This window comes from Enterobacter sp. BWH64, assembly GCF_001037645.1.
Taxonomy (GTDB): Bacteria; Pseudomonadota; Gammaproteobacteria; order Enterobacterales; family Enterobacteriaceae; genus Enterobacter; species Enterobacter hormaechei_C.
The window spans coordinates 2,501,558-2,614,423 of record NZ_KQ089922.1; the positions used below are offsets into that span (position 1 = coordinate 2,501,558).

Genomic DNA, 112,866 nt, shown 5'->3' on the forward strand with positions numbered 1-112,866 from the left:
GTCTTATGGCTTCCGGCTCCTGCATTAACTCAACCAGTTGAAAGCGGATAATGTCATAAGCCGACATTTGCGATATCTGGGCACAATGTTCGTAGACGCGCGATGCGGTGTAGATCAGCAGGTTTGAGAAGTGCTCCCATAAATTCTGTTGTGCGACAACATGATTGAAACACGCCAGCGAAACGCTGGCCACCTCTGAAGTTTCCAGCGCTCTGACGTACAGGTGTTCAGACGATAACTGGCTGCTCACGCCGAGTATAAATGGCGCGGATTCAGAATTTAAGACGATACCGTCCCCGCGACGGTGTAACGCCACGCTGCCATGCAACAGTAAAAAGCATTGACGGGTATCGCCGGAGCAATAATGGATAATTTCTCCTCTGGCAATAATGCTTCTCTCCGCATGCGGCAAAACATTATCGATTATTTTTTCAATGTGCTTAAAAGGCTTAGCGCCGAGCACTGTTGACTTATCAATATCTGACTCAGGCGCGAAACGGGTATTCATGTGAAACCTCACTGACTGATGCGATCATTTTTTGATCGGCATAAAGAATTATCTTAAAAACCAGCAGATCAGGGAATGTTTGCGGCGAGTCTAATTATAGACTCGCTTTTTTTTGAGTCTTAATTAATTGAAATTGAAACCTTTTTTATTCAGGTCTAAAAGTAGACTTTGGCCATTATTCTTAAGGTGTTTCCGAGTGAATATGTTTTGTAATTGTTAAAAGAGGGTCTACAGCTAGACCTCAAAATTGATTGTATGCGGAAAAAGAGTTGTATAAATTTTGACTCGTCGGAAGGTCTTTTGTTTCTGCAACTGAATGTCGGTAATAAATAAAGTAATACGGGATATAAAATTATGAATACAAAATTGATGATGGCAATGTTAGCGGCAGGTTCTGTACTCACCATGACCAATGCATTCGCAGCGGCCGGTACCGTTAATTTTAACGGGAATATTCTGGATTCTGCCTGCGACGTTGATGTGGCATCCCAGAATCAGGTGGTGGTATTAGGCGATTATTATAAAACGGAATTCCCGACAACCGGGGCGAGAACGGCTGCGACGCAATTCAATATTATTTTGAAAAACTGTCCGGTAACGGTCACCAATGCAAAAGTCCGTTTTGACGGCACGCCGGATTTAACCAACGCCAGCCTGCTGGCGATTGATACGTCCGTGGCGGGGGCGGCCACCGGGGTGGCGATTAACCTGATGACGGCAGATAAAGCCGATCTGCCGCTGCACGGCAGCAACAGCTATATTTACCCGCTCAGCAGTACGGCTGATAATACGCTGAACTTCTACGCGCAGTATATCTCCACCGCGGCATCCGTGACCGCGGGCCCGGCTAACTCGGTCGCAAACTTCTCAGTGGTATACAACTAAGTCATTGCAGTAATCAGCAGGGGGCCGCCCGGCCCCTTGTTTTATGAGGTATTAAAATGCGTTTTATCACGACAATGGGCCTGGCTATGGCGCTGTTACCGCTGACGTTAACATCCGTCAGTGCAGGAGTAATTATTGGCGGCACCCGTATTATTTTTGATGGGACTAAAAAAGAGGCGTCAATAGGTATTACTAATCCTGATAACGTTCCTTATTTAATCCAGTCGTGGATAGATGTTCAGGATGAACAATCGGGTAAAGCGCCTTTTATTATTACGCCACCACTGTATCGGCTGGACGGCGGGCAAAAAAACCTTGAGCGTATTGTCATGACCGGCTCACTGCCTCAGGGGCGGGAGAGTTTATTCTGGCTGAACATTAAAGCTATTCCTTCAGCCTCAAAGCAGATGAACTCGCTGCAAATTGCCGTCAAAACGCGCATCAAATTAATTTATCGACCAGAGACTCTTCGTGCGTCTACCCCCGAGGAGCAAGCCAATAAATTAACCTGGCGTCGTGCGGGAAATACCCTTCAGGTTAATAACCCTACGCCGTACGTTATCAATTTCAATGAAATTACGTTGGGTAATAAGAAACTTGACGATGTCACGTACGTGATGCCTTCAGGCACAGCCCGTTTTCCGTTACCGAACGGAACCAGTGGCAATACGCTGACGTTTAAAGTCATTAACGATTATGGCAGCCCTGGCGAATTACACCGGGCCAGTTTGTGATCCTTACGCGTTAATCAGGTGTTCGTCATGACAATGGCATTGAATACAATGCAGCCTGCGCGCCTGGCAATATTTATTGCCCTCGCGCTTGCTGGTGTCTCTCCCACACTGTATGCCAGTGAGACGTTTAATACGGAACTGGTAGAGCTGGATAATCCCGGAATGGGAAAAGCGGATTTATCTGCCTTTGAATCCGGCTCGCAGGCGCCCGGGACATACCACGTTGATATTATTCTTGACGATCGGCTGCTGGAAACGCGGGATATTCGTTTTATGGCAGTGAAGGATGCTAACGGCAGTGAAACGTTGCAGCCTTGCCTGAGTATCGGGCAGTTAAAAGCGTGGGGCGTGAAAACGGCGCTTTTCCCACAGCTTGCCGCCGGGGAAGGTGAATGCGCCGATCTCAGGGCGATCCCACAGGCCAGCGCGGATTTCCAGTTTGGCGCCCAGCGTCTGGCGATTAGCATTCCACAGGCGGCTATAGACCTGCCAGCGAGAGGTTACGTTCCGCCGGATATGTGGGATGAAGGCATTACCGCGGCCATGCTCAACTACAGCCTGAGCGGGGCAAACAGCCGGGCAAGAAGCGGGGCAGGCACCCGCAGCGACAGCCAGTATGCAAACCTGCGGCCGGGGATCAACGTCGGTCCCTGGCGGTTACGCAACTACACCACCTGGTCCCGCGATGCGTCCGGCCAGGATAAGTGGGACAACGTCTATACCTTGATGCAGCGCGCGATTATTCCCCTGCAAGCCCAGCTTACGCTCGGAGACAGTTCCGCGCCTGCCGATGTCTTTGACAGCATGCCGTTTCGCGGCGTCCAGCTGGCGTCCGACGACGATATGCTGCCGGATTCCCTGAAAGGCTATGCGCCGGTGGTGCGCGGTATTGCGCGAACTAACGCGCAGGTCGTGGTGCGTCAGAATGGCTATCAAATCTACCAAAGCTATGTGGCACCGGGCGCGTTTGAGATCGCGGATATGTATCCCACCGGCGGCGCGGGAGACCTTGATGTCACGATCGTCGAAGCTGATGGTAGTGAGCAACATTTCACCCTGCCGTACGCTTCGCTGCCGGTCCTGCAACGGGAGGGGCGCCTGAAATATGCCCTTACCGCCGGGCAGTATCGCTCGTATAACCGTAGCGTGGAGAAAACCCCCTTCGGGCAATTGACCGGAATTTACGGCCTCCCTCACGGTATTACGCTCTATGGCGGCGTCCAGGGGGCAGATAAGTACCAGTCGGCGGCTCTGGGGGTGGGCAAGAATATGGGCGATCTCGGGGCTGTATCCGCAGACGTCACTCAGGGCTGGTCAACGCCGGAGCATGCCGCGAAAACAAACGGTCAGTCGTGGCGGGCCCGATACAGCAAGAATTTTATCAATACCGGGACCAACTTTTCGATTGCCGGGTATCGCTACTCGACCCGCGGCTATTACGGGATGCAGGACGTCCTCGATTCTTACGGCGACAGCAGCGCGCTTCATGACAGGCGACGTAACCGTGCCGAGCTGACGATGAGCCAGACGCTGGGGGACAACCTGGGCGCGCTTACCCTCAGTGCGGCGCGGGAAGATTACTGGAATGACGGTAAGTCGATGGCTTCGTGGAGCGTCGGCTATAGCAACTACTGGCATAACATCAGCTATGGCCTGACATGGACTTACAGCAAAAATGTCCGCTCAGCGTCAGAAACCCGCGACAGCCAAAAAAACGCTGACCATGACCAGCTTCTGGCGTTCAACGTCAGCATTCCGCTGGATAAATTTTTGCCGCAGACATGGGCTAACTATGGCATGAACGCCAGCGGGAATAACGGGACGACGCATAACGTCGGCCTGAACGGGGTAGCGCTCGAGAACCGTGCCCTGAACTGGAACGTACAGCAGGGATACGGAACAGAGGGCGTGGGCTATACCGGCAATGTTAACGCGGACTACAAAGGCGCCTATGGCGAAGTCACGGCAGGTTATGGTTATGACAAAAACAGTGAACGCCTGAATTACGGGCTGCAAGGCGGCATTCTCGCCCATGCTGATGGCATCACGCTTTCCCAGCCGCTGGGGGAGACCAGCGTCTTAATCAAAGCCCCCGGCGCCCACGACGTGGATATCCGCAATCAGCCCGGTGTACGGACAGATTTTCGCGGATATACGGTCGTGAGCAACCTTTCTGTCTACCGGAAAAACGATCTCACCCTCGACCCGGAAACGATGCCGGACGATGTCGAGCTGGAGATCAACACCCGCACGGTGACGCCGACGCGGGGAGCGGTGGTGAGAGCCGATTATCTGCCGAAGTCAGGACGCCGGGTGCTGATGACCTTGACCGACAGCGACCGCGCCGTTCCGTTTGGGGCGGTGGTCACCCTTGTGGGTGATGACAGCGGCAGTTTTATTGTCGGCGATCGCGGTCAGGTCTATTTAACCGGGATGCGCGAGCAGGGAACGTTAGTCGCTATATGGGGAAGTCAATCCAGTCAGCAATGCCGCGCTGATTTCACGCTGCCGAATCACTCAACGTACGGTGGGATCGCTGATATGCACGCCACCTGCCGTCAGGAACGCTAACATGAAATGTCTTAACGCGATGCTGCTGCTCTGTTTGCTCGCGGCGGCAAATATGGCTCGTGCCGGTACCTGCACCACCATCACCCCGCAGCTTTCCACCCTGTCCGTGGGGACGATCAACGCGCAGCGCGATGCGCCTGTCGGCACGGTGGTATTTTCTGGCGCGGCGTCAGCCACAGGCTCCTATCTTACCGGGTGTACTAATCCGCTGATGCTGGGATTTAGCCTGCGCTACAACGGCGCCACGTTGAGCAGCTACGGCAACCATGTTTACAACACGAACGTCAGCGGGATAGGGATACGCTTTTCTTCCAACGGCTATTTTGAAAACCCGAGCAATACGTTCTCGTACATTGCGCAGACCTCCTATGTGGACTGGTACGGCGGGAGGATTGAGCTGGTGGTGACGGGGCCGGTCTCATCGGGGGCATTAACCCCCGGGACGATCGGTGTCGTGACGCTTCAGGGAAGCGATGGCCTCTACCGTGACGGTCTGACCACGCAGCTCACCTCCGGCACCATCAATGCGCTGGCGTGCACGGTGAATACGGCCCAGCTGACGTTTCCGATAGGGGATATTCCCGCCTCGGCGTTCGGCTCCACGGTGGGCACCACGCCCGCGGGAGCACAGAACACGCAAAACCTGGGCCTGACCTGCGCCGCCGGAACCAATATTACGGTCTCGCTCAGTGGAATACAGAACCCGGACAGCGCCAATACCAGCGTGATGGCCTTAACCGGGCAGGGAAATGCCGGCACTGCGAAAGGGGTGGGGGTGCAGCTTATCTATAACGGTGCACCGCTGGTGATGAACAGCCGACTATTCTTGCGGCAGTCTGCCGGGGGGCAAGAGACGTTGCCATTAACGGCCCGGTATTACCAGACGTTAACCCGCGTGGAGTCAGGTTCAGCGAATGCCTCCGCCACCCTTAATTTGACCTACCAGTAGCAGGTAAGAAGATGAAAATAAGATGCAGGACACTGCTTTTACTTGCCTTACTCAGCGGGAAGGTATGCTCCGCTGATAGCGTCAACATCGGTGTGACGGGAAATATCGTTGCGTCGCCGTGCATATTTAATGGCGGCAGTAACAGCCTTGATGTCAACCTGGGCAATATTCAGGCAACCAATATGGCGACGCCGGGCTCAACATCGGATCCGGTGCCTTTCAGTCTGCTGTTTACCCAGTGCCCAACGGGAACGCAGAGTGTGACCGTCGCTTTCACCGGCAGCCCCGATCCCGAGGCGGGCGCGGACTATTTTATGAACAGCGGTTCGGCCACGCACGTGGCGATAGCCATGCGCGATGCCCAAACCGGCGCGCTTAAAGGAACAGGCACCAGCATGACCCAGACCATTGCCGCGGACAGAACCGCGACAATGGCTATGTTGGCCTCGGTAAGATCCATGCCGGGAGGCGCCACGCCGGGAAGCATCAATGCGGTTGTGGTGATGACGATGCAGTACAACTGAATGCCGGTGATAAGCCTTTTTTAAAGACGTTGGTGTGAACTATGTTAAATATTCTGATTCAGGAAACGGATCTGTTTTTTCAGGCTGGGCTACAGAGCTTTTTCGACGATTTTTTTAAGCATAACTTTCATCGCTCCATCACATTTCACCTGGCGCTGACCAATGAAAACGTCAGCCAGGCCGATATTATTGTTCTTTCATTATGTCAGGGGGAAACGCTGACCTGTTTTCCGGAGTTACTGGCCCGGCAAAAAGGAATTGTGTTAGGTCTCGTCGACGATGAGCTGCGTTTTTCGGCGCTGCCTTCCTGCTTTCAGGACATTATTTTTCTTCCGCGCCGAGCGTCGCTTGATCGTATTAGCGGCGTTCTGTTTATCGCGTGGTTCAGGACGCAATTACCAGGTTACACGTTGAATAAAAAGACCTGTTTCGACTGCCAGCATAAAGGGTTATCCCGGCAACAGATTCGTATTATGGTCAATTTTTACCGGGGGCTGTCGGTGGTGCAGACCGCGAACGCGTTGAAGATGAGCGAAAAAACGGTCTTTACCCATAAATATATGATGATGCAGAAATTTAATCTGCGAAGCGATTACGAGCTGATCGTACTGTTGAGAAGGCTGATGGAGAAAAAGAGCCGTCCGAACCTGCTTCGCGATTACCTGGAAAATAATTATGCACAACAGATAACGTAAAACAGCAGCGGATAGCGGGCCGGGCAGCGATAGCCGCCACCCGGCAATGCATTTAAACGTTAACCGCAGCGATCAACCGCGTCTTCATGGTCTGGTACGCGGAAGCCGCAAAATCCTCCGCCCAGCGCTGTTCCTCGATCGCCTCCAGCTGCACGGCGCAATATTTCGTTTCCGGCGTTCTGGAGATCGGGTCGAGATTATCCTGCGTCAGCTCATTACAGGCGCCAATCCACCACTGGTAGGTCATATAGATTGCTCCCGCATTGATGCGCTCGCTGATGCTGGCGCGCGTGATCACTTTACCCCGGCGTGAACGTACCCAGACCAGCTGGCCCTCGGCAATCCCCCGTTCATCCGCGTCGGCCTGGTTGATCTGCACCCGGCCCGGCTCGTCGGCCAGGCTTTGCAGCGCCGCGCAGTTCCCGGTCATTGAGCGACAGGAGTAGTGACCCACTTCGCGCACCGTGCACAGTACCAGCGGGTAATCCGCATCCGGTATCTCCGCCGGGGCGCGCCAGGGGGCGGCAAATAACTGGCCTTTGCCAGTGGGGGTGTCGAACTGATTATCCTTGTACAGGTAGGGAGTGCCGGGATGATCGAGGGTGGGACAGGGCCACTGCACATGACCCATCTCGCCCATTTTTTCGTAGGTCACGCCGTAGAAGAGGGGGCACAGCTCGCGTATTTCGTCCCAGATCTGCTGGTTATCCTCGTAATGCATGGGATAACCCATCTCCGTGGCCAGCAGGCTGATGATCTCCCAGTCGCGCTTCACGTTGCCGCTGGCCTCAATGGCTTTGCCGAAACGCTGGAAGCCGCGATCGGCACAGGTGAACACGCCGGCGTGCTCTCCCCATGAGGTAGCAGGGAGCAGCACGTCAGCCACCTCTGCCGTTTTGGTCATAAAGATGTCCTGAACCACCACAAAATCGAGCGCCTCAAAGCCGCGGCGGACCAGTCCCAGATCGGCTTCTGTCTGAAGCGGATCTTCCCCCATGATGTAATACGCTTTGATCTTTCCTTCCAGCGCGAGATGCGGCACTTCGGTGATACGCGTCCCGACGCGATCGTCCATCCGGTTGACATTGATTTTCCACGCATCGGCAAATTTCAGTCTGACCGCCGGGTCAGTGACGTCCTGGTAGCCGGGGAACATATTGGGCAGAACGCCCATATCGCAGGCACCCTGAACGTTATTTTGCCCGCGAACCGGACCCACGCCGACGGCAGGGCGGCCCAGGTTGCCGGTCAGCAGCGCCAGGCTGGAGAGACCTTTCACCACATCGACCGCCTGACCAAACTGCGTGACGCCCATCCCCCACATCACCGTTGCTGAAGGCGCCGCTGCGAACATGCGCATTGCCTGACGAACATCCCGCGCGCGGATCCCCGTCAGATGTTCAACCTGCTCGGGTGCGTAATCTTTTACCGTCAGCCGGTACGCCTCAAGCCCTTCGGTAAAGCGGGCAACGTAGTTTTTGTCGTACAGTTCCTCTTCCAGCAGGACATAGCCAAAGGCATTGACCAGCGCCATGTTACTGCCATTTTTTAGCTGAAGATGAAGATCGGCAATGCGTGCCGTTTCAATATGACGCGGATCGCAGACGATGATTTTAGCGCCATTTTCACGTGCTTTAAGCACGCGTCGGGCGACGATGGGGTGAGAGTCGGCGCAGTTATAGCCGAATACCAGCAGGCATTTTGAGTTTTCAATATCGTTAATGGAATTGCTCATGGCGCCGTTGCCGAGGGTCTCCTGTAAACCGGCAACGGACGGACCGTGACAGACGCGGGCGCAGCAGTCGACGTTGTTAGTATTCAGCACCGCACGGGCAAATTTTTGCATCACATAGTTGGTCTCATTGCCCGTTCCCCGTGAGGAACCCGTGGTCATAATGGACCGAGGGCCATACTGTTCTTTGATGCTTTTAAGCCTGTGAGCGGTATAACGAATGGCCTCTTCCCAAGTAACAGGGGTAAAGGCCTCGCCTTTGCTGTAGCGGATCATGGGCTGCGTCAGACGGGGGGTAAGCAGCCGTGTGTCGTTAAGAAAGTCCCAGCCGTAGAACCCTTTCAGGCAAAGCGTGCCTTGATTGGTTACGCCATCAGCGGCTTCGGCACGGATAATCCGGTTATTTTTAACGACGAGGTTTAGTTTGCAGCCTGCACCGCAGTAGGGGCAGACGCTGGCGATTTTTTTCATCAATAACAGACCTGTTAAGAAATGAAGCAATGTTTACTGGAAAGCCCAGTCCCTTAGCGGACTAAGCAGGATCCATGCCACATTCAGCGTTCTTGATTAACAGGGCGTTTGTGGAGAGAGGGTGTGTCATCGTCAGTCTGTTCGTCAGAATTGACGATGACACGCTATCCGTAGGGATGGGGGAGGCGTTAAAGATCGTCCATGGTGTAACCGACGACAATTTCCAGCGTCTTGCGGATCACATCCGCCTTAACGACATCGTCGGTGGATTCCAACGTCTGGATTAGCCAGAGAATGATCGCTTTGTTGGTCAAATGACCTTCGGAAGCAAGAACACAACGAACCGCAGTCGAAAAAATGGCAGACTCTTCAGCAAAGCGATCGCCTGCGTGACGGAAATACTCCGACAACGCGCTATCTAAAAAGGCGGAGTGGTATTCGGGTTGAAGCTGAATATTTTGTCTCATTTGTTCTCACCGTAGCTGTAAAGTTGTAGTCAATGTATCTTTTTAGGATCGGACGGTTTTCCATTTCCAAATAACGGCACTACATTGTCTCGGTTATTTTTGAGAGATCCCTCTCTCTGTATTCGTCCTTGTGCGGTTCTGCGACCTTTAAAAGCGACCGTGCCAGAGCTGATGTCAGCTATCACTCGCGCTAATGTCTCCCGCCGCTGGGGATCCGTTTCATATGCTTGCATGTTACGCAGACGCTGAACCAATCCCTCGGTCGTCACGGGACCGCGCTCCTTCAAAAGTGAAAGAGCGGCTTCTCCAATAAGCTTGTCGATCAGTCTGTCCGCATCACTGCTGTTCATGACATTAACGTTCGAAGAGCAGGCCAAGAAGCATGTGATAATGATGTTCCTCTTCCGGGCCATTGGCCTTTTCAAGGCGACTCAACAGTTTTGTGCAGAGCGATTTGCGATTCAGATTTCGCCCGCCGCTAAGGATTTCAACAACAACCTGACCCAATGTTTCCTGTTGGGTTGGAAGCGCGGCTTTTTCGAAATACTGCGCAATCGCTGTTGCCGAGTCTGCGAGGTGTCCGTTCTGCTGCATGTTTCGCTCCTGTAAATTTTCGTAATCAGTAACGTTACATTTAAGGTATACATAATTTTCAAATCTGTACATTTAAAATGTACAATTTTTTAAATATTTTATAATATATTTTATAAAATCATTATTTATCAGGCGCTTATTCTTATACGATTTACTGCGGTATTCACAAGATATATTGTACAATCCGAAGCGGCGTCGCAGAGTTGTACAAGCCCGTAAATGACGCAAAAAAGCCGTGTAAATCGTTGAGATGTAAATTATTTGTTGGGCAATTAATGTGCTATAACAGAGTTTTCCCCACGTGTTTTCGTGGTCACCCCCTCAATCTTCAGGATTAGCATGCTCACAACCATCATTTACCGCAGTCATATCTGCGAGGACGTTCCAGTGAAAGCGCTGGAAGACATGGTCGCTGCTGCAAATTGTAGAAATCGCCAGTTCGATGTGACGGGGATTTTGCTGTTTAACGGCACACACTTTTTTCAGTTACTTGAAGGGCCCGCTGATAACGTTAAGGAGATCTATGAGCTCATCTGCCGTGACCCACGGCATCACAACGTGGTCGAATTGTTAAGCGATCACGGGCCTTCAAGACGTTTTGGCAACGTGGGTATGGAGCTCTTTGACCTTCGTCAGTACGATACCGACGAAGTGCTGCAACAGGTACTCGATAAAGGCACAACGCGCTATCAGCTGACCTATAACGATCGCGCCCTGCAATTTTTCCGCACCTTCGTTGAGGCCACTGAAAAAGCCAACTACTTTGAGCTGCCTCCGGCTGACGCCTGGGAGTTTGTCACCGAAAATACGCCGTTATCCTCCCAGCCGACAGTAGTGGCAAAGGGCGCGGACTGTAGTTTCGCATTTCAACCTATCGTCGATCCGTTTATGCAGCAGGTAGTTTCCTGGGAAGCCCTGATCCGCACGCCGTCCGGTGAGTCCCCGGAAAGCTATTTTGCCAACCTGTCGCGTGAGGCGCTGTACGAATCGGATCTGAAGAGTAAACAGGTGGCTTTGTCGATGGCCAGCGCGCTGGGCCTACAGACTCAAACGTTGTCCATTAATCTGCTGCCGATGACGCTGGTCAATGTTCCTGGCGCCGTCGATTTTTTACTGACGGCAATTGAGGCGAACGGTTTTGTGCCGGAGCAAATTGTGGTCGAGTTCACCGAGAGCGAGGCGATCTCGCGCTTCGAAGAGTTCACCAGCGCGGTCAGACAGCTTAAAAGCGCCGGGATCAGCGTGGCCATCGATCACTTTGGCGCGGGATTCGCCGGTCTGCAACTGCTGGCCCAGTTTCAGCCGGACAGAATCAAGATCAACCGTGATTTGATTGCCAACGTGCACAAGAGCGGCCCGCGTCAGGCGATCATTCAGTCAATTATTAAATGCTGCGCCTCCCTGGAAATTCTGTTCTGTGCGGTAGGCGTAGAGCTGGCTGAAGAGTGGATGTGGCTGGAATCTGCCGGGATTTCTCAGTTCCAGGGGCACCTTTTCGCCAGCCCGCGCCTGGGGGGCATACCGGCGATTGCCTGGCCCGAGAAAAAGTACGATTTATAAAAACCTGTACGTAACTCTTAAAAGTGACCTGTACGTACGGCTAAATTTATACAACAATACATTAACGAGTGAGTGGTTCATTGAGCCATTCACTTGTCTCAGAACGAGGAGTTAGTTATACAAATGATTTGTACAATCTGATAAGGTTGGTTTGGTTAGGTATGGAAGTATTGTGCGTGAGGGAGTTAATGGCCTATTACAGTATCGGCGAAGTGGCCGAACGATGCGGTATCAACCCCGTTACGCTGCGTGCCTGGCAGCGCCGTTATGGATTGTTGAAGCCGCAGCGAAGCGAAGGGGGTCATCGTCAGTTTGACGATGAAGATATCCTGCGTATCGAAGAGATCAAACGCCTGATGAAAACGGGTGTTTCGGTCGGTAAAGTAAAAGCGCTTCTTGAAAATACAGAAGTAATGACTCAGGGGAACTGGGCATCTTTTCAGGAAGAGATGTTAACCGTTCTGCGCTATGCCAATCCGGCAAAACTGCGCGCCAAAATCGGCGAGTTCCGCCGTGACCATGCGATGGATGTTCTGATAGATAACATCATCACCCCTGTGCGGCAGCGAATGAACCAGGACCAGAATACGGTGCGCCACATGGCGAGCCTGCTGGACGGTGTCCTGATTGAGTTTGCCGTTGCAAGCCTGGGTGAGTCGCGAAAAAAAGCAGGTAAGGATGCGCTGCTGATTGGGTGGGAGTGCGACGACCGTACGCATTTGTGGCTGGAAGCGGCCCGTCTTGCCTACAAAGGCTGGCATATCGACGTGCTGGCTGAGCCGATTGATTCTCCACGTCCTGAACTCTTCCCCGGGCAAAAAATCTTCGTCTGGACCGGTAAAGCGCCTACGCCTCGTCAACAGGAGCAGCTCGACCACTGGCGTGAACAGGGTTTCGCCGTTTCGTTCCATCACTGATGTTAAGGGGGGCAACGGTAAACCGCCAGTGCGGGATTTTGCCTTCTGGCGATACGACAGGGGTATCCGCGAAGATGCATAGCATCAGTACCCCTGTCATATCGTCGGTTTATTCCATCATCAGGTTGTCTGAAATATTCATACTGGCCACGGATTCAACTTTCCACACGCCATCTTCCTTGACCATGCAGTCAATCACGGTGTGATCCCGCTTTTTGCCGAATGAGATATAAACCTGCATACAGGCGGCATCGTAATCCAGCGCCCGCGCACTGACGATGCCCCAGTCATCTTCATATCCCTGAGCCTTGATGAACATATCGACGTCAGGCACGTCATATTCATCTGGATCCAGCTTATCCATGGCTTTGAGTTTGCTGATAGTTTCGCGGGTTACATATGGCCTCAGCGCTTCATAGTTTTTCAGGGGCTCTTTCCCGATAATAATTTGCGAGATGTACCACTTATTAAACTGAAGGGCAGCGGATACCTCAGGGGGGAACTTCTGTGCAGCGGATGCGAGAGTGGGCAGAAGCAGGATCGCCAGAATTATTTTTTTCATGTCAGTCATGCCTGTAAATTGCATATGCTGGCTTTAATTCCCGGTATTCCTTTCCCGGATACATTGTTCGCTGAACAAAATCAGAGTACCAGACGCCGTTCCCACCATAGATGCAAGCGTGGCCATATGGGTGGTGCGCAGTGGGCTGGATCACCGCCACATCGCCCTCAACAGGCTCACCGTAAACCTGGTGGAAGCCCGCCAGAATTAAATTGCTTTTCATATCCTTAGCATAATGTGTGTTCTGTAGATTAGCACCGCCGGCGCGAATGGATTTTGAAACAAATTCTGCACATCTTTTCTGGCTATACTGACCTGCATGCTGGCGAGCATGAACTGCGGCTTTATGGGCACTCCACATAATTTAATCCCTTATTGAATAAATGGTTAACAAGGGAAACATTACGCCGAAAAGGGATGAGTTTATGTAATTAATCATGATCGGAATTTAACCACTATCAGACTGATAAATAATGGTTAACTTATCCATCAAACGTCTTTATGCGCGCCCAGGTAAGGCAAAAAAGGATTAAAAAGAACCTGTCTTAAGGGGGAGGCATACGTAAAAAATGTATATGGTGCCTGCGCGTACTTTAGCTATCTCAAAAATAGGTATTTCCAATACAATTTTTATCATTGCCCGTCACCTTACCGCCTTTCTTATGAAATGCATTATTTATCAATGCATTGAACAAATCTAACCATCCCATCCGCATCCCGTCACAGGGTCTATGCTTAATGAAAGTAGCCAAAAAGGGCGGTTTAGCCCAAAGCCCCTGCTCGTAGGGGGTTGAAGTGATAATCGTTATCACTAACATGGTGTTATGCCCTGGTGGCTTATCAGATGAGGTGGACCTATGGAACTGCATTCAGAAACCTTCAATCCGGCCGATTTTGCCTGGCGTGGTTTAACGCTGACGCCCGCGGCGGCGGCGCATATTCATGAGCTGGTGGCAAAAAATCCCGACATCCTCGGCGTACGCTTAGGCGTTAAGCAGACTGGCTGCGCGGGATTTGGCTACGTGCTGGATACCGTAACCGAACCTGAAAAGGACGATCTGGTCTTTGAAACCGACGGTGCAAAGTTATACGTCGCGCTACAGGCGATGCCGTTTATCGATGGAACCGAAGTCGACTACGTTCGGGAAGGTTTAAACCAGTTATTCAAATTTCATAACCCGAAAGCCCAGAACGAATGCGGCTGCGGCGAAAGCTTTGGGGTATAGGCGGTACTATGTCTCGTAATACTGAAGCAACGAGTGATGTAAACACCTGGAGCGGCGGACACCTCAACTATAAAGAGGGTTTCTTCACGCAGCTGCAAACCGATGAGCTGGCGAAAGGCATCAACGAAGAGGTCGTGCGCGCCATTTCGGCGAAACGTAACGAGCCGGAGTGGATGCTGGAGTTTCGCCTGAGCGCATTCCGCGCGTGGCTGGAGATGGAAGAACCCCACTGGCTGAAAGCGCAATACGATAAGCTGAACTATCAGGATTATAGCTACTACTCCGCGCCCTCCTGCGGCAGCTGTGATGATACCTGTGCCTCGCAACCTGGTGCCGTTCAGCAAACCGGCGCGGAGAACAGCTTCCTGAGTAAAGAGGTGGAAGAGGCGTTTAATCAGCTCGGCGTGCCCGTGCGCGAAGGCAAAGAGGTGGCGGTAGACGCCATTTTTGACTCCGTCTCGGTGGCAACCACCTACCGTGAAAAACTGGCGGAGCAGGGGATCATTTTCTGTTCCTTTGGTGAAGCCATTCACGATCACCCCGAGCTGGTGAAAAAGTATATTGGTACCGTGGTGCCGAGTAACGATAACTTCTTCGCGGCACTGAATGCGGCGGTGGCGTCAGACGGCACCTTTATCTACGTGCCGAAAGGCGTGCGCTGCCCGATGGAGCTCTCGACCTATTTCCGCATCAATGCGGAAAAAACCGGCCAGTTTGAACGCACCATCCTGGTGGCCGATGAAGGCAGCTACGTTAGCTACATCGAAGGGTGCTCCGCTCCTGTGCGCGACAGCTACCAGCTGCACGCGGCGGTGGTAGAGGTGATCATCCATAAAGATGCGGAAGTGAAGTACTCTACGGTACAGAACTGGTTCCCGGGCGACGGCAACACCGGTGGTATTCTGAACTTCGTCACCAAACGCGCGCTGTGCGAAGGCGAAAACAGCAAAATGTCCTGGACGCAGTCAGAAACCGGCTCCGCCATTACCTGGAAATACCCGAGCTGTATTCTGCGCGGCGACAACTCCATCGGTGAGTTTTACTCCGTGGCGCTGACCAGCGGTCATCAGCAGGCCGATACCGGCACCAAGATGATCCACATCGGTAAAAACACCAAATCGACCATCATCTCCAAAGGGATCTCTGCCGGTCACAGCCAAAACAGCTATCGCGGGCTGGTGAAAATCATGCCGACGGCTACCAACGCGCGTAACTTCACCCAGTGTGACTCCATGCTGATTGGCGCGGACTGCGGGGCGCATACCTTCCCGTATGTCGAATGCCGCAATAACAGCGCCCAGCTTGAGCATGAGGCAACTACGTCACGTATTGGTGAAGATCAGCTTTTCTACTGCCTGCAACGCGGGATCAGTGAAGAAGATGCGATTTCAATGATCGTTAACGGCTTCTGTAAGGACGTGTTCTCTGAACTGCCGCTGGAATTTGCCGTTGAAGCCCAGAAACTCCTCGCCATTAGTCTTGAACACAGCGTCGGTTAAGGAAAGCACATGTTAAGCATTAAAGATTTACAGGTTAGCGTGGAAGAGAAAGAGATCCTGCGTGGCCTCAATTTTGACGTCAAACCGGGTGAAGTTCACGCCATCATGGGGCCAAACGGCTCCGGGAAAAGTACGCTTTCAGCGACGCTGGCAGGACGCGAAGATTATGAAGTTACCAGCGGCTCCGTTGAGTTTAACGGCAAAGATCTGCTGGAGATGTCGCCGGAAGAGCGTGCCGGCGAGGGCATCTTTATGGCCTTCCAGTATCCGGTGGAAATTCCGGGCGTCAGCAACCAGTTCTTCCTGCAAACCGCGCTGAACGCGGTGCGCAAGTATCGCGGCCTTGAGGCGCTGGATCGCTTTGACTTCCAGGATCTGATTGAAGAGAAGATCAAGCTGCTGAAAATGCCGGAAGATCTGCTGACCCGCTCGGTAAACGTGGGTTTCTCCGGCGGTGAGAAGAAACGTAACGATATTCTGCAAATGGCGGTTCTGGAACCGGCGCTGTGCATTCTCGATGAGACCGATTCAGGGCTGGATATCGATGCCCTGAAGATCGTTGCCGACGGGGTGAACTCCCTGCGTGACGGCAACCGCTCATTTATCATCGTGACTCACTATCAGCGAATTCTGGACTACATCAAACCGGACTATGTCCACGTGCTTTACCAGGGACGCATTGTGAAATCCGGTGACTTTACGCTGGTTAAACAACTGGAGGAGCAGGGTTATGGCTGGCTTACCGAACAGCAGTAATGCACTTCAGCAGTGGCACCGGCTGTTTGAAGCGCAGGGTGGAGCGCGCTCTGAACAGGCTCAGCACCATCTCCAGCAGATGCTGCGTCTCGGTTTACCGACGCGTAAACATGAGAACTGGAAATATACCCCGCTGGATGGCCTGCTGAACGGCGAGTTTGTCACCCGTCTGGCGCAGGTCAGCCCCGATCAGCGCGACAGGCTGGCGCTGAGCGTGGATGCCGTGCGTCTGGTGTTTGTCGACGGTCTGTTCCGTGCGGAGCTGAGCGAAAGCGTGCAGGAGAGCGGGTTCGATATCGTCATTAACGATGAACGACAGTCGCTGAACGCGCCCGTTCAGCCTGAAGTCTTCCTGCACCTGACAGAGAGCCTGTCGCAATCTGTCACCCATATTCGCGTTAAGCGTAACCAGCGTCCGGCGAAACCGCTGCTGCTGATGCATATCACCCAGGGCGTTGAGGGTGATGAGATTAACACCGCCCACTATCGCCACCATCTTGAGCTGGCAGAAGGGGCGGAGGCGACGGTGATCGAGCATTACGTCAGCCTTAACGACACCCGTCATTTTACCGGTTCGCGTCTGACGATGAACGTGGCGGCCAATGCTCAGCTGCACCACATCAAGCTGGCGTTTGAGAATCCTCTCAGTCACCACTTCGCCCACAACGATATTCTGCTGGGCCAGGATGCCGCGGCGTACAGCCACAGCTTCCTGCTTGGCGGCGCGGTGCTGCGCCACAATACCAGCACCCAGCTGAACGGTGAAAACACTACGCTACGTATTAACAGCCTGGCGATGCCAGTGAAGTCAGAAGTGTGCGACACGCGCACCTGGCTTGAGCATAACAAAGGCTACTGCAACAGCCGTCAGCTGCACAAAACCATCGTCAGCGACAAAGGACGTGCGGTGTTTAACGGCCTGATAAACGTGGCGCAGCACGCCATCAAAACTGACGGGCAGATGACCAACAACAACCTCTTGCTGGGACGTCTGGCAGAGGTGGACACCAAACCACAGCTGGAAATTTATGCGGACGACGTGAAATGCAGCCACGGGGCGACGGTCGGGCGTATTGACGATGAGCAGATGTTCTACCTGCGCTCGCGCGGGATAGACCAGCAGGCCGCGCAAAAGATGATTATTTACGCCTTTGCGGCTGAGCTGACGGAAGCGCTGCCCGATGGCGGACTTAAACAGCAGGTGCTGGCCCGTATCGGTCAGCGGCTGCCTGGAGGCGAAGCATGACATTTCCCGTAGAGAAAGTCCGGGCAGATTTTCCGGTACTGACCCGTGAAGTGAACGGTCTGCCGCTGGCCTATCTCGACAGTGCGGCCAGCGCGCAAAAACCAAATCAGGTGGTGGATGCGGAAGCCGAGTTTTATCGCCACGGTTATGCGGCGGTACATCGCGGGATCCACACCCTGAGCGCCGAGGCGACCCAGCGCATGGAAAACGTGCGCACGCAGGTTGCGGCCTTCCTCAACGCGCGTTCGCCGGAAGAGCTGGTGTTTGTGCGTGGCACCACCGAAGGGATCAACCTGGTGGCTAACAGCTGGGGCAATGCGCAGGTGCACGCGGGGGATAACATCATCATCACCCAGATGGAGCACCACGCCAACATCGTGCCCTGGCAGATGCTCTGTGAGCGTGTGGGGGCGCAACTGCGGGTGATCCCCCTGAATGAAGACGGCACGCTCCAGCTGGAAAAGCTGGACGCCCTGCTGGACGACAGAACGCGGCTGGTGGCGGTGACCCACGTTTCAAACGTGCTGGGGACGGAAAATCCGGTGGCGCTGATCGTCGACAAAGCCCATCAGGCCGGTGCGAAAGTGTTGATTGATGGCGCCCAGGCGGTGATGCACCATGCGGTTGACGTTCAGGCCCTGGACTGCGATTTCTACGTCTTCTCCGGGCACAAGCTGTATGGCCCGACGGGCATCGGCGTGTTGTATGTGAAAGAGGACATTCTCCAGGCCATGCCGCCGTGGGAAGGGGGCGGGTCAATGATCGCCACCGTCAGCCTGACGGACGGCACAACCTACGCCCGTGCGCCCTGGCGCTTCGAGGCGGGTACGCCCAACACGGGCGGGATCATCGGGCTGGGCGCGGCCATTAGCTACGTCACTGAAACGGGGCTGGCGGCGATTCAGGAGTACGAACAGCAGCTGATGCATTATGCCTTGCAGGAGCTGGCCAGCGTCCCGGAACTGACCTTATATGGCCCTGCTGACCGTCTGGGTGTGATAGCCTTCAACCTCGGCAAGCATCACGCCTATGATGTGGGCAGTTTCCTTGATAATTACGGCGTCGCCGTGCGTACCGGGCATCACTGCGCGATGCCGCTGATGGCGTATTATCAGGTACCGGCTATGTGCCGCGCATCGCTGGTGATGTACAACACAACGGAAGAGGTCGACAGACTGGTGGCGGGACTAAAACGTATTCACCAGCTGCTTGGCTAACGGAGAGGCGAGAGATGGCAGATTTGCCGGACAGAGATAAATTGCTGCGCAACTTTGGGCGTTGCGCAAACTGGGAAGAGAAATACCTTTATATCATCGAGCTGGGTCAGCGCCTGCCGCCGCTCAGCGAAGAGGCGCATAACCCGGACAACATCATTCAGGGCTGCCAGAGCCAGGTCTGGATCCTGATGCAGCAGACGGACGAAGGCGTAATTCAATTACAGGGTGACAGCGATGCCGCCATTGTGAAGGGGCTTATTGCCGTCGTATTTATTCTTTATCACCAGATGTCGGCGCAGGATATTGTCGCCTTTGACGTTCGCCCGTGGTTTGAAAAAATGGCCTTAACCCAGCACCTCACCCCGTCCCGATCCCAGGGACTGGAAGCGATGATCCGCGCCATACGCGCCAAAGCCGCAATCCTTAGCTAAACTGACAGAACAGCATTCATTCTGTTTCGCGAGGTGGTTTCCACCTCGCTGGTTTTTCAGCTTTCTGACGTTTGGTCAGTGAATAAGGAATCTCAGCATGAAGCGCGCATCTCTAATAACTCTATTACTCCTTGGTTCGCTCAGTGCTGTTAATTCAGCCTGGGCGGTTGATTATCCTTTACCGCCCGCAGGCAGCCGCCTGATTGGGCAAAACCAGACATACACCATTCAGGAAGGTGACAATAAACTTCAGTCTATCGCTCGTCGCTTTAATACCGCCGCACAGCTGATCCTTGAAACCAATAATACCATTGCTCCGGTGAACCCTGCGCCAGGAACGGTCATTACCATCCCTTCCCAGATGCTACTGCCGGACACCGAGCGTGAGGGCATTGTGGTGAATCTGGCGGAGCTGCGTCTTTACTTCTATCCGCCTGGCGAAAATATCGTGCAGGTCTATCCGCTGGGTATTGGTCAGCTTGGGCTGGAAACACCGGTCAGCACCACCCGTGTGAGTCAGAAAATCCCTAACCCTACCTGGACCCCCACAGCGGGCATCAGAGCGCGCTCACTGGCCCAGGGCATTAAACTGCCGCCTGTGGTACCCGCAGGGCCAAATAACCCGCTGGGGCGCTTTGCGCTTCGTCTGGGTATCGGGAATGGGGAATATCTTATTCACGGCACCAGCGCGCCGGACAGCGTAGGGCTGCGGGTCAGCTCGGGTTGTATGCGGATGAACGCGCCCGATATCAAAGCGTTGTTTGAGCAAGTGCGCGTCGGCACGCGGGTGCAGATCATCAATGAGCCGGTGAAGTTCTCCGTCGAGCCGGACGGCAAACGTTATATCGAGGTGCACAGGCCGCTGGCGCAGGCTGAGGGCGAAAACCCACAGACGGTGCCGTTCACGCACTCGGCGGCGTTTACCGCCTTTGCAGCGGAGTCAGGTAGCGATAAAACGCAAATCGACAAGGCCCTGGCGCGCAGAGCGGGGATCCCGGTTGCCGTGTCAGCAGGCAGTGGTTCTTCAGCCAGCAATTCTGTCCTGTCGGTACAGAACAGTCGTGTCTCAGCGGCGGTGGCGGAAGGCGAGGGAGAGAAAGCGCTTCAGTAGAGGTTTGACGAAGGCAAAAAAAATGGCGCACAATGTGCGCCATTTTATTAACAGGTACTATTACTTACGGTATTTAGTAGCCTGGTTGTCCAGACGCTGGTTAGCGCGAGCTGCGTCGTCTTTAGCAGCCTGAACGTCGGAACGCATTGCGTTCACGTCGTTGCTCAGCTGGTCAACTTTAGCGTTCAGAGTCTGAACGTCAGAAGACAGCTGATCGATTTTAGCGTTGCTGGAGCAACCTGCCAGCAGAGTAGAACCCAGGATTACCGCGCCCAGTACCAGTTTAGTACGATTCATTATTAATACCCTCTAGATTGAGTTAATCTCCATGTAGCGTTACAAGTATTACACAAAGTTTTTTGGGTTGAGAATATTTTTTTGATGGGATTACGCCTATTTTTGATCGTTCGCTCAAAGAAGCAACGAAATCGGCAATTTTGACGAAAAAGCTATGTTAAAAAAGGCATTTTTCATCGGATTCATCTTAGATAAATCGCGATTAAATAGAAAAACCCGATTTGCTTTTTGAATAGTTCTGGTTAAAGGCGGGAATAAAAAAAGCGCCCCGAAGGACGCTTTTTAACAAAACAATAATTTGTTCGTGAAATATTACAGCACGTGGACAGATGCAGTGTTGGTGGTGCCGCTTGGAACCAGCGCGCCAGAAACCATAACCACCACGTCGCCTTTCTGGGCCAGGCCACAATCAACCAGTTCCAGAGCCACTTCTTTACCCAGACGATAGAAATCATCGGTAGAGGCAATCTCTTTCACCAGGTGTGGGATCACGCCTTTGCTCAGCACCAGCTGACGCGCGGTGGTTTCGTTGGTGGTCAGCGCCAGAATGGTCGCATCCGGGAAGTATTTACGCACGGCACGCGCAGATTTACCGCCCTGGGTCGCCACGACAATCAGTGGGGCTTCCAGTTTCTCAGCGGTTTCTACCGCACCACGGCACACGGCTTCGGTAATGCGCAGTTTACGGCTGTCGTTGTTGTAATCCAGACGGCTTTTCATCACGCGGTCGGTACGCTCACAGATGGTCGCCATGATGCCGACCGCTTCCAGAGGGTATTTCCCTTTTGCAGATTCGCCAGACAGCATAACGGCATCGGTACCGTCGAGGATGGCGTTTGCCACGTCGCCTGCTTCAGCGCGGGTAGGGCGTGGGTTTTTGATCATGGAGTCCAGCATTTGCGTTGCGGTGATAACCACTTTACGCGCGCGAACACATTTCTCGATCATCATCTTCTGCGCGAAGATCACTTCTTCAACCGGGATTTCTACGCCCAGGTCGCCGCGCGCAACCATGATACCGTCAGACGCTTCGAGGATTTCGTCGAAGTTGTTCAGGCCTTCCTGGTTTTCGATCTTGGAGATGATCTGAATGTTCTCGCCGCCGTGCGCTTTCAGGTGCTCACGGATCTCAACCACGTCAGAACGTTTACGGATAAAGGAGGCAGCAACGAAGTCCACGCCTTGTTCGCAGCCGAAGATCAGGTCTTGTTTGTCTTTTTCAGCCAGCGCTGGCAGAGCAATGGACACACCCGGCAGGTTAACGCCTTTGTTTTCGCCCAGATCGCCGTTGTTCAGCACTTTACAGATAACCTTGTTACCTTCGATCGCCGTCACTTCCATGCCGATCAGGCCGTCATCTACCAGCACGGTGTTGCCAACGGACAGATCGCTGGTGAAGCCTTCGTAGGTCACGGCAACGATTTCGTTATTACCTACAACGGATTTGTCGGTGGTGAAGGTGAAGGTCTGGCCCGCTTTCAGGGAAACGTCGTTACCGCCTTCCAGTTTGATGGTGCGGATTTCAGGACCTTTGGTGTCGAGCAGGATTGCCGCTTTTTTCCCGGTCTTGCTCATCACGTTGCGCAAGTTCTGAATACGCTGACCGTGTTCAGCATAGTCGCCGTGGGAGAAGTTCAGACGCATCACGTTCATGCCGGCATCCAGCATTTTGCTCAGCATCTCTTCGGATTCGGTTTTCGGGCCGATAGTACAAACAATTTTCGTCTTTTTCATGACAGTCTTAGTCTTTAAGTTGGGAAGGATATGGAAATCTCGCTCCGGGGGCGCACCGCCGCGGAGTCAAACCTGTGTTGCGAAAGAGTATATGACACGCACTAAGAATAGGTGACATCAAATGAGCGTGCAGAAGAAAGTGTGCCTGAGTGCCAGCCCAACGAAGGAGAGGAGAAGTTGTACGTTGTTTTTTGTATTCCAAGCGCTGAAACCATTCACCAGGGATTTGGCGCGCATTATACGCTGATTTACAGTAAAAAGGAAAATGGAAACAGCGTTTCAAAACAATCTGTGCAGATTCACATAAGTTTGTTATCAAGGCGTTAAGGTCTAATGTCATCTTATGACGGCAGGCGCAACGCCCGCCGTTTTTTGCTCACTTTTCCAGCGCCTGCTGAAGGTCGGCGATCAGATCCTTCGCATCCTCAATCCCCACCGACAGGCGGATAAGCTGCGGCACAATGCCGTTTGCAAGACGCTGCGCCAGAGGTATGGAGGCGTGGGTCATGCTGTAGGGCTGGCTCACCAGACTCTCCACACCGCCCAGACTTTCCGCCAGGGTAAAGAGCGTAAGATGACGGATCACCTCTGCCGCGCGTTGCACATCGCCTTTAATCACAACGGAGATCATGCCGCCCGGCAGCGCCATTTGTCTGCGTGCCAGCGCATACTGGGGATGTGACGCCAGCCCGGGATAGAACACGCGGTCTACCTGCGGATGCTGCTCCAGCCATTGCGCAATTGCCAGTGCGTTGGCGCTGTGCTTCTCAACGCGCAGAGAGAGGGTGCGAATCCCCCGCAGCGTCAGGAAACTGCTGAACGGATCCAGAACGCCGCCAACCGCGTTTTGCAGATAGCCCAGACGCTCCGCGAGATCCTTATTTGCCCCGACAACAGCCAGCCCGGCAACCACGTCTGAATGACCGTTGAGATATTTAGTGGCGGAGTGGACCACTATATCGAACCCCGCCTCCAGCGGCCGGTGAATGACCGGGGAGGCGAAGGTATTATCCGCCACGCTGATCGCATTATGGCGCCGGGCAATGTCCGCGATGGCCTCCAGGTCGGCCAGTTTCAGCAGCGGGTTCGTTGGCGTTTCCACCCAGATCATGCGGGTGTCCGGGCGAATGGCGGCCTCAAGCCCGGCTACATCGTCCGGCTTAACCCAGCTCACCTGTAACCCGGTGCTGCGCTTGCGCACGTTTTCGATCAGGCGATACGTACCGCCATACACGTCGTCAATGGCGACGATATGGCTGTCTTTATCCAGCAGTTCGAGCACGGTGGAAATGGCTGCCAGCCCTGACGCGAAAGCGTACCCGCGCGTGCCGCCTTCCAGTTCGGCGATGGCGGTCTCCAGCGCGTGGCGGGTTGGATTGCCGCTCCGGGAGTATTCGTAGCCGGTATGTTCACCCGGTGCCGGTTGCGCAAACGTCGACGTGGCGTAAATTGGCGGCATCACGGCGCCGTGCGGGTCGTGATACTCACCGCTGTGAACGCTGAGGGTGGCCAGGTTTTTCATCTTTTGCTCCTTTTATTTTGTCAGGCGGTTACGCCAGGCGGTGAGTACATCACTGCGTGTGATTAGACCCAGAAAGCGATCTTCGTCATAAATAATCGCCACCAGGCCACGGTCAAAGATGGCGTACAGGGCGCTCTCCGGGGCCTGCTTATCCAGATATTCGACCTGACGCGTCATGGCCGCCGTCACGGGGAGAGAGAAGCGATCGGCATCTCCCCCGATGTGTCGCAGCAGGTCCCACTCGTCGATGATGCCGACGACCTTGTCGTTATCGAGCACCGGCAGCTGGGAGATGTCGTACAGGCGCATGCGGGCCAGCACGGTGGAAAGCGTGTCGTCCGGGGCGGCAGTCACCGTCGCGCCTTCATCGTGGCGCAGGGCAATATAGTCCGAGAGATCGCCTGCCTGCGGACGCGAAATCAGCCCCTGCTGGCGCATCCAGTCGTCGTTGAACATCTTCGAGAGGTATTTATTGCCGCTGTCGCAGGCGAAGGTGACCACACGTTTTGGCGTAGTCTGCGCCTGGCAATATTTCAGCGCCGCCGCCAGCAGCGTGCCGGTGGAAGAGCCCGCCAGGATCCCTTCCGTTTTTAGCAGATCGCGGGCGGTGGTGAACGCCTCGCCATCGGTAATGCGCCAGGCGCGGTTAACCCCTTCGATGTGCGCCAGCGGAGGGATAAAGTCTTCGCCAATCCCCTCAACCAGCCACGATCCGGCATCGTGATGGCGTCCGGTCTCAACCTGGTCCGCCAGCACCGACCCGGCCGGATCGGCAAGCACAAATTCCGTCTGCGGCGAATGTTCTGCAAACCACGCCTGTAAGCCGCCCAGCGTACCGCCGGACCCCACGCCGACGACGATGGCATCGATCTGGCCGTCAAGCTGTTCAAACAGTTCCGGTGCGGTAGTGGTGCGGTGCGCCAGCGGATTGGCCGCGTTATTGAACTGATCAATATAAAACGCGCCTGGCAGTTCGTTCGCCAGCCGCCGGGCATAATCCTGGTAGTAGGCCGGATGCACTTTATTCACATCTGAACGGGTCAGCACGACCTGCGCCCCTAACGCGCGCAGGTGGAAAATCTTCTCGCGGCTCATTTTGTCCGGCACCACCAGGATCAGCGAGTAGCCCTTCTGCGCCGCAATCAACGCCAGCCCCAGGCCGGTGTTCCCCGCCGTGGCTTCAATAATGGTGCCGCCGGGCCGTAGCTGGCCCGTACGCTCGGCTTCATTAATCATCGACAGCGCGACGCGGTCTTTAATCGAGCCGCCGGGATTCTGGTTTTCCAGCTTCAGAAACAGCGAGCAGGGGCCGGTGTCCAGCTTGTGCAGCTGGATGAGCGGCGTACGGCCAATCAGTTCGGTGACGGAGTGGTAAAGCGTCATGGTCATGTCCTGTGAAGGGGTGATGACCGGATGATAGAACCATGAAATTTTCTCAATAAAGAACCTTTCACTGAGTTTTAGAACGGAAAGGAATAATCCTTGTGTTTTCAGATGGAAAGACAGCAAGACGTAAAGTTGTCCGGATGTGAGGATGGCTATATCCGCATAAAGTGCTGCAAAATTAGCCGATTTCGTCGGGTGAGTAAGACCTGATATGCAAATGGCAGATAATTATTGCTGATATTCATCTAAATGCTTTTCACCCGCCAGTTCGCTGCTTATTCCTGAGCATTATAAGAAATTCTTTTTTGGTCATTTAAAAGCTGATAACGGCTGTTTACTATCTTTTGGACATCCATACTGCTAAACCGCTATATGCGAAACGGATAACGAATAAGAATGATTGTACTCAGCAATATTTCGAAGGTTTTTGACAACGGGAAACAGGCGCTGACAGCCGTAGATAACGTCAACCTGACGATAGAACAGGGACAGATTTACGGGATCATCGGTTACAGCGGGGCCGGGAAAAGTACGCTGATCCGTCTGCTGAACGGTCTGGAAAAGCCCAGCGCCGGCAGCGTCACCATTAACGGTCAGGATATCTCCGCCGCGAAGGGAGAAGCGCTGCGTCAGGCACGCCTGAAAATCAGCATGGTGTTCCAGCACTTTAACCTGCTTTGGTCGCGCACGGTGAAGGAAAATATCGCCTTTTCAATGCAAATTGCCGGTGTGCCAAAAGCGCAAATTCAGGCTCGCGTTGCCGAGCTGGTGGAGCTGGTCGGCCTGAAGGGGCGCGAGAATGCCTACCCATCCCAGCTGAGCGGCGGGCAAAAACAACGTGTGGGCATTGCCCGCGCGCTGGCCAATCATCCGGACGTACTGCTGTGTGACGAAGCCACCTCGGCGCTGGATCCGCAGACCACCGATCAGATCCTCGATCTGCTCCTGGACATTAACCGTCGCTTTAACCTGACCATCGTACTCATTACGCATGAGATGCACGTGGTGCGCAAAATCTGCGACCGCGTGGCGGTGATGGAAAACGGCAAGGTGGTGGAAGAGGGGGACGTGCTGAGCGTGTTTACGCGTCCGCAGCAGCCGATCACCCGGCAGTTTGTCCGCCAGGTGAGCCAGTACGCGGAGGAAGAGACCTTCAATACCGAACTGGCAAACGATCTGGAAGGCACGGTGATCAGGCTGACCTTCACCGGGCACAGCACGCACAGGCCGATCGTCGGTGAACTGACCCTGCGCTACGGCCTGCCGTTTAACATCCTGCACGGCAAAATGACGCAAACCGCCCACGGTGTTTTCGGGCAGCTCTGGGTGCACGTGGTGGCATCGGACGAACAACTGAACAATATCCTCGCCGACCTGAAGCAAAGCGATATTGAAGGCGAGGTAATCAAGCATGGCTGAAGAACTCTTTCCGCACCTGAAGTGGGATCAGCTTTGGGCTGCAACCCAGGAGACGCTTTACATGACCGCGCTTTCCGGCGTGGCGACGTTTGTCCTGGGGATCGCGCTCGGTCTGGCGCTGTTTTTAACCGCCCGCGGCGGGTTATTCCACAACCGCACGGTCTACAGCGTGATGTCGATTGTGGTGAACGTGTTCCGCTCGATTCCGTTCATCATTCTCATCGTTCTGCTGATCCCGTTCACCAAGACCGTTGTGGGGACCATTCTCGGCGCTAACGCTGCGCTGCCCGCCCTGATTGTGGGCGCGGCGCCGTTCTACGCCCGTCTGGTCGAGATTGCCTTGCGAGAAGTAGACAAAGGAGTCATTGAGGCCACGCGTTCGATGGGCGCGCGGCTGAGCACGTTAGTGTTTCGGGTTTTATTGCCGGAATCTTCACCCGCACTGGTTTCAGGTATGACGGTGACGCTGATTGCGCTGGTGAGCTACAGCGCAATGGCAGGGGTGATAGGTGCCGGCGGTTTGGGAAATCTGGCTTATCTGGAAGGATTCCAGCGCAACCATGGTGACGTCACGCTGGTGGCAACGGTGACCATTCTGATCATCGTGTTCATTATCCAGTTCTGCGGCGATGCCATTACTTCACTGTTAGATAAACGCTAATAAATACACACAGGAACCACATCATGAAAAAGACACTGACACTGATCGCCGCCGCAACCCTGAGTGCCCTGAGCTTTGCCTCCTGGGCGGACACGCTCACCGTGGGGGCGTCCAACACCCCGCACGCGGAAATTCTGGAGCAGGCTAAGCCGATTCTGGCGAAGCAGGGGATCGATCTGGAGATTAAACCGTTCCAGGACTACATTCTGCCAAACACGGCGCTGGCGGGGCATGACATTGACGCCAACTATTTCCAGCACATCCCTTACCTGAACAGCGTCCTGAAAGATCATGCGGGCGATAAGGATTATGATTTTGTCAGTGCGGGCGCAATCCACATTGAGCCGATCGGTATCTATTCGAAAAAATACAAATCGCTGAAGGATCTGCCGGAAGGCGGCAAAATCATCATGCGTGATGCGGTTTCCGAGGAAGGGCGTATTCTCTCCATCTTCGAAAAAGAGGGCGTGATCAAGCTGAAGCCAGGCATCGATAAAGTGACCGCGCGCATCAGCGATATCGTGGAGAACCCGAAAAAGCTGCAATTCACCCCTAACGTTGAGGCATCTCTGCTGCCGCAGATGTACAACAACGACGAAGGTGCTGCGGTGGTGATCAACGCCAACTACGCAATTGATGCCGGTCTGGATCCGGTGCACGATCCCATTGCGGTTGAAAGCGGTGAGAATAACCCGTACGCCAACATCATTACCGTTCATCGCGGTGACGAGAAGAAGAAGGATATCGTCGCGCTGGTGAACGTGCTGCACTCCAAAGAGATTCAGGACTGGATCCGCACCAAATACAAAGGCGCAGTCATCCCGGTAAACAACTAATCTCCTGATTTTCCAGACGAAGCCCGGCGAACTACACGCCGGGCTTCTTTTTTGTATCCAGCCGACGAATGATTTAAGCTGACGGTTTAGGGCAACGGAGTGATGGCAATGGGCAATGTGACCAAAGACGAAGCGCTGTACCAGGAGATGTGTCGGGTGGTAGGCAAGGTCGTTCTCGAAATGCGTGATTTAGGGCAGGAGCCGAAACATATTGTCATTGCGGGCGTTCTGCGTACCGCGCTGGCGAACCAGCGCGTTAAGCGCAGTGAGTTGACCACCAAAGCGATGGAAACGGTGGTTAAAGCGCTGGCCGGCTAACTCGCCAGCGCTTCGCGAGCAGCTCAAGCGAGCAGCAGAGCAGGTAATAGATCACACCCGTGAAGATAAAAATGGCCGCCGGGTAAATTTGCACCCGGTTGTTGATCTGTCCCGCCACCGTGGTCAGTTCAGGAACGTTCACGATAAACGCCAGCGACGTATCCTTCAGCAGGCTGATAAAAATCCCCACCAGCGACGGCAGAATATTTCTCAGCGCCTGCGGCAGCAGCACGCGCCACAGCGTTTGCTGCGTACTGAACCCTTGAGAAAGCGCGGCCTCATTCTGGCCCGACGGCAGGGCTCTCAGTCCGGCTAACACCGAATGCATCACCGCAGCCGCGGTAAACCAGGCCAGCGCCAGCGTGACGGTCGTCGCGCCCGGGAGATCCCTGCCGGTTATCAGTGGCAGCAGATACCACATCCAGAATATCACGAAGATCAGGGGGATCCCGCGAATCAACTCTGCCCACGCAAACAGCGCACTGCGCACCACGCCGGGATAGCGCCAGGCGACGCAAGCCAGCACAATCCCGCCGGGCAGGGCAAGCGCGGCGGCGCCTGCGGCCATCAGCAGTGAGAGCAGTACGCCGCCGGGTTCTCCCGCAGCCGCACGTCCCCAAAGCAGATAATCCAGGTTTTCGACAATAACGTTAAATCCGGGGATCATGATATTTCCTCCCTGAATGGGGGCCGAGGCGCACCAGCACGCTTCCCGTCACCATCCCGGTAAGCAAGTAGAGCACCGTACCGAAGGTGAAGGCTTCCAGTGCATGGGCGTTGTAACTTTCTATCTGGCGGACCTGGTAGGTCAGTTCGGCGAAGCCAATCCCGCTCGCGAGCGAGGAGAGCTTCATCAGGTTAAGATACTGGCCGACGACGGGCTGCCACGCGTTAGCGAGCCCCTGTGGCAGAAGAATGTAGCGAAACAGACGCCATGAGGAAAATCCCTGAGCGAGCGCCGCCTCCCGTTGCCCGGCAGGTACGGAACGCAGCCCCGATTCCACTTCTTCAATTAAAAACGCCGAGGTAAAGACGCCTAACCCCCAGGCGGAGCATAAAAACTCTGGCGTAAACCACCAGACGTCACCGGGTAAAATGGACCAGCTGTGGTCTGCGTTCACCGCATCACGCAGCCCCTGCGGCAACCCGTTCCAGGCGGCGAAATACCAGAACAGCAGCTGTACCAGCAGCGGCGTATTGCGAAACAGCGATACCCAGCCGCTGACGATCAATATCCCGAAACGTCCCCCGGAAAGCCGCAAAAGCATAAAGAACAAGGCGAGCAGGCTGGCCAGCATAATCCCCGCCAGCGTCACCCACAGAGTGGTGAGAAATCCGGAGAGGATCCAGTGCAGGGGCTGTCCGGCCAGCACCCCCTGCCAGTCCAGAGCGGGCATTACAGTTGCTCCTGATGCAGCGGATCCAGCACTTTTTGCAGGAAACGCCTCGCACGGGGATGCGACGGTTGATTGAAAAATTGCGCCGGGGGCGCGGTTTCCAGAATTTTTCCGCCGTCGATAAAGACGATTCGATCGGCAATTTCCCGGGCGAACTGCATCTCATGGGTAACGACAATCATAGTGATCCCGCTGTGGGCGAGGGTTTTCATCACAAACAGCACTTCGCCAATCATTTCCGGGTCGAGTGCCGACGTCGGCTCGTCAAAGAGAATGATTTGCGGCGACGAGGCCAGAGCACGGGCAATCGCCACGCGCTGCTGCTGTCCGCCGGAAAGTTCAGCGGGGAAGCGGTGCGCCTTCTCCAGCATGCCGACCTTCTCCAGCAGCGCCAGCGCGCGCTCCTGGGCGGGCAGGGGTTTCCAGCCGTGAACGTGCTCCAGTGCCAGGGTGATGTTCTGACTGGCGGTAAGGTGGGCATAGAGATTGAACTGCTGGAACACAAACCCGACGCGGCTGCGTAACTGACGTAGCCTGCTGCCGGAAAGCTGTCCGGTCGGCTTGTGGTCGATCAGAATCTCCCCGCCGCTCAGGCTCTCAAGCTGGTTGATAAGCCGAATCAGGGTCGATTTTCCGGAACCCGAAGGGCCGAGAATGGCAACCACTTCACCCGGCATGATGGTGAGGTTAATGTCGGTTAAAACCGGATGGTCGCCGTAGCGTTTGTCCACATGGCGAAACTCAACGCTGGCCTGTTCCAGACGTGAAAAATCCGCGGCATTGGCCGCGGAGCGTGAAAATAAACCTGAGAGCATATTACCGGGCTTCTATTTTAAAGTTACGAGGCTGTGGAGCTGGGGTGCCTGGACCGAACCAGACGTCATAGATTTTTGCCGCCTGGCCGTTTTTCTCCAGGGTTACCAGCTCATCGTTAACGGCTTTCAGCAGCGCCGTTTCACCCTTTTTCACCCCCACGCCAATCTCTTCTTTACTGAGCAGGTCGGGCAGGATTTTGAAGTCGGCTTTATCCGGCGCCTGCGCCAGCAGACCGGCCAGAATGGTGCTGTCCTGGGTAATGGCCTGCACGTTGCCATTGCGCAGTGCCGTCAGCGCCAGCGGGATATCATCGTAAGAGAGGACGCGGGACTGCGGAAAACGCTGGTGCAGCGCCTGTTCGCCCGTCGTACCTTTTACGGCGCCAATGCGTGCCCGGCTATAGTCATCAAGCTTGTCCGGTGATTTTGCCGGAACCAGGAACTGCTGGCCGGTGACAAAGTAAGGCGTTGAGAAATCAATGACCTGTGCGCGTTCCGGAGTGATGGTGATATCCGCCACGATGATATCCGCTTTTCCGGACTGTAGCAGCGGTATACGGTTAGCCGGATTAGTGGCGACCAGTTCAAGCTTGACGCCGAGCGATTTCGCCAGCGCTTTGGCGAAGTCCACGTCGTAACCCACGATCTCATGCGTTTTGGCATCAATCGAGCCAAAGGGTGGATTGGCATCAAACGTGGCCACTTTCACCACGCCTGCTGCCTTGATATCCGCCAGCCGATCGGCCTGCGCCTGCGCTGAAACCAGGCCCCAGGCTGCCACTAATCCCAGAACCTGCGCCCGTTTTTTAAACCCTTTCATTTTTGCAGCCATAGTCATACGCCATCCCGTTGTTTTTGTTTTACCCCGTTACGCTCCCATAAGGGAAAGCTATCGCCAAATAAGAAATCGTTCTTTGCTATGAGAAAAAAAGCATGAGTGAACAAGGTGTTAAAGAAGAGAGCAGACGGCGGGGCGCTATTTGCAGATCCTGCACATCGACAGTGGATTTTGATATTTCCCCGGGCGCAATTTGGGTGTTTAACTGAGGACAGGTTAAGCGAGAAGGGTAATGACGATGAAAAAATGGATAAGCACGTTACGGCGGTTTTTTGCGCCCCGACCAGTGAATGCGGAGAACAGCGCGCAACGTGTTCTTGAGTCAATACTGCCTGTCGCCAGCCTGTATGGCGTGGACGTAGCCAACATCGACCCGGAGTGGTTCCATGATAAAACGTCACGCTGAACTGCGCCGGACGCGCGAAATGTACTGGAATGAGCTGTGCGTGGTGTCTGTAAAGCGAGGATGAAGGGAAAAATACCCAGGCTAATCCTCGGTAAATGATGGCCGTTTTGTTACCACTATCTCCTTTCACAGATGGAGATAATAATGAAACGGACAGTATTAACCCCCGCGCTTTCTGCCTCCGCACTTCTGCTTACCATGCAGGCGGTACACGCTGGTCCACAGGCGCATGTTGTATGCAGTTATTCCCACACCCTCGGCGATGATGCCATTATGATGTTCGGCATGCCCAATGAGGCTATGCTGCACGATTTTTTTGGTAACGTGCACGCGGATGCTTACTCCAGCCGTGAATCTCTGCGTACCCAGGAAAAGACTACCTGCGATAACAAAGCAGACAGCTCGGCCTACTGGGCTCCGTCGCTAAAATTGCCGGACGGAACGGTGGTCAAACCCGCCTATCAAAAAACCTATTATCAGGCATCGAACGTTGACGCCTGGCCGCTTCATTCGTTTCCGCCGGGGCTGTCGCTGCTGGCGGGCGATCATCATGGCACCGCGCCAAATACGCATATCACCTTTTTATGCGCCAATGGCAAGGGCTACACCACCAGAACGGGTGAAGTCTGCGGCTTACGCAAGGCGAAGGATGCCGTGCAGTTTAATATCGGCATTCAGTTCCCGAACTGCTGGGACGGGGTCAACCTGAAGCCCGCCCACGGCCTGGCTAACGCCACCTACGATACGAAAGGACAGTGTCCGTCCGCCTTCCCGGTGAAGATCCCGACGGTGAACATGAATATTGCGTACGTGCTTCCGACAATTAGCTCTCTGGATACCAGCAAAGTCCAGCTTTCCCTCGACCCCATCATGCATGGCAGTGAGCGTGAAGAGCGGTGGGGGAGCCTGTATACGGCGCATGCTGACTTCATGAACGGCTGGACGGAAGATGCCGCGCGATTTATGACCGACCTGTGCATGAACCGGGGAATGGATTGCGGCACCGCCGTGCCGTATGGTTATTCAAAAGCGAAGGCTAACGTCTGGCTCAGCAGCATGGAACCGGCACTTTCACAGCCCGATCCCCAGGTCTTACTGGTGCAGGATAACTGGAAGAACGGTGGACGCACGAAAAACAGCGAAACATTGTCGCTGGTGAAGTTCAACATCCCTCCGCTGCCTGTCGGACAGGATCCTGCCCAGTTTAAATACCGCGTGAGAATTTATGGCGGGAAAGTGGAAACTGACGGCGCGGATCAAATCTTCTTCTATCCGGCGAGTAACGACTGGGAACCGGCCACCGTGAGCTGGCAGTCACGACCGTCCTGCAACTATCGCTCGGATGCGGTGCTGTACCTGAACCACTCCCGCGAATACCGGATGGTGGACGTGGATAAAGCGGTGCGCAAGGCGCTGGCAGAAGGGAAAACCGACATTTCGTGGTATATCGGCGGCGATCGTCAGGGAAATCACTATCAGTTTGAGACGGGGTCATCTACCCAAAGCCTGATCCTGATGCTGACCGGGTTTAGCAAAACGCCGGAGATCTGATAGCGGGTAGCAAAAGGCATTCATAAAAAAAAAAGCACCGGGGAGCCCGGTGCTTTTTCTTCAGATCTTGCAGGCATCGCCGCAGTCGTCATCGGCGACAATCGCCTGGGCTTTTTTATCCGCATCGTCGAGACGTTCCGCGTTGCGCTCTTCTGCTTCATCCAGCCCGTTAAAGACTAAGTTATCGAGATCAATTTCCATGTGCCACCTGCGTTATTCAGTTTTTGATACTCGCACAGTATAAGTCAAAAAAAGCGGGCCAGGCACCCCTCAGCACATATGGATAATCCCTGCCATACTCAGTGCTTTATTGCTGAGGAAAGCCGATGATTACACTCTGTAAAACCTGCGGTACCGCTTACGATGAACAGCCCAAAAACTGCCCGATTTGCGACGATGAGCGCCAGTATGTCCCGGTGACGGGCCAGGCATGGACGGACTTCGACAGCCTTACGACCACGCACACCAACAAATGGCAACAGCTGGAGCCGCAGCTGTTCAGCATCAAAACCGTTCCCGCTTTTGCCATCAACCAGCGGGCGCTCCTGCTGCGTACGCCACAGGGCAATGTTCTGTGGGACTGCATCGCCAATCTTGACCCCGCGACCAGAGCGTTAGTTGACGCGCTCGGGGGAATCAGCGCGATCGCGATTTCGCACCCGCATTACTACACCACCATGCAGGAGTGGGCCGCGGCGTTTAACGCACCGATCTACCTGCACGCCAGCGATCGGCAGTGGGTGATGCGTGACAGCCCGGCGATACGCTTCTGGGAGGAGGACGCCCTGGAGATTATGCCTTTGGTGACTCTTCTGCGGCTGGGCGGGCACTTTGCCGGCGGCACGGTGCTGCACTGGCAGTCAGGCGACGGCGTGCTGCTGGCCGGTGATATTTTGCAGGTTACGCCCGGTAAGGACGCCGTGTCGTTTATGTGGAGTTATCCGAATATGCTGCCGCTGCCTGCCCGCACCGTTGAGTCGGTGATTGGCCGACTGACAGGGAAAACGTACCAGCGCCTGTACGGGGCCTTTGAAGGGCAGAACATCCCGGCGAACGCGGATGAGATCGTGCAGCGGTCGGGCCAGAAATATATTGCTTGTCTCCGCTAAGGTGCGGTGGTTAAATTTTACGAGTGTGATCGCGATCATACCTAAACTAAAACAGATAAAAGAGAAATGGCTATGCAACATATCATTGAAGGTTTTCTCAGCTTTCAAAAAGAGATTTTCCCGCAACGTAAAGAGCTTTTTCGTAGTTTAGCGTCCAGTCAGAATCCCAAAGCGCTGTTCATCTCCTGCTCCGACAGCCGTCTGGTTCCGGAACTGGTTACGCAACAGGAGCCAGGACAGCTCTTTGTCATTCGAAACGCGGGCAACATTGTGCCACCGTTCGGGCCGGAGCCTGGCGGTGTCTCTGCGACCATCGAATATGCTGTTGTTGCCCTGGGCGTGACCGATATCGTTATTTGCGGCCACTCCAACTGCGGCGCAATGAAGGCGATTGCTGACAACGCCGATCTGGAGCCGATGCCGGCCGTTTCCCACTGGCTGCGCTATTCTGATGCGGCAAAAGCGGTGGTTGAGAAGAAAACCTGGGATAAGCCAATCGATAAAGTGAATGCGATGGTGCAGGAGAACGTCTTTGCGCAGCTGAGCAATATCAAGACCCATCCGTCGGTGGCGGTAGGCCTGCGCAACAACGCCATTCGCCTGCACGGCTGGGTATATGACATTGAAAGCGGCAAAATCCTTGCCCTGGACAAGAACACTAAATCGTTCGTGTCGCTGTCGGAAAACCCGGACGTCTTCTTCGAGTAACCCGACCCCGCAGGGCAGGGAAGCTCTGTTAAAATTCCATGAATGGTAACTTCCTTCGCACGCCCGACGCAGGTTTTCCAGCCGCTTTCGCCATCGCTTTACCAATTTCAGCGCACTCAGACAAACCCTGAACAAAGGGATGATCGTGCATCAGCCAGGGAATCGCCCCAAAAGCGATGCGCCCCCTCAGTGATGCAGGCGCCAGCAACGTATAGTCTTCCCCCACGTCCGGGACGTCATCGCCGGTTTCCGCAAGCTGTTTACGCAGGGTGGGGAAGGGAATGTCCTTGTTTCTGAGTGGCTTTTGCCCGCGCGCATCAATAAACACGTCGAAGCGGTAACGCTTTTCTGCCGTGGTGATGACGGTCTGATCGCTGCCGATATCCAGGTCGTAATTATCACCGAGTGCGACCACGCTAATGATCCCTGCCTCGCGCAGCGCCAGTAAACGGCGGATAGACTGCGGTGGAATGGCGGCATAATTATCGATAAACACACGCTCCAGCCCGGATTTAAACCGCTCTCTGTCACGCTCATTGAGTGAAGGGACGCTGGCCTGAACCACTTCATGCAGACGAAGCACGGTATAGCGCCAGGCAACGGTGCGTTTTTCGCGCTTGTTGCGCTCCACTTCTTTCAGATTCGCTTCGGCCCAGGTGAAAGGGCCATGCTTTTTACGATCCTCAAACCAGACATCACGAAGCGTGTCGGCATTCAGCGTAACGAGCGATATCGCCTGGCACCAGCGCGGATCGGCCAGCTCGAGCTCTTTCACCATCAGCGCAAAGATGCGGTCAAGCAGCCCGTCCGGGCCTTTGGCGATTTCACTTTCCGCCACAGACTCCGTTAACACGGACAGCGGTTCATAAGGGATAGGGCAGTAAAAGTCGGCCTCCGGCAGAACGCCCGTGCGGGACATCAGCGTGATTTTTAGCCCTTCGCTGCCTTTATTGACAACGAACTGCTCCCCGCTAAACCGGCCATGCTGCATCACAACCGCCATTGCAGCGTCCAGGCCGCTGAGGGAAGTACCCATGATCCCCACCTCACAGGCTCGGACCTCCGCGTCCATCAGCCCTGACCATGGGCTTGGGAAATATGCGCGGGTGGTTTCATCTTCATCAGGCCAGACGTGGCCGGTGGCAACAACCGCAAGATCAAACCGCCTTGAGAAAGGGGCATCGTTCACTGAAAGGGCCACACCGTCTGCATCAGCCTTAATATCCGTGACTTCTGCGTTGGGGTGCACCTCGACATGAAAGCCCGACTTTTTCGCCTCAGCAACGACGGCAAGAAACCGATCGTGAAAATATTCACCCAACAGAATACGCGGCAGGAATTGCCGGTCGTGCAGTTTCTCACTGTCGACGTGATAGCGGGTAAGATGGGCCGCACTCTGCTGTTTGAGCCAGTCGAGATAGGTAATAAAAATGGGCGGGATTTCGATACTGGCGATGTTCGCCAGCATCAGCCGGGAATTATCCTCGTCGCTGTAGGGCATCCCGACACCGGGTTGGTCTGCCTTTTCGAACACGGTGATCGAAAGCGGTGCTGCGTTGTTAAGAAGTGAGTAAAAGGTATAAATCCCTGTTGGACCTGAGCCGATAATGGCGATTTTTTTCATCGAAAGCGTTCCTGCATTTCTGAACCATAAAATAAGCGTAGCAGGAGAAAGGTTAAATCATTCAATGAAGGAAAAAAATTAAGACGTTTTGAAGAGGGGATGTTGCGCCCCTTCCTGAACTTATGGGAAGGTCAATTCAATTGACCCTGGCTGATTAGATATGATTCTGCCTGATTTCTGAAAGGAAAGACTGTTTGGTCCCAGGTTTAACGATTATCTGTATGTGATGGGGGTTAAAAAGTACGGTAACTTCGCCGGCGGGCTTGACCTGCACAGCGTCAGTGAGGAGAACCAGCTGATTTTATCAGGAGAATTCTCCATCTTACGGTCAGTGTACTTTTTAACATGCAGGCTGATGCCGCCCGTGGAAGACAGCCCTGCTCGGGCTCAAAAGATGGCATAGCACACTGTACATCGGATGGTCGTTTTGTCTGCAATGACGGAAGTCTGAGCCATTCGAAGCGATTCTGTTCAGGTTATGGTGCCTCCGAACTGCCCCGGCAGGTAAAACCCTCCCCCTCCGCCAGGCAAGCGCAGACGAAAAAGAAAACAGCCGTGAAAGGCCAGGAGCAGCGTGTTGTAGAAAACAATGCGCAGTTCGATACACAACCGCGGCAACCTACATGCGCCCTTCTCTATATGGCCAACAAGCCCGGATTCACCCATTTACCCGTTTGTTCAGGAAATCAGTATTAATCCGCCAGTGTAAACGTTCTTTGTCTGTTATTCGAACTGATAAGACGCTTGCAGGTGGAAACCCACCTGAACGCGCTGGGCGACCTGTTACAGCGTCTGGCATTAAAGCATGCCGTTCGCACCTTCCGGCTACATGGCGAACTTACTGCATGGCTGGCGTTTATGTTTTCTGCATGATTGATAAAAGGGAGGGAAAATTATGACCAGGGCTGAAGAGTTTTGTCGTTCCTGAAATGTGAACACTGGCAGATGGATGCGCACGCATCGCTCAAAAAACGATCTTTTTCGGGCGGATACTGAGATCAGAAAAGCATATGACCTTGAACAGTAATCACATTGACTGGAGGGATATGCTAATGAAGCGACAAGATATAAACGCATTAAAGAATTTTGATTTTCTGGCACGCAGTTTTGCCCGTATGTACGCCCTGGGCCAGCCAGTTGATGTCGATGCCGTGACCGGCAATATGAGTTATGAACAGCAGGCATGGTTCCGGGAGCGATATGACCACTACCGAAAGCAGGCTGAGCGGGCGAGAGTGATAGAACTGCGATGATGTAACGAATAACGGGCTTAACGGCCCGTTGCGTTTTTTAGGTTCCAGCTACATTTTGCAGCTCCTGAGGTTGAAATATTGTGCGGTAACCTCATATAGAAAGCGGGTAAGGAATACCTGCCCGTAAGACATGAACTTTTTGAATATTCTTTTTTACTGTTCAGGAGGTACATGATGACTCTGAGAGCTTTTCCCATGTTGAACGATCTCTCCGACTCTCTGTTTGCGGACCGTTTTAACCGTATCGATCGCCTTTTTAGCCAGCTAACCGGCAGTACGCCGTTGCCCTCCACGCCTTCTTACAATATCCGGCGGGTGGGTGATAACCGCTATGAACTGACGCTGAGCGTGCCGGGCTGGAAAGAGAGCGAACTGGAAATTGAAACCGTTGGCGGTCAGCTGAATATCAGCGGTAAACGTGAAGAAGAGAAAACCGAAAACGGCGAAGAAGGGTGGATCCATCGGGGTATCAGCCGCAGCGACTTCCGGGCCAGCTATAGTCTGCCGGAGCATGTGAAAGTAACCGGCGCTTCGCTGGAAAACGGCTTGCTGGCGATTGAATTACATCAGGATATCCCGGAAGAAGAGAAACCGCAGCGCATCGCCATCAACAACAACCCGGCGATTGAACATAAGCCGTAATCATTGATTGACGTTGTTTTCACGCCCGGCAAACGCCGGGCGTTTTGCTAACCTGATGGGGCTTATGCCATTCCGCTCTTTCGCGGCACGCGCGGGCTGGAGGTCACTTTCGATGTGCTTAAAAGGTTTGCTGCCTCTGCATGAGGCTGAACGGGAATGAAATGTGCGGGAAAAAAGATTGGTGCGTCTGAATGGACTCGAACCATCGACCCCCACCATGTCAAGGTGGTGCTCTAACCAACTGAGCTACAGACGCAGAATGGTGCGTTCAATTGGACTCGAACCAACGACCCCCACCATGTCAAGGTGGTGCTCTAACCAACTGAGCTATGAACGCATTGTGTTGTCGGTGACAACGGGGACGAATATTAGCGGCACAGCCCCAAGGTGGCAAGAGGGAAAATGCATTTTTCTCTCTGATTTCACGCGATTGCTTCATTACCGCGCAAAGTGAAGAGAAAGTAGCCGCCAGCCGGCGGCTACTGTGTCATTAACGTGCAGCGCGCTGCAAAATTACCGCAGACGGCTGACGTTGCAGGAAGCGCATACGCAGCATCATCATAATGGCCGCAGACGTTAAGCCGATGATAAAGCCCATCCAGAATCCGGCTGGCCCCATGCGATCCACCACCAGATCCGTGAGCGCCAGAATGTACCCGCACGGCAGACCCAGCACCCAGTAAGCGATAAAGGTGATGAAGAAGATGGAACGCGTATCTTTATACCCACGCAGCACGCCGCTGCCAATCACCTGGATGGAGTCAGAGATCTGATAAATGGCCGCCAGCAGCATCAGATGCGAGGCCAGGGTCACTACCTCCGGGTTGTCGTTATAGAGCAGGGCAATTTGCTCACGCAACAGCACGGTAAAGAGCGCGGTACAGACTGCCATGCAGACGCCGACGCCGAGGCCGGTGCGGGCTGCCGTTTGCGCGTCCAGCGTCGAGCCTTGCCCCAGACGGAAGCCCACGCGAATCGTCACCGCAGCAGCCAGGGACATCGGCAGGACGAACATCAAAGAGCTGAAGTTCAGGGCGATCTGGTGTCCTGCGACATCAATAATCCCTAACGGCGAGACCAGCAGGGCGACGACGGCAAACAGCGTCACTTCGAAGAACAGCGCCAGCGCAATGGGTAACCCCAGCTGAATGAGACGGGTCATGAGCGTCCAGTCAGGTGCGCTGAACGAGGTGTCGTTACGAATGTCACGCATGGATCGCGCATGTTTAATGTAGGTGAGCATACAGCCGAACATCACCCAGTACACCGCAGCCGTTGCCACGCCGCAGCCCACGCCGCCGAGTTCCGGCATGCCAAAATGACCGTAAATGAAGATATAGTTCACGGGAATGTTCACCAGCAAGCCGATAAAGCCCATCACCATGCCCGGCTTGGTTTTTGCCAGCCCTTCACACTGGTTACGTGCCACCTGGAAGAACAGATAGCCGGGCGCGCCCCAGAGCAGGGCGCGCAGATAACCGACCGCCTTATCCGCCAGCGCCGGGTCGATATTATGCATGGCGCGAATAATATACCCGGCGTTCCACAGGACGATCATAATCAGGACGGAGACACCCCCGGCCAGCCAGAAGCCCTGGCGCACCTGATGGGCCACGCGGTCGCGTCGACCGGAGCCGTTAAGCTGCGCGATAACGGGCGTCAGCGCCAGCAGCAGGCCGTGACCAAAAAGAATGGCCGGAAGCCAGATTGAGGTTCCGATCGCCACGGCGGCCATATCGGTGGCGCTGTAACCACCGGCCATTACCGTATCCACAAATCCCATTGCGGTTTGGGCTACCTGCGCGACGATCACCGGTATGGCCAGTGCCAATAACTGACGCGCTTCGATCATATACTTCTGCACGTGAACACCTTTGTATTGTAGTTATTTGAGAGACTAAAAAGGCCGCCGTTACTGGCAGCAAGAAGAAAAAACAGAGGGATGCCAGCTATTGTAGCGGGGTTTAACTAATTATCTAGTGAAAAAATCGCCAGAAATTGCGCATCACTGGCAACCTGTTTTTTCAACTGTTATTGTGGTGGGATTATACGGTGTCATCGCCGTTCGGAATGAACAGGAGCTGTAAGCATGTTTACTGGTATTGTGCAGGGCACTGCCAAAGTGGTGTCCATTGATGAAAAACCGAATTTCCGCACTCACGTAGTTGAGCTGCCTGAATATATGCTCGACGGCATTGAAACCGGGGCGTCGATAGCGCATAACGGCTGCTGCCTGACGGTGACCGAAATTAACGGTAACCAGATAAGCTTTGATTTAATGAAAGAGACGCTGCGTATCACTAACCTGGGTGAGCTGGTGGTGGGAGATATCGTTAACGTTGAACGCGCGGCGAAATTCAGCGATGAGATTGGCGGGCATCTGATGTCGGGCCATATTATGACCACCGCAGAAGTGGCGAAAATCGTGACCTCGGAAAATAACCGTCAAATCTGGTTTAAGGTGCAGGATCCGTCATTAATGAAATACATCCTTTATAAAGGATTTATTGGCATCGATGGGATTAGTCTGACCGTCGGTGAAGTGACGCCAACGCGTTTTTGCGTGCATTTAATTCCTGAAACGCTGCAACGTACTACGCTTGGCGCAAAAAAACTGGGGCAGCGCGTAAATATCGAAATTGATCCCCAGACCCAGGCGGTCGTGGATACCGTTGAGCGCGTACTGGCGGCGAAAGAGGCGGCGATAATTAAAACCATGGAAGAAGAATAAAAAATAACCCCGGTTAACCGGGGTTATTTTTTCAGCGAGCCACACGCAAACCGTGCTCAATCCCACGACTAAACACCACCTGCCAAAGCTGTATATCCCGCGCACGGAACGCGCCCGCACAGGCATTCAGATAATAGCTAAACATCCGTTTGAATCGTTCCGAATAGTTGTCGGCGATTTCAGGCCATGCAGCCTGGAAACGTTCATGCCAGGCCATCAGGGTGGTGTCGTAATCTGCGCCGAAGTTATGCCAGTCTTCCACAATAAAATGCGGTTCGCTGGCGTTCGCAATCTGGCGAACAGAGGGTAAACAGCCATTCGGGAAGATATATTTGTTGATCCAGGGATCCACATTGTTATCGGTGCGTTTAGAGCCGATGGTGTGTAGCAGGAAAATTCCCTCAGGCTTCAGGTTACGATCGGCGACCTCGAAGTAAGTCTTGTAGTTCTTCGGCCCCACGTGCTCGAACATACCTACGGAAACAATGCGATCGAACTGCTCGTTCAGGTCGCGGTAGTCCTGAAGCCGAATATCAACATCCAGACCCAGACAGCGTTCCTGCGCCATCTTCTGCTGTTCAGCCGAAATCGTGACGCCGACTACGCTGACGCCGTAATTTTTAGCCATAAACCAGGCAAGACCACCCCAGCCACAGCCGATGTCCAGCACACGCATACCGGGCTGTAACTGCAATTTATCGCAGATCAGTTGCAGCTTGTCCTGCTGCGCCTCTTCCAGGGTCGTCGCTTTTTTCCAGTATCCGCAGGAGTACTGCATTAAAGGATCGAGCATACGGCTGAACAGATCGTTGCCAAGGTCGTAATGCTCTTTACCGACGATCCACGCCCGTTTTTTACTTTGCAGATTGAACAGGCGGGCGGAGGCAATACGTAAGGTATCTTTGAAATGACGAGGGAGCTGTTTTTCAAGACCGGCGCGTAATACGCTGGAGAAGAACATATCCAGCCGCTCACACTCCCACCAGCCGTCCATATAGCTTTCACCCAGCCCTAACGACCCCTCCTGTAACACGCGTTTGAAAAAATCGGGATGCTTTATCTGGGGATCGGAGGGGGATGAGCCATTAATCGTAATGCCCGCACGTCCCAACAGTTCACTGACGATCCGGGACCAGTTATCGTCCGGAACGCTGACTTCTTCTATACACGATGAACTCATAGCTTCTCCATCACCTTGCTGTGATCAGAACCTTAAAACAGCGTAGACGCTTTTTTGGTTTGTGAGAAATCTCACGGTAAATGCCCGCGAGGCTAATATCCGACGTAGAACAGAGGAAGGGAGATAACCCTTGCCGAAATGCCTTCCATGGTAAAACGGGAGCGCTCCGGCTCCCGTTAACACTTAATATTTATCGTATTTAATCGAACCAAATTTAGTATAGGCCGCAAAATTTGGTGATTCAACAGAAAATTGTTAGCAACCTAATCACTGGTATTTAACATAGTTTCCCACGCAATCAGGCGTGCGGCGTTTCTGTCTGCGCGTTTTCACTCTGCTCGCGATGGGCTGAGGACTGCATGCGATAGCCCAAACCCGACAGCGCAACGGTGACCAGCATCACGCTGGTAGTGGTGAGCAGCGGGGTTGCAATCAACGCAGAGACCACGAGACTTGCCAGGAAGCACAGGCCAAGTTGCAGGGTATTTTGCAGCGCGGCAGCGCGGCCTGTCGCCTGCGGAAATGGACGCAACGCCTGGGCTACAACAATAGGGTAGATGGCCCCGTTAGCGATCGCCATGACGCAGAACGGAATCAAAATTTCTGCAAGCCCGGCGCCGGGAATAAAGCCGACAGCCCAGGTCGCAATCACGCTTAGCGCATACAAAACCAGCAGCCAGGGCAGCATCTGTTGGCCTTCCCATTTTTGCAGCGCGGCGCGACAGCCATAGCCACCCACCAGGAAGGCGATGGTCTGTGGTACATAGCTCAGGCCGATAGCCGCCGGGCTGTAGCCCATGTCATGCAGAATGAACGGCGAACCGGTTAGCCAGGCAAAGAAGCTGGCAGAGCAGGCAGCATAAATCAGCACGTTACCGCGATAGGCTTTCGACCGCAGTAAAGAGGTAAAGGTGATGGGCTTTGCGTCCGGATGCGTCTCTTTTTTATGCGCAGGTTTAAGCCCGAAAGCAGGCAGCATCAGGACCAGCGTAATAGCAAAGAGCGTGGCGAAAATGGCCTGCCAGTCGAAATGCGCCAGGATCCAGCTGCCCAGTAACGGGGCAAGCGCCGGCGACAGGCCGACCAGCGGCATAATAGTGGCGAATATGCGGTTAGTGCGCGAGGCGGGGTAGTAATCGGTCACCAGCGCCTGCCAGGTCACCGCTGCGGCGCAGACACCGACCGCCTGAATAAAGCGCAGCGCCAGCAACCAGGCGGCATCGCGGACCCACAGCATGCCCAGACAGCCTACGGCAAAAATCGCCAGCCCCAACAACAGGACGGGCTTACGGCCAAAACGATCCGAGAGCGGCCCCCACAGCAATTGCGCAAAAGCAAAGCCGGCGAGGAACAAACTTAAACTGGCGCTGATGGCGGCGGCAGGGGTTTGCAAATCTTCCTGCATCGCGGCGAACGCGGGCAGATACATATCGGTCGCCAAAAAGCCCAGCACGCTTAAGCCGCCGAGCCAGACTAAAAATCCTTTCCTGGGTTGCACTTTTTTCTCCTGAGGAGGCAGGTGTACGTTGGCGCAGAGTGTAGGGAGTGCAAAGCGGCTTGTGAAACGCTAATATTTGGCGGGTGCGTTCAAAAAATTTGCAGGCTAAAGATGTGGTCAGATTATTCCCTTGAAGTGGTTGATGCCGTGGCGCGTAACGGCAGCTTTACCGGTGCCGCCCAGGAGCTGCATCGCGTTCCCTCGGCTATCAGCTATACGGTGCGCCAGCTGGAAGCGTGGCTGGCGGTCCCGCTGTTCGAGCGGCGCCATCGCGACGTGGAGCTCACGCCTGCCGGAGCGTGGTTTTTGAAGGAAGGGCGGTCTGTTATCAAAAAAATGCAGATCACCCGTGAGCAGTGCCAGCAGATCGCCAACGGCTGGCGCGGGCATCTCGCTATCGCGGTGGATAACATCGTTAAGCCGGAGCGGACCCGGCAGATGATCGTCGATTTCTATCGTCATTTTTCCGACGTCGAACTGCGTGTTTCGCAGGAAGTGTTCAACGGCGTCTGGGATGCGCTGGCGGACGGCAGGGCGGAGATGGCGATTGGTGCAACCCAGGCGATCCCGGTTGGGGGGCGCTACGCGTTTCGCGACATGGGCATGCTGAGCTGGACCTGCGTGGTCGCGCGCGATCACCCGCTGGCGGCGCTGGAAGGTCCGCTGAGCGATGACACCTTACGCAACTGGCCCTCGCTGGTGCTGGAAGATACCTCCCGCTCGTTGCCCAAGCGCATTACCTGGCTGCTGGATAATCAGCGCCGCGTGGTCGCACCGGACTGGGAGTCGTCGGCCACCTGTCTGAGCGCGGGGCTGTGCGTTGGCATGGTGCCGGTGCATTTTGCGCGCCCGCGCATCGACGCGGGAGAGTGGGTGGCTCTGACGCTGGAAAACCCCTTCCCGGATGCCGCGTGCTGTCTGACGTGGCAGCAAAACGACGTCTCGCCCGCCATGGCCTGGCTGCTGGATTATCTGGGCGACAGCGAAACGCTGAACCGGGAGTGGTTGCGGGAACCAGCATAGCTGGCCCCGTAATGAGATTAACGACGGTAGTCGCGGAACGGACCGTCCGCAACGGAACGGCGTTCAATCAGGCGCGGGTGAACTTCAATGGACTGGGACTGTTCACGCTTGTTGACGATCCTGTCCAGCAGCATATTGAAGGCCGTTTCACCCAGCGAATCTTTCGGCTGGTGAATGGTGGTCAGCGCCGGGGTAAAGAAGCGGGCGTTGCGCACGTTGTCATAGCCGATCACCGAGATATCCTGCGGGACGCGCAGGCCGAGTTCATCCGCCGCGCAGAGCGCGCCCATCGCCATGATGTCGCCGCCGCAGAACACCGCGGTAGGGCGATGCGGCTGGGAGACGATCTGCTGCATGGCGCGATAGCCCGACTCCGGCTCGAAGTCGCCCTGAACAATCCAGTTTTCCGGCACGGTGATCAGCGCCTCTTCCATCGCTTTCATGAAACCGGCCAGACGGCCAGCCCCGGTGTTACGCTCCAGCGGACCCGGGATCACGCCAATTTCACGATGACCGCGTTCTACCAGATAACGCCCCGCCATGTAGCCGCCTTCAAAGGCGTTATCAATAACGGAGTCGGTAAAGTCTGCGCGCGCTTCGCCCCAGTCCATGACCACCATCGGAATGTGGCGATACTCTTCCAGCATGGAAAGGACCGACTCGGGGTATTCAGAACACATTACCAGCAGGCCGTCGACGCGCTTTTGCGCCATCATTGACAGGTAAGCGCGCTGTTTTTCAATGTTGTTCCACGCGTTGCCCAGAATCAGGGTATAGCCTTTCTGGAAGCAGTTTTTTTCAACGGCTTCGATGATTTCAGCAAAGTAGGCCGCTTCACTGCTGGTGGCCAGCAGACCAATCGATTTGGTGTGATTAACCTTCAGGCTGCGGGCGACCGCACTTGGCGAGTAGTGCAGCTCTTTGATTGCCGCCCAGACGGCATTACGCGTCTCTTCAGCGACGAAACGCGTTTTGTTAATAACATGTGATACGGTTGTAGTGGAAACGTTTGCGCGTTTTGCTACGTCTTTAATTGTTGCCATTAAATGTCACTCCAGACCATATCCTAAGCTCCTGAAAAAATTGAAGGTAAACGTTTGCCTTCTCTCACCCTTATCACGCAAACATGAGTTGCGACACGCCGGGAAAACGACACAGGACGTCAGGAGGGGGTCAGTGGCCGGTACGCTAATAAATTTAGCGTGGAATTTTGTCCTATCTTGATGAAAAGGGGAAGAGGTAAAGTGGATATCCGTTTAAATCCTGGAAGATTTTTGACCTGAACTGTGTAAAAATGAGCAAGCTCACTTTTCGTAGGGTGAATAAAAGGAGAAAAATTGATGAGTACCGATCTGAAGTTTTCGCTGTTTACCACCATTGTTGTTCTTGCTCTGATTGTTGCCGGTGGTTTAACCGCTGCACTGCACTGATTCAGGCAGAGGGAGAACTTTCTCCCTCTCTTGCCGCTATTGTTACCTCTCCGGCAAAAATCTTTTGCCAAAATGTTAACTTCTCATTTTTTGTGATTGATGTCATGCTTTTGACTTCTTAGTTCTGTGCCGGGTTATGGCACGGTATCCGGAGTCTCTTCATGAAAATCAATTTTCCCCTGCTGGCCCTGGCGATTGGCGCCTTTGGGATTGGCACCACTGAATTCTCCCCTATGGGGTTATTGCCTGTTATCGCCCGGGGTGTGGACGTCTCTATCCCTGCGGCTGGTATGTTAATTAGCGCTTACGCGATTGGCGTGATGGTGGGCGCGCCGCTGATGACGCTGCTGCTTTCGCACCGCGCTCGCCGCAATACGCTGATTTTCCTGATGGCGATTTTCACCCTCGGAAATGTGCTTTCCGCGATTTCGCCCGATTATACCACTCTGATGCTTTCGCGCATTCTGACCAGCCTCAATCATGGCGCCTTCTTCGGACTGGGCTCGGTTGTCGCCGCCAGTGTGGTGCCAAAACATAAGCAGGCCAGCGCGGTAGCCACTATGTTTATGGGCCTCACCATCGCTAATATCGGCGGCGTTCCCGCTGCCACCTGGCTGGGAGAAGCCATCGGCTGGCGTATGTCTTTCCTCGTAACCGCCGGACTGGGCGTGGTCGCGATGGTTGCGCTGTTCTTCTCACTGCCGAAAGGAAGTGCGGGAGAACGTCCGGAAGTACATAAAGAGCTGGCGGTGCTGATGCGTCCTCAGGTGTTGTCCGCGCTGCTCACCACGGTACTGGGGGCGGGGGCGATGTTTACGCTCTACACCTATATCTCCCCGGTGCTGCACGACATTACCCACGCAACGCCACTCTTTGTTACCGCGATGCTGGTGCTGATTGGTGTCGGGTTCTCGATTGGCAACTATCTCGGCGGGAAATTTGCCGACCGCTCCGTCAGCGGGACGCTGAAAGGTTTTTTAACGCTGCTGATTGTCATCATGGTGGCGATCCCGTGGCTGGCGCGTAACGAAGTGGGTGCCGCGATTGCCATGGTGGTGTGGGGCGCCGCAACCTTTGCCGTGGTGCCACCGTTGCAGATGCGCGTAATGCGCGTTGCGCACGAAGCGCCGGGGCTCTCTTCGTCGGTGAATATCGGTGCGTTTAACCTGGGCAATGCGCTGGGGGCCGCAGCGGGCGGGGCGGTGATCTCCGGTGGTTTGGGTTACAGCTTTGTGCCGGTGATGGGGGCGATCATTGCCGCACTCGGCCTGCTGCTGGTGATGATGTCTGGTCGTAAACAGCCTGAAGCGGTGTGTACGGCGGAATAAACAAAAACGCAGAAGGGCTGCCCCTTCTGCGTGTCTCTTACGCGGCGAAGTTCTTCGCAACAAATTCCCAGTTAACCAGTGCCCAGAAGTGTTCCAGGTAGTTCGGGCGCGCATTACGGTAATCAATGTAATAGGCGTGTTCCCATACGTCCACGGTCATCAGCGGCGTGGCGCTGGTGGTCAGAGGGGTACCCGCATTAGAAGTGGAAACGATAGCCAGTTTGCCATCAGCCTCTTTTACCAGCCAGGTCCAGCCGGAGCCAAAGTTTTTAACGGCTGCGTCAGTAAACTTCGCTTTAAAATCCGCGAAACTGCCGAACGCGGCGTTAATCGCTGCCGCCAGCTCACCGGTAGGTTCTCCGCCTGCATTGGGGGCCAGGCAGTGCCAGTAGAAGGTGTGGTTCCACACCTGTGCGGCGTTGTTGAATACGCCGCCGTCTGAACTGCGCACGATCTCTTCCAGCGTTTTGCCTTCAAAATCGGTGCCCTTGATCAGATTGTTCAGGTTGGTGACATAGGTCTGGTGATGCTTGCCGTAATGGTACTCCAGGGTTTCCGCGGAAATGTGCGGGGCCAGGGCGTCTTTTGCATACGGTAGTGCAGGTAATTCGAACGACATTGCTTCTCTCCTTATAGTTTTATACGTTGCCAATAACCCTACAGACAACAAGGACAGAATAGCAAATTGAAAGGGTATGCAAAAGAGGAACTTACCCTGCCATGGAGGCGGCAGGGCAGGGTTTAGCGAATGGTTTTTGGCGTCATCACGCGGCGCGCACCCACATAGTGGCGCACCCAATAATCTTCGCTGAGAGAGGTGATCTGAATGTCCTGACCGCTGCGCGGTGACTGGATAAATTTACCGTTACCCACATACACCCCAACGTGATCGGCCGTACCGCGTCCCTGGGTGCGGAAGAACACCAGGTCGCCATTTTGCAGTTCGCCACGGTTTACAGGCGCGGCGTCGCGCAGATGGTACATCTCATTGGCGGTGCGTGGAATGCGAAACTTCACCAGATCTTTATAGGCATAATAAACCAGCCCACTACAGTCAAAACCGGTGCGCGGAGAGGTGCCACCCCAGCGATACGGTTTACCTATTTGCCCCATCAGTTTGTTCATCGCCGTTTTTTGCGCTTTCTGCATACGCGCTTTATGCACGTCAGCCAGCTTCGTCACTTTTGCGCATTTCGTTTTATGGCCTTTGCGCACGGTGCATTTTTCATTCACCAGGCTGGCGGTCGTGCGGGTGGTTTTGTGCGTGCCGGAACGGAGAGTTTTGGGTTTACTGGAGGCGGTCTTTTTGGTCTGAGCGGTGGTTTTCTTCTTTACTGTTTTACTGGTGGTTTTTTTCTTACGTTCTGTGGTTTTTGCCAGATGCGATTTTTGTACAGCAGAATGCCGCGCCTGTTCAGAGGCGTTCGCCGCTGGCGTAAATGAGAGTGTGGTAAACAGTAAAGCACAGAGCGTCATCGAGATTTTAGTTATCCGCGCCACTGGGCAGTCCCCTGATAAATGCAGGCCACAATGCATACCCGCGTGAGATTTACAAAACCTGTCGATTCTAATCCATAAAATCAGAAGAAGTTAATAGCATTTTTCATTCAAAAATTATGTTTCGTTAGCAAGTGCAAAAAAATTCACCATTCTGACGCACTCCTGTTCGCTCCTTAAGCAAAACCGCACCCCGTCTGGGGATAAACGACATTAGCAATGCAACTTTATGCGATAAGCGATAAAATAATTAGACGTGACAAAAATGTTATTTTCCGATGTCGGCCTGACCCGCTACAATGTCAGACTGATGCCGTAACAGAAGTTAAAGGAAGCAAGACATGAGCACCACTATTGAAAAAATTCAGCGCCAGATCGCTGAAAACCCGATTCTCCTGTACATGAAAGGTTCTCCGAAGCTGCCAAGCTGCGGCTTCTCCGCGCAAGCGGTTCAGGCGCTGTCCGCCTGTGGTGAGCGTTTTGCTTACGTTGATATCCTGCAAAACCCGGACATTCGTGCTGAACTGCCAAAATACGCCAACTGGCCGACCTTCCCACAGCTGTGGGTTGATGGTGAACTGGTCGGCGGATGCGACATCCTGATTGAAATGTATCAGCGCGGCGAACTGCAACAGCTGATCAAAGAGACTGCGGCGAAGTATAAAACCGAAGAGCCGGACGCAGAGTAAGTTTTCTGCGGATATAAAAAAGCGACCACATTATGTTGGTCGCTTTTTTTTGCCTGTGGGGCTATTGATTACCCAACCTACGATTGAAGATCGGCCTCGTCGCCCATCGGCAGCGGCCAGCCGCCGAGACGTTTCCAGCGGTTGACGATCTCACAGAACAGCTCCGCCGTACGCTCGGTGTCGTATAACGCGGAATGCGCCTGGGTGCCGTCAAACGCAATACCCGCCGTGATGCAGGCTTTAGAGAGCACGGTTTGCCCCAGCGCCAGGCCGCTCAGCGCGGCGGTGTCGAAGGTCACAAACGGATGGAATGGATTACGCTTGAGCGAGGCACGCTCGGCGGCAGCCATAGTGAAGCTGTGATCAAAGGTGGCATTGTGGGCCACCATGATGGCGCGGCTACAGTCATTCTCTTTCATGCCTTTGCGCACCATTTTGAAAATGGCGTGCAGCGCCTCGTATTCGCTTACCGCCCCGCGCAGCGGGTTTGTCGGATCGATACCGTTAAAGGCCAGCGCCTCTGGCTGTAAGTTTGCCCCTTCAAAGGGTTCAACGTGGAAATGCAGCGTGGTGTCCGGTACAAGCCAGCCCTGTTCATCCATCTTCAGCGTGATGGCGGCAATCTCAAGCAGCGCATCGGTTTTAGCGTTAAATCCGGCTGTTTCAACATCAATGACAACGGGATAAAAACCACGAAAACGGTCGCACAGACCGGTAAATTGAGCGTTATCGGACATCAGGGTCTCTTACAAGGGGGAAAAAGCAGTGCGCATTATGGCAAATTTTGAGAGGGGATGCAGCAAAACAACGGGCGCATAGTGCGCCCTGCGGGATCAATTGCCCAGTCCGCGACCAGCGTCTTTGGCTTCGATCAGTTCGATTTTATAACCGTCCGGATCTTCCACAAACGCAATTACGGTGGTACCGCCTTTAACCGGACCGGCTTCACGGGTGACGTTACCGCCATTGCTGCGGATACGTTCGCAGGCTTCGGCGGCGTTATCCACTTCCAGCGCGATGTGGCCGTAAGCTGTACCCAGCTCGTAGCTGTCCACGCCCCAGTTGTAGGTCAGCTCGATGACCGCTTCATCAGATTCCGGGCCGTAACCGACAAACGCCAGGGAGTATTTATATTCCGGATTTTCGCTGGTGCGCAGCAGCTTCATGCCCAGAACGTTAGTGTAGAAATCGATGGAACGTTGCAGGTCGCCAACGCGCAGCATGGTGTGAAGTAGGCGCATAATTTCCTCATTAACCAGTGGAATGGATTATCTTTTTGAACAGAAACGATGTTTTAGTATAGCGGCGAAAGGTCGCCGCTATCAATGTACAAAGCGGGATTACAGTGAAGGGTAGTCGGTATAACCTTCCGCGCCGCCGCCATAGAAGCTTTCAGGACGCTGCGGGTTTAGTTCGGCTTTTTTCTGCAAACGGGCAACCAGATCCGGGTTAGCAATGTAGTCACGGCCAAAGGCCACGGCGTCGATCAGGCCTTTACCGATCAGATCCTCGGCTTTTTCTGCCGTATACGCACCCGCCCCGATAATCACGCCCTGGAAGCGCTCGCGCACTTTCTGGCGGAAGGCTTCACTGTAAGGCTTGCCGCCTGCCCAGTCCGGCTCGGACATGTGCAGATAGGCGATACCGCGTTTCGCCAGCTCTTCAATCAGATACAGCGCGTCTGCTTCTTCGTTCGGACCGTTGTCGACGTTCTGGAAAGTACCGATCGGGGAGACACGAATACCAATGCGGTCTGCGCTCCACTCATTACAAACAGCATCCACCACTTCAAGCACCAGACGCGCGCGGTTTTCAACGCTGCCGCCGTACTGGTCGGTACGCTGGTTGGAAGACGGGGACAGGAACTGATGCAGCAGGTAACCGTGCGCAGAGTGCAGCTCAACCAGGTCGAAGCCCGCTTCACGGGCGTTGGCGACGGCCTGACGGAAATCATTCACGATACCCGGGATCTCGTCCAGCTCCAGCGCGCGTGGCGTGGTGGTGTCGACGCGGATCGCATTACCGTTTTCATCGCGCAGGGAAGTGCGGGTATTGGCGTTCAGGGCAGAGGCAGAAACCGGCGCCTGACCGCCAGGCTGGATGCTGCTGTGTGAGATACGACCGGTGTGCCACAGCTGAACCGCAATACGGCCATCTTCAGCATGCACGCCTGCGGTGATTTTTTTCCATGCGGCGATCTGTTCCGGGCTGTGCAGACCCGGTGCACCGGCGTAGCCTTTTGCCTGAGCAGAAATCTGCGTGGCTTCGGAGATAATCAGGCCCGCGCTGGCGCGCTGGCGGTAATACTCACCCATCAATGGCGTTGGGATATCGCCCGGCTCGATGCTGCGCAGACGGGTAAGTGGGGCCATAAACACGCGGTTTGGGGCAGTAACGGCACCCACTTTCAGTGGGGTAAACAGCTTTTCAGCGGACATAACGGCTCCTGAGTAGACCAGTCGACTAGTAAAAGGGTAAATAAAAACGCCGGCTACACGCCAGGCGCGGTAATACAGTTTTTCACATGCGCCAGCGCGCTTTCGAGCGGCACGGCGCTGCGAGACATTTTTGCTTGCAGGTTGGCGCCTAACCAGAGGGAATAGAGCACCTGTGCCTGCGTGAGCGGATCGCCGGAGAAGGAGAGCGTTTTTTCATTGCGCCCGCTCTCCAGCGCCTGAGCCAACAGGGCAATCACGCCGCTGGCCCCTTTATCCATTGCGGTGCGCATATCTTCGGAGAGATCGCACACTTCGGCAGACAGTTTTACCGTCAGGCAGCCGCTGATGATGCCCTGCTGACAGAACTGCGTCAGCGTTTCCTGATAGTAGTTCAGAACACGATCCCGGTAGTCACCTTCACCGCTGGCGAAGTGGGTTGCCAGGCGCTGATGGTAGCTGGCGTAGTGCCGCTCCAGCATGGCAACGCCAAACGCCTCTTTGGATCGAAAATAGTGATAAAACGATCCCTTAGGTACTTCAGCGGTTTTTAACAATTCGCTCAGCCCCATACCGGTAAACCCGCGATGCATGCAAAGGCGCTCGCCGGTAGCCAGCAAATGTTCTCGTGTATCGTGTTCAGTGTGTCTGCTCATGCCCTTACTCTAATAGACCGTTCGGTCTAATGCAAGCCCGCTTAGCGACGACATTGCGACAGAATATCCAGCTGCGGTTGATAAACCGCTGATTTCACGTCCATCATGCCCAGAACGGTGGCGAATAAATTGTCCTGTGAAACCGCCTCTTTTGCGGCATGGTCACGCAGGCAATCCGTGTTTACGCCGAAGTTTTTCGCATAATCCGGGGAGAGCCAGAACATAAACGGAATATGCGTTTGCTGCTCAGGGGCCAGCATATACGGCGTACCGTGCAGGTAAATTCCGCTTTCGCCCAGCGATTCACCGTGATCGGAGAGGTAAATGAGCGCCGTGTTCATGTTGGCCTGCCGGGCTTTTAGCGCGTCGATGGTTCGGCTGACCACGCTGTCGGTATACAAAATCGAGTTGTCATAGGTATTGATCAGCGACTGATGATCGCAATCCTGAATTTCATTGGTATCGCAGGTTGGGGTGAACTTGCGAAAGCTGTCCGGATAACGGTTGTAGTAGGCCGGACCGTGGCTGCCCATCAGATGAATAACCAGAACCGTATCCTGCTTTATTCCATCCAGTACGTTGTCCAGACGGTAGAGGTTGACGTCGTCGATACAGGATTTGTCCTTACAGAACTGATCCAGTTTCCACTGGGTCATGTCCGTGTGCGGCACGCGGTCGCAGGCGCCTTTACACCCGCCGTCGTTGTCGCGCCACAGCAGGTTGAAACCGGCATGGTTAAGTACATCGAGCAGACCTTCCTGGTGATGGGCGAGGTCCGCGTCATATTTTTTCCGCGTCATGCCGGAGAACATGCAGGGGACGGAAACGGCGGTTTCCGTGCCACAGGAGGAGGCCTTGGGGAAGTTGATGACATCCTGCTTTTTCAGCTCGGGGTTGGTTTCACGCGGGTAACCATTTAACGAGTAGTTTGCGGCGCGGGAGGCTTCGCCCACCACCACAATCAGCACGGTTTTCTTGCGTTGGCTGGAAATCAGCGCGCCTTTATGAGCATCCTCGCCAATGCGGACCAGCGTCTGGTCGCCGGCAAACCAGCGCATTTTGCTGTATTTCACCACGGCGCTCACGTAATTCGCCGGGGTGACCATTTTGACGATGCTTTTGTTATTGCGGAACAGCGAAGCATAGTCTTTATAAAACACCGCCGCGACCAGGATGATCACCAGCAACGCGCCCAGCATAGCGGCGACACGCGTCAGGAGGGCATACCACCATTTTCCGGTGCGAATGCGCGTCAGGGCTAAAATAATCGATGGAACCAGACCCGCAACGGCCAGCCACAGGATCATCTGCGGCGTCACCAGGGCAGTCGCTTCCTGGGAATTAGTTTCGAACACGTTCACAATCATGTTCTGATCGATAACCGTGCCATAGGTATACATAAACCAGGTCGCGGCGGCGCATCCCAGGGTCAGGACAATCATGAGCGGCTTGCGAATAAAGGGAATATTCAGCAGGCTGAAGACAATCACCCAGCCGCAGAACAGCACCAGCGGCACGCTGGCAGCAAACAGGAGATCGTGCAGATGCGCAGGCGCAATGATTGACCAGCTGCGCTGGATAAACAGTGCATTCAGTACGGTGAAGAAAAGTGCACAGCCCAGAGTAAATTTTATATCGTTACAGTGTAACTTTTTAGTGAACCACATGATGACCAGACCATTCGTTATATCAATGCGGCGAGTATAAGAAGGGAAGATTAGCGAAACCTTAATGCTCTGTTTGTGGCGGACATCCTTGCATGCAAGCCATTTAGGGTCTTCACTGTAGGGAATAATGACGTTCTGGAGGTAGGTGTGGCAGAGCAACTGGAGTTTTTCCCTGTCCAGAGCCCGTGCCGGGGTATTTGCCAGGTAGATGAACGAGGATACTGTCGTGGCTGCATGCGCACGCGCGATGAACGTTTTAACTGGCAAAATTTCAGCGACGCGCAAAAGCAGGAGGTCTTACGGCTCTGTCGACAGCGTCTGCTGCGTAAAATTCGTGCAAACAAAGCGGTTGAAAGCGAAGAACCTCAGCAACCTTCACTGTTTTAGCAGGGTATTTGCGTATACTGGTGACATGACTTCCTTGAGGAAAATGTTATGGTTCAGCGTATTACCCTTGCCCCGCAGGGCCCGGAGTTCTCCCGATTTGTTATGGGCTACTGGCGCCTTATGGACTGGAATATGTCTCCGGTCCAGCTGGCGGACTTTATAGAAGAGCATCTCGATCTCGGGATCACCACCGTCGATCACGCTGATATTTATGGCGGCTATCAGTGCGAGGCTGCCTTTGGCGAAGCGCTGAAGCGTGCGCCGGCGCTGCGTGAACGTATGGAGATTGTGACCAAATGCGGTATTGCCACCACAGCAAAACCGGAGCATGCGCTTGGGCATTACATCACTGACAGCGCGCATATCGTTAAAAGCGCCGAGCAGTCACTGATTAACCTGGCCACCGATCGTATCGACCTGCTGCTGATCCACCGACCCGATCCGTTGATGGATGCGGATGAGGTCGCGGAAGCCTTCCTGACGCTGCACCAGAGCGGCAAAGTGCGCCATTTTGGCGTGTCTAACTTCACCCCGGCACAGTTTGCGCTATTGCAGTCTCGCCTGCCGTTTACGCTGGCGACGAATCAGGTGGAGATCTCGCCTGTTCATCAGCCGCTGCTGCTGGATGGCACGCTCGACCAACTGCAACAGCTGCGCATCCGTCCAATGGCATGGTCCTGTCTGGGAGGCGGCCGCCTGTTTAACGATGAGGCATTCCAGCCGCTGCGTAACGAGCTTGAAACGGTGGCGCGCGAACTGAATGCGGAGAGTATCGAGCAGGTGGTTTACGCCTGGATCCTGTGCCTGCCGTCTAAACCGCTGCCAATTATTGGCTCCGGCAAAATTGAGCGCGTCCGCGCTGCGCTTGTGGCTGAGGAGCTGGATATGACGCGTCAGCAGTGGTTCCGCATCCGCAAGGCGGCGCTGGGCTACGACGTACCCTGAGCACGCCTGAACCTGACTTTCCGGTGAAATCTGCGCCGCTGGTATAGACTTAAGGTGCAAAAAATAACCCGTGGAGGTCTTATGAAGCGTTTTGCTCTGGCAATGGTCACGCTGGTTGTTTGCGCAGGTGCGCATGCAGCCAGCGAGGACGTTGAAATGAATCTCGTCACTTCTCAGGGGGTAGGCCAGTCCATCGGGACGGTGAAAATCACCGAAACCGATAAAGGGCTGGAATTTGCTCCCGATCTCAAGGCTCTTCCACCCGGCGAACATGGTTTTCACGTTCATGCCAAAGGTAGCTGTCAACCCGCGATGAAAGAGGGGAAACCTTCAGCTGCGGAAGCCGCAGGGGGGCATCTCGACCCGCAGAACTCCGGTAAGCATGAAGGCCCGGAAGGTATGGGGCACCTCGGCGATCTGCCGGTGCTGGTGGTGAATAACGACGGTAAAGCCACCGATCCCGTTGTGGCGCCACGACTCAAAAAGCTTGACGAGGTCAAAGGCAAGGCGCTGATGATCCACGTGGGCGGCGATAACATGTCCGATCAACCTAAACCGCTTGGCGGCGGCGGGGCGCGCTATGCCTGCGGAGTGATCTGATCGCCAATCGTTCCGGGTGGCGGCGCCTGTTCAAGCTGTGACAGGGAGCAGTGCAGCCGCCAGATAATGGACGCCAGATCGCGGGCCGCAGGCTGATGATGGTGCGCCAGCGCGTCGCAAATACGCTGAAGCTCGGCGAGCGTGACGCTCAGGGGGCGCTGCTGCACCCCGCGCTCGCTCATCACATCGCGGAGCATAGAAATACAGTTATCACGGACCTGCGACAGCGGATCGGAACGCGTCTCCCAGGCGCGCAGTTGCCACACCACGTGCGAACAGTTTAACAGCACCACGCCCCAGCGCAGTAGCCAGCGACGGGAGAGTGAATCCTGGCTGTTGTTCAGCTGGCTGACATGATGGTAAACCAGCGATTCATACTCGCTTTCGCGCAGATGCGGCCTGCGGCTCAGCTGATCGACAAAACCCCTGCGCAACTCGCGAATATGCCTGCGGCTTTTACGCGCGTCCGAGCCCGGGCGTAGCACAGCGAAAGCCAGCCACGCCAGCCCCACGCCGAGGATCTTCGCCAGGTTGTCGTTGAGAAAATCAGCGTAATCGTAAACCGGTGGATTCGTAACAGAGATAAATGAGCCCATAAAAACAATCAACTGACCCCACAGACCGGCCAGTTTAGGCATTTGCAGTTTGAGCAACTGCATGGTGGTTAATAGCGGGAAGAGAAACAGCAGAAATTGCCAGAGGTCGGTTATCTGCACCATAAAACCAAATTTCACCACGAAGCTGAACAGTGACAGCAGTACCAGCGTACGCAGCAGAAGCGTCAGGGAATTAAAGGGGGAAGCGGCGACGGAATAGAGCACGCAGCTGATTGCCGCAAGCGTCAGGGCCGCACTGCCCGCATCCCATTGCGTGGTGATGGCCCATGCGCCCACGGCCGTTAACGCGCAAAACGTACGAAAACCGCTCCACAGCGCCTCCATTGCGTCGGTATGGCGCGCCAGAGCAGGACTACCGGGAACGGAAAATTCGGTGACGGGCGTGGCATTCTCGACGGCTTTTAACCAGCGGCTGCTGCGCAGATACAGGCGGCAGAAATAGTTCAGACGCTGCCAGAAGGCACGGTGCCTGTAGTCATATTCATCCGTTGGGGCGAGCGGCGCGATAATGCAGGCCACGGTATAGATATCGGCATACGGACGCGCAAGAGCGGCGAGCAGCGCCTCGATAATCTCCCGGGTATGGGCTGGCGGTGCAGGCCAGTTCAGCAACATCCGGCGAAGGCTCGAGATCGCGCTCGTCATCCGCAATTGCTGGTGCAGTAAATAGTTCAGAAGCGTGTTCTGGCGACGAAAACGGTAGTGGCTCCAGAAAGCCTGGATGCGCAACAGGTTCATGGTCAGGATCTGGCCGATGACCTTTTCGTGCGCGAGGCGGATGTCATCGCTGCTGTCAGGCTGCCAGAGCAGGCTGGCATGTTCCAGCAAACGTGCGTGCATCGTTTTAAGGGCGGTGATAAGCGTAGTGCCATCTGAGGTACTGGGCAGGATCATCATCATGACGCCTCCGCACAGAATGCCGACCATCACTTCACACACGCGTGCCTGGGCGATATCCCACAGCTCGGTGGTATCCAGCACGTTGACGACCGGAAAGGCGATAATGGCCGCGGTGTAACCCGCCAGCTGAAACGCATAGGCAACGTTATTGGTAAAATGGGCGCAGGCCCAGGTACACAGCCCCAGCCATGCCGACATGCTTAACAGAAAGAGCCAGGGATCGTTCAGGGTATGGCCGGCAAGAAGCAGTGCGGCGGTTGCCCCCAGCAGGCTACCCGCCACGCGCCCGAGGCTTTTACTGATAGCGCCCCCGACGGTAGGGAAGCTGACGACCGCCGCAGAGGTCATCGCCCAGTAAGGCTCATCCAGATTCAGATAATAGGCAACCGTAAGCGCAAGGCACATGGCGATGCCGTTGCGCAGCGCATAACGCCACTGCGGCCGTGTCGCTTTTATCCACGGCGTATTGCGCCAGGAGAAAGCCCCCAGGTTCATCATCGCGATCCGATGGCGACGGTGCAGGTTGTGCCAGAGACCAGGGTAATGTCTTTCGGCAGTTGATCAAACTCGACGCGAACAGGCACCCGCTGAGCCAGGCGCACCCACGGGACGTTGGGTTTGATGTCAGGCACCAGGCCAGAATCGGTTTCCACGCTCTGATCGTATATTGCCCGACCTATGCTGCTAACGTGACCCTGTAACGTTTCTGCGCCGCTGTAAAGCGTGATCCGGGCAGGCGCTCCCTCGCGGATATGGCGCAGCTTGGTCTCTTCAAAATAACCTACAACATAGAAAGAGTGGCTATCGACCAGGGCGAAGACCGGCTGGCCTGTGGTGGCGTAATCACCCACACGGGTAGACAGGCTCGTGATCCATCCATCCACCGGGGCTTTGACCATGGTCTGGGTCAGTTGCCACTCGGCCTGTTTCAGCGTTGCCTCTGCAACCTTCAGGCTGGCCTGCATGGCTTTTACATTGATATTGGCGGTATCGAGATCCTCCGCAGAGATGTAATTTCTCGACAGATGGCGGCGGCGTTCGGCTTCGTTATTGGCTTTTGCCAGATCTGATTGAGCTTTTGCGAGCTGCGCCTGGGCATTAAGCACCGCAATGTGGAAAGGGGTCTCATCGATGCGAAATAACACATCGCCCGCATGAACGTACTGGTTGTCCTTCACCAGCAGCGCGCTGATACTGCCGGACACCTGTGGCGTGATGCTGACCTGTTCCGCGCGGATCTTGCCGTCACGCGTCCAGGGCGACTGCATGTAATAATTCCAGAGCCACCAGCCGGCCATCACCGCCAGCGCTAAAACGAAAAGAGTGGAAAAATATTTTAACGTTTTCAATGCTATTCTCACCACACGGTTAACACGGCAAGGCCAAGACAGACGGAGAGGGTAAACAGGGAGAGATCCATTAACATCGGGTGCCAGATTTCACCAGAATACATCCAGTCGCGCAGCAGACGATGCGCAATGAGCCAGATTACAAAACCGACCATTACGGCTTTAAACAGTGGCGGAAAGTAGACCGATGCGCCAACAATCAAATCCTGGAGGGGCAACCCTGCGGAGAAGGAAAACAACGTCACAAGCAGCGATCCTTTGCGGTGGAATGAGGGCCACATTGGCAGATTTCAATGCGATGGCGCATTACCATTCAGTGTAAATCATCCTTTAAGGAATGATGAATACCGTGATTGCATTTGTTTTGGCAATACAAATACTGCAAACTATTCTAAAATCACTATAATCACTTAGCAAGCTAATTATAAGGAGATGAAATTGGAATCGCCATTAGGTTCTGATCTGGCAAGGTTGGTACGCATCTGGCGTGCTCTGATTGACCATCGCCTGAAACCTCTGGAACTTACGCAGACGCACTGGGTTACGCTGCATAACATTCATCAGCTCCCGCCCGATCAGTCACAGATCCAACTGGCAAAAGCGATTGGAATTGAGCAGCCGTCTCTGGTGCGTACCCTTGACCAGCTGGAAGAGAAGGGACTCATCTCCCGACAAACCTGCGCCAGCGATCGTCGCGCCAAGCGGATTAAATTGACGGAAAAAGCGGCCCCGATTATTACTGAGATGGAGACCGTCATCAGTAAAACGCGAGGGGAGATCCTGGCCGGTATTTCCCCCGCTGAGCTGGAGATGCTGATCGGACTCATCGCCCGTCTTGAACAAAACATCCACGATTTACAGTCGCGCGACTGACGTTATTCACAGGCCTTGCTGGTGCAAGGCCTTTGTCATGTTCTGAACACCACCACCCGGTTGCGGCCCGTCTCTTTTGCCTCGTACATGGCTTTATCCGCGCTTTCCACACAGGTTTCAGCGCTGGTCTCCGGCGAGGTGGCGGTGAATACCCCCATACTGATAGTTATCGGTTCCGGGAGATAACCGCCGCTGCTAACGTTGTCGAAACCGCTCAATTTGAGACGTATGCGTTCGGCAACCTGTTGCGCAAGATCGGAAGGGGTATTTGTCAGCATGAGCACAAATTCTTCGCCGCCGATCCGCGCTGCGATATCCTGCGGTCGCACTGAATCGGTCAACAGGTTTGAGACAAACTGTAAAACCTTATCCCCCTGCAAATGGCCGTAGCAGTCGTTAATGCGTTTGAAACGGTCAAGATCGCTCACGATCACCGATACCGGGTGCGCCAGGGTTGCTGTACTCAGCGCGTGGTTTAATGAATCATAGAAATAGCTACGATTATACAGACGGGTGAGGGGATCGCGGATCGAGTTTTGATAAGACTGCTGATATTTTACATGCGAGTCACGATACAAATTAAATACATCGGAAAGTAAGATGAAGATAATGATTAATGTAGCGACAGTTTCGAATAACCGTGCCCGGTACCATGAAATATCTTCAGCGTGTCCGCCTAACAATAGCATGAGCAGGGTGACGATATAACAGACGCATAAAAAATTGCCGCCGACCCAAAACAAATTCCTCACGCGGGTAATGGCCATCAGGGTGATTAACGTTACTACCCACAGGACGATCAAAATGATATTAATCGCCTGGCTCCAGAGAACCATAAACTGTCGGGTTTCATTGTCTACCAGGTCCAGTGTGAGCAGGGTTGAATGGCTGGAATAGAACAATGCCAGCCCAAGCATACTGCCCGTAAAGAGCGAGGCGCCGACAACGATACCGATGTGGGTGCTTCGTGAGAGAGCGGACGTACGCAGGGTATACAGCAATGCCGAGATGATTATCAGCACCGCCATTAAAAAGTGGCGGAACATATAGAAAATCATGGCGTCATTATAGTTCGCCACGTTGAACTGATAGAGATCAAGCCAGGCCGGGAAGCTGGACAGAGTCCCCACCATCAATAACGCTGAGCCGGCAAAGGCCAGGGCAATGGGAACAAGATATAATCGCCTTCTGTCGCACCAGTATTTCATTGCCATAAAACAGGCAATAAACAGATGAAACACCAGAAGAAATATCGTCAGCGTAGGGAAAAACAAAGGTGAAAACGAAGGAACCCATTCAACAAGTTTTATAAAAAAAGCTTGTAATACGGCAATGATAACAATGCATCCAAGCGCGAAGGCCACAAAGCGGTTCTTTACAAATCGACAGATCGCAAGCATAGAGAATTTAAAAATTAAAAAAGAAAAGAGATTGCGAAGAGTCTAAGTGAGGGAAATAAAAAATACTTTGCGCACGGACAAAAATAGATGAAATGAATAATTCACCGTGTGAATGTATTGTGCAAATATATTGTTGGAAACGATGATTTTGTTAAATGGATGCGGTCTGAACAGACCACATCCATCAGGATATTAGCGCGGGGAGACGGTAACCTGGCTGCCGTTGCTTGCCAGTACAACACGCTGGCCAGCAGAGAAGCGGGTGTTACCCTGTTTCTGCACAACCATAATGGTGCTGCCATCGTCTTTACGGATTTCCAGCTCAACGCCCTGAGTTTTGTTCATCGCACCCTGAACGCCCTGACCCGCTACGCCGCCTGCAACTGCGCCCGCAGCGGTAGCCAGAGAACGTCCGGTGCCGCCGCCAATGGTATTACCCAGGAAACCACCCAGCACAGCACCACCGATTGCGCCCACCACGTTCGTGTCATCGCCACCCTGAATCTGAACAGGACGGGCATTAACGATAGTACCGTATGTCACGTTCTGTACCTGTTTAGCTTCAGAAGCACTATATACGTCGCCGGAGAGTGAACTGTCATTCACACAACCCGCCAGTGTTAAACCAATCAGCGAAACGCCCAGTACACGTAAAATCATTTGACTCTCCTGTTCACCAAAAAACGCCCGGTTGGGGCATCCGTTATGGCTAAATTATATGGCATTCCTGACCACAGTTCATATCTTTGCATGCCGAATAGATAAATTTTACTTCAGCAGGGCTTAACGGGACATAAACAAAAACCGTCTGTGCTACAGGTCTGAGATTGTTAAAAAATATTATCACCGCATAGCAAAGCCGCGTTATTTATGATGGAGTGTTTGCACTTAGCCCATGTAACGTAAGGAAAGCTCATGAAATCGGGTCGCTATATCGGTGTGATGTCTGGTACCAGTCTTGACGGTGTGGATGTCGTTCTGGCCGCCATTGATGAAAACATGGTGGCGCAGCAGGCAAGCCTGACCTGGCCTATTCCTGTCTCGTTAAAAGAAGAGATCCTGAACATCTGCCAGGGACAACAGCTGACGCTTTCCCAACTGGGCCAACTGGATGTGCGTCTGGGGGCGCTGTTTGCTGAGGCGGTACTGGCCCTGATGCAGCAGGAAAGACTCCACCCGCAGGATATCGTGGCAATAGGTTGCCATGGGCAGACCGTCTGGCATGAACCTGTCGGCGAGGCGCCGCACACGATGCAAATTGGCGATAACAACCAGATTGTGGCAAAAACCGGCGTGACGGTGGTGGGTGATTTCCGTCGTCGCGATATGGCCCTCGGCGGGCAGGGGGCGCCGCTGGTTCCGGCATTTCATCAGGCGCTGCTGGCGCACCCGGTAGAGCGCAGGATGGTCCTGAACATCGGCGGGATCGCCAACCTGTCGATGCTTATTCCCGGGCAGCCCGTGCGGGGGTACGATACCGGACCCGGTAATATGCTGATGGATGCCTGGATCTGGCGTCAGAGCGGCAAAGCCTACGACAAAGACGCGCAGTGGGCCAGCCAGGGGAAAGTGATCCTTCCCTTGCTGCAAACCCTGTTAAGCGATCCTTTCTTTGCTCTGCCCGCGCCGAAAAGCACGGGGCGGGAATATTTCAACTACGGCTGGCTTGAACGTCAGCTGGCGCGCTTCCCCGGCCTTGCGCCTCAGGATGTGCAGGCTACGCTGACGGAGCTCACCGCGGTGTCGATTTCTGAACAGGTGTTGCTGAGCGGCGGATGTGAGCGCTTGCTGGTATGCGGAGGCGGAAGCCGCAACCCGCTGGTGATGGCACGCCTCGCCGCCTTGCTGCCAGGCACCGAAGTCACGACCACTGATGAAGCCGGGATCAGCGGAGACGATATGGAAGCGCTGGCCTTCGCCTGGCTTGCCTGGCGTACGGTTGCCGGTCTGCCGGGGAATTTACCCTCCGTAACCGGTGCGCGGGAGGCGAGCGTCCTTGGGGCCATTTTCCCCGCAAACCCGCGCCATAATCAGAGTTAACTGAAATTCAGCGGGAGGCGTAACCCGTAAAATAGGGAAAAACAGGAGGGCGGTTAGGCCCTCCAGGACCAGGATAGTCTTCGGAATCTGCCCATGAAAAAACTTCTTCTCATTGCTGTACCTTTTCTTATGACCGGATGCAGCGTCTATAACCAGTTCGTTGAGCGTATGCAAACCGATACGCTGGAATATCGTTGTGATGAAAAACCGCTGACGGTGAAGCTGAACAACCCGCATCAGGAAGCCAGCTTTGTTTATGACAATAAGTTGTTAACGCTGAAGCAGGGAATGTCGGCCTCCGGTGCGCGCTACTCAGACGGGATCTACGTCTTCTGGTCGAAAGGCGACAGCGCCACCGTCTACAAGCGTGACCGCATTGTGCTGAACAATTGTCAGCTTGAAAATCCGAAGCGTTGAGATTTTTGAAGGGGGCGCGCACAATAGCGCCACCCAATCTCACTTTCAGCTAACGCCATGTCAGATAACGACGAACTACAGCAAATTGCGCATCTGCGCCGTGAATACACCAAAGGCGGTCTGCGCCGCCAGGATCTTCCCGCCGAACCGCTGGTGCTTTTTGAACGCTGGCTGAAGCAGGCCTGCGAAGCGAAACTGGCTGACCCGACGGCAATGGTCGTTGCCACGGTTGATGAAAATGGTCAGCCGTATCAACGCATCGTTCTTCTCAAGCATTATGACGAGAAAGGGCTGGTGTTCTACACCAATCTTGGCAGTCGTAAAGCGCATCACCTTGAAAATAATCCGCGTATTAGCCTGCTCTTCCCGTGGCATATGCTGGAGCGCCAGGTGATGGTCACCGGCAAGGCGGAGCGCCTCTCTACGCTCGAAGTGGTAAAATATTTCCACAGTCGCCCGCGCGACAGTCAGATCGGCGCCTGGGTCTCTAAACAGTCCAGCCGAATCTCAGCCCGCGGTGTGCTGGAAAGTAAATTCCTCGAACTCAAACAGAAGTTTCAGCAGGGTGAAGTACCGCTGCCGAGTTTCTGGGGCGGGTTCCGCATCCCCATTGAGCAGATGGAATTCTGGCAGGGCGGTGAACACCGCCTGCACGACCGCTTTTTATACCAGCGCGACAACGGTGGCTGGAAAATCGACAGACTGGCCCCGTAATCCCCAAAATTTGTTGATTTAAGCGCTAGCGCACACCGCGCTGGCGCTTTATTCTATGGTCCTTTCGCATCAGGCGAAAAGTCGTGTACCGGCAAAGGTGCAGTCGTTTATACATGGAGAATTTGATGGCAAGCAGTAACTTGATTAAACAATTGCAAGAGCGGGGCCTCGTGGCCCAGGTGACGGACGAGGAAGCGTTAGCAGAGCGACTGGCGCAAGGCCCGATCGCGCTCTATTGCGGCTTCGATCCCACCGCTGACAGCTTGCATTTGGGGCATCTTGTTCCATTGTTATGCCTGAAACGCTTCCAGATGGCCGGCCATAAGCCTGTCGCACTGGTTGGCGGCGCGACCGGTCTGATTGGCGACCCAAGTTTCAAAGCCGCTGAGCGTAAGCTGAACACCGAAGACACCGTGCAGGAGTGGGTGGATAAGATCCGTAAACAGGTTGCACCGTTCCTGGATTTCGACTGCGGTGACAACTCTGCGATTGCGGCGAACAACTACGACTGGTTTGGTGGCATGAACGTGCTGACGTTCCTGCGTGACATCGGCAAACACTTCTCTGTTAACCAGATGATTAACAAAGAAGCAGTAAAGCAGCGTCTTAACCGTGACGATCAGGGTATCTCTTTCACGGAGTTCTCCTATAACCTGTTGCAGGGGTATGACTTCGCCTGCCTGAACAAACTGCACGGCGTCTCTCTGCAAATTGGCGGTTCCGACCAGTGGGGTAACATCACCTCCGGTATCGATCTGACCCGTCGCCTCCACCAGAATCAGGTGTTTGGTCTGACCGTGCCGTTGATCACCAAAGCCGACGGTACCAAGTTCGGTAAGACCGAAGGCGGCGCGGTATGGCTGGACCCGAAGAAAACCAGCCCGTACAAGTTCTACCAGTTCTGGATCAACACGGCGGATGCCGACGTTTATCGCTTCCTGAAGTTCTTCACCTTTATGGATATCGAAGAAATCAATGCGCTGGAAGAAGAAGACAAGAACAGCGGTAAAGCACCACGCGCCCAGTACGTGCTGGCGGACGAAGTGACTAAACTGGTTCACGGCGAAGAAGGTCTGGCGGCGGCGAAGCGCATTACGGCTAGCCTGTTCAACGGAACCCTGAGCGATTTAAGCGAAGCGGATTTCGAACAGCTGGCGCAGGATGGCGTGCCGATGGTTGAGATGGAAAAAGGCGCCGATCTGATGCAGGCGCTGGTGGACTCCGAGCTCCAGCCGTCTCGCGGTCAGGCGCGTAAAACCATCGCCTCTAACGCGATCACCATTAATGGCGAAAAACAGGCCGATCCGGAATACACCTTTACCGAGAACGACCGTCTCTATGGTCGCTACACGCTGCTGCGTCGCGGTAAGAAAAATTACTGCCTGGTCTGCTGGAAGTAATTAAAAGTATGCAGGGGCGTGGGAAACCACGCCCCTTTTGTTTTGACAGGGTTTGGTAAGTACAACATGAAGAACATCCTCGCCATTCAGTCCCACGTTGTGTTTGGACATGCTGGCAACAGCGCTGCGGAATTCCCGATGCGCCGCCTCGGCGTTAACGTCTGGCCCCTCAATACCGTCCAGTTCTCGAATCACACCCAGTACGGTAAATGGACCGGCTGCGTAATGCCGCCGTCGCATCTGACGGAAATCGTTCAGGGGATTGCGGATATCGACCAGCTTAAACGCTGCGATGCCGTACTGAGCGGCTATCTGGGTTCGGCGGAGCAGGGGGAACATATCCTCGGCATTGTGCGCCAGGTGAAAGCGGCAAACCCCGCGGCGAAATATTTCTGCGATCCGGTGATGGGACATCCGGAAAAAGGCTGCATCGTAGCGCCGGGCGTTGCGGAGTTTCATGTCCGTCATGCATTGCCCGCCAGCGATATTATTGCCCCCAACCTGATTGAACTTGAGATCCTGTGCGAGCATCCGGTCAACAGCGTAGAAGAGGCTGTAAGCGCCTCTCGTGAGCTGATCGCCCAGGGGCCAGAGATTGTGCTGGTTAAGCACCTGGCACGCGCAGGGTTGAGCCAGGACCGTTTTGAAATGCTGCTGGTGACGAAGGATGAAGCCTGGCATATCAGTCGACCGCTGGTGGATTTCGGTGCACGTCAGCCTGTCGGGGTCGGGGATGTGACCAGCGGTTTGCTGCTGGTGAAGCTATTGCAGGGCGCGAGCCTGCGCGATGCGCTGGAGCACGTCACCGCAGCCGTTTATGAAATCATGATTGCGACGAAGACGATGCAGGAATATGAGCTCCAGGTCGTCGCGGCGCAGGATCGCATCGCGAAGCCGGAGCACTATTTTAGCGCAACGCAGCTTTAGAAAACGCCCGGCGCCGCTGCGCTTGCACGGGCCTACGGAATTTATAGGCCGGGTAAGCGTCAGCGCCACCCGGCAATCCAGGCCGCTCGGTTAATTCAACCCTTCCGCTTTCAGCGCCGCTGCCACCGCAGGACGCTCCGCCACGCGCGTCATATACGATGCGACATGGTCTAATCCTTCCATGTTCAGCTTAACCGCGCGCGCCCAGCGCAGAACGGTAAACAGATAGGCATCGGCGATGGTGAAACGCGAGCCACAGATCCACTGGTCGTCTTTCAGCGCGTCGTTAACGTACTGCAACTTTTTCTCCAGCAGCGCGCGCACGGTAGGTTTGTACTCTTCCGGCGTGTCCGGGCGGAACAGGGGCGTAAAGCCTTTGTGCAGTTCGGTGGCAATATAGTTCAGCCACTCCAGCGTTTTATAACGCGCAATGCTGCCGGTGGGGGCAAGGAGCTGACGATCCGGTACGTTGTCCGCCAGGAATTGCATAATCGCCACCCCTTCGGTCAGCAGGGTGCCATCATCCAGCAGCAGGGCCGGAACCTGGCCTTTTGGGTTAATCGCAAAAAAGTCATCCCCGTTTTCCAGACGCTTTTTCATCAGGTCAACGCCGTCCAGCGTGAAATCTTTACCGCTCTCGCGAAGCGTAATATGGGAAGCAAGAGAGCAGGCGCCCGGTTTATAGAACAGTTTCATCGGTAACTCCTTTTTGCTGAGGTTCCAGCTATGTTAGTGCGCGTTCGGATAAAAAAAAAGCCGCTAATCAATTAGCGGCTTCTGTTCAGTCGTTTCCCGATGACATTACGCGTTCGCGGTTTTGATCGCTTTAGCGGATTTGTCGTCGTCCTGCGTCATACGATTCAGTTTAGGTGCGGTCAGCAGCATCAGCACGGCAATCACGGCGGTCGCGATACCAATTTGCATGAACACGGTGCCGTAGACATTCAGGGAAACCAGCGGGTCGGTAACGTTGTCTGGTACCGCCATCAGGTTCGCAATCTTACCTGCGATGATAGCCGCGCCAGCGGTGGTCAGGAACCAGCTACCCATGATGAAGCCCATCAGACGCTGAGGGACCAGCTGCGCAACCATCGCCAGGCCCAGACCGGAGATCATCAGTTCACCGATGGATTGCAGCGCATAGCTCAGGATCAGCCAGTTAACAGACACGATACCCGCGTCGGTGGCGAATTTCGTCCCCAGCGGCAGCACCAGGAACGCGCCAGAGCACAGCACCATACCGATAGCGAACTTGTGCGGCATAGGCAGACGGTCGCCCATCTTGTTATAGATAGCGGCCAGAATCGGGCTACCAATCATGATCCAGAACGGGTTCAGGGCCTGATATTGCTCCGGCTCGAACGCGATACCAAGGATGGAGTGCTCAACGTTGCGGATAGCGAAGAAGTTCAGAGACGTTGGCATCTGGCTGTACAGAACGAAGAAGATGATCGCTTCCAGCATCAGGATGAACGCCACAATCATCTTACGACGTGCCGCACCCTGCATCGCAAAGGCTTCTTTCGCGAAGATAAACACGATACCCAGCGCAACCACGCCCAGTACGGCACGTGCAACGCCCTGGTTGTGCAGCAGCCAGGTGGCGACAGCGGCAAGGATCACGATGCCGACGATGGTTGCCAGCAGTTTGCCCATGTGCACGGGTTCGAAGTCTGGTTTTGAACCATAGTCTTTAACCCAGCTACGGCAGAACAGGAAGTTCACAACGGTGATCAGCATACCCACGAAGCTCAGCGCAAACGCTACGCTCCAGCCGAATTTTGCGGCCAGCCATGGGGTTGCCAGCATAGAGAAGAAGGAACCGATGTTGATGGACATGTAGTACATGGTAAATGCACCGTCCAGACGTGGGTCATCTTTGCTGTAGCAGGTAGAGAGCAGGGAAGACGGGTTCGCCTTGAAGAGGCCGTTACCTACCGCGATGGTAGCCATGCCCATGTAAACCACACCTGCATCGTGCCCGGACCAGGCAACCAGCCCATAGCCAATCGCCAGAACAACGGCGCCCAGCATAATGACTCGTTTAGTACCGAGAACTTTATCGCCTAACCAGCCGCCGATAGCGACCAGGCCATACACCAGGGCGCTGAAGGAAGAGAACAGCGTGATGGAATCAGCTTCAGACATACCCAGCTGTTTAACCAGGTAAACCGCCATGATCCCTTGCAGGCCGTAGTAGCCAAAACGTTCCCATAATTCGATCGAGAAAATGAGATAGAACGCTTTAGGCTGTTTGAAAGCGTTAAGACTTACGCTCTCATCTGTTGGTTTATTGTTTGCAGTAGACACATATACCTCTTTTTTTACATCCCATATTAACGGGGGTGTTCATAGCGTGATGACCGTAGTCCATCCGCTTTATAGTTATATTGGGAGGGGAAACGGCGGGTAATGTTCACTATCCAGCCCCATCTGGCAATACGTTTGTAATAATCTGTTACATATAACTCTGGCGGTATAATCATCGGTTCATGCAAATGTTATACAGCGTTAAATCTCATCCGTTCAAAATTGATGGTTTTTTTCACTGTAAACGACCCTGTTCAACGGCTGTATGGCGATATGTTCTGCTATTTTGGGTGATTGGCAGTGATATAGCCCATATTCTGAAAAATGATTGGTCTTATGTGCGGTGTGGAATCGATGAAATCTTGTCTGACAAAGGGGGTGGGCGGGTTTTAACAACAAAAATCCAACATCAGGTTATCAGAGTGATCGCGATCACAGATGTATAGAAATTTTTGGTGATGAAAAAACTATTAACCTGTTTGAGTGTTAAATGACCGAAGAATCGACAATGCGTAAAGGAGAAAGAGAGGGCAATTTATGGTCAATCGGGAAGATATCAGAGCCCTTGTTAATTTTAAGGGCTTGAACAGGTAAGAAGTAAGGTGGTTTACGCTCAGGGATAGACTTTTTCTTTGTATTCGCAGAGATCTTCGATAATGCAGGAACCGCAGCGTGGCTTACGGGCAATACAGGTATACCGTCCGTGCAGGATCAGCCAGTGGTGGCAGTCCACCTTAAATTCCGCAGGGACCACTTTTAACAGCTTCTCTTCCACCTCTTCCACGTTTTTACCCGGCGCGAACCGGGTGCGGTTAGAGACGCGAAAGATATGGGTATCCACGGCGATGGTCGGCCAGCCAAACGCCGTGTTCAGCACCACATTTGCCGTTTTACGCCCGACGCCCGGCAACGCTTCAAGCGCAGCGCGGTCTTCCGGGACTTCGCCGCCGTGCTGCTCCAGCAGGATCCGGCAGGTCTTAATGACGTTTTCGGCCTTGCTTTTAAACAGGCCAATGGTCTTGATATAGGATTTCACACCTTCAACGCCCAGCTCCAGCATGGCCTGCGGCGTATTGGCGACAGGGTAGAGCAGGGCCGTGGCTTTGTTGACGCTCACGTCCGTCGCCTGTGCAGAGAGCAGCACCGCGATCAACAGTTCAAACGGCGAGTTAAAATTCAGCTCTGTCGTTGGATGAGGATTCTCATCGCGCAGGCGCGTCAGAATCGCAATGCGTTTCTCTTTATTCATACTGCTTTCTCGGGGATCCCTTCCTGTACGCTGCGCTCAGCGGCGCGGCGTTTACGTTTTTCATCAATCAGGTATTTTAACGCCAGCATCATTCCAAGGCCAATGAAGGCGCCAGGCGGCAGCATGGCCAGCAGGAACGGAGTGTCCGTATGGAACACCTCAATACGCAGCGACTTCGCCCAGCCGCCAAGCAGCGCGTCCGCACCGTCGAAGAGCGTACCGTTGCCCAAAATTTCACGCAGAGAGCCGAGAACGAACATGGCGGCAGTCGCGCCCATGCCGATGGAAAAACCATCCAGCGCGGATATGGCCGGATTGTTTTTCACCGCAAAGGCTTCAGCGCGGCCTACGACAATACAGTTAGTCACGATAAGCGGAATGAAAATCCCGAGCGACTGGTACAGGCCAAATGCGTAGGCGTTAATCAGCATTTGCACCACGCTGACCACCGACGCAATGATCATGACATAGATCGGAATACGGATTTCCGACGGCGTCCAGCGGCGCAAAACAGAAATGGAAAAGTTAGTCAGGGTCAGCACCAGCGTGGTCGCCAGTCCCAGCCCGAGCGCGTTGGTGGCGGTAGACGTCACCGCCAGCAGCGGACACAGCCCCAGCAGCTGTACCAGCGCGGAGTTGTTCTTCCAGAGACCCTGGACGATAACCTCTTTAACCTGGCTCATGGTCACTCCTCACAGGTGGAAAGATGATTGATCTGCGCGGGCAGCGTTTCGGCATACAGCCCGGCGCGCTTGACGGCGTTGACCACCGCGCGCGGGGTAATCGTGGCGCCCGTGAACTGGTCAAACTCGCCGCCATCTTTTTTCACCGCGAAAGCAGGATCGTCTTCGCCATGAATCATCTTTCCGGCGAAGTGTAAGATCCAGTCGCTTAAGCGTGTTTCAATTTTGTCGCCAAGGCCCGGCGTTTCGTGATGCTCCGTCACGCGCGTGCCCAGCACGGTGCCGGAAAAATCGCTGCCCACCAGCAGCTGAATCGCACCGGAGTAACCGTCCGGCGCGGTGGCTTCCATGACGGCACCCACGGGATTATCGCCCTTGCGGGCAATATAAACGCGATGGGGTCCTTTACCGAGCTGCGGAGCCTGTACGACAAAGCAGCTTTTTTGCAGGTCATTATCGTAGAGGTCGGATGGGATCACCTGATCGAACAGCGCCTTTTGCTGCTTAATTGCCTGCTCTGCAATGGTAGTTTTCGTCAGTTCATTTACCAGCGCGGTCAGCCCGGTGAGGGCGGCAGCGAAGATCGCCAGCGTAACGCCGTGTTTTTGCATTGTTTTTAGCATGGCGTGACCCTTAGCGATGACCGTACACGCGTGGCCGCGTGTAGTAGTCGATGAGCGGAACGGTGATGTTAGCCAGCAGCACGGCAAATGCCACGCCGTCCGGATAACCGCCAAAGCTGCGAATAAGCCAGACCAGCAAGCCCGCCAGCGCGCCGAAAATCAGACGACCACGGTTGGTGGTAGACGCGGTGACCGGATCGGTCAGAATAAAGAATGCCCCGAGCATGGTCGCGCCGGAGAGCAGATGGAGCTGCGGGCTGGCCAGTGACTCAGGTGAGATGACCCAGCCGAGCGTCGAGCAGACGGCCAGCGTCACCAGGAAGCTCACCGGAATATGCCAGCGGATCGCCTTCTGTTGCAGCAGGAACGCGCCGCCCAACAAATAGGCCAGATTGACCCACTGCCAGCCAGCACCCGCCAGTACGCCGCTGTAAATAGACGATTTCATCACCTGCTCCACGCTGTGTCCGGCACGCAGGGAGGTTTTGAAGGTATCGAGCGGGGTGGCCTGGCTGATGCCGTCCACGCCCATGCGAAGCGCGTTCATATCTGCGCCCAGCGCGGTGTGGCCGGTAAAGATAACGTGCAGGGCATCCATAAAGCCGGGGACGGTGGCGGCGATCTCATGCGGCGGCAGCCAGCTGGTCATCTGTACCGGGAAGGAGATCAGCAGTACCACGTAGCCAATCATCGCCGGGTTAAACGGGTTATGGCCCAGCCCGCCGTACAGCTGCTTGGCGATGATCACCGCAAACACCGTTCCCAATACCACCATCCACCACGGGGCGAACGGGGGAATGCTGATGGCCAGCAACAGGCCGGTCAACAGGGCGGAGTTATCGCTCAGGATGCGAGTCACTTCCATTTTGCGCAGCTTCAGGATCGCTGCTTCCGCTGCGACGGCACTGGCGCAACCCAGAACTAACTGGAAAAGCGTACCCCAGCCGAAAAACCAACACTGTACGGCAATACCTGGCAGCGCGGCCAGGCACACCAGCATCATAATACGCGATGTCTGGCGCTGGTTATGGGTATAAGGGGAACTTGCAATTCTGAAAACCATTTAATCCTCGTTAACGGCTTGCTGCGCGGCTTTCTTTGCCTGAACGCGCGCAATCGCGGCGGCGACTGCGGCTTTGCGTGGATCGTCGTTGGCGGCCGCAGGCCGTTCGTCCTGCTGTGCCGCTTTTCGTGCTTTGGCACGGGCGATGGCCGCTTCAACGGCGGCTTTACGCGGGTCGACAGGCGCTTCACTCTCTTCGGCAGGCTGAACCTGTGCCGCTTTTCGTGCTTTGGCACGGGCGATAGCGGCTTCAACGGCCGCCTTGCGCGGATCCGTCGCTTCCTGTTCAACCACCACTGTCTGCTGACCGGTCTTACGGGCTTTTGCCCTGGCGATAGCCGCTTCCACCGCCGCTTTACGCGGGTCGATGTCGGCTTCCGGTTTGGCGTGTTGCGCTTTCTCCGCCTGACGCGCGCGAGCTTCGGCTTTACGCGCTTCGCGGGCCGCAATCGCTTCGCTGTTGTCCGGTCTTTCTCCCGGAGCGATCACAACCGTCTGGGCGGCGGTGGCTTTCTTCTCGCGCACGCGGGCCAGGGCTGCGTTAATGGCATCCTGATCTTTCGCCGCAGGCTGGACGGCAGCCTGCTTATGGCGTTCCTGACGGGCTTGTTTCTCGCGCTCCAGTCGCGCCTGACGCGCTTCAAAGCGGGCCTTCGCTTCAGCGGCACGTTTTTCTTCCATGGAGATGGCGTAGATTTCGGCTTTCTCCTGACGGAAGTATTGCACCAGCGGAATATTGCTTGGGCAGACCCAGGCGCAGGCACCGCATTCAATACAGTCAGCCAGGTTATGCGCCTGGGCTTTATCGTGCAGCTGGCCTTTGCTGTACCAGTACAACTGCTGCGGCAGTAAATCTGCCGGGCATGCGTCCGCACAGGCGCTACAGCGTATGCAGCCTTTCTCTTCCTGCGTTTCGCCCATCTCCGTTGGGGAAGGGGCGAGCAGGCAGTTGGTAATCTTCACCACCGGCACATCCAGCCACGGCAGGGTAAAGCCCATCAGCGGGCCACCCATAATGACCAGTTGATCGCTACCCGGGCAGAAGCCAGCCTGTTCCAGCAGATGACGCACCGGCGTACCCAGACGCGCCCAGACGTTGCCGGGACGGGAGACGGACTCGCCGGTCAGCGTGACGACGCGCTCGGTCAATGGCTCGCCGTCAATCACCGCACGTTTCACCGCGTAGGCGGTTCCCACGTTTTGCATCAGCACGCCGATGTCGGACGAACGGCCCCCGTGGGGAACCTGTTTGCCGGTCAGGATCTGCGTCAGCTGTTTTGCCCCGCCGGACGGGTATTTGGTCGGGATCACTCGCAGGGCGATATCGTGGCTGTCCGCCAGTACCGCACGCAGCATCGAAATGGCCTGCGGTTTATTGTCCTCAATACCGATCAGCACTTCGCGGGGTTGCAGAATATGCGCAAGAATGCGAATCCCTTCCACCACCTGCGCGGCACAGTCCTGCATCAGACGGTCATCGGCGGTGATGTACGGTTCGCATTCGGCGGCGTTGATGATCAGCGTTTCGATTTTATCGCCGCCGCCGTGAAGCTTAGCGCCGGTCGGGAAGCCTGCGCCTCCCAGACCCGCCACGCCGAACTGATGAATGCGTTCAATCAGTGCTTCACGGCTGTGGGAACGGTAGTCGCTCCAGCCGTCACGATCGATCCAGCGGTCTTCACCATCGGCTTCAATGATCACGCTCAGCTCAGACAACGCCGACGGATGGGCAACGGTATGGGGGGCAACAGCCACCACCTTACCGGAAGTCGGGGCATGTATCGGCAACATCCGTCCGCGACCAAAGGTCAGCGGCTGGCCGCGAAGAACGCTATCGCCTTCTTTCACGCACAGTTCACCTTCCGCGCCGATATGCTGTTTAAGGGGCATAACGTAACGGGTCGCCAGCGGGATCTGGCGCAGCGGCGTGCCGTTAGACTGCGATTTCATCTCAGGCGGATGAATGCCGCCGTCGAAATCCCAGATCTTCTCTTTTCTGAAGGCAGAAAATAACTTAAGCATGTTGTTCCACAGGAATATTGCGAACCGGAATGGTCTGAAGGTCCCACTTCCAGCTTTCAGTAGTCGTTTCAACCGGGCGTAGTTCTATACACTGCGTCGGGCAGGGCGCCACGCAGAGATTACAGCCGGTGCACAGATCCGCCACAACGGTGTGCATCGCGCGCGTTGCGCCCACAATGGCGTCAACAGGACACGCCTGAATACATTTGGTGCAGCCAATGCAGTTGGCTTCGTCGATGACAGCAAGGGCACGAACGGGCTCCTGGGCCTGTTCATCGCCGTCGACAGGCTGGGGATCGACGTTCAGCAGGGCAGCTATTTTAAGCATGACCGCTTCGCCACCCGGTGCGCAGCGGTTGATCTTTTCGCCCTGCACGCCCACCGCCTCAGCGTAAGGGCGGCAGCCAGGGTAGCCACACTGCCCGCACTGGCTCTGCGGTAAAAGTTCATCAATTTTTTCAACCACCGGATCGTCCTCCACCGCAAACCGGCGGGAGGCATAACCCAGAATGATGCCAAAGACGAGTCCCAGTACGCTGATGGACGCGATGGCAATCCAGATAGCACTCATTACAACTTCACCAGACCACTAAAGCCCATAAAGGCCAGAGACATTAAACCTGCGGTCACCAGAGCGATGGCGTTACCGCGAAACGGCGCGGGAATATCCGCCGCGGCCAGACGCTCGCGAATCGAGGCGAACAGGACCATAACAAAAGAGAAACCGACCGCCGCGGAAAAACCGTACAGCGCCGATTGCAGGAAATTATGCCCAAGGTTGATATTGAGCAGCGCCACGCCCAGCACCGCGCAGTTGGTGGTGATGAGAGGCAGGAAAATGCCCAGCAGGCGATACAGGGCAGGGCTGGTTTTCCGCACCACCATCTCGGTAAATTGCACCACAACCGCAATGACCAGAATAAAGGACAAGGTGCGCAGGTAGAGCATGTCCAGTGGGATCAGGATCCAGGTATCAATCAGCCATGCGCAAATGGAGGCCATCGTCATCACGAAGGTGGTCGCCAGCCCCATGCCCATTGCCGTCTCCAGCTTTTTGGAGACGCCCATAAACGGGCACAGGCCAAGGAACTTCACCAGTACGAAGTTATTAACCAGCACAGTTCCGACAAAGAGCAGTAAGTAATCGGTCATTATTTAGCCTGAAATAAAATAGCCGCCTATTATCGGATAAACGACAACAGGCCACAACAGGTTAACTGTAAGGTTATTACGGGTTGACAAAGGTCTTCTTAACGCGCGTCGAACGCTTGAAATAAGGGACCAGAAGCGCCGTCGCCAGTAGCGGAAACAGTAACTGGCGAACCGCCAGCGCGTCAGACACTGGCGAGAAAGCGAATGCTTTGACAGCCAGCAGCACGGAGACCAGCAGCCAGATAATGTAATGTTTTGGCACGTTTTTGCGGCGTTTGAAGAAGGCGATAGTCAGCCACAGCGTGTAGTACCACATCGCGATCGCGAAAACGAACGAAACAAACCACGTTGCAATATTGAGCGCACTCTGGGACATCAGTGTCTGGATAGCATGAGGCGTAACCAGTGCGGTGGTGTATAGCAACAGCGCCAGCGAAGCGCTTAATAATGCCACCAGCAGCCATGCCAGCGGGGCGATTAACCAGCCCCCAATTCTCTCTCCAGGCAATGCGGTCATACGCTCTCCCATAGTCTGCGCGAAATGTTATACAGAAATTTGCAGGGCGGAGAGTATATAACATTTCACGCCGAAGGCTACTTTCTTATACAACGTAACGCCATACGGATTTAGGCACTTCCCCCACATTGAACAGACGACCGCCAGAGACCAGTTCGGCGCGACGATGGTCAGCAGCGCGGTACATATTGATGATGTCCTGATTATCCGACAGCGTGTAGTTCAGATGGTCAAACAGTTTTTCCAGGCTTTCAAGGGAATTGATCTTGCGAAATTTTAATAAATAGTCCTGAACTGTCATGTTAATAAGTTTCCATATAAAAGGGTAATACCCATAAAGGTAATGCGTTCGAATAATAAACGGATTAATAAAGACGTAAACTGTCCACTCGGGTAACGCGACGAAATTAGGAGTTTTCTTTGCGAAGATTCAGGCATCAGCAGATGCCTGGAAGAGAAGGGTAACCCCGTTCATTACGGCTGGCAATACGTTCCATGACGTAACGTGTCACGCTTTATGACGACACGGCTTACTTTTGTTGTGCGACAGTAACAGGCTCCGGCGGCTGGTAGTTATCGATATGGCTGGCGATGCCGAGCAACACGACTGAAACCCCAAGGACAATCCATCCCGCTAATTCAATGATTCGATTAATTATTGACGACATAATTTGTGTTTGTAATTTATCCATAAATACAGATTACAAATGTTACAGCGCCCTTTTCGCCAGAGCAAGCGCTTTGGGAACGATTCCCCGAACCCATATACACACTTTAATGCGAGGTAACAAAAAACGCTGTCGCAAGATGCTATTTTAACTCACAGGGCACATTATTAATCTGTGCGTTAAGCACAAGGCCAGTGATAAATAAGCGCACAGCGAGGGGGCAAACGATGAGTGAAAACATCCGCGTCGGTCTTATTGGCTACGGGTACGCAAGCAAAACCTTTCATGCACCGCTGGTTGCCGGCACGCCGGGAATGGAACTGGCGGCTATCACAAGCAGCGATGAGACTAAGGTCCGCGCCGACTGGCCAGCCGTGCCGGTGGTAACGGAGCCTAAGCATCTGTTTAACGATCCTAATATTGACCTTATTGTCATTCCTACTCCTAACGACACTCATTTCCCCCTGGCGAAAGCGGCGCTGGAGGCAGGGAAACATGTTGTTGTCGATAAGCCCTTCACCGTGACGTTGTCACAGGCGCGCGAGCTGGATGCGCTGGCGCGAAGTCTGGGTCGGTTATTATCGGTCTTTCACAATCGGCGCTGGGACAGCGATTTCCTGACGGTTAAGGCGCTGATAAACGAAGGCACGCTCGGCGAAATTGCCTTTTTTGAGTCGCACTTCGATCGTTATCGTCCGCAGGTGCGAGATCGCTGGCGCGAGCAGGCGGGACCGGGTAGCGGCATCTGGTATGACTTAGCGCCGCATCTTCTCGATCAGACCGTTCATCTGTTTGGTTTGCCCGTGAGCATGACGGTCGATTTAGCGCAGCTCAGGCCGGGGGCGCAGACCACCGACTATTTCCATGCCATTTTGAGTTATCCGCAGCGGCGCATTGTGCTGCACGGGACAATGCTTGCGGCGGCGGAATCGGCCCGCTATATCATTCACGGGGCGCGCGGCAGCTATGTGAAGTTCGGCCTGGATCCGCAGGAAGAGCGCCTCAAAAATGGCGAACGCTTACCGCAGGAGGACTGGGGCTACGACATGCGCGACGGGGTGGTGACGCGTGCGGAGGGTGAGGTACTGGTTGAAGAGACGGTATTGACCCTGCCGGGGAACTATCCGGCGTATTACGCCGCCATTCGTGACGCGCTGAACGGTTCAGGTGAAAATCCGGTTCCCGCAAGCCAGGCAATCCAGATTATGGAGCTCATCGAGCTCGGGATCGAATCTGCCAAACATCGCGCAACGCTTTGTCTGGCATAAGTGCCAAACGCTTTCGTAGGCCGGGTAAGCGCAGCGCCACCCGGCAGTAAAGAGGACTACTGAGCAACTTTATCGCGCAGCGCCTGTTTCTCTTCAGGCGTCAGGAAGGCGATCTCCAGCCCGTTGATTTGCGCCTGACGGATCTGCTCGCGGCTCAGCCCGGCCTGTGGTGCGGCGATGTTGTATTCGTGAATAATATCCACGCCCTGAACCGCCGGATCGTCCGTGTTCAGCGAAGCCAGCACCCCGTGTTCGAGGAAGGTTTTCAGCGGGTGTTGCGCCAGCGACGCCACTGTACTGGTCTGAATATTGGAGGTCAGGCAGGATTCGATTCCAATACGTTGTTCGGCGAGGAAATCCATCAGCGCGCGATCTTCAATGGCTTTCACGCCATGACCTATACGTTCTGCACCCAGTTCACGAATGGCCTGCCAGATGCTTTCCGGCCCCGCAGCTTCGCCCGCATGAACGGTAATATGCCATCCTGCATCACGTGCGCGGTTGAAATGAGACAGGAACAGACTGCCCGGGAAGCCCAGCTCGTCACCGGCCAGGTCGATGGCGGTGATCTGGTCGCGATGCGCCAGTAATGCTTCCAGTTCCTGAAGACAGGCCGCTTCACCGAAGGTACGGCTCATAATGCCGATCAAACGCGCCTGAACGTCAAAGGTTTTGCAGCCTTCACGCACGCCTTCAATGACCGCTTCAACCACGCCCGCTACGGGGAGGTTGTGGGTCATCGCCATATAGCCCGGGGAGAAACGCAGTTCGACATAGTGCAGGCCGTTACGCGCGGCATCTTCGATGTTTTCAAAGGCGACACGGCGACAGGCATCGACCGAGGCCAGCATCTTCACGCCCCAGTCGAGCTTGCTCAGAAAACTCACCAGATCCGGTTCGTTCGACGTGACCTGAACATGCGGGATCAGGGTTTCAAGCGTTTCGGCAGGGAGGGTTAAATTGAACTGGCGACCAAGATCGAGAATGGTTTGGGCACGAATGTTTCCGTCGAGGTGGCGGTGAATATCAGTTAAAGGCAGGCGTGTATCAATCATGGTCGCACTCTTTGCTGGTTAAAGTGCGCCATATTATAAAAACAAAACGGGGTAAAAAGCTATTTGCGCAAGGGGATATTCCGTTGCGCAAATGATTTACAGCAGAGTGTTGATGCCAGCGATAAGGCGTTGAACGCCCTGTTCAAGCTTACTACGCGGACAGCCAGCGTTCAGACGCACATAGCCTTTACCTTCATCCCCATAGGTATATCCCGGCATGATGGCCACTTTTTGCTGATCAATCAGCACGTTTTGCAGCGTATTGTCATCAATGCCAAGCGGGCTGAGATCGATCCATGCCAGATAGGTGGCCTCGGGCGGTTGCCAGATGAGTGTCGGAAATGCAGTATTCAGTTCGTCAGCAATGTAGCGCAGGTTTTCTTCGAGATAGGTCCGCAGCGCGTCCAGCCAGGGTTCTCCCTGTCGGTAGGCAGCAATGTGCGCGGTCAGCGCCAGCACGGAAGGGGAAGAGAGTCCGTCCCGACCTTTTAATGCATTCAGATAGGCGTTACGGCTGGCGTCATCGGCGATAAGCCCCCAGGCACCCGTCAGCGCCGGAATGTTGAAGCTTTTGGAACCCGAGGTCAGCAGCGCCCATTTACCGCGCGCAACCTCGTTCCACGGGGTATGACGATGCGTGCCCCAAACCATGTCCATATGAATTTCGTCGCTGATCACCGCTACGTCATAACGTTCACACAGGGCCGCCATTGTGGTCAGCTCTTCCCGCGTCCAGACTTTGCCGGTCGGGTTTTGCGGGCTACACAGCAGCAGCACCTTGTTTTCCGGTTTTGACAGCGCCGCTTCCAGCGCGGCCATATCGCCCTCCCAGCCACACGCTGTTTTCTGCATCGGCACGGAAACAACGGTACGCTGGTTGCCTTCGATGGCTTTATAAAAGGCATCGTAAGCCGGGGTATGGACCACCACGCCGTCGCCAGGCGAGGACCAGAGGCGGATCAGCTCCGAGACCATATAAATGACCGACGGCCCATACACCACGGTTTCGGTATCAATCTGACTGTTAAAGCGTTGCCGGAACCAGTGCGCCACGGCGGCCAGAAATTCGTCATTTTTCCAGCGACTGTAGCCAAACACCCCGTGGTTTATTCGCTGGTGCAGCGCATCGGTAATGCAGGGGGCGGTGGCGAAATCCATATCAGAGATGGTGAAGGGCAGCAGGTCGGCAGCGCCAAAACGGTCAGCGACATAATCCCACTGGGTACACCAGGTGCCGTGTCGATCCACGACGGTTGAAAAATCAAACATGACGGTGCTCCGTAAAGTAAAACCCCCTCATGACGAGGGGGGCGAGGCATCAGGCTTCGACGGTTCGCATCAGGGTTGCCAGCTCATCCTTCACTGACTGTACCTGCGGGCCAATGACGACCTGCAAATTGTGTTGATTTAACTGTACCACGCCGATAGCCCGGTTAGCTTTAAGTGCGTTGGTATCCACTTTGGACATGTCCGCCACCGACAAACGCAGGCGGGTGATGCAGTTATCCAGAGAGGTAATGTTATCCGCACCGCCCAGCGCCGCCAGAATAGCCGGCGTGTTATATCCGGATTTCCCAATGGTGCCGGCTACCGCCTGTTCAACGCTGGTGGCCGTATCGGTATCGCGGCCAGGCGTTTTCAGGTTAAAGCGGGTGATGGCGAAGCGGAAGATCCCGTAGTAAACCGCGAACCAGATGGCGGCCACAACCGGCACCAGATACCATTTGGTGGACAGACCGTGCAGGATACCGAAGACCACGAAGTCAATCACGTTACCGTCGGTGTTACCGATGGTCACACCGAGCACAGCCATCACGGTAAAGCCCAGGCCCGTCAGTACGGCGTGGATGAGGTACAGTACCGGCGCTACGAACAGGAACAGGAACTCGATAGGTTCTGTCGTACCGCCCACCACGCAGGCAATAACGCCGGAGATCAGCAGACCTTTAATTTTATGACGATTTTCCGGACGGGCACAGTGGTACATCGCCAGCGCTGCGCCCGGCAGGCCGCCGAGGAAGGCAGGCATTTTACCCTGAGAGAGGAAACGCGTCGCACTTTCAGAGAAGCCGTGAGTGGTCGGGCAGCTCAGCTGGGCCTGGAAGATGGTCAGCGCACCGCTAACGGAATGACCGCAAACGTCCATGGTACCGCCGGCTTCGGTAAAGCGGATCAGGGCAACCAGGATATGCTGTAAACCAAATGGCAGCAGCAGACGTTCACCCGTACCGAAAATCATCGGGCCGAAATCACCCGCGCCATTGATAATGCGGCCGATACCGGTGATCCCCATGGCAAAAATCGGCCAAATCAGAGGGATGATCAGACCAAACAGACCCATCACAACCAGCGTAATGATTGGCACAAAGCGGGTCCCGCCGAAGAAGGCCAGCGCATCGGGCAGGCGAATATTGTGGAAGCGCTCGTGCAGCATCCAGATAATCACCCCCGCGATCACGGCTCCAAGGATCCCGGTATCGATGGACTGAATACCAATCACGCTCTGAATGTTATTGGCTTTCAGTACCGCCGCGTCGGTCGTGGGCAGGATCCCTTTGGCAGTCAGCCAGAAGTTAACCGCAAGGTTCATGACCGCATAGCCAACGAAGCCCGCAAACGCCGCCACGCCTTTATTTTCGCGCGCCAGACCCAGAGGAATGGCGATACAGAACATTACCGGCAGGAAGCTAAAGGCAAAAGAGCCGACCTTGCTCATCCAGATGAAGATCGCCTGAAGTACCGGATTTCCGAGGAAAGGGATCAGGGTAATGACGTCGTGGCTGCTTAACGAGCTGCCGATCCCCAGCATGATCCCGCAAAAAGAGAGAAGCGCCACGGGCAGCATAAAGGTTTTACCCAGTTGCTGGAAAAACTCCCACAGCGATATTTTTTGTGCTGCTTTCGTCGTCATAAAACGACTCCTTAAATGGTAGAAAGAGATTTAACGACCTCGATGGGGTGAGAAGATAAAACGTTTTATCAAACTTTAGTGCGCGCTAAATCACATTCTCAGGCTTTTACTGGTAGTATAAAGATAACGTATTGATAAAACGTTTTAGCGATCTCATTATCAAGGAGTCACGCCACCACATGGCTGTAGCGAAAAAGATCACCATCAACGATGTCGCGCTGGCGGCGGGGGTTTCCGTCAGCACCGTTTCGCTGGTATTGAGCGGGAAGGGGCGCATCTCTCCTGCAACGGGTCAGCGCGTCAACGAGGCCGTTGAGCAGTTAGGCTTTGTGCGTAATCGCCAGGCGTCGGCGCTGCGCGGTGGGCAAAGCGGGGTGATAGGGCTGATCGTTCGCGACCTCACGTCGCCGTTTTATGCAGAACTGACCGCCGGGCTTACCGAGGCGCTTGAAGCGCAGGGGCGAATGGTTTTCCTGCTCCACGGTGGGCGCGAACCGGAGCAGCTGCTCTCCAGGCTGGATATGCTGCTGACGCAAGGGGTGGATGGGGTGATCGTGGCCGGCGCGTCCGGCGTGGGCAGTGAATTGTGTGAGCGCGCGGCGCAGAAAGGCGTACCGCTGGTGTTTGCCTCGCGCGCCAGCTATCTCGACGAAGCCGATACCCTTCGGCCAGATAACATGCAGGCCGCGCAAATGCTGACCGAGCATCTTATTCATCGCGGCCATCAGCGCATCGCCTGGCTCGGCGGTAAAAGCTCGTCCCTGACGCGTGCCGAGCGGGTGGGCGGTTACTGCTCCACGCTCATCAAATACGGCCTGCCGTTTCACAGCGAATGGGTGGTGGAGTGTGAATCCAGCCAGAAAAAAGCCGCGGAAGCCATCGGCACGCTGCTTCGCAACAGCCCGACGATCAGCGCGGTGATTTGCTATAACGACGTCATTGCGATGGGGGCGTGGTTCGGTTTGATCCGCGCCGGACGCCAGAGCGGTGAGGGCGGGGTAGAAACGTTCTTCGGCCATCAGGTGGCGCTGGGGGCGTTTGCGGATGTCGGTGAAAATGCGTTAGACGATCTCCCCATCGTCTGGGCGACGACGCCGGCTCGTGAGATGGGGTACACCCTGGCAGACAGGATCATGCAGCGCATTGAAAATACGGACGTGCAGGCCGGGCATCAGATTGTGGCTGCGCGGTTAGTGACGGTGAAGTAAACGCTTTGCTTGCACGGGCCTGCAACGGCTCATGATCGGAGGCCGGGTAAGCGTCAGCGCCACCCGGCAATAAAAAACCCCTCATGCGAGGGGTTTTTCGTTTACTGCTGCGGTACTGCCGGCGGCGCTGCCGGTTCAGCCGGTGCCGGAATGCCCAGCGTCGGCATACCAAACATACCGACAAACTCTTCCAGCGGCATTTTGTCGCCGTTGAGCGTCACCTGGCCATTAGCATATTGCAGGCTGGTGGAAATGGTGTTGTCTTCCACCTTCGTGATGCGGAACATCTGGCCCATCGCCGCCAGGCCTTTCACCTGTTGGTTTGCCAGTTTACCTGCATCTTCTTCACCATACCCTTCAAGTTTCGCAATCTGCGTCATGAACTCGGTCGCCATATCCATCGGGATGGTCAGCTTGCTGTCGAGCGATTTCACGCTGCGGTCAACTTCCTGCGCCAGGGTCTGCGGTTCGCCGGTCGCAGCGGCCGGATCCTTCAGGAACAGCGACAGGTTGAAGTTGGTTTCGCCTTTGCCGTTTTTCCAGCTCAGTGGCGCAACGGTAATCACCGGCTCGCCCTTCAGCAGGATCGGCAGGTTATTAAACAGCACCGTCATCGCCTGCTGCTGGTACGCCTGCGGGTTCTGTTGCAGGGCGGCATCGGTCAGCAGAGCCTGGCTCTCTTTACTGTATTTCTGACTGAATTCATGCCACGCCTGGCCGTCAATGTTGCCGATTTTCAGAGACAGCTTACCGGTACCCAGATCCTGATTCTGTACTTTCAGGCTTTTCAGGCTGTAATCCAGCTGGGTGTTGATGCTTTTACCGTCTTTGGAGACGTCAGACTTACCGTCCAGATCCATGCCTTCCAGCACCGCCATCTCTTTGCCTTCGATCGCAATGGCGATCTTATCGAGGCTCAGTTTCTGGTCGCCGATACGCTCATCAAAATCGGTCATACGGCTATTGCCGCTGGCTTTAAGGTTGTTGAAGGTAAGCTGAACCTTCTGGTTATATTCATTGACTGAATTCACCAGGCCGCTGGCGGCATCGCCGGTCAGGGAGACATTCTTGCCGTCGCGATCGGCATCAAGCTTGAAATTACCGCCGCTGAAGGCGACTTTGTCGGTGCCTTGTTCGTAATTCAGGGCTTTCAGGTCGATGTCGGAATGCGTATCACCGGCATAGCTGATGCGGGTATTGATCTCAAACGGCGACTCATTTTTCGCCATATCGAAAATCGGCTTCGTCACCTCGTTATTCACCAGTACGGTTCTGGCGGATGCCATGGAGGGGATCAGGTTAAACTTTTTCAACTGCGCCAGCGGGAACGGACCGTGGCTGACCACCTCATCCAGCACCACGCTCTGGCCCGGTTTCAGCCAGGCGTTCTGATTACCCGCAACCGGCTTCACCACCACCTGCATATGGCTGGTAAACACGCCACGCTGGTAGTTCTGGTAGCTCAGCTCCAGACCTGCTTCAGGCGCGCTGCGCTTAATCTCGCTGTTTGCCTGCGTCATCATCTCTGCCAGACGGCTTTCCAGCTGTTTCCCGGTATACCAGGAAGCACCCGTCCAGATCACGCCTAAAGCAACAATCACTCCTACCGCTACGACCGATTTTTTCATTGCGATTATCCCTAAAATGAAACCAGGCGGTTAAAACCGCCTGGTGTTACAACGCCTGTTACTAGCTTAGCAAGAGTTGTTAAAAAATTCAGTAAGTCCCTAAAGCTTATTAAAAACACGCGCCAGGCGACCGGTGCCGCTCACCCGGACAGGCGACTCGTTGGCCGCGACAAAGGCGGATTCACCCGGTTTAAGCACCAGACGCTCGCTATCTTTATGCAACGTCGCTTCGCCTTCCACACAGAACAGGATCGCTGCGCTCTCCTGTGCAATGGCGGTTTCGTCTGCGCTGAGGTCGTGCAGCGAGAAGGCAAAATCGTCAACCGGAATCGGGAAGTCCAGCTCTGCGCCGTTTTTCACCGGCTGCGTAAGCAGCTCCGCAGCAGGTTTCGCCACGAACTTCACGTTGGCAACCAGCTCAGGGATGTCGATGTATTTTGGCGTCAGGCCCGCGCGCAGTACGTTATCGGAGTTAGCCATCACCTCCAGCGCCACGCCGTTCAGGTAGGCGTGCGGGGTTTCAGCGAACAGGAACATTGCTTCGCCCGGGTTGAGCTTCACCACGTTCAGCAGCAGCGGAGAGAAGAGACCGCTGTCGTCCGGATAAAACGCGGAAATTACGCGAATGGTGTCCCATGGCTCACCCTGCTGGCTGTTCAGCGCGGCTTTCAGCACCGCCAGCGCGTGGGATTTTTCCTCGCCCTGCATATTCAGCAGGCTGGCAAACAGCTCGCTCAAGGCTTCTGCGTTCGGGTTTTCCAGGAAATGGGCGATCGCGTTGTGAGCCCCGGCGACCAGTTGCAGCAGGGAGATGATCTCGGAAAACTCGCGGAAGGCATTCATCGCCAGGAAAGGGGTCAGGGCGAAAACCAGTTCCGGCTTGTGGTTAGGATCTTTGTAGTTACGCTCTGCGGCGTCTAACGGAATACCGGCGGCATTTTCTTTGGCAAAGCCCAGCTCAGAGGCTTTTTTGTTCGGGTGAACCTGAATGGAGAGCGGCTGGTCGGCGCACAATACCTTGAACAGAAACGGCAGCTCACCAAAACGATTCGCCACTTTATCGCCGAGCAGTGCGGCTTTGTCGGCGTCGATGACGTCACGCAGGCTGCGAACCTGACCGCTGGCATCTTCAATTTTTGAGCTGCTCTTCGGATGCGCGCCCATCCACAGCTCTGCCATCGGCAGGTTGTCCGGGTTGGCGATACCGTAGAGATCCGTTAACGCAGTTTTACTTCCCCAGGCGTAGTTTTGCACTGAGTTGATGAGTTTTTGCATTATCAAGCCCTGATTCATATGTGGAATTAACTCCGCGTATTAAAGCAATAAACCGAATGGAAGTAACCTGCGGATGTAAAAAGTCGTACTAGTCTCAGTTTTTGTTAAAAAATTGTGTAGGATAAGCTGACTCGCTTTTAAGCCGGGCAGCGGAACATCTGCCCTGAATAAACAGACCGAAGCAGTAAGTGAGAGAACAATGTCGAATAAACCCTTCCATTATCAGGATCCTTTCCCCCTCAGTCAGGATCAGACCGAGTATTACCTGTTAACCCGCGATTACGTTTCTGTCTCTGAGTTTGAAGGGCAGGAGATCCTCAAAGTTGACCCGCAGGCGCTGACGTTGCTGGCGCAGCAAGCCTTCCATGATGCTTCCTTTATGCTCCGTCCGGCGCATCAGCAGCAGGTTGCTGATATCCTGAGCGACCCGGAAGCCAGTGAGAACGATAAGTACGTTGCCCTGCAATTCCTGCGTAACTCTGATATCGCGGCGAAAGGCATTCTGCCGACCTGCCAGGACACCGGCACGGCGATTATCACCGGTAAAAAAGGCCAGCGCGTCTGGACCGGCGGCGGTGACGAAGCGGCGCTGGCGCGCGGCGTTTACAATACCTACACCGAAGACAACCTGCGCTATTCGCAAAACGCGGCGCTGGATATGTACAAAGAGGTGAACACCGGCACCAACCTGCCTGCGCAGATTGACCTCTACAGCGTCGACGGTGACGAGTACAAATTCCTCTGCATCGCCAAAGGCGGCGGTTCAGCCAACAAAACCTATCTTTACCAGGAAACCAAAGCGCTGCTTACCCCGGGCAAGCTGAAGAATTATCTGGTCGAGAAGATGCGCACCCTCGGCACCGCGGCCTGCCCGCCGTACCATATCGCGTTTGTGATTGGCGGTACGTCTGCCGAAAGCACCCTGAAAACCGTTAAGCTGGCCTCAACCAAATACTACGATGGCCTGCCAACGGAAGGTAACGAACATGGTCAGGCGTTCCGGGACGTGCAGCTTGAGCAGGAACTGCTGGCCGAAGCGCAGAATCTGGGCCTGGGCGCGCAGTTTGGCGGCAAATACTTCGCGCATGACATTCGCGTGATCCGCCTGCCGCGCCACGGTGCTTCCTGTCCGGTGGGCATGGGCGTCTCATGCTCGGCGGATCGCAACATCAAGGCGAAGATCAACCGCGACGGCATCTGGATCGAGAAGCTGGAGAACAACCCGGGCAAATATATTCCTGAAGAACTGCGTAAAGCGGGCGAGGGGGAAGCGGTTCGCGTGGACCTGAATCGTCCGATGAAAGAGATCCTCGCGCAGCTTTCGCAGTATCCGGTTTCAACGCGCCTTTCCCTGAACGGGACGATTATCGTGGGCCGCGACATCGCCCATGCGAAGCTGAAAGAGCGCCTGGACAACGGCGAAGGGCTGCCGCAGTACATTAAAGATCACCCGATCTACTACGCAGGCCCGGCAAAAACGCCTGATGGATATGCTTCCGGCTCGTTAGGCCCAACCACGGCGGGTCGTATGGACTCCTACGTCGACCAGTTGCAGGCAAACGGCGGCAGCATGATCATGCTGGCGAAAGGCAACCGCAGCCAGCAGGTGACGGACGCGTGCCACAAGCACGGCGGCTTCTACCTCGGTAGCATCGGTGGCCCGGCAGCGGTGCTGGCGCAGGGCAGTATCAAGAGCCTTGAGTGCGTGGAGTACCCGGAACTGGGTATGGAAGCGATCTGGAAAATTGAAGTGGAAGACTTCCCGGCGTTCATCCTCGTGGATGACAAAGGTAACGACTTCTTCAAACAGATCCAGTCTTCCCAGTGTTCGGCGTGTGTGAAGTAAGTCTGTAAATTGCCGGTTGGCGCTGACGCTTACCCGGCCTGCATTCTCGTAGGTCGGGTAAGGCGCAGCCGCCACCCGACATCAAAAAGAGCGCACAAAGCGCCATAACGTTTCTCAGAAGTCATCAATACTTATCTCTTAAGCATGTGAGCAATCCCATCTTTGTTATCAAGGAGTAAGTAATGACAATGCATCGCCGCGAGAAAGACTCCATGGGCGCCATCGACGTCCCGGCCGACAAGCTATGGGGCGCACAAACCCAGCGTTCGCTGGAGCATTTCCGCATTTCGACAGAGAAAATGCCCGTCTCGCTAATCCAGGCGCTGGCGTTGACCAAACGCGCTGCCGCCAAAGTCAATCAGGATCTGGGCCTGCTGGATGCCGATAAAGCCACCGCCATCATCAATGCCGCCGACGAAGTGCTGGCGGGCAAACATCCCGACGAATTCCCCCTTGCCATCTGGCAGACCGGCTCAGGCACCCAGAGCAACATGAACATGAACGAGGTGCTGGCGAACCGCGCAAGCGAGCTTCTTGGCGGCGTGCGCGGCATGGAGCGCAAGGTCCACCCGAACGATGACGTGAACAAAAGCCAGAGTTCCAACGACGTGTTCCCGACGGCCATGCACGTGGCGGCCGTCATCGCAATCCGCGAGCAGCTTATCCCGCAGCTCAACGTGCTTAAATCTACGCTTAACGAGAAAGCGCAGGCCTTCCGCGACATTGTTAAGATTGGTCGTACGCACCTTCAGGACGCCACGCCGCTGACGCTTGGTCAGGAGATCTCCGGCTGGGTGGCGATGCTGGAGCACAATCTTAAGCATATCGACAACAGCCTGCCGCATCTGGCGGAGCTGGCGCTCGGCGGGACGGCGGTGGGCACTGGCTTAAACACCCATCCCGAGTACGCGGTGCGCGTGGCCGAAGAGCTGGCGAAGATCACCGGGCAGCCGTTTGTTACCGCGCCGAATAAATTCGAAGCGCTGGCGACCTGTGATGCGCTGGTGCATACCCATGGCGCGCTGAAAGGGCTGGCGGCCTCGCTGATGAAAATTGCCAACGACGTGCGCTGGCTGGCCTCCGGCCCGCGCTGCGGCATCGGCGAAATCAGCATTCCGGAAAACGAGCCGGGCAGCTCCATTATGCCGGGCAAAGTGAACCCGACCCAGTGCGAAGCCATGACCATGCTGTGCTGTCAGGTGATGGGTAATGACGTGGCGGTTAACATGGGCGGCGCGTCGGGTAACTTCGAGCTTAACGTCTATCGCCCGATGGTGATCCACAACGTACTGCAATCGATTCGTCTGCTGGCCGATGGCATGGAGAGCTTTAACGAGCACTGCGCGGTGGGCATTGAGCCTAATCGCGAGCGAATCAGCCAGCTGCTGAATGAGTCTCTGATGCTGGTAACGGCGCTGAACACCCATATTGGTTATGACAAAGCGGCCGAAATCGCTAAAAAAGCGCACAAAGAGGGGCTTACCCTGAAAGCCTCTGCGCTGGCGCTGGGCTACCTGACGGACGCCGAGTTTGATGCCTGGGTCCGCCCGGAAGCGATGGTGGGCAGCCTCAGATAATCACTGCGCCACATACAGGTGCAGCCGCGGAATAATCAGCTGTAGCGGCTGCGCCTGGGGTTTATAGCGATGCTGAACGTTTTCAGCATCGTAATTCAGCAGTTCCCCGATATCCGGCACCACCGCACCCTGATCGGCATCGTAGAGCGCAATCAGCGGCGTCGGGCAGGCGTATTGCACCTGCTTTTGTTGTCCGGCGTACCAGACGCGGGCGATAGGCTGTACCTTCACCGGACGCTTTATTTTAAGACGGGTATCAGCTGGCAGGGAGGCAATGCTGTGGTACTCCTGCTCCAGCCGTTCAATCCACTGTTCCCGCGACCACGGGGCGACCGTTCGCGGCGATTTCAGGCTTTTCTCCAGCTGAGCCAGGATCTCATCGCGCGTGAAATTTTTAATGATGTGCTTGTTGGCCCAGCCGAAGCGCAGCGTGGCGGGGTGGCGCAGTACCGTCAGCGTGCGGTAAGCATTCAGGGTGATCAGCCCCGGAAGCTGGCGATGCACCCATTCAAAACGGGCAGCCGGCGCCAGCCCGGACTCAACGGTTACAATCTTCTCGAAGGCGGCTTTCAGCGTATTGATATGCGTAATCTGCGCCTCAATTCCTTCACGCGTTGCGGCATCCGTTTGCAGGCAGATGACGCCGGGCAGGCGAACGGCGGCCTTACTGCTGCGATTTTCGGACTGCTGCTGGATGAAAAGGCGACGAAAGTGCTGCAACGTCATTTCCAGCGCCGCCTTGCCAATATGCTGCGTCACCTCAATGGTGTTCATCGGGTCGTGCTCCGCGCCTTTCGCCACCTCGGGCAGGGAAAAGACGCGGGCGGCCAGCAGGCGGCAGTCCTGAAGTTGCCCCGTGAGGGTCAGTAACGCCTGCTCTATTTCCCGAAATGTGGTGTTAAGCCTTTCGATGAGATCGTAAGTTGCCATAACAGCCCTTAATTAGTTACAACATACTACTGATATAGCATAACACGCCGGGTCAGGCCAGCGTGCGGTTTAGGTCAGGCAGGTACGGGAAGGGGAATATTGTGATAGATCGGCCAGCTAAAGACGAACCGGGCTCCACCCAGCTCGCTCGCTTCGCAGCGAACCGAACCGCCCATCGCCTGGGCAATAGAACGGACAATAGCCAGCCCCAGACCACAGCCGCCGGTAGCCCGGTCGCGGCTGGGATCGAGGCGCACAAACGGCTCAAAAACTTTTTCACGCTCCGCCGGCTCAATGCCGGGGCCATCATCTTCCACACACAGAATCGCCTGGCTTCCCTGCAAATCTAAACCTATGCGCAGCGTCGTTTCGCTGTAGCGCATGGCGTTGTTCATCAGATTATCCAGCACGCGTTCCATCAGGCGCATGTCCAGTGCGCCGTACGCGCCGGGGGTAATGGCTGTCAGCAGTTTTCGCTGAGGGTTAACGCTCTGCACATCGTTAATATGCGTCTGTAGCCAGACGGGGAGATCCGGTGTACTGAGGTGCAACTCCGTCTGAGGCCGATCGAGGCGGGCATAGGTCAGCAGCTCTTCAATCAGCGCTTCAAGCTGGCCAATATCCCGATTGAGCGCCTGCGATTCCGCCCCGGTGAGGTTCTCGCTCATCTCCAGGCGATAACGCAGGCGTACCAGCGGAGTGCGCAGTTCATGCGCAATACCATCGATCAGCTGCTTCTTGCTGGCAATCAGGGCGTTGATGTTATCGGCCATCTGGTTGAAGGCAATACCGAGCCGGTCAAAACTGGAACCGCTGTCGAAATGTATGCGTTCAGTTAAATGACCCTCCCCAAAACGCTGTGCGGCGGATTCCAGTTTCAGCATGTCCTGCCAGTGCGGTCGCATCCAGATGAACACAGGTAAAGCGAGCGAAATGGCAATAAAGCCCAGCAGAGCGAGATCCAGCAGGCGCATCTGGTGCAGGTAATAGAGATAGGGCACTGGCCCGACGGCCAGAACATAATGGCTGCGCGGAATACGCTGAATGAAGGTATATTTCTCGTCCAGTGCGACGATGTCTCCGTCGCGCAGACGCTGCATCGCAGGCGGCGCTAAGTCAAAATCCTTCATGGGTTCGATACGCAAATCAAACGACAGATTCAGATCCAGCTCTTTTAACGTGCGCGCCCAGTCATGAGGAGGAATTTCTCGCAGCTCGCTACGCATCAGATAGAGCGAGCTTTTCATCAGATCGTCCAGGGATTGCCTGCCCGCGCGCTCTGCGGTGAATTTGTAGACCAGCCCGACCAGCATGGTCATCACCAGAAAGCAGACAAACAGCAGGAGATAAAACTGCACAAACAGCTTTTTCATTGGATAGCACCGCTAAATCAATCAATTAAGAACCCGGCTTTACTTCGTCAGCCCTGCGTGGACATCCATATCACCACAGGAGCGAAGAAGGTTGATGATACACTTTCTTCGGAAACAGAGGGAGCAAAGTGAACAGCACGATTATGCGGAATAGTTAAATTTAAAGGGCAATGTCGTAAAAAAGCCTGCATTTTGCAGGCATTAATAATGATGAATTGTAATTTTTCTCATTCTGAGTGAAATAAATGCTGTGTTGTTAACCGGACTAGTGACAGAAAATATTATAAATATTGTTTGGCAGCATCAGATATTTCCTGAGAGGTAAGTTCCCTGTCTGAAGCAACATAGATAGAATTATGATCTCCCGTCAACGACGGAAAGCTTGCAGTCATGATCTGAAGATTAATTTCTTCACCATCCGGATATGTCTGGCGTACAGACGTTATGCCCTTAAGCACGATAATGACTTTGCTGGGGTTGGCATTAAAAAAAATGATCACCTTTTTCATATATCACTCTATATCTCTTTGTGATTGTGTAAGGTAAGTATGTTCCAGAAGCGTGGCTCCTTTCCATTTTTTGCTCTCTTTGGGAAATAAAAGCAAGCAATATCCTGCCTTAACGTGTATGGTGGCAATCCTTTTCATTCAGGAGCAGCCTATGTCGGGACGTAAAAACTCGCAACTTCGTCGCAATTATTTAGTCAAATGTTCATGTCCAAACTGCGCTAAAGAGTCAGAGCACAGTTTCACTCGCATACAAAAGGGGGCCCAGCTTGTCTGTCCCTACTGTAGCGCTTTGTTTAAATCCTCTCAGCGTCTCTGAAGAAATACTCATACAAGAAGTGGAAGAGACGATGTTTTTCGCGGCCGCCTGACCTCAATAACACTTTACTGATTTACAAGCAGTTAGCATCGGATTGTAGACTGCTTGTGCAGTCCACGAGCCAGAAGCAACATCATCGTCAACGCGGCTGTGTGCTGATATTATTTATCGCAAAGCGTTACATTCGCAGCAGCAGGGCCTTTATCGCCGCTTACGATGATAAATTCGACTTTCTGACCTTCAAAAAGTGTTTTGAAGTTCTCTCCCTGAAGGGCAGAGAAATGCACGAAAACATCTTTGCTGCCATCTACAGGGGAGATAAAACCAAAGCCTTTATCTTCCTTAAACCACTTAACCAGACCTAAAAATTTTGATGACATAAAGACTCCATTTGAACATTTCCGAAGTGATATAAAAGCTAATAAACATATAATGCTAAGGTGTGGACTCAAAAGGAGGGGATATCAGCGATAGCGCCTGGTTATGAGAATTGTCATGCAACTTGTCCAACTATTATTGGATCGGACTAACGAGACCATTAATGCACGGGCAGGGTTAATTAGCAATTTTTATTTTAGCCTTCCGGATGGCTTGCTTAAAATTGCACAATAAAAATTAATTTGGTACAAGAAGCCAGAGTTGCCAGGCGTGACTACAGCCCAAATGTCCCCACAGGAGCATTTGGGCTGTAGTCACGGAGATTTATCCGGACAAAGGCGGTGCAGCAGAAATATTAATTATCTTGATCTCAATATTTCCGATTTTCGCTAATGTCTGGATTTACCTGTGCTGACAATCAGTGGGTTGGTGGCAAACCCATGCGGGCATTTCCGCGCGTTGCAATGCACCGCGTAAGTGCATATCTCCTCGTGCTGGTTTCGATTGTATGGGCAGGCCATCTTGTTTTTAATTTCACTCCACAACATTTCGTTGTAAGGTGATATGTTGTATATCGATATAGGCTTGAAAATACCATTTATGAAGACGCCATTTTTTGTCGGATATATCCTGTCACCGGGGTACAAATAGACATCGCTTTCATACCAAATGATGAGTTTCAAGAACTTGAGTCCCAAGATGCTTGAATAAACGATTCCCGTGTTAGGACAAATTACCGAGCTAATGACTCTCCATGACATTGCTATACCTCTTTCATTAAATAATTGAGAGAGTATAAGGTTTAGCATGAGAATTAGATTTCTGCAAACACGTAAGCTATTGAAAAAGATCGATATTATTTATATGTTTGCCATTATCCCCTTTGTTTTCATAAGGATAAGATAATGATTAAGTCAATTGTAAAGATCATTTTTAGCCTAATGTGCATTTAAGTGACGGATTTTTGATCGATGATGGTGCCTGCTCTGCTGAATATATATTGTACTTTAGCAATCAAATACATTAGCGCTACTTTTGTTTACGCGAAAAATGCACATCGAAATAGAACTGGAGAGAGGAATCAGACCAGGGGATATGTCATAACTGACGATGCATATAATCGATAACTTTCGACGAATATCGATAACAATTCCGATGCATCGTCAGTTATTTTTCGAATATTCCTGTTTGCTCCTTTTTCAGGTTTCCCAGGCGTGCGGTGCAAACAGATAGCCCTTGTTGCGTACGGTTTTGATGCGGTAAGGTTCCGTGGCGTTATCCAACAGTTTTTTACGCAGTCGTGAAATCGCCACATCAACGCTACGATCCATTCCGTCGTAACTTACGCCGCGCAGATTTTTCAGTAATGCATCCCGGTCCATAATTTGTCCGGCATGGGTTGCTAGCTCCCACAGCAGGTCAAAATCTGCGGTTGAGAGCGCAATCAGCTCCCCGGAAAGCATAACCTGCCGGTTGACCGGGTCGATAGAAAGTGTGCCGAAACGCATCGCTTTATGCGGCGTTAAGGAGGGCGCAGGCGCTTCACGCTCAGCGCTGGCACGCTGACGCAGATGGAGGCGTAAACGGGCTAGCAGAACCGCCGGCGGCGTGGTTTTCAGGATGTAGTCGTTTGCGCCCATCTCAAGCGACAGAATATGATTCATATCGCTGTCGAGAGAGGTCAGCAGCACGATCGGGCCGTCCCATTTCGCGCGCAGATCCCGGCAGAGCGTCATACCATCTTTCCCGGGCAGCATGATGTCCAGCAACACCAGATCCGGATTTTCGCGGTTGACGACGTCTTCAGCGCGATCGCCACGAGGCTCGACAACCACTTCCATATCATGTTTACCCAGATAAGCGGCGATTAATTGCCCCACCTCGGGTTCATCTTCAACATAAACAATCTTATTCATACAACGTCTGTCATCGCGAAAAACGTCAACATACACCGCGCAACCTTAACCTTCCATTAATCTTTCAAAATTAGCCGGAGTTCCGTTATCCTGCACGGGAATGTTATTTGATTGTTAAGGGAAAAGAATGGGGCTGGTGATAAAAGCCGCGCTGGGTGCGCTGGTCGTGCTGCTGATTGGGGTGCTGGCTAAAACGAAGAACTACTACATTGCCGGGCTGATCCCGCTGTTTCCCACCTTTGCGTTAATCGCGCACTATATTGTGGCCTCTGAGCGGGGTATTGAGGCGCTGCGCGCCACCATTGTGTTCGGGATGTGGTCGATCATCCCGTATTTTATTTACCTGCTGTCGCTGTGGTACTTCACCGGTTTTCTGCGTCTGCCCATGGCGCTGGGCGGGGCGGTGGTCTGCTGGAGCCTCAGCGCCTGGGTGCTCATCTTCTTCTGGAGCCGCTTTCACTAGCGCAGGGGGCGGCCACCGTCCACGGCAAACGTTCGGCCCGTGACGTAACAGCTGGTCAGCAGATAATCGATCAGGTCGATCACCTCTTTCTCGCCGGGCGCAATTTTCATTAACGACTTGTTGAGCGCCTGCTGACGATACTCGGCATCATCGCCTTCGTTAAATAAAATCATCGCCGGAGCAATCGCGTTGACCTTTACCTCGGGCGCCAGCTTGCGTGCGAAAGAGCGGGTCATATTATCCAGCGCGGCTTTGCTGGCCGCATAGGCGATGTGTTTGTCGCTTCCTCGCTCCACCACGTAATCGGTGAAATGGATAATGTCTCCTGCGGCATGGCCGTGTCCGCGCAGCAAATCCTGTAGGGCATGGTTGAGCAGATAAGGCGCATTAACGTGGATCTGCATCATGCAGGCGAGCGTTTCGCTGAGTGAATGTCCTGCTTTTTCGGGAAGCCAGGTACTGGCGTTGTGAATAACCGCCCGCAGTCCGTGGGTGGTCGACTTCACTTTGTCCGCGAAGGCGAGAATACCTTCATCTGTGGAGAAATCCGCCTGAATGCAGACTGCTCCGGCATTTCGTAGCCCTTCAATGGAGGGATATTCCGTGCGGTAACTGACGATAACCGGATGGCGAAGATTGAGAAAGTGATGGGCGAGGGCGAGGCCAATGCGACGGCCTGCGCCAGTGATCAATATTGGGCGTTGCTGCGTGTGTCCCATCGTAATCTCCTTTTCAGTTCAACAATGGGACAGGCGGCGCTATCCCATTAACATCCACGTTGCCGGTACGGCAGCGACTAACAGCAAACCTATCAATGCCATTTCGCGGCGCTTAAGGGCATTATCAAGCTGATGTGTACGGCGAGCGTAGATAAACACCAGCAGGCCCGGCGCGTAGAGCACCACGGACAGCAGCAGATGCATCGGTCCGGAAGCATACAACAACCATAGACCGTAAATACAGGCGCCGACGCCTACCGCATAGTGTGCCGGGCGGGTCGCAATTTTTAACAGATATGCGCCCACTAAGAAATAGGGTACCAGAATCATCTCGGAGGCGATGGTCAGCAGCGTGTTATAGTCCGATCCTGTGAGCCAGATCAGCACCAGACAGACCTGCACGCTGATGTTGGTGAGCCACAGAGAGGCCGATGGTGCACTGTTTTTGTTCTGACGGGCAAACAGGCGCGGGAACGCTTTGTGCGTGGCGGCCAGGAACGGGACTTCCGCTGCCATAATGGTCCAGCTCAGATAGGCGCCGCAAACGGAAACAATCAGACCCGCCGCGATAATCACGTCCCCCCAGGGGCCCAACATTTTCACCATCAGCCCGGCCATGGACGGGTTACGCATTTCCGCCAGTTCAGGGCGGGCCACCACGCCGAGCGACAACAGCGTCACCAGCAGATAAACGCCCAGCGCCGCCAGTACGGCCAACAGCGTGGCGCGTCCCACATCGCGCTTGTTACGCGCGCGGGCAGAGACCACGACGGCACCTTCAACGCCGATGAACACCCACAGGGTGATCAGCATGGTATTTTTCACCTGTTCCCAAACGGGGACGCCCAGCGCAATGCCGCTGAAATCGAGCGTAAAGACATCAAGACGGAAGGCGAGGAAGGCCAGCACGACGAACAGGCCAAGCGGCACCAGCTTGGCCAGCGTCGCCACCAGGTTAATGCTGGCTGCGGTCTGGACGCCACGCAAAATCAGCCAGTGAACTATCCACAGCAGGACCGAGGCGCCGACGATGGACTGCCAGGTATTGCCGTCGCCAAACAGGCGCAGTTCGGGCGTATCGGTAAAGAAGCTGAGCGCCGAGAAGACGATAACCAGATAGGAGACGTTGGCGATCACCGCGCACAGCCAGTAACCCCAGGCGGAGCAGAAGCCGATCAGCTCGCCGAAACCTTCCCGGGCGTAAGTGAATATTCCGCCGTCCAGATCCGGTCGGATACGGGTCAGCAGCAGCATGGCGAACGCCAGCAGCAAAATCCCGACACCGGTAATGCCCCAGCCAATCAGTAATGCGGCCGGGCTGGCGACGGCCGCCATGTTCTGCGGCAAACTGAATACGCCCGCGCCCAGCATTGAGCTCAATACAAGTGCAGTTAAAGCACTCAGGCCAAGTTTCTTTTCCATTGGCTTCCTGTTATGAAAAGTCCAAATCCAGAATAATTATTTCGCTAAGGCGCATAAAAATGGTGGATCACGCTAAGGCGCGGGATTTTACGGAGTGTGAAGGATGCATGCAATGACGTGTGGCAGAAATCAGAAAAAAAGTAACAAAAAAGGCGGCACTGCGCCGCCTTTATGAAACCGTTTTGTTACTTGTACAGATCGGCGCTGATGGTCAGGTTGTTACCACGTTCCTGCCACTGGCGGGTGATGTGGTAATACTTCGCGCCTTTCTTCGCAGCACGCTTCGCCACCTGATAGGAGATTTCCGTCATGTTGCCATAGTTGCCCGTAAACTTGATGCTGTCGAACGGAACCATCTGCGCGGCAGTGGCTTTGTTCAGCTCTTCAATTTTCGTGCCGTCTGGTAACGTAACGGTATAACGACCGCCTTTGGTGGATTGGGTTTCAAAGAAACGACCCACTTCAGCGCTTGGTGCCGCCGAGGTTGCAACGCCCGGAATTTCCACTTTCTTCGCTGCTTCACCGCCTTTCGCTAACGCGGCACGTCCCGCATCTGAATCCGCTGGAATGGCATCCGGGCTTTGTACTACGCGTTTTTTCGCATCTTGCTTATAGATGAAGGCGGTGATGCGCTGGTTTCCGCCCTGGTTGGCATCAACCTGACGCACGATATAGAACGCGTAAGCGCCTTTTTCTCTCGCGGCTTTGGTGATGGCATCGTTAACTTCAGGCTGGCTGCGGTAGAAGCCCTGAACGGTCACGGTGTCATACGGTTCCAGCTGAACAGCCTGATCTTTCGGCAGTTCAACAATGCCGTTAATCACGCGGTTTTTCTGTTCATCTGCTTTTGGGGCATTCTCTTTGTACAGCGCAATCGTCACGCGCTGGTTGCCGCTGTTGCCCTGATCGGACTGGTCAACAACGTAAAACGAGGCAGCGCCGTTTTTATCGGCGGCTTTTGATGCGGCGGCGACGGCATCGCCAATAGAGTTATAGCGACCCACAATGACCGTATGGTCAAAAGGTTTTAACGCTGCCGCTTGCTCCGGCGTCAACTCTGTCGCGGCATTCGCAGACAGGGCGGTCGCGGAAAGAAGTGCGGACGCCAGGAGTGTGTTCTTAAGCTTCATAAAAATAATCCTTCGCCTTGCGCAAACCATGTACTGGTGTTGTTGTTAATTTGAGACGGTCCCGATTATGGCATTTAACACCCGTCGCTGTCTGCGGCATTTTTCACAGCCTGTGCTCACCAAAGGACCTGATTCGATAACATTTTGTGATATGTGGAAAAAACAGGCGTTTCACAAGCAAAACTGATTAAGCATATGACTTTTACAAGTTAATTTAATGTTAATGAGTTGTTCTTTTATGGCGCTATATCATGTTTTTACCGCTTCGCTTGCGCGATTTATCGGTCCTGAAGGCGAATTTAAGGTAAATATCTCTGTCAGTGACCCCGATCGCTTATTTTTCACAGATAAAGTAAGAAATAGTGTTTTCTGGCGGTAGATCACGGGCGCTATTTTCAGTAGGTTATAGAAAGTTTGTTACTGTTTTATTTTCCGGGGTTAATCATTCTCCGTCGATATCTCGATGGTGAAAATTGATACAAACCGTGGGCAATTATCGACAAACCATCATCAAAAACCGATGGAAGGGAAAACTATGCGTATTGGGGTACCAAAAGAACGGTTAGCCAATGAAACCCGCGTAGCGGCAACACCAAAAACGGTGGAGCAACTGCTTAAACTGGGTTTTACCGTCGCGATTGAAAGCGGCGCGGGCAAACTGGCGAGTTTCGATGACGAGGCCTTTACTCAGGCTGGCGCGGACGTAGTGGACGGTGCTGAGGTCTGGCAATCACCCATCATTCTGAAGGTCAACGCACCGGAAGAGAGTGAAATTGAACTGCTGAACGCGGGCACTACGCTTGTGAGCTTTGTCTGGCCAGCCCAAAACCCGGAGCTGATGGAGAAGCTGGCAGCACGCGGTGTCACCGTGATGGCGATGGACTCCGTGCCGCGTATTTCGCGCGCGCAGTCTCTGGATGCGCTGAGCTCCATGGCGAACATTGCCGGCTATCGCGCCATTGTCGAAGCTGCGCATGAGTTTGGTCGCTTCTTTACAGGTCAGATTACGGCGGCAGGTAAAGTACCACCCGCGAAGGTGATGGTGATTGGTGCCGGTGTGGCAGGTCTTGCCGCTATCGGGGCCGCAAACAGCCTGGGCGCTATTGTTCGCGCGTTTGATACCCGGCCGGAAGTGAAGGAGCAGGTGCAGAGTATGGGCGCCGAATTCCTTGAGCTGGACTTCAAGGAAGAAGCGGGCAGCGGTGATGGTTACGCGAAGGTCATGTCTGAAGCCTTTATTAAGGCGGAAATGGCGCTCTTTGCGGCGCAGGCAAAAGAGGTGGACATCATTGTCACCACCGCGCTTATTCCGGGTAAACCGGCGCCGAAGCTGATCACCCGTGAGATGGTGGATTCCATGCAGCCGGGCAGCGTTATTGTCGATCTGGCGGCGCAAAACGGCGGTAACTGTGAGTATACCGTGCCAAACCAGGTCACGACGACCTCGAACGGCGTGAAGGTGATCGGTTATACCGACCTGCCAGGGCGTCTGCCAACCCAGTCCTCTCAGCTGTACGGCACGAACCTCGTTAACCTGCTGAAGCTGCTCTGCAAAGAGAAAGACGGCAACATTACCGTTGATTTTGATGATGTGGTGGTGCGTGGCGTTACCGTGGTGCGGGAAGGGGAAATCACCTGGCCTGCACCGCCGATTCAGGTTTCCGCTCAACCTCAGGCTGCGCCGAAAGCGGCGCCAGAGCCCGCGGAGCCAGCAAAACCTGCGTCGCCGTGGCGCAAATACGCCATCATGGCGCTGGTTATTATCCTGTTTGGCTGGCTGGCGGACGTCGCGCCAAAAGAGTTCCTTGGCCACTTCACCGTCTTCGCGCTCTCCTGCGTGGTGGGTTACTACGTCGTGTGGAACGTCTCCCATGCGCTGCATACCCCGCTGATGTCGGTCACCAATGCCATCTCCGGGATTATCGTGGTTGGGGCATTGCTGCAAATTGGTCATGGCGGCTGGATCAGCTTCCTGAGCTTCATCGCAGTGCTGATCGCCAGTATCAATATTTTCGGTGGTTTCACCGTGACTCAGCGCATGCTGAAAATGTTTCGTAAAGGCTAAGGGGTAGCATATGTCTGGAGGATTAGTTACAGCCGCATACATTGTTGCTGCAATCCTGTTTATTTTCAGTCTGGCGGGGCTTTCCAAACACGAAACGTCTCAGCAGGGAAATAACTTTGGTATCGCCGGGATGGCGATTGCACTGATTGCCACTATCTTTGGGCCGGACACCGGCAACGTGGCGTGGATCCTGGTGGCGATGATCATCGGCGGCGCGATTGGTATTCGTCTGGCGAAACGCGTTGAAATGACCGAGATGCCGGAGCTGGTTGCCATTCTGCACAGCTTCGTGGGTCTGGCGGCGGTGCTGGTGGGCTTCAACAGCTACCTGTATCACGAACCGGGCCTGGAGCCGATTCTGGTGAACATCCACCTGACCGAAGTGTTCCTCGGCATCTTCATCGGTGCGGTGACCTTCACCGGGTCGATTGTGGCTTTCGGCAAGCTGCGCGGGAAGATCTCGTCTAAGCCGCTGATGCTGCCTAACCGCCACAAGCTGAACCTGGCGGCGCTGGTCGTTTCCTTTGTGCTGCTGGTGGTCTTCGTGCGTACCGAAAGCGTAGGCTTGCAGGTGCTGGCGTTACTGGTGATGACCATCATCGCGCTGGCCTTCGGCTGGCATCTGGTGGCGTCTATCGGCGGAGCAGATATGCCGGTGGTGGTTTCCATGCTGAACTCCTACTCCGGTTGGGCGGCGGCGGCGGCAGGCTTTATGCTGAGCAACGACCTGCTGATTGTCACCGGTGCGCTGGTCGGTTCTTCCGGTGCGATCCTGTCTTACATCATGTGTAAGGCGATGAACCGTTCGTTTATCAGCGTCATCGCGGGTGGCTTCGGTTCTGACGGCTCATCAACCGGTTCTGATGAGGAAGTGGGTGAACACCGTGAAATCAGCGCGGAAGACACCGCAGAGATGCTGAAAAACTCGCATTCCGTCATCATCACCCCAGGCTATGGCATGGCGGTGGCGCAGGCGCAGTATCCGGTGGCGGAAATCACCGAGAAACTCCGCGCGCGCGGCATCAAGGTTCGCTTTGGTATTCACCCGGTGGCGGGGCGTCTGCCAGGCCACATGAACGTGCTGCTGGCGGAAGCGAAGGTGCCTTACGACATCGTGCTGGAAATGGACGAGATCAACGATGATTTCGCCGACACCGACACCGTGTTGGTGATTGGCGCCAACGACACCGTTAACCCGGCGGCGCAGGACGACCCTCGTAGTCCGATTGCGGGTATGCCTGTTCTCGAAGTGTGGAAGGCGCAGAACGTCATTGTCTTCAAACGCTCTATGAACACCGGCTATGCTGGCGTGCAGAACCCGCTGTTCTTTAAAGATAACACCCACATGCTGTTTGGCGACGCCAAGGCCAGCGTGGATGCGATCCTGAAAGCGCTGTAATTGCGCTTCATCCTGACAAACCGCCCCCCGGGGCGGTTTTCTTATTTCTGCGGCCAGCTTTTCTCCTCTGTCTATACTTTACCCTTTGTGTAATACGAGGAGGTGTAATGCGATTTTTGTCCCGCTTCGACATCATCGAGCTGATGATGACGCCATCTTTCTGGATCGGCGTCGCCACGGTGGTTTTTGTGACTCTGCTGGTGTACTGGCTGCTGACGCGCCTGATCGCCTTCGTTAAGAAAGGGATCACTACCTGGGGCGACAAGCACCCCACCACCAACCGGATGCGTTTTATCCTGACGGATATGCTTAACCGCACCAGCCGCTTCCTGCTTTTTGTCGTGGCGCTGTTATTCAGCCTGCGTTTCGTCGACTTACCGGATCATCTCTTTGGTACCGTGAGCCACGCCTGGTTCCTGGTCTTCGCTATCCAGGTGGCGCTGTGGATGGATCAGGGGGTGGTGTCGTGGCTTCGTCACGTCATGCTGGCGCCGGGAAGCCATAAAAACCCGGTGACGCTGGTGATCACGGGGCTTATCCTCCGTGCCATAGTCTGGTCAGTGATGCTGCTGTCTATTCTTGCTAACGCGGGCGTCAACATCACTGCTCTGGTTGCCAGCCTTGGGGTAGGGGGTATTGCAATCGCCCTCGCGGTGCAAACGATCCTGAGCGACGTGTTTGCATCGCTTTCCATCGGTTTTGATAAGCCGTTCGAAATTGGCGATTTTGTGGTGTTTAACGATGTCGCCGGGACAGTAGAGCACATTGGCCTCAAAACCACCCGTATCCGCAGCCTGAGCGGGGAGCAGATTGTCTGCGGGAACGCCATTCTGCTGCAACAGACGCTGCATAACTACAAACGGATGCAAACGCGCCGGATCGTCTTTACCTTCGGGGTTGCCAGCGACACGGCGCCGGACAAACTGCGTTCAGTGGGTGATATGGTCAAACAGATCATTACCGACGTCGGGGAAACGAAGTTTGACCGCGCCCATTTCCTGGGCTTCGATCGCGATCGCCTGACCTTCGAGGTGGTCCATATCGTTAATACGGCGGACTACAACAAGTACATGGATATTCAGCAGGAGATCAATATCCGTATTCTGGAGGGGCTGAACCAGCAGGAGATCAAGCTGGCGCTGCCGAGCATGGTTCTGCACGCGCCCTGGATGAATGCCGGCGACGAGGCACCGACGCAGCGGTTGAGCGAAGCGTAATAAAAAAGCCCGCCGTTACCGGCGGGCTTTCATTTTGGGGTCAATCGTCTTCCTCATCGTCCAGTTCAACCGGCGTTTGATACTGATCCGGTTTGATGACCAGAAGGTCGCAGCGCAGGTGGTCAATCACCTGCTCGGCGGTATTTCCCAGGAACGCGGCAGAGATACCGGTCCGGCCAATGGTGCCCAGCACCACAATCCCGGCCTGCAAATGCTCCGCCAGATCCGGAATAACCTCTTCCGGTAACCCTTTTTCTACGTGCGTCATATTCTCATCGATACTGAATTTCTGGCGCAGCGCTTTCATGGCCAGCAGATGCTGACCGCGAATCGCGTCGTTATACACGCTCGGGTCAAATTCAGGCAACTCGATGGCGATATTGATTGGCGTAACCGGATAGGCACCCACCAGATGGACTTCGGTGTGGTTAACCTGGTCGGCAAGCTGGATGGTTTCCTTCACCAGCTTCTCGTTCAGCGAATTGTGATAATCCTCTTCGCTGGCCAGATTCACCGCCACGACGGCTTTCCCGCCCTCAGGCCATGGCTGATCTTTCACCATCCATACCGGGCAAGGGCATTTGCGCAGCAGGTGCCAGTCGGTTGGAGTGAAAATCACGGATTCCAGTTTGTCATGCTGGTGCGCCATTTTCAGCAGCAGGTCATGCCCTCCGGCCACCACTTCCTGAATAATGGCTTCGAAAGGTCGGTTGTGCCAGACCACTTTGATATCAATCGGTACGCCCGCTTCCAGGTAATATTTCGCCTGCTCGCGGATCCACGCGGTACGCTGGCTGATCACTCCCTGACGCATAGCGGTGCGCTCGTCAGGCGACAGAAGGGTGGTCATCTCGTATGAGAAGTCATAAATCGGCAAAAAGGCTTTAATTTTGCCACCAATCCGTTGATGTAAATACACAGCACGTCGTAATGCCGGCTGATCGTCCTGATTAGGATCGATAGCCACCAGCATGTTTTGATACTTTGCCATACAGGTCTCCTTACTACTGTCACCACAGTCTGTAAGTAAAAGAGTAACCTATATATCTTGAATGAAACAGGGGGGAAGTTTTTGCCAGATCAATAATCATGAAAATTTATCGACCTGGCATAAGATATCCGGGAGAGTTATGCCACGTTACGTGAGTGACCCGCCAGAATGGCCAGCGCTTCACCGTTTTCGATGGTGATGTACTTACCTTTAACCGCCAGCATTCCGCTCTTCTGGAAGCGACCCAGCAGACGGCTGATGGTTTCCACGGTCAGGCCCAGATAGTTGCCAATATCGCCGCGCGTCATGGTCAGACGGAATTCACGCGGGGAGAAGCCACGCTCCGCGAAACGGCGGGAGAGGTTATAGATAAAGGCGGCCAGACGCTCTTCGGCATTCTTTTTGGAAAGCAGCAGGATCATATCCTGATCGCCTTTAATCTCACCGCTCATCAGACGCATCATCTGCTGACGCAGGTTCGGCATCTTACCGGACAGATCGTCCAGCGTCTCAAACGGAATTTCGCAGACCATAGAGGTTTCCAGCGCCTGAGCAAAGCTCGGGTGATGGCCACTGCCGATGGCGTCAAAGCCGACTAAATCGCCTGCCAGATGGAAGCCGGTGATCTGCTCGTCGCCCTGTTCGGTAATGGTGTAGCTTTTGATAGTGCCAGAACGGATAGCATAGAGCGATTTCAGTTCGTCTCCCGCCTTAAACAGCGTCTGCCCTTTCTGAATAGGCTTTTTGCGCTCGATGATATTGTCAAGCTGATCGAGTTCGTGCTCATTCAGAGTAAACGGGATACAGAGCTGGCTGATGCTGCAATCCTGGCAATGGATAGCACAACCGCCAGACTGAATGCGTCGTATAATTCGCTTTTCCGGGATCATAGGTTTGCTCAAGCCTTAATTGATATTGGTCAATTTTAACATCTTTTTGGTAAGGACGTAAGTCTGGCAAACCCCCAATAAAGACAAGAGACGGCAGCGTGTTGCCATCTCCTTGAAATTCCACAGAATGATTAAGGATTATGAACCTAGCAGGAAGAAAATTAAGCACAAAAAGCCTGGGAATTACAGCAGAAAATACCCTTCGTGACGCAGCAGCCACTCTTTGCGCTGTACGCCCCCGGCATAGCCGGTGAGGGTGCCGTTGCGCCCGATCACGCGATGGCAAGGCACCACAATGCTGACGGGGTTAGAGCCATTTGCCGCACCGACCGCGCGCGCCGCGCCGGCACGGCCAAGCTGTTCTGCCAGCTGACCGTAGTGCATCACCTGCCCGCAGGGAATATTACGCAGCGCCTGCCACACCTCGCGCTGGAAAGGGGTGCCCGCCGTGGCGGTTGGCAGGGTATTAATAATGCTGAGATCGCCCTCGAAGTATGCCGTCAGTTTATCGCTCAGCCCGCCAGGATTACGGGCAGTAATACGCTCGTAACCCTCGGCGCGATAATGGATGTTGAGCAGCTCAACCATCCGGTCGCTGTGCTCTTCCCATTCAACCGCGCGCAGATTGAACGCTTCATCCGCGATAACCCACAGCGGCCCCAGCGGCGTCGCAATCTTATCTTCGAGTAATCTCAGCATCAGTACTCCTTAGTTCAGCCTCGGGTAAACACCCGGTCCAATCGGCAGGCCGACAAGATACCACGCCACCAGCATCACCAGCCATACCCCTAAGAAGATAAGCGGATAGGGCAGAACCAGCGAATAGTAGGTACCCAGCTTAGCCTCCGGTCTGTAGCGTTGCAGGAAGCCTAAAAACAGCGGAACGAAGGGTGACACGGGCGCCAGCGGGATCACCGAGGAATCGGCGACACGGAACAGGATCTGGGCGAACGCAGGATGGAAGCCGAGCATCATAAACATGGGGACAAAGATGGGCGCCAGAATCGACCAGATGGCCGACCCGCTGGCAATAAACATGCACAGCAGGGACGACAGCAGCGCCAGGCCGACAAACGCCGGAACACCGCTCAACCCCGCCGCCTCCAGCGCGTCCGTCAGGCTCACGGCCATAAACTTGCCCATATTGCTCCAGTTAAACATGGCGACAAACTGCGCCAGCGGGAACACCATCACGATAAAACCCGCCATCTCCTTCATCGGCTCAATCATCAGGTGCGGCAGATCTCCCTGACGGCGGATTTTGCCGGTGGCGATGCCGAACGCGAGCGAAACGACGAAGAAGAAGAGAATTATCAGCGGCACAATGCCCTGAATAAACGGCGAGGGCAGTACGGTGTGTTTGATCGGATCGCGCAGCACGCCATTTTCCGGCACCACCATCAGCGCCACCACCGCAATGAACGCCAGCGAGACGATCCCGGCTACGCGCAGGCCGAACTGCTGCTCTTTGCTCAGCGTCTCCAGCTTTTCATCGCTCCGGCCTTCCCATTTACCCAGGCGCGGCTCAATGATCTTATCGGTAATCAGCCCCCCGACAATCGTCAGGACAATCACCGAACTGGCCATAAAGTACCAGTTGTCGATCACGCTGACGTGCATAGTCGCATCGATGGTGCTGGCTGCCTCCGTACTGATGCCGGAGAGCAGCACATCGGTGGTCACGATAAGCAGGTTAGCGGTAAACCCACAGCCGACGCCCGCAATCGCCGACAGCAGACCCGCAACAGGATGACGGCCAACGGCGAGGAAAATCAGCGCCCCCATCGGCGGCATGATCACCAGCGCCGCGTCGGACGAGATATGGCTGAAGAAGGCAATAAACAGCACCATATAGCTGGCATAACGCGCGCTGACGTGCGAGGCCATTTTCACCATCAGCGCAGGCAGCAGACCCACGCGTTCGGCCAGTCCCGCGCCTAACACCAGCGCCAGGATGGCGCCCAGCGGCGCAAAACCGCTGAAGTTTTTAATCACGTTCGGCAAAAACCAGTGCAACCCTTCAACGCTGAGCAGGTTTTTCACTGCCACCATGCTGCCGTCGGCCGGGCTGCGCACGCTCACCTCAAAGGCGGACAGCACGGCCGTCGCGACCATCAGGATGACAATTAAATAGATAAAAAGCAGGAAAGGGTGCGGCACTTTATTGCCGATCCTTTCAACCCAGCCATAGAGCTTACCGGATGGGGAATGCGAAGGTATGGAAGACATACTCATGGGCGTTCCTCGGGACTGTTGTTGTGTTGTGTTTTTTTATTTTAAAGGTGACGGTGTCACGCCCTGCGGGATCGGACACTCGTACGGTTTTTCTGTTATGTGTTGTTCGAACTCTTCCCGGCATTTTCGCAACAGGTCGGCATCCTGAAGCAGATGCAGCGCGGTCGCGCCCATCACTTTTCCGGCCAGCAACATGCCTTTATGGGCAATTGAGGTACGCCCCTGCGCCACTAATTGCCAGGTATGCAGTGGGGTGCCGACGGTAAAACAGGGGCTAAAGCACTGTGCAACAGGCATCTTCCAGCTGACATCCCCCACATCGGAGGAGCCTGCCAGCACGTTATCGGTGATGGCGTAAGGGGCAACTTCATCCACCAGCAGCGTCTCCTGATGGCGTCGGGCAAACGCTTTTCCCTCTTCGGCCCCCGTTGCGGCAATGTTTTTCAGGCTGTTTTGCAGGTCGTTTGCCGTGAGCGTGGCGCGGATTTCACGGGCAAATTCGCGTTCCTCTTCCGTCCAGGCCGGCGTGCCATAATGCTGCAATGCGCGGTACATCGCCGCTTCGAGCGTACGGTTCGGCAGATAGCTGGAGCAGGCTTTATCAAAGCGGCACTCGACGGTGGTTTCGGTCATCATCGCCGCACCCTGGGCGATTTTCTCGATGCGCGCGTAGATCTGCTGCGCATCGGCCATCTCCGGGGCGCGGATCAGGTACAGCACCTCGGCCTGGGCCTGTACCACGTTGGGCGAAATCCCGCCGGTATCGGTGATGGCGTAATGAACGCGCGCTTTTTCAATGATGTGTTCGTTGAGGAAGTTTGTACCGGTGGTCATCAGCGTCACGGCATCCAGCGCGCTGCGCCCCAGATGTGGGGAGTTTGCGGCATGAGCGGCGATCCCCTTAAACCGCCAGGCGGCCTGAATATTGGCCAGCGTGCTGACGTTAAACATCCCGGCAAAGGCCTCCGGGTGCCATGTCACGGCAGCGTCCACGTCGTCAAACAGCCCTTCACGTACCATAAAGGTTTTACCGGAGCCGCCTTCCTCGCCGGGGCAGCCGTAAAATCGTACCGTTCCGCTGCCGCCGTGTTGTTCCAGCCAGCTTTTCACCGCCACCGCCCCGGCGAAGGCAGCAGTGCCTAACAGGTTATGCCCGCAGCCGTGGCCGTTCGCCCCCGGGGTGGCGGATTGCGCCGTCGCGCAGTGCGCCTGCTGGCTTAGCCCGGCCAGGGCATCGTATTCGCCCAGAAGGGCGATAACGGGCTTGCCGCTGCCGTAGCTGGCAATAAAGGCATTGGGAATGCCTCCGGCTTCCCGCGTCAGGGCAAAGCCCTCGGCTTCCAGCGCACTGGCGAGCCGTTCGGCGGACCAGAACTCTTCGAAGCGCGTTTCGGGATGATCCCAGATGTCGTCGGCAATATCGGTAAACGTCTGACATCGCGTGTCGATGGCATCGGCGATAAAAGCGTAGTTCTCCTGCATTACACACCTCGCGTCCACGGGAAATTAAGCGCAGTTCGCGCCAGCGTTTCGATGGCAACGTTCATCACCTGCTCATCAAAATCGAATTTTTCGTTGTGATGTCCGGCGCTCAGCTCGGTGCCGAAGACCATATACGAGGCCATGCCGCCGTTCTGCTGTACGCGGGCCATCATTAGCGTGGCATCTTCGGAGCCCGCAGGCGCTTTGACCTTATTAATGGCATGAGTCACGCCGGGCACCTGGCTTGCCTGTTCGCGCAGATAATCGACCCAGGCCGGAGAAGGGGCGCTGGAGGTCGCCGCCCCCATCAGGTTTACCCCGGCTGTTACGCCGTAGAGCGCCGCCGCGCCGGTAATTACCGCCTGTGCGCGCTCAAAGACATACTGATTAATAGCCTCGCTTTCGCCGCGGGTTTCAACCTTAAGCAACGCATCAGCCGGAACCACGTTGCGTCCGCTGCCCGCCTGCATGACCCCGACGTTAACCCGGGACGCGCCTTCGCTGTGTGGTGCGATGCCATGCAGCGCGATGGCGGCCTGGGCAGCCGCGAGTAGGGCGTTACGGCCCTCTTCTGGTTTACCGCCAGCGTGTGCGGCGACCCCGGTAAAGCGCACGTCAAATTTGGTGGTCGCCATGAAGTTATCGCTGCCGCAGATCACCGTCCCTTCCGGAACGCCGGTCCCGATATGAATGGCGGTAAAGTAGTCCACGCCGTCCAGCGCGCCTGCGGCGACCATAGCCCGCGCGCCGCGCGTACCCTCTTCGGCAGGCTGGAAGATCAGTTTGATGATGCCGTTGAGCTGCGCCTCATGCTGCTTAAGCACCTGCGCGAGCCCCAGACCAATGGTGGTATGCCCGTCGTGGCCACAGGCGTGCATCATGCCCGGGTTGCAGGAGGCAAAACCGTCGCGGAAGGGGCGATGACTTTCGTCAAGCGCTTCGCTTAAATCAAGTGCATCCATGTCTACCCGAAACGCCAGCGTCGGGCCGGGGCGGCCGGTATTCAGGGTCGCCACAATGCCGGTAAATCCGCCCTCAAACGGCGCCAGCCATTTCTCCGGCGCACCCTGCGCCCGGGCGCGGGCAAACTCTCGCGAAAGGGTGGCATCATCGGGCAGTCCCATACGGCTTTCGGCATCGACCACGTCGCGCCCCATCGCCAGTTCGTAGCCCAGCGAGTCGAGGATCTCCGCGACTTTCGCAGCTGTTCGAAACTCTACCCAGCCGGATTCCGCAAAATGGTGGAAATCGCGACGCCATGCGCTCAGTTGTGGAGCTAATGTCTGAATGTACTGCGCCAGTGCGTTCATATCTTTTCCTGTCATCATTAAAATATGTGAACTGCTTCACGCTGTGATAGTTTTTACTTATCACTAATCGTTTTTTCACAGTTTTAACCGTTCAGGAATTACCCTCGCACATCCGTTTCCATTAAAGTAGATGACAGTTTCTTTACTCTGATAAACAACGGTTATCGGTCTCGTTATGTCATTTCAGATTAAATTTCATCAAATCAGGGCGTTTGTCGAGGTGGCGCGACAGGGCAGCATTCGCGGCGCCAGCCGGACGCTTAATCTTTCGCAGCCCGCGCTGACCAAATCCATTAAAGAGCTGGAGGAGGGTATGGCGGCCCAGCTGTTTGTGCGCCGGAGTAAAGGCGTCGCGCTGACCGAGTGCGGGGAAGGGTTTTATCACCGCGCTAATTTGATTCTGGAAGAGCTGCGTGCAGCGCAGGATGACATCCGCCAGCGACAGGGCGAGCTTGCCGGGCAGATCAATATTGGGATGGGAGCCAGCATTTCACGCAGCCTGATGCCGGCCGTCATTACGCGTTTTCATGCGCAGCATCCTCAGGTCAACGTCCGGATTATGGAAGGCCAGCTGGTGTCGATGATTAATGAATTACGTCAGGGTGAGCTGGACTTTACCATCAATACCTATTATCAGGGGCCATACGATCACGAATTTACGTTTGAAAAGCTGTTCGAAAAGCCTTTTGCTGTATTTTGTCGGGCAGGGCATCCGGCGACAGGGGCGACCTCAATTAATGAGCTTCTGCAATATAACTGGACGATGCCTACGCCCCGGGGAAGTTATTATAAGCAGTTGCAGGATACTTTTAACCATCGCTCTCAAATACCGCGAATTGGCGTTGTCTGTGAGACCTTTTCCTCCTGTATTAGCCTCGTCGCACAAAGCGATTTCATCAGCATTTTACCGCAGGAGCTGGGCTGCGATCCGCTTCTGGCGCACCGTCTGATAATGCTGCCGGTTGTCGAAACCCTGCCTAAAGCAGCATATTATTTAATTCAGCGTCGTGATTCTCGCCAGACACCGCTTGCCGAATCATTAATCACGCAGTTTCGAAGGGAAGCCAGGAAATTAATTTAATCAAAATAACAACAATAAAAAAATAGAGTCTGCCCGACATCAGACAGACTCCACAGTACACACAGTCGTGCGTCCTTTCGCGGATCCTACATGCATTATCCATTGGGCAGG

Annotated in this window: 115 protein-coding genes and 2 tRNA genes (1 of these 117 running past the window's edge); 50 read left to right on the top strand and 67 right to left on the bottom strand. The window is 54.6% G+C overall.

Annotation, left to right across the window (positions count from 1 at the left end; all coding sequences use genetic code 11):
• Positions 1-508 carry the 5' portion of a winged helix-turn-helix transcriptional regulator gene (locus tag SK50_RS12005; RefSeq protein WP_015570718.1) on the bottom strand. It extends 152 nt beyond the left edge of the window, so the window shows 508 of its 660 coding nt (coding positions 1-508); its start codon is at positions 506-508; its stop codon lies beyond the left edge, outside the window.
• A gap of 354 nt (positions 509-862) precedes the next feature.
• Here SK50_RS12005 and SK50_RS12010 point away from each other — a divergent pair, with 354 nt between their 5' ends.
• Genes SK50_RS12010 through SK50_RS12035 form a run of 6 tightly spaced genes read left to right on the top strand, consistent with a single transcriptional unit; the run spans position 863 to position 6,866 of the window.
• Complete coding sequence (locus SK50_RS12010) at positions 863-1,393, top strand: fimbrial protein (protein WP_015570717.1); 531 nt, start codon at positions 863-865, stop codon at positions 1,391-1,393.
• 56 nt (positions 1,394-1,449) lie between these two features.
• Positions 1,450-2,127 carry a fimbrial biogenesis chaperone gene (locus SK50_RS12015; protein ID WP_015570716.1) on the top strand — a complete coding sequence of 226 codons (678 nt, stop codon included), beginning with the start codon at positions 1,450-1,452 and terminating at the stop codon, positions 2,125-2,127.
• A gap of 27 nt (positions 2,128-2,154) precedes the next feature.
• Positions 2,155-4,698: a fimbria/pilus outer membrane usher protein gene (locus SK50_RS12020; RefSeq protein WP_048229480.1), complete on the top strand. Its 2,544-nt coding sequence runs from the start codon at positions 2,155-2,157 to the stop codon at positions 4,696-4,698.
• Position 4,699: 1 nt separating this feature from the next.
• Positions 4,700-5,647, top strand: coding sequence for a fimbrial protein (locus tag SK50_RS12025; protein WP_048229481.1), 948 nt, complete (start codon positions 4,700-4,702; stop codon positions 5,645-5,647).
• An 11-nt stretch (positions 5,648-5,658) separates the two neighbouring features.
• The gene (locus tag SK50_RS12030) at positions 5,659-6,171 is read left to right on the top strand and encodes a fimbrial protein (protein WP_026080715.1); all 513 of its coding nucleotides are present in this window, start codon (positions 5,659-5,661) and stop codon (positions 6,169-6,171) included.
• Between the two features lie 41 nt (positions 6,172-6,212).
• A complete protein-coding gene (locus tag SK50_RS12035) occupies positions 6,213-6,866 on the top strand; it encodes a helix-turn-helix transcriptional regulator (protein ID WP_045344237.1) in 654 nt (217 codons plus the stop codon).
• Between the two features lie 52 nt (positions 6,867-6,918).
• On the opposite strand, the gene fdhF is transcribed toward SK50_RS12035, so the two are convergent.
• From fdhF to ycgZ, 4 genes are all read right to left on the bottom strand, one after another.
• On the bottom strand, positions 6,919-9,069 hold the full coding sequence (gene fdhF / locus SK50_RS12040) for a formate dehydrogenase subunit alpha (RefSeq protein ID WP_047642391.1): 2,151 nt from the start codon (positions 9,067-9,069) through the stop codon (positions 6,919-6,921).
• 188 nt (positions 9,070-9,257) lie between these two features.
• A complete protein-coding gene (locus SK50_RS12045; RefSeq protein ID WP_003857748.1) occupies positions 9,258-9,536 on the bottom strand; it encodes a biofilm/acid-resistance regulator YmgB/AriR in 279 nt (92 codons plus the stop codon).
• A 29-nt stretch (positions 9,537-9,565) separates the two neighbouring features.
• Complete coding sequence (locus SK50_RS12050; protein WP_015570712.1) at positions 9,566-9,886, bottom strand: hypothetical protein; 321 nt, start codon at positions 9,884-9,886, stop codon at positions 9,566-9,568.
• Positions 9,887-9,890: 4 nt separating this feature from the next.
• A complete protein-coding gene (gene ycgZ, locus SK50_RS12055) occupies positions 9,891-10,130 on the bottom strand; it encodes a regulatory protein YcgZ (protein WP_048229484.1) in 240 nt (79 codons plus the stop codon).
• Positions 10,131-10,469: 339 nt separating this feature from the next.
• Between ycgZ and SK50_RS12060 the strand changes: the two genes are divergently transcribed.
• Both SK50_RS12060 and SK50_RS12065 read left to right on the top strand, forming a co-directional pair.
• A complete protein-coding gene (locus SK50_RS12060; protein ID WP_015570710.1) occupies positions 10,470-11,690 on the top strand; it encodes a diguanylate phosphodiesterase in 1,221 nt (406 codons plus the stop codon).
• Between the two features lie 188 nt (positions 11,691-11,878).
• The gene (locus SK50_RS12065) at positions 11,879-12,607 is read left to right on the top strand and encodes a MerR family transcriptional regulator (RefSeq protein WP_017384631.1); all 729 of its coding nucleotides are present in this window, start codon (positions 11,879-11,881) and stop codon (positions 12,605-12,607) included.
• Between the two features lie 109 nt (positions 12,608-12,716).
• Here SK50_RS12065 and SK50_RS12070 read toward each other — a convergent pair whose 3' ends face one another.
• Positions 12,717-13,169, bottom strand: coding sequence for a DUF3828 domain-containing protein (locus tag SK50_RS12070; protein WP_017384630.1), 453 nt, complete (start codon positions 13,167-13,169; stop codon positions 12,717-12,719).
• Position 13,170: 1 nt separating this feature from the next.
• Positions 13,171-13,530, bottom strand: a complete 360-nt coding sequence (locus SK50_RS12075) for a hypothetical protein (RefSeq protein ID WP_017693570.1) — start codon at positions 13,528-13,530, stop codon at positions 13,171-13,173.
• Between the two features lie 496 nt (positions 13,531-14,026).
• On the opposite strand from SK50_RS12075, the gene sufA reads away from it, so the two are divergent.
• The 7 genes from sufA to SK50_RS12115 all read left to right on the top strand — a co-directional run bounded on the left by sufA (position 14,027) and on the right by SK50_RS12115 (position 20,655).
• Positions 14,027-14,395, top strand: coding sequence for a Fe-S cluster assembly scaffold SufA (sufA, locus tag SK50_RS12085; protein WP_003857741.1), 369 nt, complete (start codon positions 14,027-14,029; stop codon positions 14,393-14,395).
• Positions 14,396-14,403: 8 nt separating this feature from the next.
• Positions 14,404-15,894: a Fe-S cluster assembly protein SufB gene (gene sufB / locus SK50_RS12090; RefSeq protein ID WP_045344241.1), complete on the top strand. Its 1,491-nt coding sequence runs from the start codon at positions 14,404-14,406 to the stop codon at positions 15,892-15,894.
• Positions 15,895-15,903: 9 nt separating this feature from the next.
• The gene (gene sufC, locus SK50_RS12095) at positions 15,904-16,650 is read left to right on the top strand and encodes a Fe-S cluster assembly ATPase SufC (protein WP_039270946.1); all 747 of its coding nucleotides are present in this window, start codon (positions 15,904-15,906) and stop codon (positions 16,648-16,650) included.
• A complete protein-coding gene (gene sufD / locus SK50_RS12100) occupies positions 16,625-17,896 on the top strand; it encodes a Fe-S cluster assembly protein SufD (protein ID WP_039270943.1) in 1,272 nt (423 codons plus the stop codon). Before sufC ends, sufD begins: the two co-directional genes overlap by 26 nt.
• Positions 17,893-19,113 carry a cysteine desulfurase SufS gene (gene sufS, locus SK50_RS12105; protein WP_045344243.1) on the top strand — a complete coding sequence of 407 codons (1,221 nt, stop codon included), beginning with the start codon at positions 17,893-17,895 and terminating at the stop codon, positions 19,111-19,113. Before sufD ends, sufS begins: the two co-directional genes overlap by 4 nt.
• A 14-nt stretch (positions 19,114-19,127) precedes the next feature.
• Positions 19,128-19,544, top strand: coding sequence for a cysteine desulfuration protein SufE (sufE, locus tag SK50_RS12110; protein WP_015570705.1), 417 nt, complete (start codon positions 19,128-19,130; stop codon positions 19,542-19,544).
• A 97-nt stretch (positions 19,545-19,641) separates the two neighbouring features.
• Positions 19,642-20,655 (top strand): L,D-transpeptidase LdtE, encoded by a 1,014-nt coding sequence (locus tag SK50_RS12115; RefSeq protein WP_032648093.1) that lies wholly within the window; start codon positions 19,642-19,644, stop codon positions 20,653-20,655.
• Between the two features lie 60 nt (positions 20,656-20,715).
• On the opposite strand, the gene lpp is transcribed toward SK50_RS12115, so the two are convergent.
• The 4 genes from lpp to SK50_RS12135 form a co-directional block, all read right to left on the bottom strand.
• Positions 20,716-20,952, bottom strand: a complete 237-nt coding sequence (lpp, locus tag SK50_RS12120) for a murein lipoprotein Lpp (RefSeq protein WP_001082307.1) — start codon at positions 20,950-20,952, stop codon at positions 20,716-20,718.
• Positions 20,953-21,264: 312 nt separating this feature from the next.
• Positions 21,265-22,686 carry a pyruvate kinase PykF gene (pykF, locus tag SK50_RS12125; protein WP_015570703.1) on the bottom strand — a complete coding sequence of 474 codons (1,422 nt, stop codon included), beginning with the start codon at positions 22,684-22,686 and terminating at the stop codon, positions 21,265-21,267.
• 376 nt (positions 22,687-23,062) lie between these two features.
• A complete protein-coding gene (locus tag SK50_RS12130) occupies positions 23,063-24,208 on the bottom strand; it encodes a trans-sulfuration enzyme family protein (RefSeq protein WP_017693564.1) in 1,146 nt (381 codons plus the stop codon).
• 12 nt (positions 24,209-24,220) lie between these two features.
• A complete protein-coding gene (locus SK50_RS12135) occupies positions 24,221-25,591 on the bottom strand; it encodes a pyridoxal-phosphate dependent enzyme (RefSeq protein ID WP_048229486.1) in 1,371 nt (456 codons plus the stop codon).
• A 399-nt stretch (positions 25,592-25,990) separates the two neighbouring features.
• Here SK50_RS12135 and SK50_RS12140 point away from each other — a divergent pair, with 399 nt between their 5' ends.
• The 4 genes from SK50_RS12140 (at position 25,991) to fumD (ending at position 28,828) form a co-directional block, all read left to right on the top strand.
• On the top strand, positions 25,991-27,013 hold the full coding sequence (locus SK50_RS12140) for a methionine ABC transporter ATP-binding protein (RefSeq protein ID WP_045334085.1): 1,023 nt from the start codon (positions 25,991-25,993) through the stop codon (positions 27,011-27,013).
• Entirely contained in the window at positions 27,006-27,674 is a 669-nt protein-coding gene (locus tag SK50_RS12145) for a methionine ABC transporter permease (protein WP_017384621.1), read from the top strand. Before SK50_RS12140 ends, SK50_RS12145 begins: the two co-directional genes overlap by 8 nt.
• Positions 27,675-27,697: 23 nt before the next feature.
• Positions 27,698-28,510: a MetQ/NlpA family ABC transporter substrate-binding protein gene (locus SK50_RS12150; protein WP_003857677.1), complete on the top strand. Its 813-nt coding sequence runs from the start codon at positions 27,698-27,700 to the stop codon at positions 28,508-28,510.
• Positions 28,511-28,618: 108 nt separating this feature from the next.
• The gene (fumD, locus tag SK50_RS12155; RefSeq protein WP_003857676.1) at positions 28,619-28,828 is read left to right on the top strand and encodes a fumarate hydratase FumD; all 210 of its coding nucleotides are present in this window, start codon (positions 28,619-28,621) and stop codon (positions 28,826-28,828) included.
• Here the strand turns inward: fumD and SK50_RS12160 are convergent.
• Genes SK50_RS12160 through SK50_RS12175 form a run of 4 tightly spaced genes read right to left on the bottom strand, consistent with a single transcriptional unit; the run spans position 28,809 to position 31,872 of the window.
• On the bottom strand, positions 28,809-29,495 hold the full coding sequence (locus SK50_RS12160) for an amino acid ABC transporter permease (protein ID WP_015570700.1): 687 nt from the start codon (positions 29,493-29,495) through the stop codon (positions 28,809-28,811). The two genes, fumD and SK50_RS12160, sit on opposite strands and share 20 nt — an antisense overlap.
• The gene (locus SK50_RS12165) at positions 29,479-30,225 is read right to left on the bottom strand and encodes an amino acid ABC transporter permease (RefSeq protein WP_045344246.1); all 747 of its coding nucleotides are present in this window, start codon (positions 30,223-30,225) and stop codon (positions 29,479-29,481) included. Before SK50_RS12165 ends, SK50_RS12160 begins: the two co-directional genes overlap by 17 nt.
• Positions 30,225-31,040, bottom strand: coding sequence for an amino acid ABC transporter ATP-binding protein (locus SK50_RS12170; RefSeq protein WP_015570698.1), 816 nt, complete (start codon positions 31,038-31,040; stop codon positions 30,225-30,227). The genes SK50_RS12165 and SK50_RS12170 overlap by 1 nt, the downstream gene beginning before the upstream one ends.
• 1 nt (position 31,041) lies before the next feature.
• Positions 31,042-31,872, bottom strand: coding sequence for an ABC transporter substrate-binding protein (locus SK50_RS12175; RefSeq protein ID WP_017384619.1), 831 nt, complete (start codon positions 31,870-31,872; stop codon positions 31,042-31,044).
• Between the two features lie 244 nt (positions 31,873-32,116).
• Here SK50_RS12175 and SK50_RS24020 point away from each other — a divergent pair, with 244 nt between their 5' ends.
• Together SK50_RS24020 and SK50_RS12185 are read left to right on the top strand one after the other, a co-directional pair.
• Positions 32,117-32,284 carry a hypothetical protein gene (locus SK50_RS24020; protein ID WP_032653328.1) on the top strand — a complete coding sequence of 56 codons (168 nt, stop codon included), beginning with the start codon at positions 32,117-32,119 and terminating at the stop codon, positions 32,282-32,284.
• Between the two features lie 144 nt (positions 32,285-32,428).
• Positions 32,429-33,835, top strand: a complete 1,407-nt coding sequence (locus SK50_RS12185; protein WP_023303555.1) for a DUF1996 domain-containing protein — start codon at positions 32,429-32,431, stop codon at positions 33,833-33,835.
• Positions 33,836-33,895: 60 nt separating this feature from the next.
• Here SK50_RS12185 and SK50_RS23885 read toward each other — a convergent pair whose 3' ends face one another.
• Positions 33,896-34,036 (bottom strand): hypothetical protein, encoded by a 141-nt coding sequence (locus tag SK50_RS23885; RefSeq protein ID WP_003857665.1) that lies wholly within the window; start codon positions 34,034-34,036, stop codon positions 33,896-33,898.
• Between the two features lie 125 nt (positions 34,037-34,161).
• Here SK50_RS23885 and SK50_RS12195 point away from each other — a divergent pair, with 125 nt between their 5' ends.
• On the top strand, positions 34,162-34,944 hold the full coding sequence (locus tag SK50_RS12195) for an MBL fold metallo-hydrolase (RefSeq protein WP_023303556.1): 783 nt from the start codon (positions 34,162-34,164) through the stop codon (positions 34,942-34,944).
• 72 nt (positions 34,945-35,016) lie between these two features.
• Positions 35,017-35,652, top strand: a complete 636-nt coding sequence (locus tag SK50_RS12200; RefSeq protein WP_015570694.1) for a carbonic anhydrase — start codon at positions 35,017-35,019, stop codon at positions 35,650-35,652.
• 28 nt (positions 35,653-35,680) lie between these two features.
• On the opposite strand, the gene SK50_RS12205 is transcribed toward SK50_RS12200, so the two are convergent.
• A complete protein-coding gene (locus SK50_RS12205) occupies positions 35,681-37,276 on the bottom strand; it encodes an FAD-NAD(P)-binding protein (RefSeq protein WP_048229487.1) in 1,596 nt (531 codons plus the stop codon).
• A 750-nt stretch (positions 37,277-38,026) separates the two neighbouring features.
• On the opposite strand from SK50_RS12205, the gene SK50_RS24160 reads away from it, so the two are divergent.
• From SK50_RS24160 to SK50_RS12215, 3 genes are all read left to right on the top strand, one after another.
• Complete coding sequence (locus tag SK50_RS24160; protein ID WP_254909560.1) at positions 38,027-38,149, top strand: hypothetical protein; 123 nt, start codon at positions 38,027-38,029, stop codon at positions 38,147-38,149.
• 179 nt (positions 38,150-38,328) lie between these two features.
• On the top strand, positions 38,329-38,529 hold the full coding sequence (gene glgS / locus SK50_RS12210) for a cell surface composition regulator GlgS (RefSeq protein ID WP_023303558.1): 201 nt from the start codon (positions 38,329-38,331) through the stop codon (positions 38,527-38,529).
• A gap of 171 nt (positions 38,530-38,700) precedes the next feature.
• A complete protein-coding gene (locus SK50_RS12215; protein WP_026080712.1) occupies positions 38,701-39,171 on the top strand; it encodes an Hsp20 family protein in 471 nt (156 codons plus the stop codon).
• Positions 39,172-39,350: 179 nt separating this feature from the next.
• Here the strand turns inward: SK50_RS12215 and SK50_RS12220 are convergent.
• The 3 genes from SK50_RS12220 to mdtK all read right to left on the bottom strand — a co-directional run bounded on the left by SK50_RS12220 (position 39,351) and on the right by mdtK (position 41,035).
• Positions 39,351-39,427, bottom strand: a tRNA-Val gene (locus SK50_RS12220).
• Between the two features lie 4 nt (positions 39,428-39,431).
• Positions 39,432-39,508, bottom strand: a tRNA-Val gene (locus SK50_RS12225).
• Positions 39,509-39,661: 153 nt separating this feature from the next.
• Positions 39,662-41,035, bottom strand: coding sequence for an MdtK family multidrug efflux MATE transporter (gene mdtK, locus SK50_RS12230; RefSeq protein ID WP_017384611.1), 1,374 nt, complete (start codon positions 41,033-41,035; stop codon positions 39,662-39,664).
• A 225-nt stretch (positions 41,036-41,260) separates the two neighbouring features.
• On the opposite strand from mdtK, the gene SK50_RS12235 reads away from it, so the two are divergent.
• Positions 41,261-41,902, top strand: a complete 642-nt coding sequence (locus tag SK50_RS12235) for a riboflavin synthase (protein ID WP_015570688.1) — start codon at positions 41,261-41,263, stop codon at positions 41,900-41,902.
• Positions 41,903-41,933: 31 nt separating this feature from the next.
• Here SK50_RS12235 and cfa read toward each other — a convergent pair whose 3' ends face one another.
• Together cfa and punC are read right to left on the bottom strand one after the other, a co-directional pair.
• Complete coding sequence (gene cfa / locus SK50_RS12240; RefSeq protein ID WP_017384609.1) at positions 41,934-43,082, bottom strand: cyclopropane fatty acyl phospholipid synthase; 1,149 nt, start codon at positions 43,080-43,082, stop codon at positions 41,934-41,936.
• 298 nt (positions 43,083-43,380) lie between these two features.
• Positions 43,381-44,580 (bottom strand): purine nucleoside transporter PunC, encoded by a 1,200-nt coding sequence (gene punC / locus SK50_RS12245; RefSeq protein WP_045344249.1) that lies wholly within the window; start codon positions 44,578-44,580, stop codon positions 43,381-43,383.
• A gap of 111 nt (positions 44,581-44,691) precedes the next feature.
• Between punC and punR the strand changes: the two genes are divergently transcribed.
• The gene (punR, locus tag SK50_RS12250; RefSeq protein WP_003857638.1) at positions 44,692-45,603 is read left to right on the top strand and encodes a DNA-binding transcriptional activator PunR; all 912 of its coding nucleotides are present in this window, start codon (positions 44,692-44,694) and stop codon (positions 45,601-45,603) included.
• A gap of 17 nt (positions 45,604-45,620) precedes the next feature.
• Here the strand turns inward: punR and purR are convergent, their stop codons facing one another.
• The gene (purR, locus tag SK50_RS12255; RefSeq protein ID WP_003857634.1) at positions 45,621-46,646 is read right to left on the bottom strand and encodes an HTH-type transcriptional repressor PurR; all 1,026 of its coding nucleotides are present in this window, start codon (positions 46,644-46,646) and stop codon (positions 45,621-45,623) included.
• 297 nt (positions 46,647-46,943) lie between these two features.
• Between purR and SK50_RS23890 the strand changes: the two genes are divergently transcribed.
• Positions 46,944-47,033: a cytochrome bd-I oxidase subunit CydH gene (locus SK50_RS23890; protein ID WP_003857632.1), complete on the top strand. Its 90-nt coding sequence runs from the start codon at positions 46,944-46,946 to the stop codon at positions 47,031-47,033.
• 161 nt (positions 47,034-47,194) lie between these two features.
• Complete coding sequence (locus SK50_RS12265) at positions 47,195-48,361, top strand: MFS transporter (RefSeq protein WP_048229489.1); 1,167 nt, start codon at positions 47,195-47,197, stop codon at positions 48,359-48,361.
• Between the two features lie 37 nt (positions 48,362-48,398).
• Here SK50_RS12265 and sodB read toward each other — a convergent pair whose 3' ends face one another.
• Positions 48,399-48,980 (bottom strand): superoxide dismutase [Fe], encoded by a 582-nt coding sequence (sodB, locus tag SK50_RS12270; protein ID WP_017693553.1) that lies wholly within the window; start codon positions 48,978-48,980, stop codon positions 48,399-48,401.
• Between the two features lie 122 nt (positions 48,981-49,102).
• Positions 49,103-49,861, bottom strand: a complete 759-nt coding sequence (locus SK50_RS12275; RefSeq protein ID WP_017384605.1) for a C40 family peptidase — start codon at positions 49,859-49,861, stop codon at positions 49,103-49,105.
• A 338-nt stretch (positions 49,862-50,199) separates the two neighbouring features.
• Between SK50_RS12275 and grxD the strand changes: the two genes are divergently transcribed.
• Positions 50,200-50,547: a monothiol glutaredoxin 4 gene (grxD, locus tag SK50_RS12280; protein ID WP_003832760.1), complete on the top strand. Its 348-nt coding sequence runs from the start codon at positions 50,200-50,202 to the stop codon at positions 50,545-50,547.
• A 77-nt stretch (positions 50,548-50,624) separates the two neighbouring features.
• Here the strand turns inward: grxD and rnt are convergent, their stop codons facing one another.
• From rnt to eptA, 5 genes are all read right to left on the bottom strand, one after another.
• Entirely contained in the window at positions 50,625-51,284 is a 660-nt protein-coding gene (gene rnt / locus SK50_RS12285) for a ribonuclease T (RefSeq protein WP_003857625.1), read from the bottom strand.
• A gap of 96 nt (positions 51,285-51,380) precedes the next feature.
• A complete protein-coding gene (gene gloA / locus SK50_RS12290) occupies positions 51,381-51,788 on the bottom strand; it encodes a lactoylglutathione lyase (RefSeq protein ID WP_003857623.1) in 408 nt (135 codons plus the stop codon).
• A 99-nt stretch (positions 51,789-51,887) separates the two neighbouring features.
• Complete coding sequence (locus SK50_RS12295) at positions 51,888-52,985, bottom strand: alkene reductase (RefSeq protein WP_017693552.1); 1,098 nt, start codon at positions 52,983-52,985, stop codon at positions 51,888-51,890.
• Positions 52,986-53,038: 53 nt separating this feature from the next.
• Positions 53,039-53,638, bottom strand: coding sequence for a TetR/AcrR family transcriptional regulator (locus tag SK50_RS12300; RefSeq protein ID WP_017384602.1), 600 nt, complete (start codon positions 53,636-53,638; stop codon positions 53,039-53,041).
• Positions 53,639-53,679: 41 nt separating this feature from the next.
• Positions 53,680-55,305, bottom strand: coding sequence for a phosphoethanolamine transferase EptA (eptA, locus tag SK50_RS12305; protein WP_048229490.1), 1,626 nt, complete (start codon positions 55,303-55,305; stop codon positions 53,680-53,682).
• Positions 55,306-55,452: 147 nt separating this feature from the next.
• Here eptA and SK50_RS12310 point away from each other — a divergent pair, with 147 nt between their 5' ends.
• The 3 genes from SK50_RS12310 to sodC all read left to right on the top strand — a co-directional run bounded on the left by SK50_RS12310 (position 55,453) and on the right by sodC (position 57,237).
• A complete protein-coding gene (locus SK50_RS12310) occupies positions 55,453-55,692 on the top strand; it encodes a DUF1289 domain-containing protein (RefSeq protein ID WP_017384600.1) in 240 nt (79 codons plus the stop codon).
• Positions 55,693-55,740: 48 nt separating this feature from the next.
• Entirely contained in the window at positions 55,741-56,637 is an 897-nt protein-coding gene (locus SK50_RS12315; protein WP_017693550.1) for an aldo/keto reductase, read from the top strand.
• A gap of 81 nt (positions 56,638-56,718) precedes the next feature.
• On the top strand, positions 56,719-57,237 hold the full coding sequence (gene sodC, locus SK50_RS12320; RefSeq protein WP_045344250.1) for a superoxide dismutase [Cu-Zn] SodC: 519 nt from the start codon (positions 56,719-56,721) through the stop codon (positions 57,235-57,237).
• Here the strand turns inward: sodC and SK50_RS12325 are convergent.
• Genes SK50_RS12325 through SK50_RS12335 form a run of 3 tightly spaced genes read right to left on the bottom strand, consistent with a single transcriptional unit; the run spans position 57,216 to position 60,348 of the window.
• Positions 57,216-59,249, bottom strand: a complete 2,034-nt coding sequence (locus SK50_RS12325; RefSeq protein ID WP_048229975.1) for an FUSC family protein — start codon at positions 59,247-59,249, stop codon at positions 57,216-57,218. The two genes, sodC and SK50_RS12325, sit on opposite strands and share 22 nt — an antisense overlap.
• Entirely contained in the window at positions 59,249-60,109 is an 861-nt protein-coding gene (locus tag SK50_RS12330) for an efflux RND transporter periplasmic adaptor subunit (RefSeq protein WP_026094311.1), read from the bottom strand. The genes SK50_RS12325 and SK50_RS12330 overlap by 1 nt, the downstream gene beginning before the upstream one ends.
• 2 nt (positions 60,110-60,111) lie before the next feature.
• Positions 60,112-60,348, bottom strand: a complete 237-nt coding sequence (locus SK50_RS12335) for a DUF1656 domain-containing protein (RefSeq protein ID WP_003857607.1) — start codon at positions 60,346-60,348, stop codon at positions 60,112-60,114.
• A 187-nt stretch (positions 60,349-60,535) separates the two neighbouring features.
• Here SK50_RS12335 and slyA point away from each other — a divergent pair, with 187 nt between their 5' ends.
• On the top strand, positions 60,536-60,976 hold the full coding sequence (slyA, locus tag SK50_RS12340) for a transcriptional regulator SlyA (protein ID WP_006808997.1): 441 nt from the start codon (positions 60,536-60,538) through the stop codon (positions 60,974-60,976).
• 35 nt (positions 60,977-61,011) lie between these two features.
• Here the strand turns inward: slyA and SK50_RS12345 are convergent, their stop codons facing one another.
• Both SK50_RS12345 and slyB read right to left on the bottom strand, forming a co-directional pair.
• The gene (locus SK50_RS12345; RefSeq protein ID WP_017384595.1) at positions 61,012-62,376 is read right to left on the bottom strand and encodes a sensor domain-containing diguanylate cyclase; all 1,365 of its coding nucleotides are present in this window, start codon (positions 62,374-62,376) and stop codon (positions 61,012-61,014) included.
• A 192-nt stretch (positions 62,377-62,568) separates the two neighbouring features.
• Entirely contained in the window at positions 62,569-63,036 is a 468-nt protein-coding gene (gene slyB / locus SK50_RS12350; RefSeq protein ID WP_003857604.1) for an outer membrane lipoprotein SlyB, read from the bottom strand.
• 255 nt (positions 63,037-63,291) lie between these two features.
• On the opposite strand from slyB, the gene anmK reads away from it, so the two are divergent.
• From anmK to pdxY, 5 genes are all read left to right on the top strand, one after another.
• Entirely contained in the window at positions 63,292-64,416 is a 1,125-nt protein-coding gene (anmK, locus tag SK50_RS12355; RefSeq protein WP_015570673.1) for an anhydro-N-acetylmuramic acid kinase, read from the top strand.
• A gap of 93 nt (positions 64,417-64,509) precedes the next feature.
• Positions 64,510-64,833: a C-type lysozyme inhibitor gene (mliC, locus tag SK50_RS12360; RefSeq protein ID WP_015570672.1), complete on the top strand. Its 324-nt coding sequence runs from the start codon at positions 64,510-64,512 to the stop codon at positions 64,831-64,833.
• Positions 64,834-64,890: 57 nt separating this feature from the next.
• Complete coding sequence (pdxH, locus tag SK50_RS12365) at positions 64,891-65,547, top strand: pyridoxamine 5'-phosphate oxidase (RefSeq protein WP_003857601.1); 657 nt, start codon at positions 64,891-64,893, stop codon at positions 65,545-65,547.
• 125 nt (positions 65,548-65,672) lie between these two features.
• Positions 65,673-66,947 carry a tyrosine--tRNA ligase gene (gene tyrS / locus SK50_RS12370; RefSeq protein WP_017384594.1) on the top strand — a complete coding sequence of 425 codons (1,275 nt, stop codon included), beginning with the start codon at positions 65,673-65,675 and terminating at the stop codon, positions 66,945-66,947.
• 66 nt (positions 66,948-67,013) lie between these two features.
• Positions 67,014-67,874, top strand: coding sequence for a pyridoxal kinase PdxY (gene pdxY, locus SK50_RS12375; RefSeq protein WP_015570669.1), 861 nt, complete (start codon positions 67,014-67,016; stop codon positions 67,872-67,874).
• A 90-nt stretch (positions 67,875-67,964) separates the two neighbouring features.
• On the opposite strand, the gene gstA is transcribed toward pdxY, so the two are convergent.
• From gstA to blr, 12 genes are all read right to left on the bottom strand, one after another.
• Positions 67,965-68,570, bottom strand: a complete 606-nt coding sequence (gene gstA / locus SK50_RS12380) for a glutathione transferase GstA (protein ID WP_003857598.1) — start codon at positions 68,568-68,570, stop codon at positions 67,965-67,967.
• Between the two features lie 105 nt (positions 68,571-68,675).
• The gene (gene dtpA, locus SK50_RS12385) at positions 68,676-70,184 is read right to left on the bottom strand and encodes a dipeptide/tripeptide permease DtpA (protein WP_017693548.1); all 1,509 of its coding nucleotides are present in this window, start codon (positions 70,182-70,184) and stop codon (positions 68,676-68,678) included.
• Between the two features lie 613 nt (positions 70,185-70,797).
• The gene (gene nth / locus SK50_RS12390; protein WP_048229492.1) at positions 70,798-71,433 is read right to left on the bottom strand and encodes an endonuclease III; all 636 of its coding nucleotides are present in this window, start codon (positions 71,431-71,433) and stop codon (positions 70,798-70,800) included.
• Positions 71,430-72,116, bottom strand: coding sequence for an electron transport complex subunit E (locus tag SK50_RS12395; protein WP_003857592.1), 687 nt, complete (start codon positions 72,114-72,116; stop codon positions 71,430-71,432). Before SK50_RS12395 ends, nth begins: the two co-directional genes overlap by 4 nt.
• Positions 72,117-72,118: 2 nt before the next feature.
• Positions 72,119-72,739, bottom strand: a complete 621-nt coding sequence (gene rsxG / locus SK50_RS12400; protein ID WP_048229493.1) for an electron transport complex subunit RsxG — start codon at positions 72,737-72,739, stop codon at positions 72,119-72,121.
• Positions 72,740-72,749: 10 nt separating this feature from the next.
• Positions 72,750-73,802: an electron transport complex subunit RsxD gene (rsxD, locus tag SK50_RS12405; protein ID WP_015570666.1), complete on the bottom strand. Its 1,053-nt coding sequence runs from the start codon at positions 73,800-73,802 to the stop codon at positions 72,750-72,752.
• Positions 73,803-75,824 (bottom strand): electron transport complex subunit RsxC, encoded by a 2,022-nt coding sequence (rsxC, locus tag SK50_RS12410; RefSeq protein ID WP_048229494.1) that lies wholly within the window; start codon positions 75,822-75,824, stop codon positions 73,803-73,805. It abuts the gene before it with no gap.
• Positions 75,817-76,395 carry an electron transport complex subunit RsxB gene (gene rsxB / locus SK50_RS12415; RefSeq protein ID WP_015570664.1) on the bottom strand — a complete coding sequence of 193 codons (579 nt, stop codon included), beginning with the start codon at positions 76,393-76,395 and terminating at the stop codon, positions 75,817-75,819. The genes rsxC and rsxB overlap by 8 nt, the downstream gene beginning before the upstream one ends.
• A complete protein-coding gene (gene rsxA / locus SK50_RS12420) occupies positions 76,395-76,976 on the bottom strand; it encodes an electron transport complex subunit RsxA (RefSeq protein WP_000133206.1) in 582 nt (193 codons plus the stop codon). Before rsxA ends, rsxB begins: the two co-directional genes overlap by 1 nt.
• A 76-nt stretch (positions 76,977-77,052) precedes the next feature.
• Positions 77,053-77,493 carry a DUF2569 domain-containing protein gene (locus SK50_RS12425; protein WP_017693547.1) on the bottom strand — a complete coding sequence of 147 codons (441 nt, stop codon included), beginning with the start codon at positions 77,491-77,493 and terminating at the stop codon, positions 77,053-77,055.
• Between the two features lie 85 nt (positions 77,494-77,578).
• The gene (gene ydgT, locus SK50_RS12430) at positions 77,579-77,794 is read right to left on the bottom strand and encodes a transcription modulator YdgT (RefSeq protein WP_000217941.1); all 216 of its coding nucleotides are present in this window, start codon (positions 77,792-77,794) and stop codon (positions 77,579-77,581) included.
• Positions 77,795-78,023: 229 nt separating this feature from the next.
• Positions 78,024-78,149: a division septum protein Blr gene (gene blr, locus SK50_RS12435; protein ID WP_151884424.1), complete on the bottom strand. Its 126-nt coding sequence runs from the start codon at positions 78,147-78,149 to the stop codon at positions 78,024-78,026.
• A gap of 239 nt (positions 78,150-78,388) precedes the next feature.
• On the opposite strand from blr, the gene SK50_RS12440 reads away from it, so the two are divergent.
• Entirely contained in the window at positions 78,389-79,429 is a 1,041-nt protein-coding gene (locus tag SK50_RS12440) for an oxidoreductase (protein WP_048229495.1), read from the top strand.
• A 56-nt stretch (positions 79,430-79,485) separates the two neighbouring features.
• Here SK50_RS12440 and add read toward each other — a convergent pair whose 3' ends face one another.
• From add to malX, 3 genes are all read right to left on the bottom strand, one after another.
• Complete coding sequence (add, locus tag SK50_RS12445; protein ID WP_015570661.1) at positions 79,486-80,484, bottom strand: adenosine deaminase; 999 nt, start codon at positions 80,482-80,484, stop codon at positions 79,486-79,488.
• Positions 80,485-80,580: 96 nt separating this feature from the next.
• Positions 80,581-81,753 (bottom strand): MalY/PatB family protein, encoded by a 1,173-nt coding sequence (locus tag SK50_RS12450; protein ID WP_017693545.1) that lies wholly within the window; start codon positions 81,751-81,753, stop codon positions 80,581-80,583.
• Positions 81,754-81,802: 49 nt separating this feature from the next.
• Positions 81,803-83,395 (bottom strand): maltose/glucose-specific PTS transporter subunit IIBC, encoded by a 1,593-nt coding sequence (gene malX / locus SK50_RS12455; protein WP_015570659.1) that lies wholly within the window; start codon positions 83,393-83,395, stop codon positions 81,803-81,805.
• Positions 83,396-83,574: 179 nt separating this feature from the next.
• Here malX and SK50_RS12460 point away from each other — a divergent pair, with 179 nt between their 5' ends.
• On the top strand, positions 83,575-84,603 hold the full coding sequence (locus tag SK50_RS12460) for a Mal regulon transcriptional regulator MalI (RefSeq protein ID WP_017384586.1): 1,029 nt from the start codon (positions 83,575-83,577) through the stop codon (positions 84,601-84,603).
• Between the two features lie 101 nt (positions 84,604-84,704).
• Here SK50_RS12460 and SK50_RS12465 read toward each other — a convergent pair whose 3' ends face one another.
• Together SK50_RS12465 and manA are read right to left on the bottom strand one after the other, a co-directional pair.
• Positions 84,705-86,231, bottom strand: coding sequence for a YdgA family protein (locus tag SK50_RS12465; protein ID WP_017693544.1), 1,527 nt, complete (start codon positions 86,229-86,231; stop codon positions 84,705-84,707).
• A 99-nt stretch (positions 86,232-86,330) separates the two neighbouring features.
• Positions 86,331-87,506: a mannose-6-phosphate isomerase gene (manA, locus tag SK50_RS12470; protein WP_048229496.1), complete on the bottom strand. Its 1,176-nt coding sequence runs from the start codon at positions 87,504-87,506 to the stop codon at positions 86,331-86,333.
• A 199-nt stretch (positions 87,507-87,705) separates the two neighbouring features.
• Here manA and fumA point away from each other — a divergent pair, with 199 nt between their 5' ends.
• Positions 87,706-89,352, top strand: a complete 1,647-nt coding sequence (gene fumA / locus SK50_RS12475; RefSeq protein WP_015570656.1) for a class I fumarate hydratase FumA — start codon at positions 87,706-87,708, stop codon at positions 89,350-89,352.
• Positions 89,353-89,534: 182 nt separating this feature from the next.
• Positions 89,535-90,929: a class II fumarate hydratase gene (gene fumC, locus SK50_RS12480; protein ID WP_017693543.1), complete on the top strand. Its 1,395-nt coding sequence runs from the start codon at positions 89,535-89,537 to the stop codon at positions 90,927-90,929.
• On the opposite strand, the gene tus is transcribed toward fumC, so the two are convergent.
• From tus to SK50_RS12495, 3 genes are all read right to left on the bottom strand, one after another.
• On the bottom strand, positions 90,930-91,859 hold the full coding sequence (tus, locus tag SK50_RS12485) for a DNA replication terminus site-binding protein (protein ID WP_032648151.1): 930 nt from the start codon (positions 91,857-91,859) through the stop codon (positions 90,930-90,932).
• A gap of 74 nt (positions 91,860-91,933) precedes the next feature.
• The gene (gene rstB / locus SK50_RS12490) at positions 91,934-93,232 is read right to left on the bottom strand and encodes a two-component system sensor histidine kinase RstB (RefSeq protein ID WP_017693541.1); all 1,299 of its coding nucleotides are present in this window, start codon (positions 93,230-93,232) and stop codon (positions 91,934-91,936) included.
• Between the two features lie 281 nt (positions 93,233-93,513).
• On the bottom strand, positions 93,514-93,741 hold the full coding sequence (locus tag SK50_RS12495) for a hypothetical protein (RefSeq protein ID WP_017384578.1): 228 nt from the start codon (positions 93,739-93,741) through the stop codon (positions 93,514-93,516).
• 151 nt (positions 93,742-93,892) lie between these two features.
• Here SK50_RS12495 and SK50_RS24100 point away from each other — a divergent pair, with 151 nt between their 5' ends.
• Positions 93,893-94,057, top strand: coding sequence for a YnfU family zinc-binding protein (locus SK50_RS24100; RefSeq protein WP_213083756.1), 165 nt, complete (start codon positions 93,893-93,895; stop codon positions 94,055-94,057).
• A 161-nt stretch (positions 94,058-94,218) separates the two neighbouring features.
• On the opposite strand, the gene SK50_RS12500 is transcribed toward SK50_RS24100, so the two are convergent.
• From SK50_RS12500 to rstA, 3 genes are all read right to left on the bottom strand, one after another.
• Complete coding sequence (locus SK50_RS12500) at positions 94,219-94,437, bottom strand: cold shock domain-containing protein (protein WP_048229498.1); 219 nt, start codon at positions 94,435-94,437, stop codon at positions 94,219-94,221.
• A gap of 387 nt (positions 94,438-94,824) precedes the next feature.
• The gene (gene iraM / locus SK50_RS12505) at positions 94,825-95,244 is read right to left on the bottom strand and encodes an anti-adapter protein IraM (RefSeq protein WP_053070546.1); all 420 of its coding nucleotides are present in this window, start codon (positions 95,242-95,244) and stop codon (positions 94,825-94,827) included.
• 390 nt (positions 95,245-95,634) lie between these two features.
• Complete coding sequence (rstA, locus tag SK50_RS12510) at positions 95,635-96,351, bottom strand: two-component system response regulator RstA (RefSeq protein ID WP_015570649.1); 717 nt, start codon at positions 96,349-96,351, stop codon at positions 95,635-95,637.
• Between the two features lie 127 nt (positions 96,352-96,478).
• On the opposite strand from rstA, the gene SK50_RS12515 reads away from it, so the two are divergent.
• Positions 96,479-96,814: a GlpM family protein gene (locus tag SK50_RS12515; RefSeq protein WP_015570648.1), complete on the top strand. Its 336-nt coding sequence runs from the start codon at positions 96,479-96,481 to the stop codon at positions 96,812-96,814.
• On the opposite strand, the gene folM is transcribed toward SK50_RS12515, so the two are convergent.
• From folM to ydgH, 3 genes are all read right to left on the bottom strand, one after another.
• Positions 96,811-97,533: a dihydromonapterin reductase gene (folM, locus tag SK50_RS12520; RefSeq protein WP_003857550.1), complete on the bottom strand. Its 723-nt coding sequence runs from the start codon at positions 97,531-97,533 to the stop codon at positions 96,811-96,813. The two genes, SK50_RS12515 and folM, sit on opposite strands and share 4 nt — an antisense overlap.
• Positions 97,534-97,572: 39 nt before the next feature.
• The gene (locus SK50_RS12525) at positions 97,573-98,955 is read right to left on the bottom strand and encodes an amino acid permease (RefSeq protein ID WP_003857548.1); all 1,383 of its coding nucleotides are present in this window, start codon (positions 98,953-98,955) and stop codon (positions 97,573-97,575) included.
• 185 nt (positions 98,956-99,140) lie between these two features.
• Complete coding sequence (gene ydgH, locus SK50_RS12530; protein ID WP_045344721.1) at positions 99,141-100,085, bottom strand: DUF1471 family protein YdgH; 945 nt, start codon at positions 100,083-100,085, stop codon at positions 99,141-99,143.
• A 535-nt stretch (positions 100,086-100,620) separates the two neighbouring features.
• Between ydgH and pntA the strand changes: the two genes are divergently transcribed.
• The 3 genes from pntA (at position 100,621) to SK50_RS12545 (ending at position 104,766) form a co-directional block, all read left to right on the top strand.
• A complete protein-coding gene (gene pntA, locus SK50_RS12535; RefSeq protein WP_048229499.1) occupies positions 100,621-102,150 on the top strand; it encodes a Re/Si-specific NAD(P)(+) transhydrogenase subunit alpha in 1,530 nt (509 codons plus the stop codon).
• 10 nt (positions 102,151-102,160) lie between these two features.
• A complete protein-coding gene (gene pntB, locus SK50_RS12540) occupies positions 102,161-103,549 on the top strand; it encodes a Re/Si-specific NAD(P)(+) transhydrogenase subunit beta (protein WP_003857541.1) in 1,389 nt (462 codons plus the stop codon).
• Positions 103,550-103,656: 107 nt separating this feature from the next.
• Positions 103,657-104,766: a mechanosensitive ion channel family protein gene (locus SK50_RS12545; RefSeq protein ID WP_017694101.1), complete on the top strand. Its 1,110-nt coding sequence runs from the start codon at positions 103,657-103,659 to the stop codon at positions 104,764-104,766.
• A gap of 40 nt (positions 104,767-104,806) precedes the next feature.
• On the opposite strand, the gene uspE is transcribed toward SK50_RS12545, so the two are convergent.
• From uspE to SK50_RS12575, 6 genes are all read right to left on the bottom strand, one after another.
• Positions 104,807-105,757, bottom strand: coding sequence for a universal stress protein UspE (gene uspE / locus SK50_RS12550; protein WP_006808916.1), 951 nt, complete (start codon positions 105,755-105,757; stop codon positions 104,807-104,809).
• 137 nt (positions 105,758-105,894) lie between these two features.
• Positions 105,895-106,647: a fumarate/nitrate reduction transcriptional regulator Fnr gene (fnr, locus tag SK50_RS12555; protein ID WP_000611906.1), complete on the bottom strand. Its 753-nt coding sequence runs from the start codon at positions 106,645-106,647 to the stop codon at positions 105,895-105,897.
• 183 nt (positions 106,648-106,830) lie between these two features.
• Positions 106,831-107,346: a methylated-DNA--[protein]-cysteine S-methyltransferase gene (gene ogt, locus SK50_RS12560; RefSeq protein ID WP_015570643.1), complete on the bottom strand. Its 516-nt coding sequence runs from the start codon at positions 107,344-107,346 to the stop codon at positions 106,831-106,833.
• 9 nt (positions 107,347-107,355) lie between these two features.
• Positions 107,356-108,882 carry a p-aminobenzoyl-glutamate transporter gene (abgT, locus tag SK50_RS12565; protein ID WP_032104209.1) on the bottom strand — a complete coding sequence of 509 codons (1,527 nt, stop codon included), beginning with the start codon at positions 108,880-108,882 and terminating at the stop codon, positions 107,356-107,358.
• Positions 108,883-108,918: 36 nt separating this feature from the next.
• Positions 108,919-110,364 carry a M20 family metallopeptidase gene (locus SK50_RS12570; protein WP_045344723.1) on the bottom strand — a complete coding sequence of 482 codons (1,446 nt, stop codon included), beginning with the start codon at positions 110,362-110,364 and terminating at the stop codon, positions 108,919-108,921.
• Positions 110,364-111,674, bottom strand: a complete 1,311-nt coding sequence (locus SK50_RS12575; RefSeq protein ID WP_039270881.1) for a M20 family metallo-hydrolase — start codon at positions 111,672-111,674, stop codon at positions 110,364-110,366. The genes SK50_RS12570 and SK50_RS12575 overlap by 1 nt, the downstream gene beginning before the upstream one ends.
• Before the next feature lie 175 nt (positions 111,675-111,849).
• On the opposite strand from SK50_RS12575, the gene SK50_RS12580 reads away from it, so the two are divergent.
• Entirely contained in the window at positions 111,850-112,755 is a 906-nt protein-coding gene (locus SK50_RS12580) for a LysR family transcriptional regulator (RefSeq protein ID WP_003857524.1), read from the top strand.
• Positions 112,756-112,866 lie beyond the last annotated feature (111 nt).

Excerpts from the sequence above, each read along its gene's own strand:
- SK50_RS12010 (WP_015570717.1), top strand. The coding sequence starts at position 863 with ATGAATACAAAATTGATGATGGCAATGTTAGCGGCAGGTTCTGTACTC.
- SK50_RS12015 (WP_015570716.1), top strand. The coding sequence starts at position 1,450 with ATGCGTTTTATCACGACAATGGGCCTGGCTATGGCGCTGTTACCGCTG.
- SK50_RS12020 (WP_048229480.1), top strand. The coding sequence starts at position 2,155 with ATGACAATGGCATTGAATACAATGCAGCCTGCGCGCCTGGCAATATTT.
- SK50_RS12025 (WP_048229481.1), top strand. The coding sequence starts at position 4,700 with ATGAAATGTCTTAACGCGATGCTGCTGCTCTGTTTGCTCGCGGCGGCA.
- SK50_RS12030 (WP_026080715.1), top strand. The coding sequence starts at position 5,659 with ATGAAAATAAGATGCAGGACACTGCTTTTACTTGCCTTACTCAGCGGG.
- SK50_RS12035 (WP_045344237.1), top strand. The coding sequence starts at position 6,213 with ATGTTAAATATTCTGATTCAGGAAACGGATCTGTTTTTTCAGGCTGGG.
- fdhF (WP_047642391.1), bottom strand. The coding sequence starts at position 9,069 with ATGAAAAAAATCGCCAGCGTCTGCCCCTACTGCGGTGCAGGCTGCAAA.
- SK50_RS12045 (WP_003857748.1), bottom strand. The coding sequence starts at position 9,536 with ATGAGACAAAATATTCAGCTTCAACCCGAATACCACTCCGCCTTTTTA.
- SK50_RS12050 (WP_015570712.1), bottom strand. The coding sequence starts at position 9,886 with ATGAACAGCAGTGATGCGGACAGACTGATCGACAAGCTTATTGGAGAA.
- ycgZ (WP_048229484.1), bottom strand. The coding sequence starts at position 10,130 with ATGCAGCAGAACGGACACCTCGCAGACTCGGCAACAGCGATTGCGCAG.
- SK50_RS12060 (WP_015570710.1), top strand. The coding sequence starts at position 10,470 with ATGCTCACAACCATCATTTACCGCAGTCATATCTGCGAGGACGTTCCA.
- SK50_RS12065 (WP_017384631.1), top strand. The coding sequence starts at position 11,879 with ATGGCCTATTACAGTATCGGCGAAGTGGCCGAACGATGCGGTATCAAC.
- SK50_RS12070 (WP_017384630.1), bottom strand. The coding sequence starts at position 13,169 with ATGAAAAAAATAATTCTGGCGATCCTGCTTCTGCCCACTCTCGCATCC.
- SK50_RS12075 (WP_017693570.1), bottom strand. The coding sequence starts at position 13,530 with ATGTGGAGTGCCCATAAAGCCGCAGTTCATGCTCGCCAGCATGCAGGT.
- sufA (WP_003857741.1), top strand. The coding sequence starts at position 14,027 with ATGGAACTGCATTCAGAAACCTTCAATCCGGCCGATTTTGCCTGGCGT.
- sufB (WP_045344241.1), top strand. The coding sequence starts at position 14,404 with ATGTCTCGTAATACTGAAGCAACGAGTGATGTAAACACCTGGAGCGGC.
- sufC (WP_039270946.1), top strand. The coding sequence starts at position 15,904 with ATGTTAAGCATTAAAGATTTACAGGTTAGCGTGGAAGAGAAAGAGATC.
- sufD (WP_039270943.1), top strand. The coding sequence starts at position 16,625 with ATGGCTGGCTTACCGAACAGCAGTAATGCACTTCAGCAGTGGCACCGG.
- sufS (WP_045344243.1), top strand. The coding sequence starts at position 17,893 with ATGACATTTCCCGTAGAGAAAGTCCGGGCAGATTTTCCGGTACTGACC.
- sufE (WP_015570705.1), top strand. The coding sequence starts at position 19,128 with ATGGCAGATTTGCCGGACAGAGATAAATTGCTGCGCAACTTTGGGCGT.
- SK50_RS12115 (WP_032648093.1), top strand. The coding sequence starts at position 19,642 with ATGAAGCGCGCATCTCTAATAACTCTATTACTCCTTGGTTCGCTCAGT.
- lpp (WP_001082307.1), bottom strand. The coding sequence starts at position 20,952 with ATGAATCGTACTAAACTGGTACTGGGCGCGGTAATCCTGGGTTCTACT.
- pykF (WP_015570703.1), bottom strand. The coding sequence starts at position 22,686 with ATGAAAAAGACGAAAATTGTTTGTACTATCGGCCCGAAAACCGAATCC.
- SK50_RS12130 (WP_017693564.1), bottom strand. The coding sequence starts at position 24,208 with ATGAAAAACCTGGCCACCCTCAGCGTTCACAGCGGTGAGTATCACGAC.
- SK50_RS12135 (WP_048229486.1), bottom strand. The coding sequence starts at position 25,591 with ATGACGCTTTACCACTCCGTCACCGAACTGATTGGCCGTACGCCGCTC.
- SK50_RS12140 (WP_045334085.1), top strand. The coding sequence starts at position 25,991 with ATGATTGTACTCAGCAATATTTCGAAGGTTTTTGACAACGGGAAACAG.
- SK50_RS12145 (WP_017384621.1), top strand. The coding sequence starts at position 27,006 with ATGGCTGAAGAACTCTTTCCGCACCTGAAGTGGGATCAGCTTTGGGCT.
- SK50_RS12150 (WP_003857677.1), top strand. The coding sequence starts at position 27,698 with ATGAAAAAGACACTGACACTGATCGCCGCCGCAACCCTGAGTGCCCTG.
- fumD (WP_003857676.1), top strand. The coding sequence starts at position 28,619 with ATGGGCAATGTGACCAAAGACGAAGCGCTGTACCAGGAGATGTGTCGG.
- SK50_RS12160 (WP_015570700.1), bottom strand. The coding sequence starts at position 29,495 with ATGATCCCCGGATTTAACGTTATTGTCGAAAACCTGGATTATCTGCTT.
- SK50_RS12165 (WP_045344246.1), bottom strand. The coding sequence starts at position 30,225 with ATGCCCGCTCTGGACTGGCAGGGGGTGCTGGCCGGACAGCCCCTGCAC.
- SK50_RS12170 (WP_015570698.1), bottom strand. The coding sequence starts at position 31,040 with ATGCTCTCAGGTTTATTTTCACGCTCCGCGGCCAATGCCGCGGATTTT.
- SK50_RS12175 (WP_017384619.1), bottom strand. The coding sequence starts at position 31,872 with ATGGCTGCAAAAATGAAAGGGTTTAAAAAACGGGCGCAGGTTCTGGGA.
- SK50_RS24020 (WP_032653328.1), top strand. The coding sequence starts at position 32,117 with ATGAAAAAATGGATAAGCACGTTACGGCGGTTTTTTGCGCCCCGACCA.
- SK50_RS12185 (WP_023303555.1), top strand. The coding sequence starts at position 32,429 with ATGAAACGGACAGTATTAACCCCCGCGCTTTCTGCCTCCGCACTTCTG.
- SK50_RS23885 (WP_003857665.1), bottom strand. The coding sequence starts at position 34,036 with ATGGAAATTGATCTCGATAACTTAGTCTTTAACGGGCTGGATGAAGCA.
- SK50_RS12195 (WP_023303556.1), top strand. The coding sequence starts at position 34,162 with ATGATTACACTCTGTAAAACCTGCGGTACCGCTTACGATGAACAGCCC.
- SK50_RS12200 (WP_015570694.1), top strand. The coding sequence starts at position 35,017 with ATGCAACATATCATTGAAGGTTTTCTCAGCTTTCAAAAAGAGATTTTC.
- SK50_RS12205 (WP_048229487.1), bottom strand. The coding sequence starts at position 37,276 with ATGAAAAAAATCGCCATTATCGGCTCAGGTCCAACAGGGATTTATACC.
- glgS (WP_023303558.1), top strand. The coding sequence starts at position 38,329 with ATGAAGCGACAAGATATAAACGCATTAAAGAATTTTGATTTTCTGGCA.
- SK50_RS12215 (WP_026080712.1), top strand. The coding sequence starts at position 38,701 with ATGATGACTCTGAGAGCTTTTCCCATGTTGAACGATCTCTCCGACTCT.
- SK50_RS12235 (WP_015570688.1), top strand. The coding sequence starts at position 41,261 with ATGTTTACTGGTATTGTGCAGGGCACTGCCAAAGTGGTGTCCATTGAT.
- cfa (WP_017384609.1), bottom strand. The coding sequence starts at position 43,082 with ATGAGTTCATCGTGTATAGAAGAAGTCAGCGTTCCGGACGATAACTGG.
- punR (WP_003857638.1), top strand. The coding sequence starts at position 44,692 with ATGTGGTCAGATTATTCCCTTGAAGTGGTTGATGCCGTGGCGCGTAAC.
- purR (WP_003857634.1), bottom strand. The coding sequence starts at position 46,646 with ATGGCAACAATTAAAGACGTAGCAAAACGCGCAAACGTTTCCACTACA.
- SK50_RS23890 (WP_003857632.1), top strand. The coding sequence starts at position 46,944 with ATGAGTACCGATCTGAAGTTTTCGCTGTTTACCACCATTGTTGTTCTT.
- SK50_RS12265 (WP_048229489.1), top strand. The coding sequence starts at position 47,195 with ATGAAAATCAATTTTCCCCTGCTGGCCCTGGCGATTGGCGCCTTTGGG.
- sodB (WP_017693553.1), bottom strand. The coding sequence starts at position 48,980 with ATGTCGTTCGAATTACCTGCACTACCGTATGCAAAAGACGCCCTGGCC.
- grxD (WP_003832760.1), top strand. The coding sequence starts at position 50,200 with ATGAGCACCACTATTGAAAAAATTCAGCGCCAGATCGCTGAAAACCCG.
- rnt (WP_003857625.1), bottom strand. The coding sequence starts at position 51,284 with ATGTCCGATAACGCTCAATTTACCGGTCTGTGCGACCGTTTTCGTGGT.
- gloA (WP_003857623.1), bottom strand. The coding sequence starts at position 51,788 with ATGCGCCTACTTCACACCATGCTGCGCGTTGGCGACCTGCAACGTTCC.
- SK50_RS12295 (WP_017693552.1), bottom strand. The coding sequence starts at position 52,985 with ATGTCCGCTGAAAAGCTGTTTACCCCACTGAAAGTGGGTGCCGTTACT.
- SK50_RS12300 (WP_017384602.1), bottom strand. The coding sequence starts at position 53,638 with ATGAGCAGACACACTGAACACGATACACGAGAACATTTGCTGGCTACC.
- eptA (WP_048229490.1), bottom strand. The coding sequence starts at position 55,305 with ATGTGGTTCACTAAAAAGTTACACTGTAACGATATAAAATTTACTCTG.
- SK50_RS12315 (WP_017693550.1), top strand. The coding sequence starts at position 55,741 with ATGGTTCAGCGTATTACCCTTGCCCCGCAGGGCCCGGAGTTCTCCCGA.
- sodC (WP_045344250.1), top strand. The coding sequence starts at position 56,719 with ATGAAGCGTTTTGCTCTGGCAATGGTCACGCTGGTTGTTTGCGCAGGT.
- SK50_RS12325 (WP_048229975.1), bottom strand. The coding sequence starts at position 59,249 with ATGAACCTGGGGGCTTTCTCCTGGCGCAATACGCCGTGGATAAAAGCG.
- slyA (WP_006808997.1), top strand. The coding sequence starts at position 60,536 with ATGAAATTGGAATCGCCATTAGGTTCTGATCTGGCAAGGTTGGTACGC.
- SK50_RS12345 (WP_017384595.1), bottom strand. The coding sequence starts at position 62,376 with ATGCTTGCGATCTGTCGATTTGTAAAGAACCGCTTTGTGGCCTTCGCG.
- slyB (WP_003857604.1), bottom strand. The coding sequence starts at position 63,036 with ATGATTTTACGTGTACTGGGCGTTTCGCTGATTGGTTTAACACTGGCG.
- anmK (WP_015570673.1), top strand. The coding sequence starts at position 63,292 with ATGAAATCGGGTCGCTATATCGGTGTGATGTCTGGTACCAGTCTTGAC.
- mliC (WP_015570672.1), top strand. The coding sequence starts at position 64,510 with ATGAAAAAACTTCTTCTCATTGCTGTACCTTTTCTTATGACCGGATGC.
- pdxH (WP_003857601.1), top strand. The coding sequence starts at position 64,891 with ATGTCAGATAACGACGAACTACAGCAAATTGCGCATCTGCGCCGTGAA.
- tyrS (WP_017384594.1), top strand. The coding sequence starts at position 65,673 with ATGGCAAGCAGTAACTTGATTAAACAATTGCAAGAGCGGGGCCTCGTG.
- pdxY (WP_015570669.1), top strand. The coding sequence starts at position 67,014 with ATGAAGAACATCCTCGCCATTCAGTCCCACGTTGTGTTTGGACATGCT.
- gstA (WP_003857598.1), bottom strand. The coding sequence starts at position 68,570 with ATGAAACTGTTCTATAAACCGGGCGCCTGCTCTCTTGCTTCCCATATT.
- nth (WP_048229492.1), bottom strand. The coding sequence starts at position 71,433 with ATGAATAAAGAGAAACGCATTGCGATTCTGACGCGCCTGCGCGATGAG.
- SK50_RS12395 (WP_003857592.1), bottom strand. The coding sequence starts at position 72,116 with ATGAGCCAGGTTAAAGAGGTTATCGTCCAGGGTCTCTGGAAGAACAAC.
- rsxG (WP_048229493.1), bottom strand. The coding sequence starts at position 72,739 with ATGCTAAAAACAATGCAAAAACACGGCGTTACGCTGGCGATCTTCGCT.
- rsxD (WP_015570666.1), bottom strand. The coding sequence starts at position 73,802 with ATGGTTTTCAGAATTGCAAGTTCCCCTTATACCCATAACCAGCGCCAG.
- rsxC (WP_048229494.1), bottom strand. The coding sequence starts at position 75,824 with ATGCTTAAGTTATTTTCTGCCTTCAGAAAAGAGAAGATCTGGGATTTC.
- rsxB (WP_015570664.1), bottom strand. The coding sequence starts at position 76,395 with ATGAGTGCTATCTGGATTGCCATCGCGTCCATCAGCGTACTGGGACTC.
- rsxA (WP_000133206.1), bottom strand. The coding sequence starts at position 76,976 with ATGACCGATTACTTACTGCTCTTTGTCGGAACTGTGCTGGTTAATAAC.
- SK50_RS12425 (WP_017693547.1), bottom strand. The coding sequence starts at position 77,493 with ATGACCGCATTGCCTGGAGAGAGAATTGGGGGCTGGTTAATCGCCCCG.
- ydgT (WP_000217941.1), bottom strand. The coding sequence starts at position 77,794 with ATGACAGTTCAGGACTATTTATTAAAATTTCGCAAGATCAATTCCCTT.
- SK50_RS12440 (WP_048229495.1), top strand. The coding sequence starts at position 78,389 with ATGAGTGAAAACATCCGCGTCGGTCTTATTGGCTACGGGTACGCAAGC.
- add (WP_015570661.1), bottom strand. The coding sequence starts at position 80,484 with ATGATTGATACACGCCTGCCTTTAACTGATATTCACCGCCACCTCGAC.
- SK50_RS12450 (WP_017693545.1), bottom strand. The coding sequence starts at position 81,753 with ATGTTTGATTTTTCAACCGTCGTGGATCGACACGGCACCTGGTGTACC.
- malX (WP_015570659.1), bottom strand. The coding sequence starts at position 83,395 with ATGACGACGAAAGCAGCACAAAAAATATCGCTGTGGGAGTTTTTCCAG.
- SK50_RS12460 (WP_017384586.1), top strand. The coding sequence starts at position 83,575 with ATGGCTGTAGCGAAAAAGATCACCATCAACGATGTCGCGCTGGCGGCG.
- SK50_RS12465 (WP_017693544.1), bottom strand. The coding sequence starts at position 86,231 with ATGAAAAAATCGGTCGTAGCGGTAGGAGTGATTGTTGCTTTAGGCGTG.
- manA (WP_048229496.1), bottom strand. The coding sequence starts at position 87,506 with ATGCAAAAACTCATCAACTCAGTGCAAAACTACGCCTGGGGAAGTAAA.
- fumA (WP_015570656.1), top strand. The coding sequence starts at position 87,706 with ATGTCGAATAAACCCTTCCATTATCAGGATCCTTTCCCCCTCAGTCAG.
- fumC (WP_017693543.1), top strand. The coding sequence starts at position 89,535 with ATGACAATGCATCGCCGCGAGAAAGACTCCATGGGCGCCATCGACGTC.
- tus (WP_032648151.1), bottom strand. The coding sequence starts at position 91,859 with ATGGCAACTTACGATCTCATCGAAAGGCTTAACACCACATTTCGGGAA.
- rstB (WP_017693541.1), bottom strand. The coding sequence starts at position 93,232 with ATGAAAAAGCTGTTTGTGCAGTTTTATCTCCTGCTGTTTGTCTGCTTT.
- SK50_RS12495 (WP_017384578.1), bottom strand. The coding sequence starts at position 93,741 with ATGAAAAAGGTGATCATTTTTTTTAATGCCAACCCCAGCAAAGTCATT.
- SK50_RS24100 (WP_213083756.1), top strand. The coding sequence starts at position 93,893 with ATGTCGGGACGTAAAAACTCGCAACTTCGTCGCAATTATTTAGTCAAA.
- SK50_RS12500 (WP_048229498.1), bottom strand. The coding sequence starts at position 94,437 with ATGTCATCAAAATTTTTAGGTCTGGTTAAGTGGTTTAAGGAAGATAAA.
- iraM (WP_053070546.1), bottom strand. The coding sequence starts at position 95,244 with ATGCTAAACCTTATACTCTCTCAATTATTTAATGAAAGAGGTATAGCA.
- rstA (WP_015570649.1), bottom strand. The coding sequence starts at position 96,351 with ATGAATAAGATTGTTTATGTTGAAGATGAACCCGAGGTGGGGCAATTA.
- SK50_RS12515 (WP_015570648.1), top strand. The coding sequence starts at position 96,479 with ATGGGGCTGGTGATAAAAGCCGCGCTGGGTGCGCTGGTCGTGCTGCTG.
- folM (WP_003857550.1), bottom strand. The coding sequence starts at position 97,533 with ATGGGACACACGCAGCAACGCCCAATATTGATCACTGGCGCAGGCCGT.
- SK50_RS12525 (WP_003857548.1), bottom strand. The coding sequence starts at position 98,955 with ATGGAAAAGAAACTTGGCCTGAGTGCTTTAACTGCACTTGTATTGAGC.
- ydgH (WP_045344721.1), bottom strand. The coding sequence starts at position 100,085 with ATGAAGCTTAAGAACACACTCCTGGCGTCCGCACTTCTTTCCGCGACC.
- pntA (WP_048229499.1), top strand. The coding sequence starts at position 100,621 with ATGCGTATTGGGGTACCAAAAGAACGGTTAGCCAATGAAACCCGCGTA.
- pntB (WP_003857541.1), top strand. The coding sequence starts at position 102,161 with ATGTCTGGAGGATTAGTTACAGCCGCATACATTGTTGCTGCAATCCTG.
- SK50_RS12545 (WP_017694101.1), top strand. The coding sequence starts at position 103,657 with ATGCGATTTTTGTCCCGCTTCGACATCATCGAGCTGATGATGACGCCA.
- uspE (WP_006808916.1), bottom strand. The coding sequence starts at position 105,757 with ATGGCAAAGTATCAAAACATGCTGGTGGCTATCGATCCTAATCAGGAC.
- fnr (WP_000611906.1), bottom strand. The coding sequence starts at position 106,647 with ATGATCCCGGAAAAGCGAATTATACGACGCATTCAGTCTGGCGGTTGT.
- ogt (WP_015570643.1), bottom strand. The coding sequence starts at position 107,346 with ATGCTGAGATTACTCGAAGATAAGATTGCGACGCCGCTGGGGCCGCTG.
- abgT (WP_032104209.1), bottom strand. The coding sequence starts at position 108,882 with ATGAGTATGTCTTCCATACCTTCGCATTCCCCATCCGGTAAGCTCTAT.
- SK50_RS12570 (WP_045344723.1), bottom strand. The coding sequence starts at position 110,364 with ATGCAGGAGAACTACGCTTTTATCGCCGATGCCATCGACACGCGATGT.
- SK50_RS12575 (WP_039270881.1), bottom strand. The coding sequence starts at position 111,674 with ATGAACGCACTGGCGCAGTACATTCAGACATTAGCTCCACAACTGAGC.
- SK50_RS12580 (WP_003857524.1), top strand. The coding sequence starts at position 111,850 with ATGTCATTTCAGATTAAATTTCATCAAATCAGGGCGTTTGTCGAGGTG.